We start from the raw sequence: 112,181 nt of genomic DNA on the forward strand, positions 1-112,181 counted from the left end.
GGACGGGCGATCATGCGGTCGGCGATCTCGTGCGTCCCGAGGAGGGATCCGATGGGGAACAGGCCGGCGAAGATCGCGCCGACGATGCCCTCCCATCCCTGGGGTCCGAACGACCATGCGTGCGCGGCGTTGGTCGCACTGGACACCACTGTCCAGAGGACGACCCACGTCCACGGGCGGACGGTGGATTCGCCGCGGGCCCTCGCTGCGAACGCGGAGTAGGTGTAGACGAGGATCGCGCCGTCGACGAACAGCGGGACGAGCCACGCGAGGCTGTCCGGGACGGCTGCCCAGGGTGCGATCGCGGACAGCCCGGCGAAGGACAGGGTGAAGCTGATGGACACGATGCCGAGCGTCCCGAGCATGGCGATGGTGAGTGCGTGTCGGGTGTCGGGGTTGATGCGGGCCGGGCGGTGAGAGATGGTCACCCCTGAACCCCCCGAATGCGTGCGCGGGTTGCCTTGACTCGCTGGTGGAACGCTTCGCCGCCTGTGGGGCGTTCGGTCATGACGATCACCCAGGCGCCGGGAAGCGTGAGCTGGCGGACCTTCCCAGGCCACTCGGCGACGTAGGCCCCGAGGTGAGCGTTTCGCTCATTGGGCAGGTGGAACGGGCGAAGGCGACGCAGCGTCTTCTCCCACAGCTCCCATCCGTTGGCGATCACCCAGGCCAGGCCGAGGTAGGCGAGCGCGCCGACGGGGATGACGGCGAGCCCGATCCAGAACTGGGCGCTCATGCGGCACCGCCGAGGGTGAGGAGGATCTGCTCTGCCTCGTCCGCCGTCAGGTCGCGCGTGTGGGAGATCTCGCGCCCCACCCGCTCGGACAGGGCCGCGAGGATGGACGCGGGGTCCTCCGGGACGCCGTCCGCGGCGAGGGCCACGATCACGGCGTTTCGCTGCTCGGGGCTCGCCATGACCTCGGCGTCCACGACGTCCACGGGGGCGTCCGGCGCGACGGGTGCCGCGGGTTCCTCGACGTGCACGGCAGCGCGGAGCCGAGCCATACCGGATCGGTCCGCCACCGGTGCGGACACCTGACGTCCAGGCGTGGACATCGACTGGACGACGTCCCCGGCCGCGTCCACCTCCGCGCCGAGCTCCTCGGGCGTGTAGATCACCCCGAACAGGGCGTCGGGTGCGGCCATGCGTGCGACCTCGGTGATGGCGCGCGAGCGGAGCATCGCGGACGGGTACGCCTTCCACACGCCCTTCCCCGTCAGCCCGGCCTGGCGCGCCTTCGCCATGTCCCACCGGACCGTGAACGGGTAGTCCGGGTCGTCCGCGCGCAGGATCGTCGCCTCGGCGAACGTGTCATCGCCCGAGACGCGCAGGCGGTGCCCGGCGCGGCGAACGAGCGACGCGATCAGGTCGGCCGACGCCGACGGCTTGCCCTCGATCACGTGGATCGACGTGATCGCGTTGATCGGCGCGACCCCCAGGGCGTCGGCGTACTCGAGCGCGAACAGCAGGTTCGCGGGCTGGTCCCGGTACTGCTTCGGGAGCAGGTTCGACCCCGAGAGTGCCTGGGCGTAGCGGATCTTGTCGTTGAGCGCCGCGGGGGCGCCGGGCTGGTGCACGGTCAGGTCAGTCACGGGTCAGTCCTCCGAGGGGATGGTGGGGAGCTTCGGGGCGGCCTTCACGTACGGGGCGCCGTTGGCTGCGGCCTGACGGGTGGCGACGAGGAGCGCGTCCTCACCGACCACGACCAGAGCGCGGCGGGCGTTCGTCATGGCCTTCGACATCTCCGACTTCGCGGCCGTCAGCGCCGCCTTGCCGGCCTTCTCCGCCTCGACCGCGGCGACGTAGCGGCGGGCCAGGTCGGTCCCGATGTAGACGTCGGTCGCCTTGTCGATGTCGGAGTACACGCGGCGCAGCGACTCGAGAGTGGCCGGGTGGTCGTCGAGCGGCGGGGCGTCGTCGTACAGGAGCGACTCCCAGAACTCGAACGCCTGCCGCTCGAGCTCGGCCCCGACAAGGGGGTCGTACTCGATGACGTACTCGGAGAACGTGAGGTACTCGCCGAGCACGGGGAAGTAGGTGAGTTGGTGTCCGCCGAGGTGCATCTGCCACATGGCCTGGATGGCGTAGTAGAGAGGGATCTCGTCGGTGCCGGGCTTGCCCCAGGCATCGCGGGTGTCGGCTGCGGTCTTCGCTTCGACGCCGACGATGGGCACGCCGTCACCGGTGGCGATGCCGTCCGGGGTGGCGGCAGCCCAGGGGAGCTCGCCGCGGGACAGGACGGTCTGCTCGGCGACGTGCGTGTACTCGGGGTGCTGGTCCTGCCACCACGCCATGACGGCGGGCTCGAGGTAGTGGCCGCGGGACTGCTCCCGGGTCTGCGCTGCACCCGGGTCGACGCCCTTCATCTGCTGCCATACGGACAGGGGTGACGCCCAGGGCGAGTGGCCCATGATCGCCGCGACCTTGGATGCGGTGACGAGGCTGAGGTGCTCGGGAGAACCGGGGACCAGGACGCGGTCTTCGGTGGCGGTCATCCTGCACCGCCAGCGAGGGCGAGGGCCTGCGAGGTCGCGGGCCCGTACTCGGCGACGGTCACGGTCGACGTGAGCTCCTGCGTCAGCATGTGCGCGAGGGGCTCGTAGAAGGTCAGCGTCCGGTGGGGCTCGTTGGGCGAGTCCTGCCACGACTCGTGGTCGGGCGTGGCGTGGAGTCCGTCCCTGCAGTAGCAGACGGCCCACTGGGTCTTGGTGGTGGTCATGGGTGGTGCCTCCGTGCGGTTCGTGCGAGTCGGTGGAGCAGCCATGCGGCTGCCGTGAGCAGGGCGGGGGCTGCGACGAGCTGGGCGCCGGAGAGCGGGGGAGCGGACACCCCGTAGATCACGGCTGTGACAGTGAGGGCGGTCGCGGTGGCGAGGACGATCGCCACACCCAGCGGGTTCACGTCGCCCTCGGCGCGAGAGGAGCCGGTCGGCCCTGCCCCTTGCAGTGGCCGCAGTCCGTGCTGCAGGTCGCGTCGCACTGGTCGTACCGGAAGCGACGCCTCTCGACGGCGGCTGCGAAGTCGGCTTGCATCCCGAGCAGCTGGGCTGCGGTGAACTCCCGGCCGGCGTCGATCAGGTCCTCCGAGCCGCTCATCGGGATGCCTCGAAGGCTGCGGTGAACGTCCGACGCTCTGCCTGGCGCAGCGGCTCGAAGTCGTCGACGCCGAGCAGTGCGTGGGCCGTCGCTTCAGAGACCTCGAGCGCGTCGTCGAGCGTGAACCCGTCGCGGGGGTCGAGGAGTTCGACCAGGTAGCAGCGGTCGGCGGTCTCGCAGTCGTGGCCGTTCAAGTCGCGGGAGATTGCTGCGACGTTGGCCGCGCGGTCGCCCTCCGTCGTGAAGCCAGCACCGCCGAGGGTGAAGAACTCGTTCTCGACGTGGTTCGCTTCGACGAGCTGCAGCAGGAACATGGGGGTGGCGCTCATCGGTCGCCTGCCAGTTCCCAGCGGCGCTCGGCCTCGTCAGCCATGAGGTCCGCGAGCGTCTCCAGCTCGGCCTCGGATGGGGCGTCCTCGCGGAGCGCGAGGTTCCTCTCGTACCTGTCCATCGGTAGTGTTCCTCTCGAGTGATGGGGTCCGGTCGTCTGTGGTGGATGCGCCGGGCCCCGTTGCTATGTGCGGGGTGAAGCAGGTGCGTCAGGCGTCGACGAGGCTCGCGAGGTACTCCTCGGGCGTCGTCGTGATGAGGTACCGGGCGCCTCGGGCGTTGGAGGCGCGCTTGGCCTCGATCCGGCCGGAGTAGATGAGGTCGTAGACCGAGGACGCGGGGAGGTCCAGGGCGGCGGCGAACGTGGACACCGAGCGGGACACGCGCTGGGTGACAGGGCGGGTCTTCGTGGAAGTGCGTGGCATCGGGGACTCCGTGTGTCTGGGGAACTCCTTCGTTGTTCCCTTGATGTCTCCGATAGTTCCACTTACATCCGACGATGTCAACGTCGAACATGGAAGATGAGACGGAAGTTCACCCGGACTCGCCTTGTGCAGGGTCGAATAGACCCCAGTTGACCAGCATCTTTGCCACTCACACCGTGTAGAGTTCCGTACTGTTCAGACCGACATCCTTGGTGTTCCATGAAGACGACGGAGACACAGTGACCACAGCGAGGGGTTCCCCATGCCTGACTACGACAAGGCACGAGAAGCAGTACGAGCCGCCCTCCGAGAGCGGTCCATCGAGCCGGCGCGCCTAGCCCGCGAAGCCAAGCTCGACCCCGGAACAGTCAACGACTTCCTCAACGGCCAGCGGTGGCCGCGATCCACCAGCCTCGGCAAGATCGAGACCTACTTCGACTGGGCCCCCGGGTACCTCGACCGTGTCGCGCGCGGCATCGAAGAGCCGAATGTGGGAGCGTCGCTACACGTCGGGGAAGGCATCCTCCTCGACATCGACGCCTCCGCGCTCGATGGGCTCTCGCTCGAGGAGCGCGACGAAGTCGTCACCGCAGCCAAACTGCGGGCGCTGCAGGTAGCGCGAGAGATCAGGCAGGGCAAGTAGGAGGCAGGATGGGCAGGCACTCCCCGTGGCATGACGCAGCAGCGCGGCACCCCGATGTGAAGATCGGACTCGCTAAGATCGCGCCGCTACGGGGAGCCTGGATCTCCACCGAGAACGTCATCGTCCTCGACGTCGACCTCGACCAGGCGAACTGCAACGCCACCCTCGCGCACGAGCTAGCGCACATCGACCTCAGGCACCACACCCACCAGGCGCCAGGAAAGTGGTTCGCCATCCGGTGGGAGCGTGAGGCTGACAACCTCGCCGCCGACCGCCTCCTCGACGACGTCGGCGAGATCGCCGAAGCCATGGCCCTCCACCCGCAGAACCTCGACATGGCCTCCGCGCACCTCGACGTCCCAGCTGAGGTCCTGTGGCGCCGCCTGACGCGCCTCAGCAACGCAGAGAAGACGCTCATCGTTGAGCGCCTCGACCGCGTCGAACGCGCCTGCTAGGACCCGAGCCCCAGGAGGCTGGCGACCTGCTCCATGGCGTCACGCGTCTGCCGATCCGCGGCGTGCTGGTACCCCTTCGACGTGACGATGCTCGAGTGCCCCAGGATCGACGTCACGACGACGTCCGGCACGTTGGCCTCCATCAGGAGCGTCGCGGTCGTGTGCCTGGCCTCGTGCAGCGTGTACCGCTCGCCGTCCGCCTTGGCGACGCCGGCGGCTTCCTGGGTGGCGTTCCATGCCTCGCTGTCCTCCGGCGGATCCAGGGGGTCGCCGTTCGGACGGGCCCAGACCAACCCGTACTTGCTCTCCGGGGCGATCGCCTTCCACGTCTGCAGTGACGTCGCGAACCAGGGCAGCATGGGCAGCACCCGGTAGCCGGAAGACGTCTTCGGGCGCACCAGGTGCCACGACAGTCGAAGCTGTCGCGCCTCGTAGCCATCTGGGACGCGGAAGACACCCCGGGCGCGGTCCTTGTACGGGAGCTGCTGCAGCTGCCAGGACACGTCGATCAGGCCGCGGTCGAAGTCGACGCAGTCCCAGGTGAGACCGATGCACTCGGCCTGCCGCATGCCCTGCAGGAGTGCGGCGACCCAGCGGGACCCGCCCGGCTGGTCCGCGGCGATGGCGAGGATTGCCTTGGCCTGCTCGATGGGGATCGCGCCGCGCGTGGATGCCGCCTTCGCGGGCGCCTTCGTCATCAGGACGCGCTGGGGGACGGCGTGGCCCTCGACGATCGCAGCGCGCAGCATGCGGGTCAGGACGCCCTGGGCGTACCGGGCCGTAGTGGACGAGCGGCCGGCGTCGCTGACGGCAGTGGTGACCTGGCGGACGTCCGCGGGGGTGAGCTCGGCGAGGCGTCGGCGGCCGATGGTCGGGACGATCCAGCGCCCCACGCTCGAGCGGTCGGTCGCGAACGTCTTCGGTCGGACGGCGCGCTCGTGCATCTTGAGCCACTCGGCGGCCCAGGTCTTGACCGTGGTGCTGCCGTGTACTCCGGCGGCGGGTGCGCCGTCGCGGTCGATCTCCTGACGCTTCTTCTTGAGCTTGGCCTTGCACTCGGCCTCGGTCTTCGCGGAGACGGTGATGCGTCGGCGTGTGCCGCTGATGGTGGTGCCGGCCTCGATGGTGGCGATCCAGCGGCCGTCGGACGCGCGCTGGTACACGCCTCCTGTGCCGTGTTCGCGGCGGCGTCGTGCGGTCATGGGAACTCCTGTCCGTGTGTAGCCAACACTGTAGCCGACCAGTCGGAACTATCGAAGATGTCGTGGACGTATCGAGGGGCCTAATGGCCCTCTCTTCCTAGTCTACTTCCACTTTCTTCTGACTACGGATCAGAAGGTTGGGGGTTCGAATCCCTCCGGGCGCACAGAACACGAAGGCCAGGAACCGCAAGGTTCCTGGCCTTCGTGCTTTTCTCGAGGAGTGTCGAGCCGAGGAGCTCCGGGGCGGTCAGCCGGGGCGGCCGACCGCCTCGCCGGTCACGGCAGCGCGGCCCGCGCTCCCGTGAGGTGGGCTGGGTCCGGGTCGTGCGCGACGTCGTCGGGTGTGATGCCCACCGACCTGGCGAGCGCCTCGACGTCCCCACCCTGGAGGAGCGGCAGCGCCTCGCGGACGTGCTCGTCGTCCCAGGTCCACCACCGGGCGCGCCACAGCAGCTTGCGCCGCAGCGGGTCGAACCGGTGGCGCACCACGCGCCCGTCGCCCACGATGACCGAGAAGGGCGCCACGTCCTTCGCGACGACGGCGCGCGCCCCGATGATTGCTCCGACCCCGACGTGCACCCCACCCAGGATCGTCGACTCGTACCCGCACCAGACCTCGTGCCCGACGACCGTGTCGCCGACGGGCCTCCACGCGTCGGCCGCCCCCTCGACGAAGTTGAACCCGTACGGCGTCACGGCGTCCATGTCGTGCCCCTGGTTGCCGCCCAACAGGAACGTGGTCCCGGACGCGAACTGGCAGAAGTTGCCGATCACGAGCTTGTCCGTCGGGACGCCTCGGTAGGTCGGGGACCCGGCGAAGAGGTAGCGGGCGCGGCCCGCGAAGCTCTCCTGGTGGTAGTGACCGCTGTACCAGGAGTGCCGCCCCTGGGCCAGGACGATGCCCGCGTGGTCCAGCACCTCGGGAGAGGTGTCGAGGCGCTCGACCACGGTGAAGTCGGGAAAGAGGTCTCGTGCGGTGGGGTCCATCGGGCCAGTGCACCGGAGCCTGTGCGTCGCGGGCAAGGCAATTGTGGGTCGCCCCGGTTCAGCCCGACGGCGAAGAGTGCACCGGGTGCTCTACCACCACGCCCGCTTGAAGCCCGCCGCCTCCGCGTCCTTGCGGCTCTCGAAGCACACGTCGGCCTTGACGTCCCGGAAGTTCCACTCCTCGCCCCGCACGTAGTAGACGTTGGTCGCGCCGTCGATCTGGCGCACGTAGAGGCCCTTGACCTTGCAGTCCTCGGGGATCGGGGCCTGGCTCGGCGTCGCCTCGGGCGTCGGGGGTGCCGGGGCGGGAGGGGGTGGTGCCGCGACGGGAGGTGCCTCGGGCGTGGGGGTCTGCGTGGGGCGCGGCCGGGGCTTCTCGACCGGGGGGACGACGGGGTCGCGGGGCGCAGGGAGCGTGCTGCCGCTCGGCAGCGGCTCGCCCGGGCACGTCGAGAGGACGGCGACGAGTGCCGCCTTCTCGGTGCTGGTCACGCGTAGGCCGTAGGTGTACTTGACGCCCACCTGGCGTGCGACGTACGCGCAGCGGAAGGCCTCGTTCGGAGGGAGCCAGGCCGAGGCGTCCCCGTCGCCCTTCTGCTGGTTGAGGGCGCCGTCGACGACCAGGAGGTTGAGCGGGTCGTTGGCGAAGGCCTCGCGCCGTGCCGCGTCCCACGTCCGTGCGCCCTTGTGCCACGCGTCGGTCAGGGCGACCACGTGGTCCACCTGCACCTTCTCCGAGGACAGCGGGCCGCGCTCGAAGGCGATGTCGGTGCCGCTGTACGGGTCGGCGAGCAGGCCCGTCAGGACGACGCAGTCGTTCGTGCCGGGCCGGAAGGAGACCCCGGACATCGACCGGGTGAGCGCGTCGTTGCGGGTGTCGCACCCGTTGCCGTCCGTGTCGGCGAAACGGGCTCCGAACGCCTCGACCGCGAAAGCGGCGGAGACGTCCCGGTCGCCGACCTCGAGCAGCGCGACCGTCGCGAGCGCCGACTGGGAGGGGGCTGCGGCCACGACGGCGTCGACGTCGAGGGCCGGGACCTCGAGGACGGCCGAGTTGGCCACCTCCAGGTAGTCCGGGGTCCGGTCCTCCGCGGGGTCCTCGACGGGTGGCGGAGCGGTGGTCGTCCTGGAGGTCACAGGGGTCGGCGGGGTGTCCGATCCGCCCTTCTGGGTGAGGGCGACCCCGCTCCCGGCGAGGGCCACGACGAGCACCGCGCCGCCGACCCAGAGCGCGGGCCCGGAGAGAAGTCCTTGCCGGGCGGGTCGCCCCGTCGAGGCGTCCCGGCGTGTCGAGGCTTGCTGGCGTGCCGAGGCGCGGGACGCCGTCGGGCCTGCGGGGGACACGGGCCGAGCAGCCCGTCCCGGCGGGGCAGGGACCGGCGGCAGCGCCCGGACGGTCGACGCGGGCGCGTACGACGCGGGCTGCTCCTCCACGGCCGGGCGGACCTCGGCGAACGGCATGGCGGGGGACTTCTCACCCGACGGGTTCGCCGGGCGGGGGGCGTCGACGCCGAGCGTCCCGACGCCGAGGGGGAGGCGTTGCGTGCTGGTCGGCTGGACCGCGGGGCGCGTGTGCTGGGACCAGCGGTCGCCGTCGAACCACCGTTCCGCACCGGCGGCAGAGGGGTCGGGGTACCACCCCGGAGCGGTGCGACCCATGACGCCTCCTGCTGCTCTGGTCGCCTGCGTGCAACCCGCCGGCGGCGTCCTGGACCGACAGGGCGATCGAAGGCTAGCGGAGAGCGTCGGATGGTCACGAATCGGTCCGGCGTCCACCCGGGGCAGGGTGTGGACGCGGTGTCACGTCGAGGCGACGACGGAGGGTGCGCGTCCTGCTTGACAGCGCTGTCAAGATCGGGTCTACTCGGCCCAGGAGCGCCGGACGGTCCTGGCCGCCCGAACCGCGTCGACCGCGACACGTCGAGGCGGAGCCAGTCGGGGGTGTGGAAGAATCCCCGCCAGTCGAACCGTGCGGGGGTGGGTGCACATGGCCGCAGGAGGCCGCACCGCACGCGGCGGAGGTCGCCCGACCCTCGCCGCGGTGGCAGAGGCCGCGGGGGTCAGCCTCAAGACGGCGTCCCGCGTGCTCAACAACGAGCCCAGCGTCGCCGAGGCGACCCGCCTCAAGGTGCGGGCGGCCGCCGACGTGCTCGGGTTCCGGCGCAACGCCGTCGCGGCGGACCTCGCACGCGGCGGTGGCTCCCGCCTCGTCGGGTTCGTGACCGGGGACATCGCGAACCCCTTCTACTCGGACCTCGCGGGCGGGATCGAGCGCGAGCTGCGCAAGCACGGGCTCCAGCTCATCACCACGAGCTCCGACGAGGACGCGGACCAGGAGCGCGAGCTCATCGACGCGCTGATCGAACGCCGCGTCGCCGCCCTGTTCATCGCCCCCACGGCCACCGACCACTCCTACCTGCACGCCGAGCTCGCGACCGGCGTGCCCGTCGTCTTCCTCGACCGCCCGCCGAGCGGGATCGAGGCCGACACCGTCGTGCTCGACAACCGTGCCGGCGCCGCCGCCGCGACCCGGCACCTGCTCGCGCAGGGCCACCGCCGGATCGCGCTCGCCGGCGACCTGTCCCGGCTGTGGACGTTCCGCGAACGGCACGAGGGCTTCGTCGCCGCACTGCGCGACGCCGGGATCGAGGACCCCGAGCGCTACGTGCGCGACGGGCTGCACGACGCCGCGACGGCCCGTGAGGCGGTCCAGGGTCTCCTCGCTCTCGACGAGCCTCCCACCGCGATCCTCACCGCCAACAACAAGATCACCCAGGGGGCGCTCCGAGCGCTGCGCACCGTCCAGGGCGCGCGCCGCGACGTCGCCCTCGTCGGGTTCGACGACTTCGAGCTCGCGGACGTCCTCGACGTGACCGTCGTGGGCTACGAGATCTCCGCGATGGGTCAGGAGGCCGCGCGCCTCGCGGTCGACCGCATCGAGTCGCCCGGGGGCGCTCCCCGGCTGCGCGTCGTCCCGACCGTGCTGATCCCCCGGGGTTCCGGGGAGATCGCGCCGCGCCTGGCGGCGGTGGAGGTCCCGGCCCGGCGATGACCCGACGGGGGTGAGCGTCAGGCCGGCCGCTTTGTCGTCGTCGTCCTCTTCGACCCCCGCGGATGTCTCTCGCAGGTAACGATTCGGCGTACCTCTTTGACAGGGGGAGAGGTGCGGTCTTAGGTTCGACCTGTTCCTGACAGCGCTGTCAACGACGAAAGTAGGACCCCATGCGTAACGGATTACGCGTCGCCGGGGCACTGGTGGGCACCGCAGCCCTCCTGGCCCTCGCGGCTTGCAGCGGCGACTCTGGTAGCGATTCCACCTCGGGTGGCTCGGGGGATGCCGCAGGCGGTGACGTCGAGGTCTTCACCTGGTGGGCCGCCGGTTCCGAGAAGGCCGGCCTCGACGCCCTCGTCTCGGTCTTCGACGAGCAGCACCCCGACTACACCTTCGTGAACGGCGCGGTCGCCGGCGGCGCCGGATCGGCCGCCAAGGACCTGCTCCAGACCCGGCTCCAGGCCAACGACCCGCCGGACACCTTCCAGGCCCATGCGGGCGCAGAGCTCACGGACTACATCGACGCCGCCCAGATCGAGGACATCTCCGACCTGTACGACGAGTTCGGGGTCACGGACGTCTTCCCGCAGGACCTCATCGACCTCCTCACGGTCGACGGCAAGATCTACTCGATGCCCTCCAACATCCACCGCTCGAACATGGTCTGGGCCAACCCTGCGGTCCTGACCGAGGCGGGCCTCGACCCCGCCGCGACCTACGCGACCCTCGACGACTGGTTCGCCGCCCTCGACGCGGTCCAGGCCACGGGCAAGACCGCCCTCTCGGTCGGCCAGACCTGGACCCAGGTCAACCTGCTCGAGACGGTCCTCATGGCCGACCTCGGTGCCGAGGCCTACAACGGGCTCTGGGACGGCACGACCGACTGGGAGAGCCCCGAGGTCACGGCCGCGCTCGAGGACTTCGAGAAGCTCATGAGCTACACCAACACCGACCGCGACGGCCTGGACTGGCCCGAGGCCACCCAGCTCGTCATGGACGGCGACGCCGCGTTCAACGTCATGGGCGACTGGGCCGTGGCGGCGTTCGAGGAGGCCGGCAAGACGGCCGGCACCGACTTCACCTACTTCCCGGTCCCCGGGACGGACGGCATGTTCGGATTCCTCGCCGACTCGTTCACGCTCCCCGTGGGAGCCAAGAACCCCGACGGTGCCAAGGCCTGGATCGAGACGGTCTCGAGCCTCGAGGGCCAGACGGCGTTCAACAAGGCCAAGGGCTCCATCCCGGCCCGCACCGACGCGAACCCGACGGACTTCTCCGAGTACCAGCAGACCGCCATCACCTCGTTCGCGGACGACACGATCGTGCCGTCGCTCGCGCACGGCGCAGCCGCCTCGGTCGCCGTGCTCAACGCCGTCTCGGACGCGACGAGCAAATTCACCTCCGGCGCCTCCGACCTGGCGCAGTACCAGGCCGACCTGGCCGCTGCCGCCGCCGAGTAGGGCGCGGGGCGGGCCCGTCGCGGAGCTGCTCGCGCAGCCCCGCGGCGGGCACCGCCCGGTCACGTCCCGTACCCGCGGCGTCCCGCCGCACCGCCTCGTTCCCCGCCGCACCGGTCGGCGGGCGCTCCCGCACCCCCGCGGCGAGCGCCCCGGACCGTGCCCGCACCCTTGGAGGATCACCGGTGATCCACTCCGCCCGACGCTGGGGGCCGCCACTGCTCCTCGTCGCCCCGTCCCTGATCCTGGTGGGGGTGTTCGTCTACGGCCTCATCGCGATCAACTTCTCGACCTCGACCACGGACATGCACAAGGCCGCACAGTCCACGGGTCAGGCGCCCGTGTCCAGGGTCGGCTTCCAGAACTACCTCGACCTGCTCGCGAGCCCGGAGTTCCAGCACTCGCTGCTGAACCTGCTGATCTACACCGTGGTCTTCCTGGTGGGCACCATGGTCATCGGCTTCGTCTGGGCCTGGCTCCTCGACAAGCCCGTCAAGGGTGAGGGCTTCTTCCGCGCCGTCTACCTGTTCCCCATGGCGGTCTCGTTCATCGCCTCGGGCGTCGTGTGGCGCTGGCTCCTCAACTCGAACCAGGACGCGAAGGCGAGCGGCCTCAACCGGCTGTTCCAGATGATCGGGCTCGACGCGCTCCAGAACGACTGGTGGAACAACGTCACGTTCGGCATCGCGGCCATCGCGATCCCCGCGATCTGGCAGCTCTCCGGCTACGTCATGGCGCTCTTCCTCGCAGGGTTCCGCGGCATCCCGGAGGAGCTGCGCGAGGCGGCCCGCATCGACGGCGCGAGCGAGTGGAAGCTCTACCGCTACGTGCTCTTCCCGCAGCTCACCCCGATCGCGCTGTCCGCGCTCATCATCGTGGGCCACATGTCGCTCAAGGCGTTCGACCTCATCATGTCGATCTCCAAGCCCTCGAACTACCAGACCAAGGTCCCCGCGGTCGACATGTACGTCTTCAAGTCGAGCTTCGACTACGCGAACGCGGCCGCGGTGGGCGCGATCCTGCTCATCATCGTGGCGCTCGTGATCGTGCCCTACCTGATCTCCCTGAACCGCAAGGAGAAGATCCGATGACCACGGTCACCACCCCCGTCGAGGCGACCGCACCGGGCTCGGGCTCGGGGTCCGGCGCCGCCGGCTCGCGTCGTCGCAAGAAGCCGGTCGAGCGGTTCTCCGTGGCCCGCACGCTGCGCTACGCGCTCCTGATCCTGTTCGTGCTCGTCGTGCTCGTGCCCGTCTACGTCCTGCTCGTCACGAGCTTCAAGGGACCGGGCGACGCGGCGCCGACCCGCGCGTGGAACCTGCCGCAGGTGTGGACCACGGAGAACTGGCAGGCCGCGTGGACCGCGCTGTCACCCGCGATCCTGCGCACGCTCCAGATGGTGATCCCGGCCGCGCTCATCTCGGCGTTCCTCGGGTCGCTCAACGGGTTCGTGCTCTCACGCTGGCGGTTCCGGGGAGCGAACCTCGTCTTCACGCTCATCCTCTTCGGCATGTTCATCCCGTATCAGGCGGTGATCATCCCGCTCAACCAGCTCGTCCTGAGCCTCGACCTGCCGAGCGGCATCCCGACGCTGATCGTGCTGCACGTGATCTACGGCCTGCCGATCACGACGCTGATCTTCCGCAACTACTACCAGACCGTCCCGAGCGAGCTCATCGAGGCCGCGCGCGTCGACGGGGCGGGCATGCTGCGCACGTACTGGTCGATCGTCCTGCCGCTGTCGATCCCGAGCTTCGTGGTCGTGCTGATCTGGCAGTTCACGTCCGCGTGGAACGACTTCCTCTTCGCGGTGTTCTTCTCCTCGAGCCAGAACGGCCCGGTCACGCTCGCGCTCAACAACCTCGCGAACGGTGCGCTGCTGCAGAACTACGGCGTCTCGATGGCGGGGGCGCTGTTCGCCTCGCTCCCGACCCTCCTGGTCTACATCCTGCTCGGCAAGTACTTCATGGGTGGGCTCATGTCCGGGTCGGTCAAGGGCTGAGACGGGCATTCGACGGGCATTCGACGAGCATTCGACGAGCAGAGGCCCGTCCGGGGAAGATCTCGGACAAGGACGACGAACGGGGAACGATGACGGTCATGGACGAGCCGGCACGCACGACGGGCGGGGCCGCGTGGCGTCACGACGAGCTGCGCAGGCTGCTCGCCTTCGCGCAGGCGTCGCTCGGGCCCGACGGCGGGGCGCGGTGGCTCGACGCCGACGGTGTCCCCGACGCACGCGAGCCCGTGCACACGTGGATCACCGCACGCATGGCGCACGTGTACGCGCTCGGGACCCTGCTCGGGGTGCCCGGGGCCGACACGCTCACGGACCGGGCCCTCGACGGGCTGCGCAGCCACCTCGCCGACCCCGTGGACGGCGGCTGGTTCGCCTCGCGCGGGCCGGGCGACATAGTCGACGACACCAAGAGCGCCTACGCGCACGCGTTCGTGGTCCTGGCCGCGTCGAGCGCCACGATCGCGGGACGGCCCGGGGCGCGCGAGCTGCTCGACGACGCGCTGCGCATCCTCGACCAGGAGTTCTGGGAGGCGGACCAGGGCATGCTGCGGGACGAGTGGGACCGTGCCTGGACCGTGTGCGCGCCCTACCGGGGGGCGAACGCCAACATGCACGGCGTCGAGGCGTTGCTCGCCGCGCACTCGGCGACCGGCGACGCCCTGTGGCTCGAGCGCGCGAGCGCGATCGCGCAGCGGGTCGTCGGTTGGGCCGCCGAGAGCGACTGGCGGGTCGTCGAACACTTCGACGCGGCGTGGCGGCCGCAGCCAGAGCTCAACGTCGACCGCCCCACGGACCAGTTCAAGCCGTACGGATCGACGCCGGGCCACGGTTTCGAGTGGGCGCGCCTGCTGCTGCAGCTCGACGCGGCGCAGGACTCCGGGGTCGCCTTCGCACCGGGGGCCCGCCTCGACGCCGCCCGCCACCTGTTCGACCGCGCCGCGGCCGACGGCTGGGACCCCGAGGAGGGCGGGTTCGTCTACACCGTGAACTGGTACGGGCGGCCTGTCGAGCAGCGCCGTTTCCACTGGGTCGCGGCCGAGGCGATCGCGGCCGCCGAGGTCTTCGCCCGGGTCACGGGCGAGGAGCGGTACGCGCGGCTCGCCGACGACTGGTGGGCGTACGCGCGGTCTCACCTCGTCGACGTCGAGCGGGGCTCGTGGCACCACGAGCTCGACGCCCACAACCGGCCGTCGGCCGAGGTGTGGGGCGGCAAGCCCGACGTCTACCACGCGGGGCAGGCGCTCCTCCTCGCGGACGTGCCGGTCACGGGGAGCCTCGCGGAGTCGGTCCGCGCCTGGCGCGCTCAGCGCGTGGAGTAGACCTGCACCTCGGCCGCCTTGACCACGAACCACACGCGTTCGCCAGGTGCCAGGCGCAGGTCGGCGACGGACGTCGGGGTCAGGTCGGCGGCGAGGTGCCCGACGGCGTCGCGCACCTCGCGCGGTCCCGTCGCCTCTCCCCAGGCCCGGAAGAGCTGCCCGTGCGGCTCGAGCGACGTGATCGTCACCGCGAAGGCGTTGCGCGGGCTGCCCGACGGCGCCTCGCGGTGGACGGCGACCGCCCGGGGCTCGAACATCGCTACCGCGGTGTCCCCCGCGACGAGGCCCTCGTCGTCGGCGACGACCCCGGCCACGACCTGCGTCGTGGTGAGGACGGTGCCCGCGCTGCTCGTGCCGGTCGCTGCGTCACCTCCCGCGCCGAGCCGCAGCCCGCCGTCGTCGGTCGCGGTGCCCGCGAGCAGGTTGATCCCCGCCAGGCGCGCCGCGAACCGCGACCGCGGGCGGGTCAGGACCTCGCGCGCCGGCCCGTCCTCGACGACCCGGCCGCCCTCCAGGACGACCGCGCGGTCGGCGAGGAGGAGGACGTCGAGCAGGTCGTGCGTCACGAGCAGGGTCGTGCGGGGGTGCGCGCGCTGGGCGTCGTGCAGGGCGCGACGCACCTGCTGCGCGACCCCGACGTCGAGCGACGCGAGCGGTTCGTCGAGCAGCAGGACGCGGGGGTCGGTCGCGAGCGCTCGCGCGATCGAGACCCGTTGCGCCTGGCCGCCGGAGAGCTCGCGCGGCCGGCGCCCGGCGAGGTGCTCCGCGTCGAGCGTCGCGAGGCGCTCGCGGGCCTGCGCCCGGGCCTCACGCCGGGTCGCACCGCGGGCGCGGAGCCCGAACGCGACGTCGTCGACCGCGTCGAGGTGCGCGAAGAGCAGCGGTCGCTGCGTGAGCCAGCCGACGCCGCGACGCCGAGGGGGGACTGCGGTGCCGCGCGTGGTGTCGGTGAGGACGGTGCCATCGATCGAGACGCGCAGCTCGTCGGGGCGCCCCGACCGGGGGCGGCCCCGGTGGGGGAGGAGGCCGGTGACGGCCTGGAGCAGGGTCGACTTCCCGGCGCCGTTGGGGCCGAGGACCGCGACGACCTGGCCGGGCTCGATCGTGAGGTCGAGGTCGACGCCGCGCTCCGCGAGGCGGACACGCACGCGCACCGGCGCGCCGAGGGTGACGGACCCGCCCGCCGCGGGTGACGCACCGGTCCGTCGGGGGTGACGCGACCCGTCGCCGTCGGCCGAGATCGCGTCCCCCTCGGCCGGCTTCCCGTCCCCCTCGTCGGGGGTCTCGCGGCCGAACGGCCCTCCGTGCACGGCCGCAGTGACGACCACGGCCACGACCACGAGCAGGAGCGACAGTGCGACCGCGGCGTCGGGGTCTGCGCTGCGCTGCAGGTAGATCTCGAGCGGCAGGGTCTGCGTGACGCCCTGGAGCGCCCCGGCGAACGTGATGGTCGCGCCGAACTCCCCGAGGGCGCGCGCGAACGCGAGCACCGCCCCGGACGCGAGCCCGGGCAGGACGAGCGGCAGGGTCACGCGGCGCAGGACGGTCGTGGGGGAGGCGCCGAGCGTCGCAGCGACCTCCTCGTAGCGCGCGTCGTGGGTCCGCAGCGCCCCTTCGAGGCTCAGCACGAGGAACGGCAGCGCGACGAACGTCTGCGCCATGACGACCGCGGTGGTCGTGAACGCGACCTCGATCCCCAGGACGGACAGGTGCTGGCCGATCAGCCCGCGCCGTCCGAACGTGTAGAGCAGCGCGATGCCTCCCACGACGGGCGGCAGGACGAGGGGGAGCAGCACGAGCGCACGGGCCACGCGCTGCCCCGGGAACGTGGTCCGCGCGAGGACGAGGGCCATGGGTGCGCCGAGCAGCACGCAGCACCCGGTCGCGACGAGCGAGGTCCGCACCGAGAGCCACAGGGCGTCGGTCGCGGTCGGTGAGGTGAGCAGGTCCCAGATCCCCCCGAGGCCCCCGGAGACGTCGAGGCGCGCGACCATGGCGACCACGGGCACGACGACGAACAGGGCCCCGAGGATCGCGGGGGCCAGGACCCAGCGGGGGAGCCCGCGCATCAGGTGGCCTCCCTGGTCCTCGCGGGGTCGTCGGGCCTCACGGCGCCCCGAAGCCCGCCTTCGCGAGCGCGGCCTGGCCGACGGGCCCGGTCACGAGGTCGAGCCACTCCTGTGCCAGTGCGGCGTCCGCGGCGCCGGAGGTCACGGCGATCGGGTAGGTGTTCAGGACGGTCTTCGTCTCGGGGACGTCGACCACCTCGACGTCGTCGCCCGCGAGGGTCGCGTCGGTGACGTAGACGAGCCCGGCGTCGGCCTCCCCGGCCGTGACCTTGGCGAGCACGTCCGTCACGCTCGCCTCCTCGCTCACGCGGTGGACGGTGGTCCCGGCGGCGGCCTCGACCTTGGCGGTCGCGGCCCCGCAGGGCACCTCGGCGGCGCACACGACGACCTTGAGGTCCTCGCGCGCCAGGTCCGCGAACGACGTGATGCCGCCAGGGTTCCCGGCGGGCACGACGACCGTGAGGGTGTTGGTCGCGAAGACCACGGGGTCGGCGGCGTCGCCGCCCTCGACGACGCGCTCCATGTTCGTGGTGTCTGCCGACGCGAACACGTCGCCGGGGCTCCCGGCGAGGAGCTGGTCGGCGAGGTCGGCCGACCCCGCGAACGACAGGGCGACGGTCACGCCGTCGTGGTCGGCCTCGAAGCCCGTGGCGAGGTCCGCGAACACGTCGCGCAGCGAGGCGGCGGCGAGCACGGTGAGCGTCTGCTCGGCGGCGGGCGCGGAGCCGGTGTCTCCGGGGTCCGCCGTGCTCGACGGCGCCGCGCACCCCGCGAGCGCGGCCACCAGCAGGGCGGTGGTCCCCGCGGTGAGCGTGCGCAGGGCGGGGCGTGCGGCGGGATGCGTCGTGGTGCGGGGGGTGGCGCGGGGAACGATGGTGCGGGTCACGCGAGGCCTCCTGGCGTCTCGACGATCACGGTGGTGGCCTTGACGACGGCGACGGCGAGACTCCCCGGTTCGAGACCGAGCTCGTGGACGGCCTCGGTGCTCATGAGGGACACGACGCGCTGTCCACCGCACAGCATCTCGACCTGGGACATCACGGTGTCGCTGACGACGCCGGTGACGATGCCGACGAACCGGTTCCTGGCGGAGCGGGCGACGCCCGAGGGGTCGGGCGCGGACTGCGCGGTGCGCACAGCCCACTCGGCGAGCTGCGCGCCGTCGACGACCTTGCGACCGGAGCCGTCGAGCGTCGCGTCGAGGTCTCCGGCGTCGACCCAGCGCCGCACGGTGTCGTCACTGACGCCGAGCAGGTCGGCTGCTTCCCTGATCCGATAGTGCGGCATGAGGACGACTATAGGCCCGCAGATGCGGATTGCCGGACTGGTCGCGTGACGGTTGAGCACCGGTTCCAGCACATATGCCCTATTTGGCGGCCCGGGCGTGGCATGCTCGGGCGGTGCGCACGCACCGGTGCGCGGGGAAGATCGGAGGACTCGTGGTTCGTCGGTACTGGAGCTCGCTCGCACTGATCGTGATCGGCGCCGTCTGGGCGCTGGGCGGTGGGATCGCCGCGCTGACCGGCAAGGACGGACCGCAGTCCCCGATCCTGTTCGTGGTGCTGGGCGGCGTGGCCGTGCTGGTCGGCGTCGGGAGCGCCGTCGTCCGGTCCCGTACGCGCGACGAGGTGTGACGGCGGCGCGGGGCGGAAGCGTCGGTCCGTCCGGAGGCGAACGCGAGAGGCCCCGCACCAGCAGGTGCGGGGCCTCTCGACGTGTGGAGCGGATGACGGGAATCGAACCCGCGCTATCAGCTTGGGAAGCTGAAGTTCTACCATTGAACTACATCCGCGTGACGTGGAACCCTGCAGCTCGCGGGCCGTCTCCGGCCGGTGCGAGCCGGTGAGGAACCGGCGTGCGTCCACGATCATACCCACGTCGGGCCAGGATGCCAGCATCTTGTGCCCGAGCACTGCCTGAGGAGGCGTCTTGTCCGAGAACCCGTACCAGCAGCAGCCCACCGATCCTGCGGCTGGAGCGGACCCGTACGGCACGTACGGTGGGGCGCCGCAGCAGCCCGCGTACGGCGCACCGACCGACCCGTACGCCCAGCAGCCGGCCTACGGCGAGCAGCCCGCGTACGGCGAGCAGCCGGCCTACGGCGCGGACCCTTACGCCCAGCAGCCCGGGTACGGGTACGGCGCGCCTCAGCAGGGCTATCAGCAGGGGTACCAGCAGCCGTACGGCGCGTACGGCGCCCAGCAGCCGGGCTACTACGAGGACCCGAACGCGAAGTCGCGGCTCGCGGCCGGTCTGCTCGGCATCTTCCTAGGGTCGCTCGGCATCCACCGCTTCTACCTCGGGTACACCGGGATCGGCGTGGCGATGCTGCTGATCTCGGTCCTGTCGTTCGGCTTCCTGGCGCCGCTCGTCGGGATCTGGGGTCTCGTCGAGGGCATCCTCTACCTGACGTCCAAGAGCGGTCAGTACTCGGTCGACTCCACGGGCCGCCCGCTGCGAAGCTGACGTACCCCGCGGCCCGATACTCCGCACCGGCGCCCCGCCGGTGCGGAGTACGGTTGCCCCGTGCTCCTCTCCGACCGCGACATCACTGCCGAGATCGACGCCCAGCGGGTCCGCCTGGACCCCTACGACCCTGCGATGCTCCAGCCGTCGAGCATCGACGTGCGGCTCGACAAATTCTTCCGGTTGTTCGACAACCACAAGTACCCGTTCATCGACCCGTCGACGGACCAGCCGGACCTGACGCGCCTGGTCGAGGTCGAGCCGGGCGAGCCGTTCATCCTGCACCCGGGCGAGTTCGTCCTGGGCGCGACCTTCGAGCAGGTCTCCCTGCCCGACGACGTCGCGGCCCGTCTCGAGGGCAAGTCCAGCCTGGGCCGCCTCGGTCTCCTCACGCACTCGACGGCCGGGTTCATCGACCCGGGTTTCAGCGGTCACGTGACGCTCGAGCTGAGCAACGTCGCGACGCTCCCGATCACGTTGTGGCCGGGCATGAAGATCGGCCAGCTGTGCTTCTTCCGCCTGTCGTCGGCCTCGGAGCACCCGTACGGATCGTCGATCTATGGTTCTCGGTACCAGGGCCAGCGCGGGCCGACGGCCTCGCGTTCCTGGCAGAACTTCCACCGCACCGACGTGTGATCCCCAGCCGGCTCGATCGAGCCCGCCTGATCGGACGTCGTCACCGCAGAGAGGCCGAACCCACCGTGTCGCAACCGACCAGCCCGACCCTCCAGCCGTTCCCCGCGTCGTCGGCGCAGGCCCACCAGGCGCGGCACCTGCTCGCGCTGCCGGGGGACGTCGAGGTCGACGAGGTCGAGACCCTTGCCGTGTCCAGGTTCGCGGGCGCGCGGTGGGACGTGGCGCCGTCGGGCACGGACCCCCTGACGCCGGCGCCCCGCACGGCCAGGCCGGGCGAGCCGGGAGTCCTGCGCACCTCGCGGCACACGACGCTGACCGGACCGTACTCGCCGTGGTCGGCAGACGGGGTCAACCCCGGCCTGCCGCCGGGCACGGAGCAGGTGTTCGACGTCGTGTGTCCCCGCGACCGTGGTGACGCCCCGATCCCTGGTGGTGGAGACCGCGACGGTGTCGGGCGGGCCTTCGCGTCCGGGTTGCCGACGCGTGAGGAAGAGCGTGTGATCGCGTGGCTCGTCGAGGTCGCGCGCCGCCTCGGCGGGTCGATCCGGGTCGATGCCGGCAACCCGGTGTCCCCGGCGGTGGTCCTGACCCCGGACCCGGGCGTCGCCGTGAACATGTCGGTGTTCTCGGACGTGTGGCTCGACCCGCAGGCGGCGGTGGCCGTCGTGGGGGCCGTGCACCCCCGGGTGGTGCTCGCGACCGAGGGGAGCCCGTACCAGGGGCCGCCGCAGGGTATCGGGGAGATGCCGCTGTTCCGGGGCGAGAAGTTCGACCCCGAGCTGCGGCGGGCGCTGCACGCGCAGGCGGACGACATCGACATCGCGGCCCTGACGAGCGGCAAGATCCTCGACGGGTACGGGCTCGTGATCGACATGGGCGTCGACGGCCTCGTGGCCGTCGAGGTCGGTGGCGAGGAGCAGCTGCCGCTGCTGCTGCGCAACCTGCCGTGGGCGTCGCAGGGCGCGGTCGCGTACCGGGTGCGCTGGGAGCCGCGGGACCTCGTCGAGGCGCAGATGGAGGTGCCGTCGTTCGAGCTGAAGATCGCGCGCAAGCGTGCTGCCGAGCTCGTCGCGACCGTGACCCGGGCGCTCTACGCGGCCGTGGGCGGGGAGATCGCCGACGAGGCCGACTTCCTGGTGGACCCGCAGGACGTCTGAGGGTTGGTTGCGCTCTCATCCGTGCCCCGCATACCCTCGACCGGCCGGCAGGAATCGGGTGAACAGGGCGAGGTGGGCATGTCGGAGGGTGCAGTGCGCAGCAGCGCGGCCACGGCCCGCCGCCGCGGGAACCCGTTGGCGCTCGCGGTCCTCGCCCAGCTCGGCGACAAGCCCATGCACCCCTACGAGATCGCGCGCGTGCTCAAGGACGGCCGCAAGGACGAGTCCGTCCGGCTGAACTACGGCTCGCTCTACTCGGTCATCACGGCACTGGTGCGCGACGGGTTCATCGAGCCCGCGGGCACCGAGCAGGACGGGAACCGGCCCCAGCGGACCGTCTACCGGCTCACGGGGGCCGGGCGCGAGGAGGTCGACGACTGGATGCGAAGCCTGCTCGAGACCCCGGTCAAGGAGTTCCCGCAGTTCATGGCGGCGCTCAGCTTCATGCAGGTCCTCGCGCCCGACGACGCCGCCACCCTCCTGCGCACCCGCCTCGTGGCGCTGCGGGTCGCCGTCAGCCGGCTCGAGGACGACCTGGAACGCCGCGTCGAGGAGGCCCCGGCCCCCTTCACCGCCGAGACCGAGTACGAGCTCGCGCTGCTCCTCGCCGAGCTGCGGTACACCGAGGTCCTGGTCCGTCGCCTGGGGGACGGCACGCTGCGCGGCCTCGACGCCTGGGGGACGAGCGCGGTCGACGAGGCGGTCCCTGCCCTGTAGCCGGCCTCCGGTGGCTCGTGCCGGTCGGTGGCCGAACCGTGGCTCGCCGGTGCATTCCCGCTGAACCTGTGACATCTCCCACCGGTCCACGGGGCGTCGCGTGGTCTTGAGGGCCTCGTCGAACGGTAAAATACCTACCGGACCCGGTGTGTCTCCGGGCCGTCCTCCACCTGCGCGCCGTCGAGCAGGAACGGTCGGTCCGCGCGGCGCCGGCGGTCCGTGTTCTCGCCCACCCGCCCCCGACCAGGACGGAGCGGACGTGCTCTATCTGCTCGTTGCGCATCTGGCAATGGCACTCGGCGCGCCCGCACTCGTGTCGGTGCTGGGCCGCAAGGCGTTCTTGGTGATGGCCCTCGCGCCCGCCTCCGCCGCTGTCTACGCCCTCAGCTGGACCACGCGCGTCATGGACGGCGTGCACCCCACCGAGGTCACCCAGTGGGTGCCCGGCCTGGGGCTCGAGCTCGCCTTCCGCATGGACACCCTGTCGTGGCTCATGCTGCTGCTCGTCGGTGGCGTGGGCGCGCTGGTCCTCGTGTACTGCTCGGCCTACTTCTCTCCCACCGCCTCGGGACTCGGCCGCTTCGGGGCCGTGCTCACCGCGTTCGCGGGAGCCATGGTCGGCCTCGTCACGTCCGACGACATGCTGCTCCTGTTCGTCTTCTGGGAGCTCACGACCGTCTTCTCCTACCTGCTGATCGGTCACTACGCGGACCGCAAGGCGAGCCGGCGCGCCGCGATGCAGGCCATCGTCGTGACCACGGCCGGTGGTCTGGCGATGCTCGTGGGCGTCGTGATCCTGGGGGTCCAAGGAGGGACGTTCCGCCTCTCGGAGATCATCGCGGACCCGCCGACGGGGGGCGCCGTGACCGCGGCGATCGTCTGTCTCCTGGCCGGTGCGGCGAGCAAGGCCGCGCTCATCCCGCTGCACTTCTGGCTCCCCGCGGCCATGGCCGCGCCCACCCCGGTCAGCGCCTACCTGCACGCCGCGGCCATGGTCAAGGCCGGTGTCTACCTCGTCGCGCGCTTCGCCCCCGCGTACTCCGACACCACGGTCTGGCGCACGATCGTCATCGTCCTGGGCGTCGGCACGCTGCTCCTGGGCGGCTACCGGGCGCTGCGCCAGCACGACCTCAAGCTCGTCCTGGCGTTCGGCACCGTGAGCCAGCTCGGCCTGATCGTCCTGCTCGTGGGCCTCGGGACGCGGTCCGCCGCGCTCGCGGGCCTCGCGATGATCGGCGCGCACGCCATGTTCAAGGCGTCGCTCTTCCTCGTGGTCGGCGTGGTCGACGCCGCGACGGGTACCCGCGACCTGCGCCGGTTGACGGGCGTCGGGCGCGCGCTGCCCCTGACCGCGCTCGCCGGCGGGCTCGCGACCGCGTCCATGATCGGCCTGCCCCCGCTCGCGGGGTACGTCGCGAAGGAGGCCGCGCTCGAGTCGCTCCTGCACGGCGAGGGGCCGGCCTGGGTGAACACGGTCGTGCTGATCGGCGTGGTCGTGGGCTCGATGTTCACGGTCGCGTACGGGGTGCGGTTCTTCTGGGGAGCGTTCGCGACCAAGCGGCACGTCGCCGCGGCGGTGGCTCGTGCCAACGAGCACGTCCGGGTCGAGGCCGTCACCAAGGACGCAGCCGCGCAGGGCTCGTCCACGCCGCCGGCTGCCGCCATCCAGCGCGGCCCGGGACTCGCGCCCGACGACGCCCCGATCGACCCCGCGCGCATCCACCGGCAACCGGCGCTCCTCGTGTGGCCGGCCCTGGTGCTGGCCCTCCTCGGACTCGCGACGGCCCTCGTGCCGCACTTCGGCGAGGACCTGCTCGCGCCCTACGCCGACACGTACCCGGTCGGCGAGCCGGGCCACCTGGTCCTCTGGGCGGGCTTCACCCCCGCCCTGGGGCTCACGGTCCTGATCCTCGGGGTCGGTGCCGTGCTGTTCTGGCAGCGCAACGCGGTCGAGCGGTTCCAGGCGTCCCTGTGGACGGGCCCCGAGGCCGACCGCACGTACCGCCGGATCATGCGCCGTCTCGACGAGGTCGCGGCCGACGTCACCGCGGTCACCCAGCGTGGTTCGCTGCCGTTCTACCTCGGTGCGATCCTCGTCGTCCTGGTCGCCGGACCCGGTCTGCTGATGTTCGTCGGCGGGCAGTGGCCCGAGCAGGTCAAGCCCTGGGACCGCCCGGCGCAGGTCGCCGCGGTGGCCGCCATCTGCGTCGCGTCGATCCTCGCCGCCCGGTCCCGTCGCCGCCTCAAGGCCGTGATCCTCGTCGGGATCGCCGGGTACGGCAACGCGATGCTGTTCCTGCTCCACGGTGCGCCGGACCTCGCGCTGACCCAGGTCCTGGTCGAGACCATCACGCTCGTCGTCATGGTGCTCGTGCTGCGCCGCCTGCCTCCCTACTTCTCCAACCGCCCGCTCGTCGCGTCGCGGTGGGTACGCCTGGGGCTGGGCGTCGCGGTGGGCGTCGTCATGATGGGCTTCGCCCTGACGGTGCCGCTCGCCCGCGTCGCGAGCCCCATCTCGCTCGACTTCCCTGCCGAGGCCTTCATCCACGGCTACGGCAAGAACATCGTCAACGTGACGCTCGTGGACATCCGTGCGTGGGACACCATGGGCGAGATCTCGGTGCTGCTGGTCGCGGCGACCGGCGTCGCGTCGCTCGTCTTCCTGCGCACCCGCAGCGGCGAGATCCTGCGCGAGCGCGACGCGACGTCGTCGGGCGCGACCACCCCGGGCATCTGGGCCAACGAGGAGGACCCGGGGGCCGCGCTGCGCCGTCGCGGGGTCGACCAGGCCACCGAGGCGGGCAAGCAGCCGCGCATGCTCGTGTGGCTCAGCGCCGGGCGGACGCTCGCCCCGCAGCGGCGGTCGGTCATCTTCGAGGTCGTCACGCGCGTGCTCTTCCACTCGATGATCGTGTTCGCGATCTTCCTGCTGTTCTCGGGGCACAACGCACCCGGTGGCGGGTTCGCGGCCGGGCTCGTCGTCGGGATCGCGCTCATCGTGCGATACCTCGCCGGCGGGCGGTACGAGCTCGGCGAGGCCGCGCCGGTCCACCCGGGCCTGCTGCTCGGCACCGGGCTGTTCCTGTCCGTGGGGGTCGGGCTGATCGGCCTGTTCATGGGCAAGAGCGTCCTGCTGAGCACCGCGATCGACATCAGCCTGCCGCTCATCGGGACCGTCCACCTGGTCACGTCCCTGTTCTTCGACGTCGGGGTGTTCCTCGTCGTCGTGGGCCTGGTGCTCGACATCCTGCGCACCCTCGGCGCAGAGATCGACCGGCAGGCCGAAGCCTCCGCCCGGGAGGACGCAGGACCCATGGAAGCGATGGAACCGGACCAGATCGGAGGGGGGCGACGATGAGCCTGACGAACCACCTGCTCGCGCCGCTCCTGCTGCCCGCCGCGGACGTCGACCCCGCCGACGTGGCGCGGACCACCGACAGCATCGACATGACGCCGAGCCTGATCCTCGTGCTCGCGATCGGCGTGCTGTTCGCGACCGGTGTCTACCTGCTCCTCGAGCGCAGCCTGACCCGCGTGCTGATCGGGTTCATCCTCATCGGCAACGGTGCGAACCTCATGTTCCTCGTCGCCGGTGGGCGCGCCGGTGGCGCACCCCTCATCGGGACGACGCCCCCTGACCAGATGAGCGACCCGCTCGTCCAGGCGATGGTGCTGACGGCCATCGTCATCACCCTGGGCCTCACGGCCTTCGTGCTCGCCATGGCCTACCGGTCGTGGCAGCTGCACGGTCACGACGAGGTGCAGGACGACCTCGAGGACCGCCGGGTCGCGCGCCACGCTGCGCGCAACGCCCCGGCCTTCGAGGACTCCGACACCGAGGAGAGCGGAGAGACCCTGGACGACGAGGCCTCGCAGGTGTTCGACGAGACCGACGGCGACGGGGACGGGGAGACCGACTCCCGCGGCGAGCGTCCGAGCGAGAAGGACGCCCCGGCGTCGGGCAGGCCCGGCACCGGAGGAGGTGAGGGCCGATGAACCTCACCTACGGCTTCGCGACCCTCGTCCCGCTGCCCGTGGTCCTGCCGCTGTTCGCGGCGGGCCTCGCGCTCGCGCTCTGGCGCCACCCGCGCGCCCAGCACATCATCTCCGTCGCCGCGCTGTCCCTGGTGCTGGCGGCCTCCATCGGTCTGCTCGTCGGGGCGGACAACGGCCCCATCGTGGTCGACGTCGGGGAGTGGGCCGCCCCTGTCGGCATCGACCTGGTCGCCGACCGGCTCTCGGCGCTCATGCTCACGGTGTCGAGCTTCGTGCTGCTGTGCGTCCTGCTCTACTCGCTGGGGCAGGGCGTCGCGGACGGGCACGACAAAGCACCCGTCTCGATCTACCACCCGACCTACCTGGTCCTCGCCGCGGGGGTCGCGAACGCGTTCCTCTCGGGTGACCTGTTCAACCTCTACGTGGGCTTCGAGATCCTGCTCGCGGCGTCGTACGTCCTGCTGACCCTGGGCGGGACGGGCGAACGCATCCGCGCAGGGTCGATCTACGTGGTCGTCGCACTCCTCTCGTCCGTGATCTTCCTCGTCGCGATCGCGCTCACCTACGCCGCGACGGGCACGGTCAACCTGGCCCAGCTCGCCGAGCGCCTGCCCGACGTGGACCCCGGGGTCCGCATGACGCTCCAGCTCCTGCTGCTGCTCGCGTTCGGGATCAAGGCCGCGATCTTCCCGCTCTCGGCCTGGCTCCCGGACTCGTACCCGACGGCGCCCGCGCCCGTCACGGCCGTGTTCGCGGGGTTGCTGACCAAGGTCGGCGTCTACGCGATCATCCGCACCCAGACGCTGCTGTTCCCGGACAACCGGCTCGACACGGTCCTCATGTGGCTCGCGCTGCTGACCATGGTCATCGGCATCCTGGGTGCCGTGGCGCAGAACGACATCAAACGTCTGCTGTCGTTCACGCTCGTGAGCCACATCGGGTACATGATCTTCGGCATCTCGATGGCGTCGGAGGCCGGGATGGCGGCGTCGATCTTCTACGTCGTGCACCACATCACCGTCCAGACCACGCTGTTCCTCGTGGTCGGGCTCATCGAGCGGCGAGGCGGCTCCACGTCCCTGGACAAGCTGGGCGGTCTCGCGAAGATCGCCCCGGGGCTCGCGATCCTGTTCTTCGTCCCCGCGATGAACCTCGCGGGCATCCCGCCGCTGTCGGGCTTCCTCGGCAAGGTCGGGCTGCTCCAGGAGGGCGTCGCCCAGGGCACGCCGCTCACGTGGGCGCTCGTCGTGGGCAGCGTCGTGACGTCGCTGCTGACGCTCTACGCGATCGTGAAGGCGTGGAACAAGGCGTTCTGGCAGACGGCCCCGGTCGAGCTGCCGTCGACCGGCACGCCGCGCGGCATGGTCGGGCCGACGACGGCGCTCGTCGCCTTCGGCCTGGCCCTCACGTTCGCCGCCGGGCCGCTGTACTCGTACGCCGAGAGGGCCGCCGGGAACCTCATGGAGCCCTCGACCTACGTCGACGCGGTCTTCCCCGACGACTCCGGTCGCGGGCAAGGGGTCTCGAGCGACCTCGTCGAGGAGGAGCAGGGAGGTGAGGGGTCATGAGCCTGCACCGTCGTAGAGGCCCGCTCGCGGGCGGCTGGTTCGGGCGCCTCACCGCGCAGTGGCGCACCGTCGTCTGGCTGACCGTCGTGTGGGTCATGCTGTGGGGCGAGCTGTCGTGGGGCAACGTCCTCGCGGGGATCCTCCTCGCGAGCCTGCTCATCACGTTCATGCCGCTGCCGTCCATCGCGACGAGCGGCACCGTGCGCCCCTGGCCCCTGCTCGTGCTCGTCGCCCGGTTCGTCGCCGACCTCGTGGTCGCGTCCTTCCAGGTGAGCATGCAGGCGTTCAAGCTGCGCCACACCCCGCACGGGGCCGTGGTCGGCGTGCGCCTGCGCAACCCCTCGGACATCTACATGACCATCACGTCCGAGCTCAGCTCGCTCGTGCCCGGCTCGCTCGTCATCGAGGCGCACCGCCTCACGGGGATGCTGTACCTGCACGTGCTCGACCTCGACGCGGCAGGCGGCGCGGACAAGGTCCGTCAGGACACGCTCGACCTCGAGGCCCGCGTGCTGCGCGCGTTCGCGTCCAACGACGAGCTCAAGGCTGCCGGGCTGTACCACCACCCGGGCGAGACTCCCGAGCCCGCGGGCGCGACGGCGTCGGGCGGGACCACCGGGGCACCCGGGGCCGACGGCGCCGCTCGCCGGACCGAACGTCGTACCGACCGAGGGGAGGGGCAGCGATGATCGTCGTCGTCCTCGTCTGCGCCGTGCTCCTCGCCTCGGCCGCGACGCTCGCCGTCGTCCGGGCCGAGAAGGGCCCGTCGATGCTCGACCGCACCATCGCGCTCGACGTCTTCACGACGACGCTCGTCGGCACCATCGCGCTCGAGGCCGCCTGGTCCCGGCGCACCGAGACCATCCCGATCCTCGTCGTCCTCTCGCTCGTGGGCTTCGTCGGGTCCGTGACCATCGCGCGGTTCGCGTCCGTCGAGCCCGAGGGCGAAGGGCGCATCAAGACCCGCGAGGAGATCGCCGCCGAGGAGGCCGAACGCCTCGCGGCCGAAGAGGGCGAGCAGGACAAGGCCGCCGACCCCGAGCACGGCGCCGAGCACGAGCCCGACGCGCTGCACGAGGTCGAGGAGGCCGCGGCCCCCGAGGTCGGCGGCTCGACCGGACCCGAGGAGGCACGCTCATGAGCTGGACCCTGGTGGCCGACGTCGTCGCCGCGATCTTCCTGCTGTGCGGGGCGTTCCTCGCGTTCGCCGCCGGTGTGGGCGTCGTGCGGTTCCCAGACCTGCTCGCGCGCATGCACGCCGCGACCAAGCCGCAGGTGCTGGGCCTGATCCTCGTGCTGATCGCGCTCGGGCTGCGGCTGCGGAGCTGGTCGGCCGTGGGCATGCTCGTGCTCGTCGTGATCTTCCAGCTCATGACGTCGCCCGTCGCCGCGCACATGGTGGGCCGTGCGGGCTACCGGACCGGGAAGGTCCGCCCCGACCTGCTCGTGCTCGACGACCTCACGGCGGACCAGGAGGCGGCGGACCGCGAGAAGGACGTCGCGGACCGCGAGAAGGCGGACGGCAAGGGGCCCGCCGAGGGTGACGCCGGAACCCTCCGAGGGTGACGGCCGCGCCCGCCGAGGGCGATGCGTCCCCGCGCGTGGCGACGGGTCCGGTGATAGACCCGCTACATGACCTCGTCGCCCCGTGCGCAGCCCCCCACGCGGCCTGTGGCCGACAGCCCGCGCGTCGTGAAGACCGAGGAGCACGCCGAGAGCGCGCTCACGGTGATCGTCGCGTTCGGCGCGAACCTCCTCATCGCGGTCGCGAAGTCGGCCGCCGCGGTGCTCACCGGCTCGGCCTCCATGGTCGCCGAGGCCGTGCACTCGTGGGCCGACACGGGCAACGAGGTGTTCCTGCTGCTCGCGAACAAGCGGTCGCGCAAGCCCGCTGACCACGACCACCCGCTGGGGTTCGGGCGCGAGGCGTACGTGTGGTCGATGTTCGCGGCGCTCGGGCTGTTCGCGGTGGGTGCGGGCGTCTCGATCACGCACGGCATCCAGGAGCTCGTCCACCCCGAGCCCGCGGACGACTTCGGGATCGCGTACGCGGTGCTCGGCGTCGCGTTCGTCCTCGAGGGGGTCTCGTTCCTCCAGGCGAACCGGCAGGCCCGCAAGGAGGCGAAGAAGGCCGAGCGCGACCTGCTCCAGCACGTCCTGGTCACCTCCGACCCGACGCTGCGGGCCGTGTTCGCCGAGGACGCCGCAGCGCTCATGGGCCTCGTGGTGGCCTTCGTCGGCATCTTCCTGCACCAGGTCACGGGGTCGCCCGTGCCCGACGCGATCGGCTCGATCGTCGTCGGCCTGATCCTCGGTGTCATCTCGTGGATCCTCATCGACCGCAACCGGCGCTTCCTCGTGGGCGAGCCCGCGGGGGTCGGGACACGTGACGCGGTGCTCCGCGAGCTGCTCGCCGACCCCGAGGTCGACCGGGTCACGTACCTGCGCCTCGAGTTCGTCGGGCCGCGGTCGCTGTACCTGGTCGCGAGCGTCGACCTCGTGGGGGACGACGACGAGCACGTGGTCGCCGAGCGCATCGACGCGCTCGAGCGCCGGGCGACCGCGGCGCCCGTGATCGCGGGGGCCGTGATCTCGGTGTCACCGGCGAGCGAGCCGTCCCTGGTGCCGTCGGTGTCGTCGGCCCCAGCGGTCCCGTAGGGCGGCGCGCGTCGCTCTTCGGCGCCGGGCAGGTCAGCCCGGCAGCCGCTCGTCGAGCCACGCGAAGACCTCGTCGAGGAACGCCGTCCGGGCCGGCTCGGGGGACAGCACGAGGTCGTGCGCGCCGCCCTCGACCTCGACGAGCGTCACGTCGTCGCCCAGCCCGGGCGCTCGGTCCTTGATGTGCTGGACGTCGAGCACGCTGTCGGTCGTGACGACCTCGGGGTGCCAGCCCTTGTTCGGCCCGGACCGTGTCGAGGTCAGGACGAGCACGGGGCACTGGACGTGCAGCCCGCGCGCGACCTGCGCGTGCCCGCGCCGGATCTCGCGCAGCCAGCCGGCCCGGACGGGGAAGCCCTCGTGCGGCTTCCAGCCGAGCTCGTAGGTCCACTCGCCGCCGGTCCCGGTGTGCAGGGCCTGCCCGTAGGCGTCGTCGAGCGCGCCCACCACGAGCCGCGGGGCGAAGCGCCCGACGACGTCGATCACCCGGGTGGAGATCACACGGTCGAACCAGGACGAGTTGAGGTCGAACCACGGGCTGTTGAGGACGAGCGCAGCCACCTTGCCGGGGCGGGCGTTGGCCCACAGGCTCGTGACGAGGCCACCCGTCGAGTGTCCGACGACCACGAGCTCGTCGTGCCCCTCGGCCCGGATCACGGCGGCTGCCGCGTCGAGGTCCTGGGCGTAGAGGCTCAGGTCGTCGACCATGTTGGGGTCCTTGCCGGCCTCGGTCCAGTGCGCGAGCGACCGGCCGTACCCGCGCAGGTCGACCGCGTAGAACGCGTAGCCGTGCTCCTCGAAGGCGTCGCCCAGGTGGGTCTGGAAGAAGTAGTCGACGAACCCGTGGACGTACAGCACGGCCCGACGGCGTCGCGCGCCCTCCGGGCTCGTCGCCTTGCGGACGAGCGTGGCCGTGTCGCCACCGGGGAGGTCGAGCGTGCGGGCGACCCAGTCGGGTCCGAGGACGTCCTGCTGCCAGCCGTGCGTCATGGTGCTGCCCTTCGCGCGCGGACTCGGGCGGTGCCGCGGTGCCGCCATTGTCCACTGCGGGGGCGGGCCTGTCAGAGCGAGCGTGATCCCTGGGCGTCGCTCGCCCTGACCGGACGTGCTGTGGCTCAGGCGGGCGGGGCGAGGCCTGTCGGGGGCGACGGCGGGACCGCGGGAGCCGGGGGTGCTGCGGGCGGGGCGGGGCGGACGTCCTCCCGAAGGCGGGTCGACTCGTCCATCTCCGAGTCGTCCACCTGCTCGGTCCCGGGGTCGGTGACCTGCGCGGTCCACGTCTGGGCGGCCGCGACGGGGGCGCCGGACGAGGCGGCCGGGGCGGGCGGGGCGGGCGGGGCGCTCGGCGGGCCGTACGGGTGCGCGGCGCCCTGGGGCGGGGCCGGTGGCTGCGCGGGGTACGCCTGGTACGGCGGCTGGCCGCTCGGGACCACGTGGGGCTGGGCGGGCGGGACGGCGTGGCCCGGGTACCCGTTCGGCGCGGGCTGGCCCGGGTAACCGGCCGGCGCCTGCCCCGGGTACCCGTCGACCGGTGCGCCGTACCCGTAGGGCTGCGGCGCGGGCACCTTCTTGGGGCGCAGCAGGAGCCACGCGACGACGCCGATCACGACGAGACCGACCAGGACGACGGCGAGGACGAGCAGGAGCAGGATGCTCATCGCGGGCCACCGTCCGGCGCCGTGGTGCGGTCGGTGTGGTCCGGTGCGATGGTGGCAGGAGGTTCGAGCCGTCGTGTCTTCACGCCCCACAGCATCCCGTGGATCGACGTCGGTGAGAAGGGGGTGCCACCCGTTGGTACCCGGACCTGACGCCGCACGGCTGACATGACGGACAGAGTTGAGTGGAATAGGCTCAAGTCAGGCCCTGTTGTTCCAGGTAGACCCAGACCCTGAAGTATCCGGAGACCCCATGGACACCAAGTTCACCACCATGTCCCAGCAGGCCATCGGCGAGGCCATCCAGACCGCCTCGGCCGCCGGCAACCCCCAGCTCGAACCCGTCCACCTCCTCGCCGCGCTCCTCACGCAGGAGGGGGGAGTCGCCGTCGGGCTGCTCGACGCCGTGGGCGCGAACGCCCAGGCCATCGGCCAGAAGGTGCGCGCGGCCCTCGTCGCGCTGCCCACCGCGAGCGGCTCGGCCGTCGCCCAGCCCACCGCGTCGCGCAGCACGTCCGCCGCGCTCGACCTGGCCTCGAAGGAGGCCCAGGGCATGGGGGACGAGTACGTCTCGACCGAGCACCTGCTCATCGGGATCGCCGCGGGCTCCTCGCCCGCCGCGCAGATCCTCGGCGACGCCGGGGCGAGCGCCGACGCGCTGCGCTCCGCGCTGCCCGCGGTCCGTGGCTCGGGCCGCGTGACGAGCCCCAACCCCGAGGGGACCTACAAGGCGCTCGAGCAGTACGGCCAGGACCTCACCGCGGCCGCGGCCGAGGGCAAGCTCGACCCCGTGATCGGGCGCGACTCGGAGATCCGCCGCGTCGTGCAGGTCCTCTCGCGCCGCACCAAGAACAACCCCGTCCTGATCGGTGAGCCCGGCGTCGGCAAGACGGCCGTCGTCGAGGGGCTCGCCCAGCGCATCGTCGCGGGCGACGTCCCCGACTCGCTCAAGGGCAAGAAGCTCATCTCGCTCGACCTCGCGGCCATGGTCGCGGGAGCCAAGTACCGCGGCGAGTTCGAGGAGCGCCTCAAGGCCGTCCTGGAGGAGATCAAGTCCTCCGACGGCGAGGTCGTGACGTTCATCGACGAGCTCCACACGGTCGTCGGTGCGGGTGCGGGCGGCGAGGGCGCCATGGACGCGGGCAACATGCTCAAGCCCATGCTCGCCCGCGGCGAGCTGCGCCTGGTCGGTGCGACGACCCTCGACGAGTACCGCGAGCACATCGAGAAGGACCCCGCCCTCGAGCGCCGTTTCCAGCAGGTCTTCGTGGGCGAGCCCTCGGTCGAGGACACGGTCGCGATCCTGCGCGGTCTCAAGGAGCGCTACGAGGCGCACCACAAGGTGACGATCGCCGACTCGGCGCTCGTGGCCGCCGCCGCGCTGTCCGACCGCTACATCACGGGCCGCCAGCTCCCCGACAAGGCGATCGACCTGGTCGACGAGGCTGCGTCGCGCCTGCGCATGGAGCTCGACTCCTCGCCCATCGAGATCGACGAGCTCCAGCGCGCCGTCACGCGCCTGGAGATGGAGGAGGTCGTGCTCTCCGAGTCCGACGACCCCGCCTCGCGCGAGCGCCTCGAGAAGCTGCGCGCCGACCTCGCGGACCGTCGCGAGGAGCTGTCCGCGCTGACCGCGCGCTGGGACGCCGAGAAGGCGGGCCACAACCGCGTCGGCGACCTGCGCGCCAAGCTCGACGAGCTGCGCGTCCAGGTCGAGCGGGCCATCCGTGAGGGTGACCTCGAGACCGCGGGCCGCATCCAGTACGGCGAGATCCCGCAGCTCCAGGAGCAGCTCCAGGCCGCCGAGCAGGAGGAGGCGTCGATCGACAGCGACGAGTCCGCCACCGCGCCGCAGGCCCCCATGATCGCCGACAAGGTCGGCGCGGACGAGATCGCCGAGGTCGTCTCCGCGTGGACCGGCATCCCCGCGGGCCGCATGCTCCAGGGCGAGTCCGAGAAGCTCCTCCACATGGAGGACGTGATCGGCAAGCGACTGATCGGCCAGAAGGCAGCGGTCGCGGCGGTCTCGGACGCCGTACGGCGTTCTCGTGCGGGCGTCGCCGACCCCGACCGCCCCACGGGCTCGTTCCTGTTCCTCGGCCCCACGGGCGTCGGCAAGACCGAGCTCGCGAAGGCGCTCGCTGACTTCCTGTTCGACGACGAGCGCGCCATGGTGCGCATCGACATGTCGGAGTACAGCGAGAAGCACAGCGTCGCACGCCTGGTCGGTGCCCCTCCGGGGTACGTCGGCTACGAGGAGGGCGGCCAGCTCACCGAGGCCGTGCGGCGCAGGCCGTACTCGGTCGTGCTGCTCGACGAGGTCGAGAAGGCGCACCCCGAGGTGTTCGACATCCTGCTGCAGGTGCTCGACGACGGCCGGTTGACCGACGGCCAGGGCCGCACGGTCGACTTCCGCAACGTCATCCTGGTGCTGACGTCGAACCTGGGCTCGCAGTTCCTCGTGGACCCCATGCTCGACGACGCGGCCAAGCGCGAGGCCGTCATGTCGGCGGTCCGGTCGAACTTCAAGCCGGAGTTCATCAACCGGCTCGACGACGTCGTGATCTTCGACCCGCTGAACCTCGACGAGCTGGGGCGGATCGTGGACATCGCGGTCGACCGGCTCGGCGAGCGCCTCGCGGACCGTCGCCTCACGCTCGAGGTCACGCCCGCCGCGCGCGAGTGGCTCGCGCTCGAGGGCTTCGACCCGGCATACGGGGCGCGCCCGCTGCGCCGCCTGGTGCAGCGCGAGATCGGCGACCGCCTGGCGCGAAAGCTCCTGGCGGGCGAGGTCGCGGACGGCGACACGATCGTCGTCGACCGGTCGGTCACCGAGGGCGAGGGGCTGGAGCTGACCGTCCAGCGTTGACGCCGTCCGCGGGGTGGCGCGCCGTCGGGCTGGAGCTCCTCCTGCCCGACGGCGCCGCTCACCTCGCGGTGGAGGGCCCGGTCCCGGAAGGGGCCGGGCCTTCGTGCGTCCCGGCGACGGGTGAGGTGCTCGTGCGATCGGCCCCGGGGCAGCGCCCCGCGAGATCGGGCCGGTTGTCGATTCGCTCGGCCCAAGGCGACAACGGGCCCGATCTCGGGCGGGGCCGCACAGACGCCCGGTCCTACCGGGTGCCTGGTTCTCACCCGCAGTGTCGGGGCATACTGGGCAATCAGCCCACATTCCACCGACGGAAGGTCGCTCGTGCCGCCGGAGTCCCCGTTGCCCGACCGCCTTCCTCAGACCCGCGCCGCGCGCCGCCTCGCCGAGCAGGCCGCCGCCTCGCCGTCGCGGGCGCAGCGTCGCCGGCGGCGCGCCGAGGCCGTCCGGCACGCCCGTTCGACCGGTACCACCGGCTCCACCGGCAGGGCGCGCGGACCTCGTGGTCTGCCGCAGGTGGCGGTCGTGACCCTCGGCCTCGTGGGCGGGCTGCTCGTGGTCCCGGCGACGCAGGAGCTCGGCGGCGAGGGACCTGGCCTCGAACCGATCGGTGCCCGCTGGGACGCCGCGCTCGGCCGGGGGGACGACCGCGCCAGCCGCAGCGCGGACGGGCGCGAGCCGCTGCTCACCCAGGCGGGCAGCAGCGGGACCGCCGGAACCGCCGGAACCGCCGGGAAGGCCGCGCAGCAGCCCACCGCCGCCGCCGAGCAGCCCACCGCCGCGGCCCCGGCGCCGGAGCCTTCCGCCGACGAGGCCCCGGTCCCGGTACCCGCACCCGCCCCGGAGGCCCCCGCGGCACCGCCCCAGCAGGGCGCGACCGGGCCCGAGGTCCAGCAGGTCCAGGAGCGCCTCCAGGCGCACGGGGCCACGGTGCCGGCCGACGGCGTGTTCGGGCCCGGGACCGACCGCGCGCTGCGCACGTTCCAGGACGCGAACGGCCTCGAGCCCGACGGGGTCGCCGGCCCCGCGACCCGGGCCGCGCTGCTCGCCGACCCGACCACGACGCCAGGTGCCACCGGGAGCGCGGGGGGAGCGACGTCGTCGGGCGGGGGAGACACCGCGGGCGACACGGCCGCCGCCCTCGCGCTCGTCAACACGCACCGCGCCGCCGCAGGCTGCCCCGCGCTGCGCGCCGACGACCGGCTCGGGCGCGCCGCGACCCTGCACGCCCAGGACATGGTCGCGCAGGGGTACTTCAGCCACACGAGCCTCGACGGGCGGACGTTCGGCGACCGCGTCACGGCCCAGGGCTACGCACGACCGGGCGGCGAGAACATCGCCGCCGGGCAGAAGACCGCCCAGGCCGTGGTCGACGCGTGGATGGCGTCCGAGGGGCACCGTGCGAACATCCTCGACTGCGACTTCACGACCATGGGGCTGGGGCGCGCGGGCAACACCTGGGTGCAGGTCTTCGGGTACTGAGGCGCCCGGAGTGCCCGAGTCGTCCCCGTGTCGGGCGAGCGGGCGCGGCGCACGACATACTCAGGTGTGAACCCGTCCCAGGAACAAGCGCCCGAGCCCGCCGCCCAGCACCGCCTCGACCACGCGCCGCTCCGCTCGGCCGTGATCGTCAACCCGAACCGCGTCGAAGGGCTCGACGAGCTCCGCCGCACCATCGAGACCCAGCTCGCCGACGCCGGCTGGCCCACCCCCGCCTGGCTCGAGACGACCGCGGAGGACCCCGGCACGGGTCAGGCCCGCCAGGCCGTGGAGGACGGTGCCGAGGTGGTGTTCGTGAGCGGCGGCGACGGCACGGTGCGTGCCTGCATCGAGGGCCTGGTCGGCACCGACGCCGCGCTCGCGGTCCTGCCCGGCGGCACGGGGAACCTCCTCGCGGGCAACCTCGGCATCCCGCCCCGGCCCGAGGACGGCATCCGCCTCGCGCTCGACCGCGGCCGCCGGGCCGTGGACATCGGCGAGGTCGACGGGCAGGCCTTCGCCGTCATGGCCGGCATGGGCCTCGACGCCGCGATGATGGAGGACGCCCCGACCGCGCTCAAGGCCAAGGCCGGGGCGCTCGCGTACGTCGTCTCCGCGTTCAAGCACCTCGCCGACGACGAGATGAAGGTCGAGGTGCGCGTCGACGACCGGCCGGTGCTGCGCCGTCGGGCGCGGACCGTGGTCGTCGGGAACGTCGGCAAGCTCCAGGCGGGCGTCAACCTGCTGCCCGACGCCGAGCCCGACAACGGCCAGATGGACGTCGCGATCATCGCGCCCCGCAACCTCGGCCACTGGGTCCAGCTCCTCGTCGGCGTGCTGCGCGGCAAGGGGCGCGTCCCCAACATGGAGGTGCTGCGCGGGTCGCGGATCTCCGTGATCTCCGACCGGCCGCAGCCGCGCCAGCTCGACGGCGACGTGATCGAACCGTCGAAGAAGCTCGAGGTCAGCGTCCGCGCCGGGGCGCTGTGGGTGTGCGTGGACCAGCCCGACGCGTCGGACGACATCGCGGAGGGGGCGCCGGCCGAGGGCTGATCCCCTCCCCGAGCGGTAGGGCGCGTCAGGGCGTGAAGACGGCAGGACAGGTGTGGGCTGAGTGGAGGCCGGACGGCACGGCGGGCACGGGGAGACGCGCCCCCCGGGACGTGCTGAGGCGGGTGGAACGACGGCGTACGACGAGTCATGGGCGTTCACCCCGCCGAGCCCGGCACGGTGCGGTGCCGAGCCCGACGACCTGGGCGTGTCTGCGTGGTTACCAGGTCGTACGTCCAGTTCAGATAGTGAGAAGTCCTGACGAATCCCTTGTGGGATGGTGCCGGGTCCTGCCAGCCTGGCTCCGCAGGGGCTTCTCAAGGGGGGGGAGGCCTGCAGAGGGGGAACGCAATGAAGCGAAAGATCATGGCCGTCCTGACAGCCACTGTGGTGACGTTCGGAGGCGCCGTCGTGGCTGGGGCTCCGGCGCAAGCGGCGTCGTGCTCCGCGTACCTTCACCCGGGTGAGAACACGCCCGGGTACGCGCTGGTGACGAACTACACCTGCGGGGGTGCGAAGGCTGGAATGACCTACCAGAACCCCGCCACCGGCACCAAGGTCACGACGTGGCCGGCACTGTGGGCGGGTCCGGGCCAGAACTCCAAGACCGGCACTGTGAACTCGTCCTGGGTGACCAACCGGCTCGTTGCATTTGCCTGATTCACCAGCAGTAGCTGAGTTGGCGTAGAGGCGGCCGACGCGCCCAGGGGTGCGTCGGCCGCTCCAGGTGTGGATGGAGTGGTGATCTGAGTGCAGCGAATGTGTTGGACAGGGGCAGCGATAGCGACGGTCCTGATGCTGGGGGCGTGCTCTACTGACGGCACGTCCGAGGGCCCTGAGGCTTCTCCGTGGGAGCCTGATGTTCGTGCGCTCGCGGAATCCACGTCTATCGATCTGGTGCGCCACATCGCCCAGGACGGAACGCTCGAGGAGCACGAGTACCGGGAGGTCCAGGACGCGTTCATCGCCTGCATGGGTGACCGTGGGCTTGCGGTCGAGACCTGGGTTGACGAGTTCGGTGTGGAGTCATATCAGACCGAAGGGGAATACACCGAGGAGCTCAAGTCCGTCCAGGACGAATGTGAGATCAGTGTGGGTCTCCGGGAGGTCGTGCCGCTCTACACGGTGATCACGACAAACCCGAACAGGGTGGACTTCAACGAGCTCATCGCGCAGTGTCTCCGCGAGTTCAAAGTCGTTGACGAGACGTACACCGGTGAACAGTACGCACAAGACCTCAAGGACCAGAACCTGCCGGGCACGGGTTCGCCAGAGTCGTCGCTATGCCTCACCGATCCCCTGCAGGCGATGGAAAACCGAGAGTGATCCGTGGGCGGCGACGCCCACGGGGCAGCGGGCCGGAGGCGCAGGCGGGCGTGAACCTGCAGCGGGCGCCTTGGAGAGCTTCAGAAACCAGACGGTCAGAGACTCAACGCAGATGAGGGTGTTGGGCTGGTTGGCTGAGTCGGGTCGGGGAGGGGACGAGGTCCCCCAGGATGCGGGTTCTCACACTGCCCGTCCGGAAGACCTCGACGTACCTGACGCGAATACTGGCAGGCTCGCGGGAGCCCGCAGAACGAGGACGTGCCGCAGGTAATCGCGGACTGCCCGGTCTGCGGTGGGCAAAGGGACACAACAATGAGGAGGCGAGTCCAGAGCAGTGAGGCCTCCGGCGGCGCCTCGGGGGGCGGAGCGCGATGGAACCGTCGGCCGCCATCGTGCGTGCTCAAAGCAGCGGGCAGCTTCCGCTCGCAGGGGTCGCACAACTGGGGGGAAAGCACATGATGAGGACTGTTCGACGACGGGGGGCGGGGGCGTCGCTGGGGACCGCTCTGGCGCTGGCCTTGGTGACCGGGTGTTCGGGTGAGTCCGAGGTGCGCAATCCTTACGCGGCCGAGTTCGCCAAGGCCCGCGATGAAGTCACCGCAGAGGTTTCCCGAGCGATTCTCGAGGACGACGTCATCACCGCCGCCGAGTACGACCAGGTCAAGGACGAGTCGGTCCAGTGCATGCGGGACCAGGGGCTCGCGGCCAGTCGCACCCAGGAAGGCGGGGTCAAGGTCGAGGGCGTCGGCTCGACCTGGGACACCCCGCAGGACCAGCTCGACGCGGATCGCGCGCGCAGGGAAGCGATCATGGCCGAGTGCGAGGAGAAGGTCGATCTCTCCGTGCTTGAGGCCCTCTACTGGGCGGTGGCCGACAACCCGGAGAACACGGATCTGATGCAGGCCGTCGCCGACTGCCTGGTCCGCGGCGGTCATCGCGACGAGGGCTATGACAAGGCGGACTACATCGAGGAGATGTCGAGCTACGGGACCGGCATGAACGTCGCCGACGACGGTTCGACGACAGAGACTCCGGGAGCGCTGGCCGGGCAAGCGCCACCTCTTGAGATGACGGCCTGCGAGCGGGACCCGGAGCAGTAGTCCCCGACATCACGACGTCGACATCACGACGTCACACACCCCGGCAGCAACCACGCATGCGCACCACCCGAGGAGCAGCAGTGACCAGAGATCGACGCCCCGCCCGGCCCAGGGCCGCAAGCTCAGGAGCGGCCCGCGTGGGCGCGCTGGCGCTCGCGGCGGTGGTGCTGCTCGCGGGGGGTGTCACGGCGGGCATGGCGTTGGCGCCGCAGGCGGAACCGCAGAGCGTGCGGAGTGCGACGCCACCCGCAACCGTTCCGGTCTCGCGTCAGGTGTTCGACGACGCCCGCAAGGTCAAGGTCACCCCGGTCGTCGCGGAGGAGGGCACGCTGTCCGTCGCGGACCAGGGCAAGGTCACGCGCTCGGTGTGCGCCCCGGGGGCCGTGATCGAGTCGGGATCGAGCCCGGCTACGGTCGACGACCGTCCGGTCGTGGCGCTCGCGACGTCGATCCCGTTGTGGCGGGACCTGGCTCCCACGGCCAAGGGCGACGACGTGAAGGCCCTGCAGGTCGAGCTCACTCGCCTCGGGCACAAGGTGAGCGCGGACGGCACCTACGGCGACACGACCAAGGCCGCCGTGACCAAGCTGTTCAAGGCTGCGGGCGTGGCCAAGCCGACCGGGGACCTGCCGGTGGCGTCAGTGCTGTGGCTGCCTGCGTCGTCGGTCACGGTCAAGGCGTGCGAGGTGCCCGTGGGAGCCGCGACGTCCGAGGAGGCGTTCGCGACGACCGCCGGGACGCTGGTCTCGCTCGGCCTGTCGGACACTCTCTCCAACGTCACGCCCGGGGACCGCGTGCTGCGCCTGGGCGAGCTGAGCGCACCGGTCGGGGAGGGCGGTGTGGTCACGGACCCGACGTTCCTCGAGGCCGTGCGCGGCAGCATGGAGTTCGCCGGGTGGCAGCGCACCGAGGGGTCCGAGCCGTTGACGCTCGAGTACGTGCTGGCCGCGCCTCTCGACGTGTCGGTCGTGCCACCGGGGTCGCTGTTCGCGCTGAGCGGTGCGAGCGGTTGCGTGAGCGCGGACGGCACGGCGTACCCCGTGACGGTCGTCGCGTCGAGCCTGGGGCAGACCCTCGTGACGTTCGACGGCCTCGACGCGGCGGCCGCTCCCACCGAGGTCGAGCTCACCTCGCAGGAGGAGGGCCAGACGTGCCGGTAGGGGGCAAGCGGCTGGTCGGGGCCGGGTTGGGGCACGCGTTCCCCGGCACCGGGCTGCTCTTCGCCGGACTGGACCTGGAGATCGTGGCGGGCGAGGTGGTCGCGCTCGTCGGGCCCTCGGGCAGCGGCAAGTCGACGCTCCTGAGCATCGTCGCGGGCTGGGAGCGCCCCACGCAGGGGCAGGTCGAGCGCGTCGGGGTCGCCACGACGGGGTGGGTCTTCCAGAACCCGCACGGTGTCGCGCGTCGCGCCGCCCTCGACCACGTGGTGCTGCCGCTGCTGGCGCGCGGACTGCGCCGCCCCGACGCCGAGGACCGGGCTGCCGAGATCCTGGCGCGCTTCAACCTGACGTCGGTCGCCGACCGACCCTTCCGGGCGCTGTCGGGCGGAGAGGCCCAGCGGCTCATGCTCTCGCGTGCCGTGGCCCTGGCCCCGGATCTGCTCCTGGTCGACGAGCCCACCGCGCAGCTCGACCTGCGCACGGCCGCGACAGTCAACGAGGTCCTGGCCGGCATCGCCCAGGACGACTCGATCGTCGTGGTCGCCACGCACGACCCGCACACGCGCGACGCCTGCACGCGCGTGATCGACCTCGCCGACTTCCAGTCCGCGGAGGTCGCGGCGTGACCGCCACCGAGCAGGGCCCCGTGCCCGACGGCGCGGCGGGACCCGGCCTGGCCACGTCCCCGGGCGCCTCGCACCGTCCCGTTGGCGCACAGCCCCTCGGTCAGGTCACGGGTTCAGCACCCCCCACCGTGCCCGACGGCGGAGCGCACCTCCGCGCGGAGGCGAGTGGCGGCGTCGGGCCGGGGGAGAAGCCCGCGCGACCAGTGCGGGCGCGTGCCATGCGGGCCGCGTCCGTGGTGTCCGAGGCGTGGCGGAACGTCGGGTCCGGCACGACGCGCGCGACCTTGTTCGCGGCGGTGCTCGTCGTGGTCGTGGGGGCGCTCGCCGCGGTCGACGTGCGTGCGGTCGCGGGCGTGATCGAGGGCGCCCGTGAGTACCGGGACGCGGGCGCGAGCGTGCAGATCCTCGAGGCCACCGGGCAGGTCGACGGGGCACGCTGCGAGGCCCTCGCAGGGGTCGACGGCGTGAACGCCGCCGGAGCCCTGCGGACGGGGGATCCCGTGCGGGCGCTCAACCTGCCGTCGAGCGAGCTGACCGGCTTCGAGGCGACCCCCGGGCTGCTCGGCGCGCTCGACCGCGGCCGGGTCGCCGGGGCGGGACTGTGGCTGTCCGCGGACCTGGCCGAGGCGCTCGGCGCGTCCGCCGGTGACTCGATCGCGACGATCACCGGTCCCGCGCGGGTCGGCGCCGTCTACCCGTACCCCGACGACGGGCGCGACCGCGCGCTCGGTTACGCAGCAGTCGCGCCGGTGCCCGCGGCGGGACTGTTCGACTCGTGCTGGGTCGAGATCTGGCCCGTCGAGCCCGAGACGGCGACGCTCCTGCGCACGACCATCGTCGCCGACTCAGCCTCCGAGGTTCAGCCCACCCAGAAGCAGCTCAACGGCCGGCTCGGCGCGACGTACGACGCGAGCGCCGAGTTCAGGGATCGTCTGACGAAGCCCGCGCCGATCGCCGCCGCCTTCCTGGGGTTGGCCCTGGGCTTCGCCGTGATTCGTCTGCGCCGCCTCGAGCTCGCCGCAGCCCTGCACGCCCGGGTCCCCCGCTCGGCGCTGACCTGGCAGGTGCTCCTGGAGACCGCGGTGTGGACCGGTGCCGCCGTGATCGTGACCGTTCCGGTGCTGTGGTGGCTCGCCGCCGATGCCGGCCTTCCCGCCGACCACCTCAGCACCTGGGTCATCGGCATGCGGACCGTCCTCGCGGGAGCGGGCGCGGTGCTCGTCGGAGCGGTCGTCGGGGCGCTCGCGACCCGGGAGAAGCACCTGTTCAAGTACTTCAAGGAGAGGTGACGGACCTCGACGCTGGGTGAGCCGGGCTGATCGCGGGACGCCCGCGCCGCCGTCGTGCAACCTGCGCTACGGTGGCCGCGCACCACCCAGCACCACCAGTACCACCCACAACTCCACACCCACGGGAGCTCGCAGCAGCGAGCTGAGAGGGCGGCTCAGCGCCGCCGACCGTTCGAACCTGTTCGGATCATGCCGACGTAGGGAGAGAGCAATGAGCTCTGAGACCGCTGTGCCCGCGCACACCATCACGACCGGACCCATCGCGGGGTCCGCCAAGGTGCACCACCCCGTCCCGGGCGCGGAACACCTGCGCGTCCCCGAGCGCCGCGTGCTCCTGAGCAACGGCGAGCACCTGGACCTGTACGACACCTCGGGCCCGTACACCGAGGTCGACGACCCGGCCGCGTTCGACCTCGCGGGCGGGCTGCCCGCGCTGCGGGCGTCGTGGCTGCGGCCCGACGCCGTCCCCACCGAGCACGGCACGGGCGGCGCCCGCACGCAGCTCGCTTGGGCACGGGCCGGGGTCATCACCGACGAGATGCGGTTCGTGGCGGCGCGCGAGGGCGTGGACGTCGAGCTCGTGCGGGACGAGGTGGCCCGCGGCCGGGCCGTGATCCCGGCCAACCGCCGGCACCCCGAGATCGAGCCCATGATCATCGGCAAGGCGTTCGGCGTGAAGATCAACGCGAACATCGGCAACTCGGCCGTGACGTCCTCGATCGAGGAGGAGGTCGAGAAGATGGTGTGGGCCGCGCGCTGGGGCGCCGACACCCTCATGGACCTCTCGACGGGCAAGGACATCCACGAGACCCGCGAGTGGGTGCTGCGCAACTCCCCGATCCCCGTGGGGACGGTGCCGCTCTACCAGGCGCTCGAGAAGGTCAAGGGCGACCCCGCGAGGCTCACGTGGGAGATCTACCGCGACACCGTGATCGAGCAGGCCGAGCAGGGCGTCGACTACATGACCGTGCACGCGGGCGTCCTGCTGCGCTACGTCCCGCTGACCGCGCGCCGCGTCACGGGCATCGTGTCCCGGGGCGGCTCGATCATGGCCGCCTGGTGTCTCGCGCACCACCAGGAGTCGTTCCTGTACACGCACTTCGCGGAGCTGTGCGAGATCCTGCGCGACTACGACGTGACGTTCTCCCTGGGCGACGGCCTGCGACCGGGGTCCATCGCGGACGCCAACGACGCAGCGCAGTTCGCCGAGCTGCGCACGCTGGGCGAGCTGACCAAGGTCGCGAAGTCCTACGGCGTGCAGGTCATGATCGAGGGTCCGGGGCACGTCCCGATGCACAAGATCGTCGAGAACGTTCGTCTCGAGGAGGAGCTGTGCGAGGAGGCGCCGTTCTACACGCTCGGCCCCCTCGCGACCGACATCGCGCCCGCCTACGACCACATCACGTCCGCGATCGGGGCCGCGATCATCGCCCAGGCCGGGACCGCGATGCTCTGCTACGTCACGCCCAAGGAGCACCTGGGGCTGCCCGACCGCGACGACGTCAAGACGGGCGTCATCACGTACCGGATCGCGGCGCACTCGGCCGACCTGGCCAAGGGGCACCCGCGCGCGCAGCTGCGGGACGACGCGCTGTCCCGTGCCCGGTTCGAGTTCCGCTGGCACGACCAGTTCGCGCTCTCCCTCGACCCCGACACCGCGCGTGCCTTCCACGACGAGACCCTGCCGGCCGAGCCCGCCAAGACCGCGCACTTCTGCTCGATGTGCGGGCCCAAGTTCTGCTCGATGCGGATCTCCGCGGACGTGCGCGAGTACGCCGAGAAGAACGGCCTGACCTCGGTCGAGGCGATCGAGGCGGGCATGGCGGAGAAGTCGAGCGAGTTCACGGACGCGGGCGGCCGGGTGTATCTCCCCGTGACTCCCGCCCAGCCCATGACGCCGAGGTAGAACGTTCTGCGCGAGGTAGTGCGCGCTGCGTCCTATCTCGCGCAGAACGTTCTACCTCGGCCGGATCACCGTGGCGACGGCGCCGCGATCCCGTGCTCGTACGCCCACACCACGAGCTGGACGCGATCGCGCAGGCCCGTCTTGGTCATGATCCGGCTCAGGTGCGACTTCACGGTGCTCGCCTCGAGGAACAGTGTCGAGGCGATCTCGGCGTTCGACTGCCCCCGGCACAGCAGCGCCAGGATGTCGTGCTCGCGCGAGGTGAGCAGACCTGAGGCGACGTCGTCCGGGGACGCGGGGGACCGCCGTCGGGCGAACTCGTCGATCACGCGCCGCGTGAGCGTCTGGTCGACGAGGCCCTCGCCCGACGCCACACGCCGCACCGCGTCGACCAGGACGTCGGGCTCGGCGTCCTTGAGCAGGAACCCGCTCGCCCCGGCCTCCAGGGCGCCGAACACGTAGTCGTCCAGGTCGAACGTGCTCACCACGAGCACCGGGACCGGGTCGACGACGCCGGGACCCGCGAGCGCGCGCGTCGCCGTGATGCCGTCCCCGCCGGGCATGCGGACGTCCATGCACACGACGTCGGGGCGCTCGCGGCGTGCGACGCGCACGGCGTCGGCCCCGTTCGACGCTTCGCCGACGACCTCGAGGCCCTCGCTCTCGAGGATCACGGTGAAGCCTGCGCGGACGACGGCCTGGTCGTCGACCAGCACCACTCGGGTCATGGGGCCTCCTGCCCGACGGCGGAGCCCGGCTCGTCCGCGGACGTCGCCGAGCGCTGGGGGATCGTGGGAGACACGGGGTCGACCGGCCGGGGGACCGTGAGCCGGACCCGCCAGCCGTCGCCGGGCACGGGGCCGGCGTCGAGCGTCCCGCCGACGAGGTGCGCGCGCTCGGTCATGCCGATGAGGCCGTGGCCGGGCGGGGCCGGGGCAGCAGGGGCGCCGTGCTCTGGGCTGCCCGGCCCGGGCTGCCCGGCCCGGCCACCCGAGCCGATCGCCGCGACGGGCAACCGGTTGGTCACCGTGACGACGAGCGCGGCCTGCTGGTGGTCGGTGACGACCTCGATCGCGCGCCCGGGCGCGTGCCGGCGCGCGTTGGTCAGCGCCTCCTGGAGCACGCGGTAGACCGTGAGCTGGACGGCGGGGGACAGGTCGAACGGCTCGCCGAGCCGTACGTCGCGCACCTCGGCGCCGGCGCTGCGCGCGAGGTCGAGCAGCTCGCCCGCGTCGTCGAGCGTGGGCTGCGGTGCGGCCGGTGCCTCCTCGCCCGGCTCGCCGGGGCCGGTCTGCGACGAGCTGCGCAGGATGCCGACGACCAGGCGCAGGTTGTCGAGCGTCTCGCGTCCCTGGGTGCGGATCCAGCGCATCGACTCCTTGGCGCGCTCGGGGTCGCGGTCGACCAGGCGCTCGGCCGCGGCCGCCTGCACGACGATCCCCGACAGGTGGTGCGCGGCGACGTCGTGCAGCTCGCGGGCCATGCGGCCGCGCTCCTCCAGGACGGCCTGGGCCGCGAGCATGTCGCGCTCGCGCTCGGCCTGGGCGACCCGCCCCCGGAGCTGGGCGAACAGCTCGCGGCGCGTGCCGACGTACGCGCCGACGAGCGCCGAGGCCACGTACGTCAGGAGGGCCGAGGCGAGACCTCCCCAGACCTGGACCGCGACCGGCGTGGGGCCCGCCGAGGTGATCGGCACGGGGCCGCCGAGCACGAAGCCCAGGAGGACCTGCACGCCCGCGGCCGCCGCGGCCGCCCACAGGGCCGTGCGGCGCGGCGCGTACGCCCCGACCGAGTAGGCCGCGAGGAGCGTCGCCGGGGCCTGGAACGAGACGAGGGCGGGAAGGACGGGCACGAGCGCGACCTGGCCCACGACGACCAGCGCGAGCGCGAGCAGCGGTGCACGTCGGCGCAGCGCGAGCGCCATGGCCTGCGCGACGACGATCACGATCGCCGCGACGCGGCCACCCGTGGAGAACCGCAGGGAGTCGGGCGCCCCTTCGACCAGGATGCCGAGGTCCGTCAGCGCGACGCGCTCGATCACCAGCAGGAAACCGACCGTGAGGACCGCGACGACCGCGCCCAGCAGGGCGTCGCGGCCCGTCTCGGTACGGATGCCCAGGGCGGCGAGCCGGCGGTGCAGGGCGTCGAGCACGAAGGTTCCTCTCAGGTCCGGGCGGGCGGTGTCGGCGGCGCCGTCGGGCACCACGGTACGTGGCCGGGGCGCCCGACGGGCCGCCCCTTCGGACGAGACGTCAGACGAGGTCGCGGCGGCGGAACGTCACCGCGCCCGACCCGAGCGCGACCGCGACCCAGGCGACCAGTCCCAGCACCGCGACCCCGACGCCCATCGGGGCGAGGCCGCCCAGGACCGACGTCGCGCTCTGGCCGGTCGACGCGAGCGACCCCAGGCCCAGCGGCAGCCACGCCGCGGCGCTCGACGTGCCACCCGAGAGCAGCACGACCGCGGCCTGGACCAACGGCTCGACCACCACGAGCCCGACGACGACCAGGATCGCCGCGACCTGCCCGCGGATCAGCGTCCCGATGCCCAGCCCGAGCCACGCGAACAGCACGAGGACCAGCAGTCCGCGCCCCCACACCCCCAGGACGTCGCCCGCGTCGACCATCAGCTGCGCGCCGGGCGTCGACGCGACGGCCGCGAGAAGGCCCAGGGCCGTGAGCACCGCGAGCGCGGCGCCGATCACGAGCGCGACGACCGCGGTCGCCCCCGCCTTGCCCGCGAGGACGCGCAGGCGGGACGGGACGACGAGGGCCGTGGGGACGATGCCGCCCGTGCGGAAGTCGGTCGTGACCGCGAGGACGCCCAGCAGCAGCATGCAGATGACCGAGACCCCTGCGGAGCCCGAGCCCGCGGGGCCGTTGCCCAGCAGGTCCAGCATCGCGCGCTGCACGGGCGCGGCGCCCAGGTCGGTCAGCCCCGTGAGGTCCGGGGCGAGGTCGGCCGTCATCTCGGGCGAGGCCTGGAGGCCCACGGTGGCGCCTCCTCCCAGCCCCTCGAGGCTCGACAGGACGCGCGGCAGGGCGATCGTCAGGGCCTGGACGAGGATCATTCCCGCGAGGGCGACGATCCCCAGGACCCAGGGCGTGCGGGTCGTGCGTAGCTTGAGCAGCTCGGCGCGGAACATCAGCGCACTCCTTCGGTCTCGGCGGTCAGGTTCAGGTAGAAGTCCTCCAGGGACTCGCCCCGGACGAGGTCCGTGAGCGGGCCGTCGGCGATGACCTGGCCCTGGCCGATCACGACCAGGTCGTCGGCCACCTGCGTGACCTCGGCCAGGACGTGGCTCGCGAGCAGCACCGCCCCGCCGCCGTCGGCGAACGAGCGCAGGACCTCGCGCATCCACCGCATGCCCGCGGGGTCCAGGCCGTTCGCGGGCTCGTCGAGCACCAGGACCTGCGGGTCGCCCAGGAGCGCCGCGGCCAGCCCGATGCGCTGACGCATCCCGAGCGAGTACGTCCGGACCCGCCGGTCGGCAGCACGGTCCATCCCGACGAGCGCGAGCACCTCGTCGACCCGCCGGCCCCCGATCCCGCCCGCGGTCGCGAGGACCCGCAGGTGGTCGCGGCCGCTGCGGCCCGGGTGCAGGCCGCCCGCGTCGAGCAGCGCGCCCACGGTCGAGGCCGGCTTCTCCAGGGCCGCGAACGGGCTGCCCTGGATCGTCGCCGTCCCGGCGCTCGCGGACGCGAGCCCCAGCAGGACGTCGAGCGTGGTCGTCTTGCCCGCGCCGTTGGGGCCGAGCAGCCCCACGACCCTCCCGGGCTCGACGACGAAGCTCACGTCGCGGACGGCGTCGAACGTCCCGTAGGACTTGCGCAGGCCCACGATCTCGATGGCTGGCATCGGGGATCCCTTCTCCTCCGGTCGCGCGGCGGGGTGCCGCGCGCCGTGCCTCCAGCCTGTCTTCCGGGCGGTGGCGGGCGCTTCTGGCGGAAGGGGGAAGGTGGGTTGCGACTTGCGGTGGAACGGCGGTGGCGGCGGCGGGCACCACGGGTCCGGCAGACGTGCCCCCTGAGAGCGCTCACACCGACACGGCCTCGGGGCGGTGGTCCCTGAGTCACCCGGCGTCGAGAGTGGAACGCGACGGGTCGCCGCCGTCGGCGGCGCTACGCTCGCGGGGAATCACACTTCATGGGGGAGGGCACATGCCCAGCACGACGTCAGACCTGCACGCCCGCGGCCCGGCCCGCCCGACGGCGGAGCCAGCCTCCCGGGGGGACGCCCGCCGCGACGGCCCCGGCCCGGGAACCGGCGCAGCGCCTCGCGGCTATGCGAAGGGGCGCGCCAAGCGCGACGAGATCATCGAGGCCGCGACGGGGCTCTTCGGCGAGGTCGGCTACCACTCGGCCTCGCTGCGCGAGATCTCCTCGCGCGTGGGGATCTCGCACCCGGGCCTGCTCCACCACTTCCCCACCAAGGAGATGCTGCTCCAGGCGGTGCTCGAACGTCGTGACGAGGCGGACTTCGCCCTGTTCGCCCAGGACCGCGAGGAAGGGCTCGACTACTTCGAGTCGCTCGTGCGGGTCGTCGAGCGCAACGCGGCCCGACCGGGCATCGTCGAGCTCTTCTGCATCCTCTCGGCCGAGGCGACGTCGCCCGACCACCCGGCCCACGCGTACTTCCAGCGACGCTACGACGGTGTCCTGGCGCGCATCCGGGACGAGGTCTCCCGTCGCGCCGCGGAGGGACGACTGCGGCCCGGGATCGACGTCACCGCGGTGTCCAGGGCCCTCGTCGCCGTCATGGACGGGCTGCAGGTGCAGTTCCTGATCGAGCGCGGGACGCCGCGTCCGCCCGTCGACATGGTGGCCGGCCTGCGCTCCTACCTCGCGCTGATCCACGTGGACGAGGACCCCGTGCCCGAGGACTGACCTCGCCGGGCACACGGGTGGGTCTCCTCCGCGGGGCGTCAGCCGATCAGGGAGCCCTCGGTGAGCGCCGCGGTGCTCGCCACGCACAGCCCGGTCCGGTCGCCCTGCGCCCAGGACGCCTCGGACGGCGACCACACGACCAGCTCGACGCCGTCCGTGGGCGCGTCCGCCGACAGCACCGCGGGCGAGCACACCCGGGACACCCGGGCGTCAGCCACGTCCTGCCCCGGCCACCCCGCGTCCGCGGCGAAGTCGGTCCGCGCGACGACCTGTGCCTCGTGCGGGTCCGCGCAGGGTACGACCCGCACCGTGGCGACCTCGCCGTCGTCGGGCAGCTCGGCCAGGCAGTTCCCCAGGACGAGCTGGCGCGCGTGCGCGGACCGGGGCTCGCTCACGTCGGTGGGCAGCGGTGCTGTCGCGGCCTTGCCCACGAACAGCGCGACGAGGACCGCGACCGCCGTCAGCGTCACCGCGACCCCCAGGGCGATGCCCGCCCAGGCGAGGCCCACGCCACGGGTCCCGTCCCGCCGGATGCGCGCGAGCGCGGCCGCCCCGACCCCGACACCGACCGGGCCGAGCAGCAGCCCCGTCGGCACGGCGGCGACGGCCAGCGGTTCGGTCCGCGGGGCAGGGGGCTGCCAGCCGGGTGCGTAGTAGACGTCCGGGTCGTACTCGTGCGGGGAGGGCGGGCTGCTCACCAGGACCCCATCATCGCGAAGAGCCACAGCACCACGAGGGCGGTCGCGACGGCGCCCACCGCGATGCCCGTGATCGCGAACCCGCGGCCGGTCGTCCCGTCGCGCGAGATCTGCTGCAGCGCCACGATGCCCAGGATCAGCCCGACGACCCCGGGGACCATGCAGAAGGCCAGGCCTACGAGCGACGTGATCATCGACGCGAGCGCCAGGCCGTTCTGCCGTGGCGGGGGAGCGAACGAGGCGTCCCACGACGGGGTCGGCCAGCCCGGCTGCTGGCCGTAGCCGGTCGGGTGGCCGGGGCCGTACGCGCCGGGGTAGCCCGGCGGGTACGAGAGGGCGGACGGATCGGTCCCGTACGCCCCCGGTGGGCTCCCGTAGACGGGGGTCCCGGGGGCCCCGTACGGACCGTAGGCCGGGGTGCCCGCGGGCGGAGGCGTCGTCGGGGACCCCGGGGCCGGGGGCGCGTACGGGTCCGCCGGGGCGGGGGCGTCGTCCGACCCGGTCGGGAGGCGGTACGGCACGAGCGGGGGTTGGCGTGACGCTCCGCCGGGCGAGTACGGGGGGACCGGTGGTGCGAACGGATCCTGGTCCGGGGTGTCCGAGCCCTGCGGTGGAGGTGACGTCATGGGAGAACCGTAGCCATGACCCGCGACCGCTGCCGAGACCCCCCACTGGGCACGGCCTCGTCGGTGCGCGCAGGTTCCGGACGAATATTTTGTGAGGATTCCACCCCAAAGCCCCCGGAGGCCTTCGGGAGGGCCGTTGGCGCGTCTATGATCGGTGGTGGTACCGGGCTTCCGCGGACCCTCGCACGAGGGATTTGGAAGGAGTCGTGCTTTTTTCGCTCGTCTCTCTGGTGCCCTACCGAGCGTGGTCTGCACGGGCCGCGCACGACGCATCACCGAGCAGTGAGGACGTCATGACCCTGCCACAGGCCGCACAGGCTCCCGCCACCACGAACGATCGAGCGGCGGTGGTCCTCGCCGCAGGCCACGACGACGCCTCGCGCGAGCTCATCACGCGCCCGCTCGGAGACGCGACGGTGGTCGAGCTCGCCGTCGCGAACGTCCGCAAGGTCGTCGCCGACGACCGCATCGTGGTCGTCGTGGCCCCCGGCGACACGACGGTGCGGGGACTGCTCGGCGAGGGGCTGCGGTACGTCGAGCAGCAAGACCTGCCCGGGACGGGCGGTGCCGTGCTCGCGGCCCGTGCCGCGGTCGAGGCGCTCGGGCGTCCCGCGAGCGAGGTCCTCGTGGCCTACGCCGACACCCCGCTCCTGCGGTCCGAGTCCCTCCTCGGGCTCCTGACGCGCCACACGCTCAAGGCCGCCGACCTGTCGCTGCTCGCGGCCGTCGTGACCGAGGACCTCCCGACCTACGGGCGCATCGTCCGCCACGACGGCGAGATCACGGCCATCCTCGAGGAGGAGGACCGGCCCGCCGACGCGCACCCCGACGGGGAGCCCATCGAGGTCAACGTGGGCGCCTACGTCGCAGCCCCCGACCTGCTGTTCTCCGAGCTCGAGGCCATGGTCGCCGGAGGAGAGCACCGGCTCACCGAGCTCGCCCGCCGCGTCATCGCCAAGCACAAGAGCATCTCGTCGTACCGGATCTACGACACCGACGAGGTCCGGGGCATCAACACCCCCGAGGAGCTCCAGGAGGCCGCGGACATCCTCCTCAAGCGCCTGTTCATGCCCAAGAAGAACACCGACACCAAGATCGTGTTCGGCACCGGCGGGTGGCGCGCCATCATCGGCGAGGGCTACACGCTCGCCAACGTGCGTCGCCTGTGCCAGGCCATCGCGAACGAGACGGTCCGCAAGGGGATCGACGGCCTGGGCGTCGTCATCGGCGGCGACCGCCGCTTCCTCTCGCGCGAGTCGGCCATCGCGGCGGCCGAGGTCTTCGCGGGCAACAACATCCCGGTCACGCTCCTGCCCGACGACGTCCCCACGCCCCTCGTGACGTTCGCCGCCCCTTACCTCGGCGCGGCCTACGGCATCATCGTCACCTCGAGCCACAACCCGCCCGAGTGGAACGGCATGAAGGTCTTCCGCCAGGACGGCTCGCTCCCCCTCGACGACGAGACGGACCGCTACCAGGACGAGGCCAACGCGCTCAGCGTCGACGACGTCATCACGCTCGACCTCGCGGTCGCCCGCAAGGCCGGGCTCGTCGTGGACAAGGTCCTCACCGAGCCCTACGTCGACGCGATCGAGAAGATCGTCGACGTCGACGCGGTGCGCGGCTCGGACCTGCGCGTGATCGTGGACCCCATGTACGGCACGAGCCAGCTCACGCTCGGCACGATCCTCAACGACATGCGCGTGCGCTCGGAGTTCATCCACGCGTCGCACAACCCGCTGTTCGGCGGCATCGCCCCCGCACCGGACCTGCAGCGTCTGTCGACCCTGATCTCGATGATCCAGCAGGGTGGCGGCCGCTACGACCTCGGCATGGCGACCGACGGTGACTCGGACCGCATCGGGATCGTCGACGAGACGGGCGAATACATCTCGACCAACGACCTCCTGCTCCTCCTGTACTGGTACCTGCACGAGTTCCGCGGCGAGAAGGGCGGCGTCGTGCGCAACCTCGCCACGACCCACCTGCTCGACCGGCTCGCCGCGCACTTCGGTGAGGAGTCCCGCGAGGTCAAGGTGGGCTTCAAGCACGTCACGGCCGGCATGGAGGAGATCGGCGCCGTGCTCGGCGGCGAGTCCTCGGGCGGCCTCACGGTCCGTGGCTGGATCCTCGGCAAGGACGGCATCTTCGCGTGCGCCCTGGTCGTCGAGATGCTGGCCCGCACGGGCAAGAAGATCTCGGAGCTGCGCGAGATGATCTACGAGATCACGGGGCGCCTCTACACGCTCGAGGCAGGCGTGGACTCCACGCCGGAGATGCGGGTGGCCGTGCCGCGCCGCCTCGAGGCGGACCCGCTCACGCACATCGGCCCCTACCCGGTCGTGAGCATCTCGCACCTCGACGGCACCAAGATCGTCCTCGAGAACGACAACTGGGCGCTCCTGCGGTTCTCCGGGACCGAGCCCGTGCTGCGCATGTTCGTCGAGGCGGACTCGCCCGAGAAGGCCGCCGAGCTGCTCGACTGGCTCAAGGGCTTCGTCACCGCAGGCGTCTGAGTCTCCGGGGTCCTCGGACCCCGGAGGGTCGGCCCACCCCCACCCCACCCGCACCTCTCACCGACAGGAACCGACCCGACGATGCGCTACGGCCACTTCGACACCGCTCGTGACGAGTACGTCATCGAGCGCCCAGACGTCCCCGTCTCGTGGACGAACTACCTGGGCACCAAGGACTTCTGCACCGTGCTCTCGCACAACGGCGGCGGCTACTCGTACTACAAGTCGGCGCAGACGGGCCGCATCTCGCGGTTCCGCCAGAACGGCGTCCCGCTCGACCGCCCGGGGCACTACGTGTACCTGCGCGACGAGGCCGACGGCGACTTCTGGTCGGTGTCGTGGCAGCCGGTGGGCAAGCCGCTCGCGGCCGACGGCGACCCGATCGACCCCGCGGGCGGTGCCGGTCGCTGGACCACGCGCCACGGCCTGAGCTACTCGACGTTCGAGGCCCAGTACAAGGGCATCGACGCCCAGCAGACGATCTTCATCCCCGTGGACGACGACGTCGAGATCTGGGACGTGCGCCTGACGAACACGACCGACGAGGTCCGTGAGCTGACGGTCGGGTCGTACGTGGAGTTCTCCTTCCACACGATCACGATCGACAACCAGAACCTGCAGATGTCGCTCTACTCGACGGGGTCGTCGTACGAGGACGGCATCATCGAGTACGACGCCTACTACGAGCCGTGGACGTTCCACTACTTCGCGTCGAGCGAGGCGCCGTCGTCGTACGACTCGCTGCGCGACAACTTCATCGGCCCCTACCGCTCCGAGGCCAACCCGATCGCGATCGAGCGCGGGCACGGCTCGAACGAGAGCGCGACGACGCAGAACCACTGCGGCTCGCTCCAGCACAAGATCACGCTGCAGCCGGGTGAGACCAAGCGCCTCGTCTACATGCTCGGCTACGGCTCGCGCGCCGAAGCCGGCCGCGCGATGCAGGCCAAGTACGCGGACGTCGCGACCGTCGACGCCGAGCGTTCCCGCCTGGCCGCGTACTGGAAGGCCAAGCAGGACAAGCTGCGCATCCGCACGCCCCACGAGGGCATGAACACCATGATCAACTCGTGGACGCTGCTCCAGGCGGAGACCTGCGTCGTGTGGTCGCGCTTCGCGTCGTTCGTCGAGGTCGGCGGCCGCAGCGGCCTGGGCTTCCGCGACACGGCCCAGGACGTCATGAGCGTCATCCACACCAACCCGACCAAGACGCACCAGCGCATCGTCGAGCTCCTGCGGGCCCAGACGGAGGCGGGCTACGGCCTGCACCTGTTCGAGCCCAAGGCGTTCGACCCGGACGCGCCCAAGCTCCCCGACGTCCCGTCGCCCACGATCGTCCCGACGCCCGACCCGAAGGACCTCATCCACGGGCTCGAGGACACGTGCTCGGACGATCACCTGTGGCTCGTGCCGTCGGTCGTCGAGTACGTCAAGGAGACCGGTCGCCTGGAGTTCCTCGACGAGGAGATCCCGTTCGCCGAGGGCACGCCCGCCACGGTGTACGAGCACCTGACGCGCGCGCTCGACTTCTCGAGCGAGCAGATCGGCCAGAACGGCGTGGCCCTGGGCCTGCGTGCGGACTGGAACGACTGCCTCAACCTGGGCGGCGGCGAGACCTCGCTGGTCACGTTCCTGCACGCGTGGGCCATCCAGGCGTTCCTCGAGGTCGCACGGCACCGTGCGGTCGCCGGGGACGAGAGCGCGGCCGCCGACGTCGCCAAGTACGAGGCCGAGCTCGAGCGCATCGCGAAGGTCGCCGACACCCAGCTCTGGGACGGCGCCTGGTGGATCCGTGGGTACACGCGCGACGGCGTGAAGATCGGCTCGAACGACAACGACGAGGGCAAGATCTTCCTCGAGCACCAGGCGTGGCCCGTCATCGCGGGCATCACGACCCAGGAGCGCGGCGAGGCGTCGATGGACTCGGTGCGCGAGCTCCTGGGCTCGGAGTACGGCAACCACCTGAACTGGCCGGCGTTCACCAAGGTCGACGACACGGTCGGGTTCGTGACGCGCGTGTACCCGGGCATCAAGGAGAACGCGGCGATCTTCTCGCACCCGAACGCGTGGCCGATCATCGCCGAGGCCATGCTGGGCCGCGGCGACGAGGCGGTGCAGTTCTACGACGCGATCCTGCCGTACAACCAGAACGACAACATCGAGGTCCGCGGGGCCGAGCCGTACGCGTACGTGCAGTTCCTGTACGGCCGCGACCACGAGTGGTTCGGCAAGGCGCAGAACCCGTGGCTCACGGGCACGGCGGGCTGGATGTACACGGCCGCGACGAAGTACATCCTCGGTGTGCGCCTGGCCCTCGACGGCCTGGTCGTCGACCCGTCGATCCCCAAGGACTGGGACGGCTTCGAGGTGCGCCGTGAGTGGCGTGGCGCGGTCTACGAGATCGAGGTCCGCAACCCGGACCACGTCTCGAAGGGCGTGAAGTCGGTGACGCTCGACGGCGAGGACCTCGACCCGACCAAGCCGGTCCCGGTCCAGCCCGCGGGCTCCGAGGTCAAGGTCGTCGTGACGCTGGGCTAGCTCTTCGTCGCTGAGTGCGGAGCAGTTGTCGTCGAACGGCTCGTTCGACGACAACTGCTCCGCACTCAGCGTTTCCGGGGGTGGGACGGTCAGTCCGAGAAGTCCACGATCACCGGGACGTGGTCCGAGGCGCCCTTGCCCTTGCGTTCGTCGCGGTCGATCTCGACGCCCGTCGCACGGGCCCGCAGCGCGGGGGACAGGTAGGCGTAGTCGATCCGCATGCCCTGGTTCTTGGGGAAGCGCAGCTGCTGGTAGTCCCAGTACGTGTACTTGTGCTCCTCGGGGAAGAAGTCGCGCGTGACCTCGGTGTACCCGGCCGCTGCGACCGCTGAGAACGCCGCCCTCTCGGCCGGGGAGGTGTGCGTGTGCCCCGCGAACACGGCCGGGTCCCACACGTCGGTGTCGAGCGGCGCGACGTTCCAGTCCCCGACGAGCGCGACCTGCGCCGCGGGGTCCGCCTCGAGCCAGCCTGCGGCCTGGGTGCGCAGGTTGTGCAGCCACTCGAGCTTGTAGGGGTAGTGGGGGTCGTCGAGCGCGCGCCCGTGCGGCACGTACAGGCTCCACACGCGCACGCCACCGCACGTCGCCCCGATGGCGCGGGCCTCCAGGTGCGGCTCGGCCCCGAAGTGGGGCTGGGTCGCGAACCCGGTCTCGACGTCCTCGATCCCCACGCGCGAGACGATCGCGACGCCGTTCCACTGGCTCAGCCCGAAGTGTGCGACCTCGTATCCGGCGGCCTCGAAGACCGCGTGCGGGAACTGGGCGTCCTTGCACTTGGTCTCCTGCAGCGCGAGCACGTCGGTGCCCGAGCGTTCGAGGAAGGCGACGGCGCGCTCGGCGCGGGCTCGGATCGAGTTGATGTTCCAGGTGGCGAGACGCATGGCGACAGGCTATCCGGGGTGACCCACGCGTCCCGCTACCCAGGTGCGGGACGGTGCGCGACGTCGTCGGGCGTGCGGGTCTCGCGAGCGCCCCGCGCCCCCTAGGCTGGGGCCCATGGCGACTGCACTGATCACCGGCGCCAGCGCCGGCCTGGGGCTCGAGTTCGCGTGGCAGCTGGCCACGGCCCGTCACGACCTGGTCCTCGTCGCGCGCGACGAGGAACGCCTCGAGCGTGTCGCGCAGCAGATCCGTGCTGCGGCCGGCGTGCGGGTCCAGGTGCTCCCGGCGGACCTCTCGGTGCCCGACGACGTCGCGCGCGTCGCAGCGCGCCTCGCCGTGGCGCACGAGGACGAGGCAGGGCAGCGCCCCGTGGGCCTGCTCGTCAACAACGCGGGCTACGCGGTGCACCAGCGGTTCGTGGGCGGCGACGTCGACGCCGAGGTCAAGGCGCTCGACGTCATGGTGCGCGCGGTCCTCGTGCTCTCGCACGCCGCCGCGGGCCAGATGACCGAGCGTGGGCGTGGCGCGATCCTCAACGTCGCGTCGGTCGCGGCGCTCACCGCGAGCGGGACCTACTCGGCGGCCAAGGCGTGGGTGCGGACCTTCACCGAGGGGCTCGCGGTCGAGCTGCGCGGGACGGGTGTCACGGCCACCGCGCTGTGCCCCGGGCTCACGCACACCGAGTTCCACGAGCGCGCCGGGATCGACTACAGCCAGCTCCCCGAGGTCGCGTGGTTGAACGCCGACCGCGTCGTGGCCGCGGCTCTCGCGGACGTGCGCCGCGGCGTCGTGATCTCGACGCCGTCGCTGCGGTACCGGCTCGCGTCGGGGCTGCTGAAGGTCGCGCCGCGCGTGGCCGTGCGGGCGTTCGAGGGGCGCTAGGGGAGTGCGAGGCAGGAGGCGCGCATGAGCCGCGAGTCCGTCGTCGGGCTGGTCGTGCTGAGCGTCCTGCTGATGCTCGTGGTCGCGGTGGCCGCGCTGGCCGTGGTCGCCCGGCGTGCGCGCCGGGACGCGCAGGACGCGCTCGTGCGGGAGCTGGGCTGGGAGCCTGCGCCGCCCGACGACTCCCTGCTCGACCGCTGGAAGGGGGCCCCGTTCGACGTCCAGGACCGCGGCAGGGCCGAGGACCTTCGCCGCGGGGCCGTGGACGGCCGGCCGCTCGTCACGTTCCGGTACGCGTGGCGCTCCGCCGCGACCATGGCAGGACGCGGGCGCCCCACGATGGTCGAGTGCCAGGTCGTGGCCCTCGACGTCCCGTGGGACGTCCCGACGGTCGAGGTCGTGCCCGTGGGGTACCGGCAGCCGTCGGTCCAGCGCGTGGTGGGCCGTGAGGTCGTGTTCGACGACCCGGCGTTCGCCTCGACCTGGACGGTGCGCGCCCCCGACGAGCTCGCTGCGCACGACCTCCTGACGGAGGCCGTGCGGCAACGGCTCCTGGACCCCGCGTACGTGGGGTCCCGTCTGCGCTTCGAGGGCCGCGCGATCCTGTCCTGGACGGACGGTACGGCGCCCGTCGAGGACGTGCGTGACCTCGCTCTCCTGCTCGCCGGTGTCCTCGCTCACGTTCGGGCCCCGGAGCGCCCGGAGGGCGAGAGCCCGCGGCCCGCGGACGCGTCGGACCGCTAGCCTTGACCCCATGACCGAGACCTCCACGCACCTGTCCCCGACGCCTCGCGAGCAGCTTCGCGACCTGATCGCCGAGCTCGCGATCGTGCACGGGAAGGTGACGTTGTCCTCCGGCAAGGAGGCCGACTACTACGTGGACCTGCGCCGCGTCACGCTGCACCACCGTGCGGCCCCGCTCGTCGGGCACGTCCTGCTGGACCAGCTCGAGGAGGTCGGGCTGGGCACGGCCGAGGTCGACGCCGTGGGTGGCCTGACGCTGGGGGCGGACCCGATCGCGACCGCCCTCCTGCACGCCGCGGCCTCGCGCGGACAGGACCTCGACGCGTTCGTGGTGCGCAAGGCGGCCAAGGCGCACGGCATGCAGCGCCAGATCGAGGGCCCGGAGATCGCAGGGCGCCGCGTCGTCGTCGTCGAGGACACGACCACGACGGGCGGCTCGCCCATCACGGCGATCGAGGCCGCGCGGGCCGCGGGCGCCGAGGTCGTGGGCGTCGCGACGATCATGGACCGCGACACGGGCGCGCGCGAGAAGATCGAGGCGCTGGGCGTGCCCTACCACTCGATCTTCGGCCTGACCGACTTCGACCTGGCCTGACCGGTCCGTCTGACGGCGGACGCGGCCCGGGGGGAACGATGGACGGCTCGTGGTTCGTGGTCGGGATGGCGCTGCTCGCGGTCGCGGGGGTGCTCGTCGGCTGGTGGGGGCACCGGGCGCGCGTCGCGCTGCTCGAACGGTGGGCTGCGGAGAACGGGTGGGAGCACCATGGTGCCGACCCTGCGCTGGCTCGCCGGTGGCGGGGCACCCCGTTCGACGAGGGGCGGTCGCGACGGGCGACCGAGGTCCTGACGGGCCCGTACGAGGGACGCTCGGCGCTGTCGTTCACGTTCAGCTGGACCACGGGTTCGGGCAAGGAGTCGACGACGCACTCGGCGCACGTGGTCGCGCTGCTGCTGCATGCCTCGTTCCCCACGCTCCAGCTCACCCCGGAGGGGCTCGGCGCGAGGCTTGCCAAGGTGTTCGGCGGGCAGGACGTCCAGCTCGAGTCGGACGCCTTCAACCGTGCGTGGCGGGTCCAGGCGAGCGACCTGCGGTTCGCGCACGACGTGCTGCACCCGCGCACCATGCACCGGTTGCTGGAGGCGGACTTCGAGCGGCGGTTCCTGCGGATCGAGGGGGACGCGATCCTCGCGTGGACGGGCGGGCGGACGGTCCCCGACAACGTCCTCCCGACGCTCTCGCGTCTGGCCGTGGTGGTCGACGCCGTCCCGGACTTCGTGTGGCTGGACCGGGGCGCGGTCCCGCCGCGCCGGGGACAGCAGGCGCCGCGCGGCCCGCGCGAGGTGCGTCCGGAGCCGGAGGCCGGGGCGCCGCCGTGGGGCACGCCGTCGCCGTGAGCCGTGCGGTCCGGCGAGCGGCTGCGCAGCTACGATGCACCTACCTTCCGCGCCGCCCGACGGCGTCTCGCGCCCGGTCCGTCAGGTCCGGTCGTGCGGTGCTCGGGCGAGCGGTCCGACCAGCTCAGCCCAAGGGGGCAGCATGACAGGCGGCACCATCGCCTTGATCGTCATCGGCATCGTCGTCCTGATCGTCCTGTTCTGGGCGGTCGCGCAGTACAACGGCTTCGTCCGGCTGCGGAACCTGGTGCAGGAGTCCTGGCGCCAGATCGACGTCGAGCTGCACCGACGCCACGACCTCATCCCGAACCTCATGGAGACCGTGAAGGGCTATGCCGCGCACGAGCGTGGCGTGTTCGAGGAGGTGGCTGCCGCTCGATCGGCCGCGGCGGGCACCGCGACGGGCCCGGCGGACCAGGCGGCCAAGGAGAACCAGCTCACCCAGGCCCTGGGGCGGCTCTTCGCGGTGGCCGAGGCCTACCCGCAGCTGCGCGCGAGCGAGAACTTCGGTCGGCTCCAGGACGAGCTGACGAACACCGAGGACCGCATCGCGGCCGGCCGCCGGTTCTACAACGCCAACGTGCGCACGCTGAACACCAAGGTCGAGACGTTCCCGGCGAACGTCGTCGCGAAGATGTTCGGCTTCCAGCGCGCCGAGTACTTCGAGGTCGAGAACCCGGCGGTGCGGAACGCGCCGCGGGTCGACTTCCACGGGAACGGGCCGATCGTCGACCGTTGAGCAGCGAGCCCGCGGGCCCCGGAACGACGCCGGGAACCGAGGGCGGAACGCGAGGAGGGGCGGGGTGCCGGAGGGCGCCCCGCCCCTCCTCGCGTCCTGGGAAGTGCGGGGGTGTGACTCCGCGCACAGCAGATAAGGTTTGCCTTGCTTTGGTGAGGCAGCCCTTATATGGTCCACGGGGCGATGGTCGAGAGACCTGTCGCCATGCGTCGCCATCGCGGGCGACCCTGGACCTTCACAGGAGATCGAGTGCTCATCACGCAACGGGGAGGGCGCCGACGCGCCCTCGCGTCACTCCTGACCGGAGCGCTCGTCGCCGGTCTCACGTTCGTCGGAGTCGCTCCGGCAGGCGCCGCCGCCGACACGGTGTCGGGTGGCAGCGCCACCTGGAACTTCACGGACGGCTGGACGGGCTACGTCACGGGCCCGATCGCCAAGGGGACCGTCACGCCTGCCATGGTCGACGGGAAGTCGGTCTACGAGCCGGCGTCCGGGTCGCTCGACGCGGCGGGCACGGGGACGGTGAGGTTCGCCGGGTCGACCACGTACTCGGGCCACGACGGCGCCCTGGGCCTCACCATCTCGGACCTGACGCTCCGGCTGACCTCCCCGACGGCGGGCGTGCTCACGGCCGACTTCGGGGGCACGATCAACGCGGGCACCGGGAACGACGCGAAGGTCGCCGACGTCACGGTCGCCCCGACGCGGACCGGTGACACCCTGACCCTCGTCGCGAGCGGTACCGTCTCGAACGACCTCGCTGCGGTCTCGGACTACTTCAGCGCGTACGTCGGCAAGCCCATGTCCACCCTGACGGCGACGCTCGATGCGCCGCTCCCGGTGGTCCCCGCGGCGACGACCTCGACCACGCTCGCGGTCTCCCCGGGCGGCACCTCGGTCGAGGGCACGGCCCTCGCGCTGAGCGCGACGGTCGCACCCGCTGCCGCGGGCGCGGTCGAGTTCTTCGACGGCGCCACGTCGCTCGGCACCGCCACGGTGTCCGACGGCGTCGCCCGCCGCGACGTCACGCCCACGACGGTGGGGGAGCGCTCCTTCACCGCGCACTTCACCCCGGCCGACGCCGCGGCCTTCACGGCGTCGACGTCCGCCGGAGTCGCGCACACCGTGACGGCCAAGCAGGTCGATCCGCCGGCCCCGGTCGCCGACCCCCAGGTCACGGTCACGCCGAACGAGGACGTCGACCCGGCCGTCGCGAACACGTTCACGATCTCGGGCACCGGTTTCGTCGGAGCGGGCGCGAAGTACGGCGCGTACGTGCTGCTCGGCGAGACCTCGCTCTGGAGCGGCGGCTCGGCGCTTCCCGGCACGGGCTGGCTCCAGCAGGCCTTCGTGCCCGCCGCGCTCGTCAAGGACGGCGCGTTCACGACCACGATCACGGTCCCGGCAGGCACGCTCGACGCGTCGAAGTCCTACCAGGTGGCCACCTCGGCCGCGCACGGGCTGTCGGTCACCGACCGCTCGCTCGACACCCTCACCCCGATCACCCTCCAGGGCGAGGAGCCGCCGGCCCCGGTGTTCGAGCCGAAGATCGAGGTCTTCGCCGCTGACGGGAAGACGCCGCTGGGGAACACGGTGGTTCGTCCTGGTGACGAGATCGTCGTGAAGGGCACCGGGTTCGACCCGGCGTCGAACGTCGGTGGGTACGGGAACCCGATCCCGAAGACGCTGCCGCAGGGCAACTACGTGGTGTTCGGTGCGTTCGCGGAGAGCTGGAAGCCGTCTGTCGGGGCGACGGGCGCTGCTCGCAAGGTCGGGTCGCAGGTCTGGGCCTTGTCCGAGACGGTGCTCGAGCAGCTGACCCCGACGAACCAGGCGATCATCCGGGCTCAGTGGGCCGACATCACGGCCGAGGGCTCGTTCACGGCCAGGCTCACGCTCAAGGCTCCCGCCGCGCTCGAAGGTGGCCGCTTCGGTGTCTACACCTACGGTGCCGGCGGCGTGACGAACGCTGCTCAGGAGCTCTCCGTCCCCGTGAACTTCACGGAGAAGCCGGCCCCGGTGTTCGAGCCAAAGGTCGAGGTCTTCGCCGCTGACGGGAAGACGCCGCTGGGGAACACCTTGGTGCGTGCTGGGGACAAGGTCGTCGTGAAGGGCTCCGGCTTCGACCCGGCCGGAAACGTCGCTCCTGAGGGCAACCGCCCGCCGATCTCGGCGGGCAACCCTGCGGGAACGTACGTGGTCTTCGGGAAGTTCGCCGACGCGTGGAAGCCGTCCACGGGTGCGCCGTCGTCGGCTCGCGTGGTCGGTGACCAGCGGTGGGCGCTCAGCCAGGCGGGGCTCGACGCGATCTCGCCCGCGTTCCAGGGCACGGTGCGTGCTCAGTGGGCCACGGTCTCGCCCGAGGGTGAGTTCACGGCCGAGCTGACGGTCAAGCCCGGGCAGAAGTCGGGCGTGGACGTCGCGTGGCCGGAGACCGGCTCGTTCGGCGTCTACACCTACGGTGCCGGCGGCGTGACGAACGCTGCTCAGGAGCTCGCTGTCCCGGTCAGGTACACCGACGCACCGGCCCCGGCGCCGCTCACGGTCACTCCCGGCTCGGCCGCGGTGAAGGCCGGCGAGAAGGTCACGCTGACGGTCGAGGGGCTCGGGGCGGGCGACTCCGTGTCCTCCGTCCAGGTCGGCGGGGCGTCCGCGACGTTCACCGCGCAGGGCGGGAAGGTCACCGCGACCGTCCCGACGGGCCTGACCCCGGGCGCACACCCGGTCAAGGTCACGAGCGCGCTGGGCGCGACGGGCGAGACGAGCATCACGGTGGTCGGCTCGACGCCGGTCGGAAGCCTCCAGTGGGGCGTCAAGGAGAGCTTCCGTACCTACATCACGGGTGGCATCGCCAAGGGCGGCGCCGTGGCGTCCGCCGGTGCCACCGTCAAGGACGGGACGTTCGACTTCCGTCAGACCGGCGGTTCGTGGATGCCCGGAACCCTCCTCGGGACCGCCGAGTACGGCGGGACGGTCACGTTCTCGGGTCACGACGGGTTGCTCAACCTCACCCTCTCGAACCCGACGGTCGACGTGACGTCGCCCGGCAAGGGCACCCTCGTCGTCGACGTGCGGTCCGCGAACCTCGACGGGACCACGTTCGACGCCAAGCGCGTCCGGTTCGCCTCGCTCGCGCTGAACGGTGCGATCGAGCACGAGAGCGGCTCGGTCACCTACGTCAACGTCGCCACGACCCTGACCGACGCGGGTTCGAAGGCGTTCTCGGGCTTCTACCCCGCGGGTACGGAGCTCGACCCGCTGTTCTTCGTGATGGGTGCCACCAGCACCTCGGGCGGTGGTACAGGCGGCAGCATCGGCACCCCGAACGACGGTTCCGGCACCACGACGGTCGACCCCGCCAAGGCCACCCTCTCGACCTACCAGGTCGCGCCCGGCGGCAAGGTCACGATCAGCGGTGTGGGCTTCGGCGCGAACGAGGCCGGCCTCAAGTCGGTCATCCGGTCGACCCCGCGGACGCTCGCGACGGGCATCACGGCCAACGCCGGCGGCGCCGCGTCGGCCACGGTGACGATCCCGAAGAACCTCGAGCCGGGGGAGCACACGCTGTCCCTCGAGGGTGCGAACCACAAGGTCTCCGCGATCATCACCGTCACGGGCGCGACCAGCACCTCGGGCGGTTCCGCCGCCCAGCAGTGCTACGCACAGGGCGTCAACGGTGCGACGCTGAGCTGGGGCGTGAGCGACGCGTTCCGCGCGTACATCGCCGGCCCGATCGCCAAGGGCTCGGTCTCGACGAGCGGAGTCAAGGACAACGGCTCCTCGTACACGTGGAGCGGTGGCAAGGGATCCTTCAACACCGATCTCGGCAAGGGACGCACGAGCTTTGCCGGCTCGGTGAAGTTCACGGGCCACGACGGCATCCTGGACCTGCAGATCTCGAACCCGCGCGTTCAGGTCGACGGTGGCTCGGGCACCCTGATCGTCGACGTGGTGAGCAGCGACATGCAGGGCAACAAGTCCACGAGCAAGGGTATCGCGTTCGCGAGCCTGAACCTCTCGGGCAAGAAGTCGACCTCGGGCAGCACGATCACGTGGACGGGCGTCTCCGCCACGCTGACCGCCGCGGGCGCCAAGGCGTTCGCGGGCTTCTACGAGCCGGGGACGGCGCTCGCCCCCGTCACGTTCAGCTTCCCGGTCGGCGGGGACGTCGAGTGCGACGTGCACTCGGGCCTCGCTGACACCGGCGCCGACTCGGCGACGGTCGCGGCCTTCGGGGTGATGCTGCTCCTGGGCGGCGCCGGCCTGCTCGCCGCGGGCAAGCGCCGTCGGGCACGCGTCGACGCCTGACGACCCACCTGCACGACCAGGGCGGGCCGGGACCTTTCGAGGTCCCGGCCCGCCCGTCGTCGTTCTGCTCCGTGGCCGGCTAGGACGGCGACTCCGCGCTGACCGCGAGGAGCGGCTTGTAGCGGTTCTCGGGTCGACCGGCCGAGCCGTACCGCGGGTTGACCTCGGCCTGGCCGACCGTGACGAGGTGCTCGAGGTAGCGCCGGGCGCTGACCCGGGACATGCCGGTCGCCTCGGCCACGTCGACCGCCGAGGCGTCCACCGACCCGGTCCTGCACACGTCGACGAGAGCCCCGACGACGAGCTCCAGGCTGCGGTCGGACAGGCCCTTGGGCAGCTGGGGGCCCTCGTTGCGGGCCTGCCGGACGAGCCGGTCGACCGTGGCCTGGTCGAGAGCGCCGTCGGTCGCCCGCACCTGCGCGCGGAACCGGACGACCTCGTCGAGGCGGCCGCGCAGCACGGCCGCGGTGAACGGCTTGACGAGGTAGTGCTGCACCCCGCCCGCCATGGCGCGCCGCACGCTGTCGAGCTCGCGTGCCGCCGTCGTCGCGATCACGTCGACCGGGGGACCGGGCCGTCGACGGAGCTGGTTCAGCACCGCGAACCCGCTCGTGTCGGGCAGGTAGATGTCGAGCAGGACGAGGTCCGGCTCGAGCACCGAGATCGCTCGCACCGCCTCCGCGCCCGTGCGAGCCTCGCCGACGACGACGAAGCGGGGGTGGCTCTCCACGAACCCGCGGTGCAGGCGGGAGATGAGCGGATCGTCCTCGACGATCAGGGTGCGCAGTCGGTCGTCTGTGGAAGTCATCGGTGCACCGTCCCGGTGAGTCGGTCGAGTGCGGCCCCTACGGGGGCCGCGGAGGAGCGCACGGGCAGCGTCAGCGTGAGGCGCGCGCCGCCGAGCGGTGAGGTCGTGAACCCGACGGTGCCGCCGCGTCGGGCGACGATCCGTCGCACGAGGGCGAGCCCGATGCCGCGCGCGGTTCCCGCGTCGGAGGCTGGCGTCGGTGGATTCCGAGAGGAGGGGGCGTCGTCGTGCCGGAGGGCGTCCCACCGGGGTGAGGAGGACGTGTCGGTGCCGGCGCGTGGCAGCCGGCGGACGGACCGGGGAGGCTGGGCTCCCGCGTGCTTGGTGCTGAAGCCGGGCCGGAAGACCGCGGCGCGCAACGCCGTCGGGACGCCCGGGCCGTCGTCGTCGACGAGGACGGCTACCTCCTCGGCGTCCTCCTGGACCAGGACCTGGACGGTCCCGCCGGGGCCCGCCGCGTCGATCGCGTTGTCGATCGCGTTGCCGAGGATCGTCAGGACGTCCTGCTGGAGCGCGGCCGAGTCGGGGGAGCCCGGGGCGTCGAGCACCGAGCACGGGTCGACCTCGAGGTCGATCCCGCGCTCGCGCGCCGTGGTCGCCTTGGCCAGGAGCAGGGCCGCGACCTGCGGGCTGTGGACCCCCGGTGCGATCGCGCTCGCCGTGAGCAGGCCGCCGTGCCCGGCTCGCTCGATGAAGGCGACGGCCTCGACGTGCTGACCCAGCTCGAGGAGCCCGGACACGACGTGCAGCTTGTTGGCGAACTCGTGCGACTGGGCGCGCAGGGCGTCGGTCAGGTCGCGGGCGCCGTCGAGGTCCTGCAGGAGGGCGTGCAGCTCGGTGTGGTCCCGCAGGACGAGCACCGCGCCCACGGCCCGCCCGTCGACCGTGGCCGGGTTGGCGCGAGCCAGGAGCACGCGTTCGCCCGCGAGGAGCAGCTCGCCGCTCGAATGGTCGCCGGGCCGGTCGGCGAGCTCCAGGAGCTGGCCGTCGAGGACGTCGGTCGCGAGCGACCCGACCGGGGCCTCACCGGGCCCCAGGCCCAGGAGGCGGCGCGCCTCGTCGTTGACGAGCGCGACCCGCCCGGTGCGGTCCAGCGCGACGACGCCCTCGCTGATGCCGTGGAGCATCGCGTCACGCGTCTCGAGCAGGGACGCGATCTCCTCCGGCTCGAGCCGGTAGATCCTGCGGCGGACGAGCTGCGTGACCCACCAGGCGCACACGACCCCGCCTGCCGCGGCGGTGCCCAGCGCGAGGAGCAGGCCGTCCAGGTCCTCGCGGAAGTCCGCGTGGAGCTGCGACTCGAGGATGCCGACCGACGCGGCCCCGATGACGGCCCGACCCGTCTCGTCGTAGATGGGGACCTTGACGCGCCACGACTCACCCAGGGTGCCGGTCTGGGTGCCGATGTAGGTACCCCCGGACAGGGGCACGGAGGGGTCGGTGGACACGCGTTCCCCTATGCGTTCCGCCGTGGGGTGGGACATGCGGATGCCCTCGTCGTCGGTCACGACGACGTAGGTCACGTCGGAGGCCTCGCGGATGACCTCGGCGATGGGCTGGATGGTGGCCGAGGGGTCGGTCGAGCCCAGCGCGTCCCTGATGGCAGGCAGCCCCGCGACGGACTGCGCGACCCCCGTCATCCGGTCGAGGTACGCGTCACGAAGCTGCCGCTCCTGCAGGGTCCCCGCGACCACGCCTGCGGCCGAGACCACGGCGAGGACGATGACGACCTGCAGCAGGAGCAGCTGAACCCTGAGCGGCATTGCCCATCCCACCGGACCAGTGTGCCCCAGGCCACAGGAGCGGCCAGCCACTCGGACGCAGAACCGAGACGTACCCGTGACCTGACGCCGGAAACTCGCCTGACCACAACGACCACAACGTCCATTACGACCTCAGGGACCACACGGTGCCTCCGCGCTCCTAGGCTCCGCTGCACACCAACGGCCCCGGACTACGACGTCGCGAGGCCTGCTCAAGGAGGAGAAATGGCATCCGTCGTCAGCCCGCGCAGCGGGCACAGCACCAGCCGGCCGGGGCGTCGCCGCCTGGTCGGCGCAGCAGCACTCACGAGCCTCGCCCTCGCCCTCAGCGCCTGCGCAGGTCTCGCCTCGGGAGACGAGGCCCCGGCCGACGAGGGCAGCGACAAGCCTGCTGCGGTCGGCCTGGCCTCGCTCGACATCATCGTCCCCGCAGACCCCGGCGGTGGCTGGGACCAGACGGGCCGCGCGCTCCAGAAGGAGCTGCAGGCGACGGGGCTGGCGAAGACCATCAACGTGACCAACGTGGGCGGTGCGGGCGGGACCGTCGGCCTGGCCTCCCTCGCGAACGTCACCGAGCCCAACACCCTCATGGTCACCGGGCTCGTCATGGTCGGTGCGGTCGAGACCAACAAGTCCCAGGCCCGCATCGAGGACACGACGCCGATCGCGCGCCTCACCGAGGAACCGCTCGTCATCGTCGTGCCGGCCGAGTCCAAGTACACGACGCTCAAGGAGCTCGTGGACGACATCGTCGCCAACGGCAAGAGCGTCACCGTCACCGGGGGATCGGCCGGCGGCGCGGACCACATCCTCGCGGGGATGCTCCTCAAGCAGGCCGGCGTCCCGTCCGAGAAGCTCGTCGACACGCTCAACTACGTCGCGTACTCGGGTGGTGGCGAGTCCCTCTCCGCCCTGCTCGGCAACAAGGTCAGCGCAGGCATCTCGGGCGTCGGCGAGTACTCCGAGCAGGTCAAGGCGGGCACCTTGCGTGCGCTCGCGGTCACGAGCCCCGAGAAGGTCGAGGTCCTCCCCGACGTCCCCACGCTCCACGACGCGGGCTACGGCTTCGACCTCACCAACTGGCGTGGCGTCCTCGCCCCCGCCGGCATCACGGACGACGAGCGCGCCGCGCTCGAGGACGTCCTCACCGAGCTCCACGCGTCCGAGGAGTGGCAGGCCACGCTCGACGAGAAGGGCTGGGCGGACGCGTTCGTCACCGGCGCGGACTTCGACGACTACCTCCAGCAGAACATCGCCGACATCCAGGCGGTCCTGCAGGACATCGGTCTGGTCGCCTGACATGTCCTCGTCCTCTGTCGTCCCGCCCGGTGAGTCCCCCGCACCGGGCGGGGCCTCCCCCCAGGTCGCCACGGGCCGTCGCGCCGACTCGCGCGGACAGGACCCGGTGACCGAAGAGGTCCCGCTCACCGGCGGGACCGGGCCGTCGCAGGCCGCGGCGCCGCACACCGCCGCGGCCCCCAGGCGGCGGATCGGCGAGTACGTGGTCGCCGGGGTCACGATCGCCCTGGGCGTGTTCGTGGTCGCCGACGCCGGGACCATCCAGGTCCCGGGCTCGACGACCACCATGGGCCCTCGCGCCTTCCCGTACCTCGTCGGCGGCCTGCTGCTGATCTCGGGCGTCCTCGTGCTGATCGGGCTCCTGCGCGGGAAGTTCGGCGAGGAGGACGACGGCGAGGACGTCGACCCGGACGTCAGGACCGACTGGAAGACGGTCGCGCTCCTCGGCGTCATCTTCGTGGCGCACGTCTACACGATCAACCTCGCCGGCTGGCCGGTGGCGGCGACGCTGCTCTTCGGCGGGTCGGCGATCGTGCTCGGGGCCCGCCCGTGGTGGCGCGCGATCGCGCTCGCCGTCGTCCTCGCGCTCGTCATCCAGCTCGTCTTCGGCGGACTGCTCGGCCTGTCGCTGCCCCCCGGCCCGTTCCTCGAAGGGGTGAGCTCGTTCCGTGGATAACCTCTCCGCACTGATGGAGGGCTTCGCGACCGTCGCGCAGCCCGTGTACCTGCTCTACGCGCTCTTCGGCGTGTTCATCGGGACGGCGGTCGGCGTCCTGCCGGGCATCGGTCCTGCCATGACCATCGCCCTGCTCCTGCCCCTGACGTACTCGCTCGACGCGACGGCCGCGATCATCGTGTTCGCGGGCATCTACTACGGCGGCATGTACGGCGGGTCGACGACCTCGATCCTGCTCAACACGCCGGGCGAGTCCGCCTCGATCGTGACCGCGCTCGAGGGCCACAAGATGGCGCGGCTCGGGCGCGGTGCCGCGGCGCTCGCCACGGCCGCGATCGGCTCGTTCGTCGCGGGCACCATCGCGACCGTCCTGCTGACGCTCGTGGCTCCCGTCATGGCGAGGTGGGCGGTCCAGCTCGGCGAACCCGACTACTTCGCGCTCATGATCGTCGCGTTCATCACGGTGGGAGCGCTCCTCGGCAAGTCCGTCTCGCGCGGCATGGTCGCCCTGGCCCTCGGCCTGTTCCTGGGCCTCATGGGCACGGACACCCTGACCGGGCAGCAGCGCTTCACGTTCGGCGTCCCGAACCTCGCCGACGGCCTCAGCGTCGTCATCGTCGCCGTGGGCCTGTTCGCGGTGGGCGAGGCGCTCTACGTGGCCTCTCGCCTGCGGCACGGACCGGTGCACGTCATCCCGGTCGAGAAGGGGTGGCGCTCCTGGATGAAGCCCGAGGACTGGCGCCGCTCGTGGAAGCCCTGGCTCCGCGGCACCGCGATCGGCTTCCCCGTCGGGACCATCCCGGCCGGTGGCGCCGACGTGGCGACGTTCCTGTCGTACGCGACCGAGCGCAAGCTCGCCGGCAAGCACAAGGACCAGTTCGGCAAGGGCGCCATCGAGGGCGTCGCAGGCCCGGAGTCGGCGAACAACGCGGCGGCCTCGGGCGTCCTCGTCCCGCTCCTGACCCTGGGGCTCCCCACGACCGCGACCGCGGCCATCATCATCGTCGCGTTCCAGTCGTACGGGATCCAGCCGGGTCCGATGCTCTTCCAGACGCAGTCGTCGCTCGTGTGGGCGCTCATCGCGAGCCTCTACATCGGCAACCTCATGCTGATCGTCCTGAACCTGCCGCTCGTGGGCATGTGGGTCAAGGTCCTGCAGATCCCCCGGCACTACCTGTACGCGGGCATCCTGCTGTTCGGGGCGCTCGGGTCCTATGCGCTCAACTTCTCCCCGATCGACGTGCTCATCCTGCTCGTCATCGGTGTGGTCGGCTTCTTCATGCGGCGCTACGGCTACCCCGTGGCACCCATGGTGGTCGGCATGATCCTCGGCCCCATGGCCGAGGACCGCCTGAGGCGCTCCCTGACCATCAGCCAGGGAGACCTCTCGTACCTCGTGACGAGCCCGTTCGCGGCCACCGCGTACGTCTCGATCCTGGTGATCGTGGGCCTCGGCCTGTGGCTCAAGAGCCGCGAGAAGCGTGCCAACGCCGAGCTGTCCCGGCTCGGCGAGGAGATTCGCGAAGAATCCCAGTCGCAGGAGGTGAACTGATGACCGTCGTCCTCGCCTACGCGCCCGGCGACCTCGGAACCGCCACCGCCCGCTCGGCGGGCCGGTCGGCCGCGCTGCTCGGGTCGAAGGTCGTGATCGTCAACGCGACCCGGGCGGACCGGCTCGTCGATCCCCGGTGGGCCGACGAGGCCGAGCTGGCCCACGTCATCGAGATCCTCGACGAGGCGCAGGTCGGCCACGAGGTGCGCCACCTGAAGTCCGGCGCCCTGCCGGCCGACGTGGTCCTCGAGGTCGCGGAGGAGGTCGACGCCGAGCTCATCGTCGTCGGCCTGCGCCGCCGGACCCCGGTGGGCAAGCTCGTGCTCGGCTCGACGCCTCAGCAGATCCTCCTCCGGGCGAGCTGCCCGGTCCTGGCGGTCAAGGCCTGAGGCGTCCACGGACCGCCGCCCCGGTACCCCGAGCTGGTCGGGGGCCCGGGGCGGTGCGCTGTCCGGGGGAGGGCGGCGGGGCCCGTCTGGAGGGCAGGGCCGCGCCGAGAGGGCCGCGGGGCCGGGGGCCGCCCGCCGAGAGGACTCAGACGCGGTCGACGAGGTCCGCGATCGAGTCGACGACCTTGCTGGGCCGGAACGGGAACGTGTCGACCTCGTGGAGCTTCGTCGAGCCGGTCATGACGAGGTACGTGTAGAGCCCGGCCTCGATGCCCGCGACGACGTCGGTGTCCATGCGGTCGCCGATCATCGCGGTCGTCTCGGAGTGCGCGTCGATGCGGTTGAGCGCGGACCGGAACATCATGGGGTTCGGCTTGCCCACGAAGTAGGGCTCCCGCCCGGTCGCGGCGGTGATCATGGCCGCGACGGCACCCGTGGCGGGCAGCGGCCCCTGCTGCGAGGGGCCGGTCGTGTCCGGGTTGGTGCAGATGAAGCGAGAGCCGCCCAGGATGAGGCGCACGGCCTTGGTGATGGCCTCGAACGAGTAGGTGCGCGTCTCGCCGAGCACCACGTAGTCGGGGTCGGACTCGGTGAGCGTGTAGCCGGCCTCGTAGAGAGCGGTCGTCAGCCCGGCCTCGCCGATCGCGTAGGCGCTGCCGCCCGGGACCTGGTCGCTCAGGAACTGGGCGGTGGCCAGCGCGGACGTCCAGATCGACTCCTCGGGCACCTCGATGCCCGAGGTCGCGAGGCGCGCGCGCAGGTCGCGGGCCGTGAAGATCGAGTTGTTCGTCAGGATGAGGAACGGGCGCTCCTTGTCCCGCAGCGCCCGGATGAACTCGGGGGCGCCGGGGATGGCGTGGCCCTCGTGGACGAGCACGCCGTCCATGTCGGTGAGCCAGCTCTCGATCACGCGAGGCATCAGTCGTCCTTTCCGGGGGAGTGCTCGACGGCGTCCGTCGACTTCTCGGGTCGTGTCACCGGTGCGGTCGTCGCCTCGGTGGGGGGCGCGGCGGGGGCCGCAGCGGCCTCGCCGGTGGTCGACGCGGCAGGCGTCGCGGAGGCGGCGGCGAGCTCGGAGACGGTCGCGGCGTCCGCGAGGGCACCCGTGCCCTGGGCCTTGACCCGCTGGGACTCCCGGCGGGCGCGCAGGACCTCGATCACGACGGGGATCACGGAGACCGCGACGATCAGCACGAGGATGGTCTCGATGTGGTCGTTGACGAACTGCACGTTGCCGAGCCAGTACCCGAGCAGCGTCACGCCGACGCCCCAGACGAACGCGCCGATGAGGTTGTAGACCACGAACGTGCGGTAGCGCATGCCGCTCATGCCGGCGGCGACGGGCGCGAAGGTCCGCAGGAAGGGGACGAAGCGCGCGAGGATGACGGTGCGACCGCCGAAGCGCTCGAAGTAGTCGTGCGCCTGGTCGATGTACTTGGTCTTCAGGACGCGAGCGTCGGGCTTGAAGAGCCGCGGACCGATCTTGTTGCCGATCAGGTACGCGAGCTGGTCCCCGAGGAACGCGGCGGCGAAGATCATGCCGCACACGAGCCAGATCGACAGGTTCAGCTCGTCCTGCGCGACCAGGAGGCCCGCGGTGAAGAGCAGCGAGTCGCCGGGCAGGAACGGGAACAGCAGGCCGGTCTCGATGAAGACCACGGCGACGATGCCGAACACCGCGTAGACGCCGAAGCGCTCGATGAACCCGCTGATCATGTTCCGCGCGTCGAGCCAGTCGGGCCCGAGCGCGACCACGTGGCTGCCGTCGACGGCGGAGAGTGCGGCCGTGGCATCGGGCAGCGCGGACGTGAGCAGGTCGGTGAGCACGCACCCAGCGTAGTGGGCGCGCCGTCGGGCCTTCCCAGGGCGGCGTAGCGCGAAGGTGAACGTCGTGGGTGGATCGCACGTCTTCGGTGCCCTGGACGCCCGCCCGGCGGGTCACGAGCGGGACCGTGACCCGAGCGGGAGCAGCGACAATGGGACGGTGACCGCCCGCCCCGAACAGCCGCAGCCCGACGATCCGACCCCCCGCGGCGAGGACGAGGTCGAGGTGGGTGTCGGCCCCTGGCCCGGGGGCAGGGCGGCGTGGCCGACCGACCCGCGCTACGACGTCGAGCTCCTGGAGCACGGCGACCGCCGCAACGTCGTGGACGCGTACCGCTACTGGACGGTCGAGGCCGTCGTCGCGGACATGGACGCGCGCAGGCCGCGCGACCGGCGCCTGCACGTCGCGATCGAGAACTGGGGCCACGACCTCAACATCGGCTCGGTCGTGCGCACCGCGAACGCGTTCAACGCGGCCGGGGTGCACATCGTGGGGCGGCGCCGCTGGAACCGTCGCGGTGCGATGGTCACCGACCGCTACCAGCACGTGAGCCACCACCCGCAGGTCGAGGACCTGCTGGCCTGGGCCGCGGAGCAGCACGACGGGGCGGGCGTCCCCGTCATCGGGATCGACAACGTGCCGGGCTCGATCCCCCTCGAGGGGTACGTGTTCCCGCCCGAGTGCGTGCTGCTGTTCGGCCAGGAGAGCACGGGGCTGACGGCCCAGGCGCGGGCGGCGAGCCGCGACGTCCTGCACATCACGCAGCACGGCTCGACGCGGTCGATCAACGCGGGCGCCGCGGCGGCGATCGCGATGCACGCATGGGTCACGCAGCACCTCACGACCCCCTGACGGCCAGGCCCCGCAGCCCGCTCCGTGAGACGTCCCAACCCGTGGTGACGAGCGTCCACCTGAGGGACGGGCGACACCCCCGGTAGGGATCCATGACAAAATCATGGGGATAACAGGGCGCGCGGCAGTGTCGTCGGCACCCACCTCCTTCCGTCATTGGAGTTCTGCAGATGGCTATCGCAACCCCCGAGGTCTACGCCGAGATGATCGACCGTGCGAAGGCAGGCAAGTTCGCCTACCCCGCCGTCAACATCACGTCCTCGCAGACCGTGACCGCTGCCATTCAGGGCTTCGCCGAGGCCGAGTCCGACGGCATCATCCAGGTCTCCGTCGGTGGCGCCGAGTACGCGTCCGGCTCGACGATCAAGGACCGCGTGACCGGTTCGCTCGCCCTCGCGGCCTACGCGACCGAGGTCGCGAAGAAGTACGACGTCACCATCGCCCTGCACACGGACCACTGCGCCAAGCAGAACCTGGACTCCTGGGTCCGCCCGCTGCTCGCGATCGAGGCCGAGCAGGTCAAGAACGGTGGCCTGCCCACCTTCCAGTCGCACATGTGGGACGGCTCGTCCGTGCCGCTCGACGAGAACCTGGTCATCGCCGAGGAGCTCCTCGAGCTCTCGGTCGCCGCGCGCACCATCCTCGAGATCGAGGTCGGCGTCGTCGGTGGCGAGGAGGACGGCCACACGGCCGAGATCAACGACAAGCTCTACACGACGGTCGAGGACGGTCTCGCGACCGTCAAGGCTCTCGGTGCGGGCGAGAAGGGCCGCTACCTGACGGCCCTCACGTTCGGCAACGTGCACGGCGTCTACAAGCCGGGTGCGGTCAAGCTGCGTCCGTCGATCCTCGCGGACATCCAGAAGGCCGTCGGCGAAGCGATCGGCAAGGAGAACCCGTTCGACCTCGTCTTCCACGGTGGCTCGGGCTCGACGCTCGAGGAGATCACGGAGGCCGTGGACAACGGCGTCATCAAGATGAACATCGACACCGACACGCAGTACGCGTTCACGCGTCCGGTCGTCGACCACATGTTCCGCAACTACGACGGCGTCCTGAAGATCGACGGCGAGGTGGGCAACAAGAAGGCCTACGACCCGCGCGCCTGGGGCAAGCTGGCCGAGGCCGGCATGGCTCAGCGCATCGTCGAGGCGTCGCAGCAGCTGCGTTCGGCGGGCCAGAAGATCCGCTGAACCCGGTGAGCCGCCCAGCAGGGCGGTGACCCCGGCGGGGACGTCCCGCCACCTGGAGTGCCAGCAGGCCCCGGTCCGTCACGGACCGGGGCCTGCTGCGTGCTCTCGGGAGCCTGGGGTGGTGGACGCCCGACGGCGGGGCGGCCCACGTCAGCCGACGCCCGACGGTGGAGCGCACCGACGGCGGTGCGCCCGGCCCGGCGTCAGCGGTCGGTGCGCGGCAGGCGACGACTGCCGTTGAGGTGCGTGACGCCGTCGGGCAGGTCGAAGCCCGGGTCCTCGTCGACGATGTCGAGCATGTCGCCGATGCGCGTGACCTCCAGCAGGAACCGCACCGTCGGCGGGGCGCGCAGCACCCGGACCCGGTGCGGCCCGCGGGTCGCGAGCCGGGCGAGGAAGGCCACGCCCGAGGAGTCCATGAAGGTCACGTGATGGGCGTCGATCTCGACGGGCAGGCCCGTGGCCTCCGCGTCGGCCGTGGCGTCCAGGAGGTCGGCGCCGAGATCGGCGTCGATCTCTCCCGACAGCACGATGCGTGCTCGGGTCGCCCCGACGATGACGTGGACGCTCGCAGGATCGGCCTGGTCCGTGACGACGCCGCTCGCCCCGAGTTCGGGGTCCTCGGGCTCGCTACCAGCCGTGGTGTTACCGTCGCGCACGTTGCTCCTCCCAGCGTGGACCGGACCCGCACAGGTCTCGGAGATCACCAATCTACGGTTGAATGTCCACTCGGGACAGTAACGCGCTCACGGCAGTGTCGTTCGGAGGTGGAAATGGTCGGCTCGTCGAGCCTGGGTCTGGGCTCATGGGGCCACGTTCCGCGTGCCGGAGGAGCGTCGCTGCCGCAGGGCGCGGAGGAGCTTCTCGCGCGCGCCGTGCAGCGTGCGGGGATCGCCGCCTTCCTGCTGGGCCCGGCCTCGAGGGGCATGCCCGTGCTGTGGGTCAACGACGCGTTCAGCCGGCTCACGGGCTACGCGACCGACGAGGTCGTCGGGCGTCGCCCGCAGTTCCTGTCGGACCTGCTCGCGGACCAGTCGGAGGCCGAGCCTTTCCGGGCAGGGGTGCTCGAGGGCCGCGAGGTCAGGCGGACGGTGCAGCACGAGCGGCACGACGGGTCGATGATCTGGGTGCAGCTCACGCTCGCGCCGGTCGACGAGTCCGGGGGCGAGGTCGACCACTGGGCAGGCTCGATGGTCGACGTCACCGAGTACGTCGACCGGTCGGCGGCCCAGCTCGCGTCGCTCGAGCTCGAGCGCCGCAAGCGTGCCGGTCTGGCGATTATCACCGAGACCTCGGACCTGCTCAACGACCTGGACTATCCCCTCGCTCTGCGGGAGATCTGCGACGTCCTCGAGGGCGCGCTCGTGGAGTGGGCCGGCTTCTACATGAACGACGACGGCCTGCGGTTCGCCGAGGGCATCGACACCACGACGCCGCCGAGCGGGCGCGGGCAGCGCCACGGTCGGTACATCGCGGACGGCGCCGGCATCGTCGAGGGCGCCATGGGGCAGACCGACGCGCTCGGCGACGCCACGGGCCCGGCGCTCCTGGTCCCGGGGACCGTGATCGACCTGCAGGACACCGTGCAGGACCTGCTCGACGGGCGGATCGACGGCCCGGTGCGGCTCGACCTGTCGGCCGAGTACCCGCAGTGGTCGGCGTCGGGCTGGTTGAGCCGCGACGTCCGCCAGCGCACCTCCACGCTCGCGGGCGCGCCACGCGAGGTCCTGCTCCACGCGATCGCGGGCCGACGACGCGTCCTGGGGCTGTTGGCGACGAGCGGTCTACCGGCCTCCCCTGCGACGGCGACGGACCCGGAGAGCGCCGACGCGGTCCTGCGCACGCTCGCACGGCGCGCGGGCCTGGCGATCGACAACGTGCGTCTCTACGCCCGTGAGCACCGGCTCGCGGAGACCCTGCAGCGCGCGATGCTGCCCGAGCAGGCCGACGTCGCGGGGCTCGACGTCTGGACGTACTACGCGCCCAACTCCGAGCACGCCCAGGTGGGCGGCGACTGGTACGACGTCCTGCAGATCACGCCCGACGTCGTCGGGCTAGTGATCGGGGACGTGGTGGGGCACGACGTCGAGGCCGCTGCCGCCATGGGGCAGCTCCGGTCGGTCGTGCGGTCCTACGCGTACGAGCTCACGACCCCCGGGCCCGTCCTGGAGCGCGTGGACCAGCTCGTGGTCGGCATGCGCATCCCGCGGTCTGCGAGCCTCGTGTACGCGTCGCTCGTACGGCACGGCGAGCAGCCGTCGGACGAGGACAGGCCCGACGAGCCCGGCGAGGACGCCTCCGGGACCGATGACGGGGGCGCGGGGGACCTGCAGCGCTGGACGATCGAGTACTCGCGGGCGGGGCACCTGCCGCCCCTGCTGCTCCGGGACGGCGAGGTCACGCAGCTCAACGAGGCCGGGGGCTCGCTCGTCGGTTTCGGGGTGGGGACGCGCGCGACGGGACGGGCCGAGCTGGTCCCGGGCGACGTCCTGCTCTTCTACACCGACGGTCTGATCGAGCGCCGGGACCGCGCGCTGCGCGTGGGCCTCGACGCCCTGGTCGAGGCGACCCGTGCGATCACCGCGATCGACTCCGCGGGGATCGGCGAGGAGCTCCTGTCGCGCCTCGCGGACGCCCCCGAGGACGACGTCGCCCTCGTGGTCGTCCGAGTCCCGGACCCCGTGACCGACCCCGTGACCTCGGCCCTGAGCCCGCGGAGCCGGCGCTGGCTCCTGCCGAGCGAGCCCGCGTCGATCGGACGGGCGCGGCACGCGGTCCTGCGCACCTGTCAGGCGTGGGACCTCGGCGACAGCGCCAACGCCGAGCTGGTGGTGTCCGAGCTCGTCGCGAACGGTGTCCTGCACGGGTGGGGGCACCTCGCGCTGCGGCTCTTCGACACCGGGGACGGTCTGCGCGTGGAGGTCGAGGACTCGAACCCTGCGCCGCCCGTGTCGACCGACGGGCACGTGCACCGCATGGGCGGGTTCGGGATGCAGATCGTCGAGCGCCTCGCGGACTGGGGCTGGCGGCCGGCCGGCTCGGGCAAGCTCGTGTGGGCCCGGATCCGACCCGCCAGCGAGCGTGCCGAGCGTGCCGAGCGGGCAGCGAGGTCCGAGGAGGGCTGAGCGGCCCAGGGAGGGCCAGGCGGCCCGAGGGGTCGTGCCGGCGCGTCAGGCGCTGGCGCTCACGGGCGGGTCGCACCGGTGGTCCGCGTCGATGCGGAACAGGTCGAGCGCACCGCACACCTCGAGGACGAACAGGTCCCGGTCGTCGCAGCCACGAAGCACGGTCGCCCCGCCACGCTTGCGGCCGGAGTCGGCGAGCGAGATGAGGAAGGCTGCGCCCGTCGAGTCCATGAAGGTCACACGGCACATGTCGATCACGAGGAGCTGGCGGCGCAACCCGACGACGCGGGCCGCGATCTCCGGGAACTGGTCGCGTTCCGCGAGATCGAGGTCCCCGGCGATGACGAGCGTGGTCGTCGCGGGGGACGTGGAGATCTCGATCATGCTCATGACTCTAGGGTGCGGGGCGTCTCGTTGCACATGCGCTCGTCAGGAGCCTGCGAGAATCGCTGGATGTCTCACGCACCCACGCACCGCAACCTCCTCGACGGGCCTGCGCCCGTCCGCCTCCCGGCCGAGCCGGACGTCGACGCGGCGATCGCCCGGGGGGACGACGCGTTCGCCCTCGCGAGCGCGTTCCCGGCCTCGTCGCTCCCGTGGGCCCTCCTCGCGGAGGCCACGCTGCGCGACGGCGACGGCGACGGCGACGGCGACGGCGACGAGCACGCGGCCGTCACGGCCTACGCGTTCGCCCGCACGGGCTACCACCGGGGGCTCGACGCGCTGCGTCGCGCCGGGTGGCGCGGTCAGGGGCCGATCCCTGCCGACCACGTGCCGAACCAGGGCTTCCTCCGGGCGCTCCTGGCGCTCTCGCGCGCGGCGTCGCTCATCGGTGAGGACGGCGAGGCCGAGCGCTGCGCCCAGTTCCTCGTCGACTCGGGCACGTCGGCCGACGAGGTCGCGGCGCTCGCGGGCTGACGTCCGCGCAGGGTCACCGCGCGTCGGCGCCGGTGTGCCCTCCCGCCGCCCGACGACGCCGCGCGCGCTGCGTCGTCGGGCGGCGGTGAGCCCCCACGGTGGGCCGAGGGGCTTTCCGAGGTCAATGGCGGGTAAACTCGTCCAGGCTTCCGGGTGACTGCCGCCCGGACGCGCCTCGGGCCCGCGCAGGACCCGTCGGCGGCACGCGCCGTACGTCGATCTCCGGTCGATGGTGCGCGACGCGGTCGTTCGCCGACCGGACAGTCCTGACGTACGTGCCGGTCGGTGCCGGTCCGTGACCTGGTCCGAGGAACAGGCAGTCTGAAAGTGGGGAATCCATGCCAGGCGTGGTGCTCATCGGTGCCCAGTGGGGCGACGAAGGCAAGGGCAAGGCGACCGACCTCCTCGGGTCGCGGGTCGACTACGTGGTCAAGTTCAACGGCGGCAACAACGCCGGGCACACGGTCGTCATCGGCGACGAGAAGTACGCCCTGCACCTGCTGCCCTCCGGCATCCTGTCGCCCGGGGTCACCCCGGTCATCGCGAACGGTGTCGTCGTCGACATCGAGGTCCTCTTCCAGGAGCTCGACGACCTGATCTCGCGCGGGGTGGACGTCTCGCGCCTCCTGGTCTCCGGGAGCGCGCACGTCATCACCGGATACCACCGCACCATGGACAAGGTCAGCGAGCGCTTCCTGGGCAAGCGCCGCATCGGGACGACCGGGCGCGGGATCGGGCCGGCGTACGCCGACAAGATCAACCGCGTGGGCATCCGCATGTGGGACCTGTTCGACGAGAAGATCCTCGCGGAGAAGATCGAGGGCTCGCTCGACCAGAAGAACCACCTGCTGGTCAAGGTCTACAACCGGCGCGCGATCACGGTCGACGAGACCGTCGAGGAGCTGCTGGCGTACGCGGACCGCGTCAAGCCGATGGTCGCGGACACGTCGCTGATCCTCAACCAGGCGCTCGACGCGGGCAAGAACGTCCTGTTCGAAGGCGGCCAGGCCACGATGCTCGACGTCGACCACGGCACCTACCCGTTCGTGACGTCGTCCAACGCGACGGCCGGCGGCGCGCTGACCGGCTCGGGCGTGGGCCCCACGAAGATCTCGTCGGTCATCGGCGTCATCAAGGCGTACACGACCCGTGTCGGCGAGGGCCCCTTCCCCACGGAGCTCTTCGACGAGATGGGCGAGTACCTGCTCAAGGCAGGTGGCGAGTACGGCGTCACCACGGGTCGCGCGCGCCGCTGCGGCTGGTACGACTCGGTGATCGCCCGGTACTCGAGCCGCATCAACGGCATCACGGACCTGGTGGTGACCAAGCTCGACATCCTCACGGGCATCCCCAAGATCCCGGTCTGCGTCGCCTACGACGTGGACGGCGTCCGCTACGACGAGATGCCCACGGACCAGACGGCGTTCCACCACGCCACGCCGATCTACGCCGAGTTCGACGGCTGGACCGAGGACATCTCGGGCTGCCGGTCGTTCGAGGACCTGCCGGCCAACGCCCAGGCGTACGTGCGGTCGCTCGAGGAGCTCTCGGGAGCCCGGGTCTCGGCGATCGGCGTGGGGCCGTCGCGCGACGCGATCATCCCGCTCCACGACCTGCTGCACTGAGAACTGCCTCGCTGGGACGCTGGTACCGGTCGCCGTCCTCCTCGCCCAGGGGAGGTCCGGCATGACGGACACGTCGACCACGAAGGGCCCCGCGCTCGACCGTCCGATCGGACACGTCGACGCGGGGCCCTTCGGCGTCCCGCGCCGCAGCGGGTGATCTTCGTCATAACAGCGTGTCAGAAACCGGACAGGACTGCATAAGTCGCCCGGGTAAAGACTGTGCGTGTCTTCACGTCACGTCTCGTTCTCAGTATGGTATAGGCGTACCAAGAAGCTTCATGCAACGGCGCTTTCTTGGGGTGACCGCAAGGGAACTTCAGGGTGGCGTCGGCTACGTACCGCTCGCAGCCCTGACCGAGAGAGATGGGTGTTTCATGCAGGAATCACGTAGCCGCAAGATCAAGGCAGGACTCGCGGGCCTGGTCGTCCTCGGGGTCGGCGTGGCCGCGACCAGCGCGCTCTGGAGCGACAACGTCTGGTTCAAGGGGGACGTCAGCACGTCCGCCTTCAACCTGCAGGGCTCGGTGACCAGTGCCGACACCGGGTTCGAGGAGGCGTCGAGCGAAGCGCTCGCCCTCACGATCCCCGTCGTCGAGGACCTGGCCCCCGGCCAGTCCGTGACGCGGACGGTCTGGGTCAAGAACGCCGACTCGACCAACGCGGCGGACCTCGTCGACACCCCGGTCGTCTCGGTTACGGGTGACGCAGCCTCGTTCCTCACGGTCACCGCCGCCTACGACACGTCGGGCGGCAAGGACCCGGACAACCTCGCGACCAACGACGTCATCCCGGTCGACGTGACCTACGCGTTCACGAACCCCGACACGAGCGCGACGGGCCCCAACGCCGGGGCCCAGGGGAAGTCCGCGCAGATCACCGTCCAGGTCACCGGCACGGAGATCGCTTCCTGACATGGCCCGGATCCCGCGAACGGCTCTCGCCGTCGCGGGGATAGCGACTGCCTGCACGCTCGGCAGCGCCGGAGCCCTGCTGGGAGCCGGCGCTGCCGTCGCCGTGGACGTACCCGCCAGGGTGTCGGCCGGGGAGGTGATCCCCCAGCCGCAGTCGTTCTCCTTCGACGGCATGTCACCGGGGCAGACCCGGTCCACCCTCGTCGACCTTGCCTCGACCCACGAGAGCGACGGACTCGTCGTGGGCGTCGCGATGACGACCAGCGGTGAGCTGGGCTCGTCGCTCAGCACGTCGATCGAGGCGTGCAGCACCACCTGGGAGGACGGCTCCTGCCCGACGGGGGCCGCTGTCCTCGTCGAGGGGTGGAGAGGGGAGCGGGCCGGGACCTCCAGCGAGGAGGTCGTCCTGCCCGCCGGCGGGACGACGTCGCTCAAGGTCTCCGTCACGCTCGACGACGACGTCGCCGTCGGTGCGACGGGCAGCGTCCGCTACGACCTCTCCGTCCAGGAGAGGCAGGGCGACTCCTCGCAGGGCGGTGGGACCACCTGGCCGGACGATCCCCCGGGAACTACCGGGACCGACGCCGCGGACCGCCCAGGGGGCGCGGGCCGGCCAGGGAGCGGACCGCTCGCCACCACCGGTACGGACGTCATGACCCTGGCCGCCCTCGCCGGAGGGCTCCTCGGCATCGGGGCTGCGCTCGTACGGCGTCGGCGGGATGCTGAGAGCGACCGACGGCACGGCCGCGCGCCCGGCTGAACGACCGCGTCGACCAGGACGCCTGACCGAGGACACGAGACGACCAGGACGAGAGGAGAGAGCATGGCCAGCCGATCCGTGACCCGAGCGCACCTCCACGCTCCGGGCTCCGACCGGTTCCGCACGCGTGCGGCCGCGCTGCTCGTGCTCCTGCTCGCCGTCGCGGCGGTCCTGTGGGCGGGCCGCCCGGAGCCGACCACGGCTGCCTGGACCGACGCGGTCTACTCCCAGGGGCAGATCGACGTCGCGGTCGCCGCGACCGCGACCGACGTCGTCGCCGGGGGCAACTTCTCGTGCGCGCTCGTCAGCGGCCAGGTCTGGTGCTCGGGCGACAACTCGGTGGGTCAGCTCGGGACCGGGAACACCACGTCCTCGGACGTCTTCGTCGGCCCGGTGCGCGGAGAGCTGCAGGGCAAGACCGTGACCCGGCTGGACGTCGGCACGTCGCACGCCTGTGCTGCGACCGACGACGGCGTGTACTGCTGGGGAGGCAACGACCAGGGACAGCTCGGCGTGTCCGGCGTCGCCAGCTCCGCCGTGCCGGTCCGGGTAGCGTCGCAGACCGGGGCCGTGACCGAGCTCGAGCTCCGGGCGAGCTCGTCCTGCGTCGTCAGCGGAGGAAAGGGGTACTGCTGGGGGGAGACGCACACCTCGGCCGGGAGCAGCGCCACTCCCGTCCTGATCTCGGGAGGTGCCCTCCCGGCGTCCGCGACCGTGACGGACATCGGGGTGGGCGAGGCGTCCGGCTGCCTCACGGCCGACGGCGTCCCCTACTGCTGGGGTGAGAACGGCCGTGGACAGCTGGGCGACGGGACCACGACGACGAGCCTCGTCCCGGTCCAGGTCGTGACGACGGGCCCCATGTCCGGCTTCGCGGTCGGAGACGTGTCGGTCGGTCAGAACTTCGCGTGCGCCGTCGGCTCGGGGCCGAACAACGCCTTGCGGACCTTCTGCTGGGGCGACAACTCGAAGAAGCAGCTCGGGCAGTCGAGCGACGGGGCCCAGGTCGAGCTCTCGAACGTGCCGCTCCAGGTCCGTGGTGCTCTCACCGAGATCGGCGTCCGCTCGGTCGACCTCGGCGGCATGACCGCCTGCGCCATCACCACCGGAGCGGACGGCTACTGCTGGGGCGACAACGCGTCCGGGCAGGCGGGTGTCGGGTACGACGAGTCGTGGGTCCAGACCGTCGTCGACCGCCCGTCCGAGATCACGACCGGCCAGATGGACATCGGTGAGTTCGCCACGATCGACGTCGACAGCAACCATGCGTGCGGGATGTCCACCGCAGGCAGCGTCTACTGCTGGGGGAGCAACGCCCAGGGGCAGCTCGGCATCGAGGGCGGTCCTACAGCGGCACCCAAGAAGTACCGGCCGTGGCCGGTGCTGCAGACCTGGTCCGCCTGGGGGTGACGCCGTGACTCCCTCGACCTCTCTCGACCCGACGGCCTCTCCCGGAGGTGCTGCATGAAGTGGCTCAAGCGCATCGGCGACGCGTTCCTCACGGTCGCCGCGATCGCCGGAGTGCTCGGACTGGTGCTGTTCGTCGGTATCCAGACGGGCAACCTGCAGTCCCTCGTGGTCGTCTCAGGCTCGATGATCCCCACCTACGAGGTGGGCGACGGCATCGTTTCGCGCCGTGTCCCGGCCGGGGCGCTCGAGGTGGGCGACGTCGTGAGCGTGTTCACGCGCGAAGGTGTCCTCGTCACGCACCGCGTCGTCCAGGTCGAGGACGGACCGGGGGCGGCCCGCACCCTGACGTTGCGCGGCGACAACAACCCGGTCGACGACCCCGAGCCCTACGTGGTCGAGGACGCCCTGGTGCCCATGGTCCGGATCCCGGGAGCCCGGGACGCGATCGAGGTGCTGCGGCGCCCGACCGTCGGGATTCCCGTCGTCGTCGCGGCCTGCGCGCTCGTCGGGTTCGCGCTCATGCCCTCCTCGAAGAAGCGCACCGTGCGGGACGAGGACGCCGAGGACCCCGCGACGAGCGGGGACCCCGACGACGGGCCGTCGGGGGCCGGTGGCAGCGCAGTCACGGGCGCAGGTCACGTGGACGCCCCGGTCGCCCCGGGTGGCGATCGGTAGACTGCCGTCCCGTGAAGATCCTCGTCATCGGTTCGGGTGCCCGCGAGCACGCCATCGTCCACTCGTTCGCCCAGGAGGCAGCGGCCACGGGTGCGGAGGCGCACGAGCTGCACGCCGCCCCCGGCAACCCGGGCATCGGCGAGCTCGCGACCCTGCACGCGGTCAGCGCGGTCGACGGGGAGGCCGTCGCGGCGCTCGCGACCCGCCTCGGCGCGGACCTGGTGGTGATCGGCCCCGAGGCGCCGCTCGTCGCGGGGGTCGCCGACGCGGTGCGCGCGGCCGGCATCGACTGCTTCGGACCGAGCGCACAGGCTGCCGCGCTCGAGGGCTCCAAGGCCTTCGCCAAGGACGTCATGGCCGCCGCGTCGGTCCCGACCGCGCTCGCGCACGTCTGCACCGACGTCGACCAGGTCGCCGAGGCGCTCGACGCGTTCGGTGCCCCCTACGTCGTCAAGGACGACGGGCTGGCCGCGGGCAAGGGCGTCGTCGTGACCGACGACCGCCAGGAGGCTCTCGAGCACGCGCAGGCCTGCTTCGCGACGCCCCGCCCCGGTGCGGGAGACCCCGTCGTGGTCATCGAGGAGTACCTCGACGGCCCCGAGGTCTCGCTCTTCTGCCTGTCGGACGGCACGAGCGTCGTCCCCCTGGCCCCCGCGCAGGACTTCAAGCGCGCGTTCGACGGCGACGCCGGCCCCAACACGGGAGGCATGGGTGCCTACAGCCCGCTGCCCTGGGCGCCGGAGGGCCTGACCCAGGAGGTCGTGACCCGGGTCGCGCAGCCCACGATCGACGAGATGGCACGCCGCGGCACGCCGTTCGCCGGCGTGCTCTACGTGGGTCTCGCGCTCACGAGCCGCGGCACCCGCGTGGTCGAGTTCAACGCGCGCTTCGGCGACCCGGAGACGCAGGTCGTCCTGGCCCGCCTCACGACCCCGCTCTCCGCGGTGCTGCGCGCAGCGGCGCGTGGTGAGCTCGCGGACTTCCCGCGCCTGCGCTGGTCCGACGACGCCGCGGTCACCGTGGTCGTCGCCGCCAACGGGTACCCGTCGAGCGTCCGCACGGGCGACCCGATCACGGGCATCGAGGGAGCCGAGGCGGTCGAGGGCGTGCACGTCCTGCACGCCGGCACCACGCTCGACGAGGGCACGCTGCGCAGCGCCGGCGGCCGCGTGCTGTCGGTCGTCGCGCGCGGCACGGACCTCGCCGAGGCACGGCGCCGGGTGTACGCGGGCGTCGACCAGGTCGTCCTGCCCGGCTCGCACCACCGCACCGACATCGCGGAGAAGGCGGCGCGGGACTGACCGCGTCCTTCCGACGGTACGGCCCGGTCGTCCCGCTCGGTCGGCGCCCCTGAGCGGGAGACGGCCAGGAGCGGGCGGACCTGGCGACGGACGAAGGCCCGCGAGCCGATGCTCGCGGGCCTTCGCCGTCCGGGTCCGTCCGACACAGGGGACCCGTCGGTGCGCAGACGGCCGAGGGCCGCACGCGCGCCTGTCAGGAGGTCGTGCAGGCCTGACCGTTGAGGGTGAAGACGGCCGGCACGCCGTTCGTGCCGCTGTGGCTCGCGTTGAAGCCGACCTCGGCGGACCCGCCCGGGGCGAGGTTCGCGTTCCAGGACAGCCCGGTCACCGTGACGTTCGCGCCGGTCTGCGTGAACTGGCCCGACCACGAGTTGGTGATCGTCTGGCCCGACGGGAACGTGAAGGCCAGGCTCCAGCCGTTGACCGTGCTGGTCGAGGTGTTCGTGATCTTCACGGTGCCGGTGAAGCCCGAGCCCCAGCCGTTCGCCGAGTAGGCGACGGTGCACGAGCCGGGGGGCGGGACGACGACCGTCGTGGTCGTCGCGCTCACCGCGGCCGAGGCCGCCGAGAGGTTGCCCGCGGTGTCCTTGGCCCGGACCGTGTACGAGTACGTGGTGCCCGCCGTCAGGCCCGTGTCGGTGAAGGACGTCCCGGTCGGGGTGCCGACCTGGGCTCCGTTGCGCAGGACCACGTAGCCGGCCACGCCGACGTCGTCGGTCGACGCGTTCCAGGAGAGCGGGACGGTGCTCGCCGTGGTCGTCCCCGCGGTCAGACCCGTGGGCGTCGAGGGCGGCAGGTCCGTCTGGCCCGCCGCGGTCGTGACCGACCGGGCGGCAGACGGCGTCGAGACGTTGCCGGCCGCGTCGCGTGCCGTGACCGTGAACGAGTACGTGGTCGAGGGGCTCAGGCCCGTCGCCGTGAAGCTCGTCGAGGTCGAGGTGCCGACCTGCACGCCGTTGCGGTAGATCGTGTAGCCCGTCACGCCGACCGCGTCGGTCGAGGCCGTCCACGAGAGCGGGACCGAGGTGGCCGTGGCCGTGCCCGCGGTGAGGCCCGTCGGGGCCGTGGGAGCCGTGACGTCGCCGGGCGTCGTGCCGCCGCCCTCGATGACCGGGTAGGCGTTCTCGACGAGCATCTCGAACTGCGCGTCGAACCACTGGCCCGCGAGCGGGGCCCCGCCCAGCGCGCCCGTCAGCTGGTTGGAGAGCTTGGGCGAGACGAAGGTCGGGTCGCACATGCGGTCGAACCGCTTGCCCTGGTCGTTCGGGATGTCGGTCGAGGCGCCGTCGGACTCGCCCGGAGGCTTGACCCACACGAACGCGTGCAGGTGCGACTCGGGGTAGCCCGACGGCGTGGCCTGCGGGCGCTCACCGATGCCCGCGCCTGCCGGGTTGCACCACGCGCCGCGGTGGATGCGCTTGTCCACGCGGGACTCGTCGACGTAGGTGTTGTGATTCGTCGACGTGCTGACCGCGGTCGGTCGGGCGTCCCCGCCCCACCCGTTGCGGGACGTGTCGATGAGCATGCCGATCGAGGCCGGGAAGCCCTCGGCGACCAGCAGGTCGTAGAGGTGCGCGGTCCAGTCGGTCTCGTCGAAGTCGGCGTTCCACTCGTAGAAGCTCGACGACCGGACGGGCGTGCCGCCGATCTGGACGTCCTCGAGGAACGGCTCGACCAGCGGCGTCGAGTTCGCGGTGTTGGTCACGAAGCCCGTGACCGACGCGAAGCCCGCGTTCGTCGACCTCACGACGTCGGCGAAGAGCTTGGCGGCGGGGCCCGAGTTGCTCGGCCAGCCCAGCCAGCCCGCGTGCGCGGCGTCGATGTAGGAGTAGACGTTGCCGACCGTGTAGAGCTCGTCGAGCGCGTACCTCACGCCCGCGCGGTAGTACGGGGCGGACTGCTGGCAGTCGGGCGTGCTGATGTTGGTGATGAGGTTGGGCAGCGAGTCGGGCTCGATCGTCGCCGCGATCCGCAGCGAGTCGTACTTGGGGTCGTCGAGGATGTCGACGATCGGGTCGATGTACTCGTTCTTGTAGCGCACGAGCCCGGCGTCCGTGGCGGGCAGCTCGCCGTTCGACGCGAGCGCGTAGCAGTCACGGCCGGGCAGGTCGTAGATGACCAGGTTGAACACGATCGGCACGCCCGCGTCCTTCTGGGCGAGCGCCTCGTCGAGGTGGAAGCGCAGGCCCGGGCCGTCGGCATTGCCCTCGATCGCGCTGATGCGGTCCATCCAGACGGCCGTGGGCTCGCCCGAGATCGCCTGCATCTTCGCAGCCAGGTCGTCGTCGGCGCGTGCGGCGGCCGCTTCCACGGCACCCGACCAGTACGGGTTCACGTACTGGGTGGCCCCGGCGTACGGGTTCGCGACGCGGGCCTCGGCCGCGGCGGCCGGAACCTGTGCGAGCGCGAGCGGAGCGGCGACGAGCGCCGCAGCGGCCATGGCTGTCGCGCCCTTGCGCAGCCGATGGGGGGTTGGTGACACGAGGTCCTCCTGAGGTTCGTCCTCGGACCGGACGACACCGGCCGGTCCGTGCCGCGGGAGTGCGGCGTCGAGCGCAACGTGCCACGGACCGGGTGTGGAGGGAACGACATGAAACGTTTAGGACGACACAGTCGTTCACCCGGCGGCGGCGGACGGAGGCGACGGTGGACGCCGCGACGCGCGAGGTCAGCGCGGTGGAGCAGTGGTGCCACGGAGCACGAGCCTTCCACCGGGGACCTCCCGGGAGGTCTCGTCGTCCGGACGGTCGCCCTCGTGGCGTCCGACGGCGCGCAGGACCTGGCGCCCCGCCTCCTGCCCGAGAGCGCGGAGGGGGCGCGCGACGGCGGTGACGGGCGGGGTCGACAGGCGCAGCACGGGGGCGTCGCGACCGGCGACGACCGACACGTCCCACGGCACGGCCAGCCCGGCACGGCGTGCGACGTCGAGGACGACCAGGGCGCCCAGGTCGTCCGAGGTGACGATCGCCGTCGGGCGGTCCGGGGCAGCGAGCAGCCGACGGGCGGTCGTCGCGACCTCCTCGAGCGTCGTGCAGGGCTCGACGAGCGTGGTGCCACCTCGACGGGCGACCTCGTCACGCACGGCAACCGCAGCGCCATGCCCTGACCGGAGCGACGTCGCGGACGCGAGCACCGCGACGTGCCGGTGTCCCAGGTCGCTGAGGTGCCGTCCGACCTTGACGTCTGCCGCCGGGTCGAGGGCCACCGTCCGCGGGGCAGGGTGTGCCGGGGCCGTCGGGGCCGTCGGGGCTGCCGAGGACCAGGAGACCTGGTCGACCAGCACGGTCAGGACGCCGAGCCGTTCGACGACGGCGAGGCGAGGGTCGTCGGTGCGGATCCCGGTCATGACGACGGCGTCGTAGCGGTGCTCGGCCCACCAGGTGGCGACCCCGGCTGCCGCCTCGGAGAGGGAGTCGACGAGGTGCACGGTCAACGGGAGGTCGGTGTCGAGGACGTCGCGGAGCCCGTCGGCGAGCTCGAGATCGGCGTCGGTCGACGCAGTCCCGATCTCGTCCCGGACGAGGAGCAGAGCGACCGTCCCGGACATTCCGCGCAAGGCCCTGGCCGCCACGCTCGGTCGCCAGCCGAGGTCCTCGGCGACCTGGAGCACGCGGCGTCTGGTGCGTTCGGAGACGCCCGGTCGCCCGTTGAGTGCGTAGGAGACGACCGCGATCGACACCCCGGCCGTGCGGGCGACATCCGTGATGGTGGGACGCCTACCGGTAGCAATCGGGCTTTCCGGACGTGAGAATGTGGCCACGGTCACACAGCATGCCGCAGGCAGCGCACACAGCACGACCCGACCGGCCCGACGGCGGACCGGTCGCACGGAGAACGCGGTACACGACGGAGTGGACACCATGGTCGATGTCATGACCCACCGACGACACCTCACGATCGGTGTGCTCTCGCCCGTCGTGGGCGGCTTCTACTTCGGGAAGATCCTCGCGGGGATCTCACGAGGACTACGGACGGGCGGCCACCGGGTGGTCGCGTTCCAGACCTATCCGGCCGACCTGGACCGGGAGGAGTTCCCCGACCGGCCGCCCCACCGGCAGATCGTGGGGCTCGACGTGATGGACGGCGTCATCGTGGTGACGTCCGCGGTCGAGCACGACGTCCTGCGTGGGCTCGACCGATCGGGCAAGCCTCTCGTGGTGATCAGCGAGACCGTCGACGACCTCGGGGCGCCCGTGGTCACGCCCGACAACGCGGGTGGTGTGCGCGCCGCCGTCGAGCACCTCCTCCAGCACGGCCACGAGCGCATCGGGTTTCTCGGGAACCCGCGCCAGCACGACCTCGTCGAGCGGCACGCCGCGTACGAGGCCGCGCTGCGCGCCCGCGGGATCGAACCGCGACCCGAGTGGATCTACCAGACCCGCGACAACCAGGAGGCGGCGGGGGCGGCAGCGGCACGGGCCGCTCTCCAGGAAGGGCTCGACACCACCGCGACGGTCGCGGGCACCGACCGCAACGCGGTGGGCTTCCTGCGGTCGCTCGCCGATGCCGGCCTCGTGCTCCCCCGCGACCAGGCGCTGATCGGCTTCGACCACTCCGACGGCGGTGCCCGGTCCCGACCGCGGCTCTCGTCGGTCGACCCCCACCACGACCGGGTCGGTGAGCTGGCCGCCGAGCTGTTGCTCGCGCGCATCCACGGTGAGCAGGTGGGGCCCGGGCAGCACCTCGCCGAGGCGACGCTGGTCTGCCGCGAGTCCTGCGGCTGCGTCGACAGCACACGGACGGACCTGCTCGTCGACGGCATTCCGACGTCGGCCGAGGCGGCCGAGGCCGGCACCGCCACGGCCCGCCTCGACGCCGTCGCGCGCGCCGTGCTCGACGACTCCGTCGTGCTGCGAGCCCGCCGAGGCCCGGGGAGCACCGGCCCGACCGGTTCCGGCGAGAGCGCCGTCGGTGGATGGGTGCGGGCGGTCGTCGGCACGATGACCGACGCGGCCGGCGACGGCACGGTGCCCACGCCGCACTTCTACCGGGCGCTCGCCGACCGCACCGCCGTGCTGCGCCCCGTGCCCGAGGCGCTCGAGCTGCTCGTGCCGGCCGTGCGTGCGCTCGAGGCCGAGCTCGGGGCCGGGACCAAGCGCCGTGGCCCGGCGGGGGCGCGGGGACGCCCGCAGGGACGCTCTCTGGCGCTGAGCGACGTGACGACCGAGGTCCTCGTCGCGCTCGCCAAAGGATGCACCCACGCGCTGCTCGTCCGCTCGGGGAACCTCGAGCGGGCGATGGTCGACCAGTACGAGCTCGACCTCGAGCTCATGCACGCCGACAGCGCCTCGCTGCGTCACCTCGAGTGGCTGCCGAGGGGCCAGGTGGGGCCGGCTGCGATCGCCCTCTGGAACCCGCCCGGTGCAGGACCGGGAGGGGGCGCGCTGGAGGTCGCCGGCGTCCGTGGCAGCCTGGCCGGTCGACGGCTCGTCGGGCACAGGTTTCCCGCGGCGCAGTTCCCTCCGCGCGCGCTCCTGAGTGCCGACGCTCTCTCGTTCGTCATCCCCGTGGCGTCCGACGCGAGCGACTGGGGGTACCTCGTGATCGGCGGCCCGGTCGACACCCGTGCGACCAGCGCACGCGAGAGGTACAACCACTGGGCAGCGATGCTCGCGGTCGCGCTCGACCAGGAGGACCACCTCGCCGCGCTGCGTGCCCAGCGGACGGAGCTCGAGGAGGCGGCGCTGCGCGAGCGACGGCTGGCGGAGGAGATCAGCGTGAGCGAGGAACGCTACGCCCTGGCCTCGGTCGCCGCGTACGACGCGACCTGGGACTGGGACGTCGCGACCGGCACGGTCTACTTCTCGCCGTCCTGGAGGGCGATGCTCGGACTCCCCGCCGACGACCTGAAGACCGCCGACCCCGAGGAGTGGCTCGACCGGGTCCATCCCGAGGACCTTCCCGCAGTCCAGGTCGCGCTCGCGGTCCAGCTCGGCGGCGTCGGCGGGATGCTCGACCTGGAGCACCGGCTGCTGGCGGCCGACGGCCGCTACCTGCGGGTGCACTGCCGCGCCGTGACGGTGAGCGACGGCGCAGGATGTCCGACGCGGATGGTCGGAGTCCTGACGGACTGCTCGGACGAACGACAGGAGATCACCTCCCGAGGCGGGGGCGGGTGGATGAGAGACTAGGCGCCGTGACTGACTCGCGCGACGCCCTCGACACGGCCCACCTCGATCTCCCGGGGTGGCGGCACGTCTACTCGGGCAAGGTGCGCGACCTCTACGAGCCGGATCTCGCGCAGCTCGGTGGCGCGCACCCGCTCGGTGACGTGGTCCTCGTGGTCGCGAGCGACCGTGTCAGCGCGTTCGACCACGTGCTGTCCCCGGGCATCCCGGACAAGGGCGTCGTCCTGACCCAGCTCAGCCTGTGGTGGTTCGACAAGCTCGCAGACCTGGTCCCGAACCACGTCGTCAGCACCGAGGCCAGCGCCATGCCGGGCGACGGGCTGGTGCCCGACGCCGTCGCGGGGCGTGCCATGATCTGCCGCCGTCTCGAGATGTTCCCGGTCGAGTGCGTCGCCCGCGGGTACCTCACGGGTTCCGGCCTCGTCGAGTACCGCGTGGACCGTACGGTGTGCGGAGTTCCGCTGCCCGAGGGGTTGGTCGACGGGTCGCGCCTGCCTGAGGCGATCTTCACGCCCGCGGCCAAGGCCGAGGTGGGGGAGCACGACGAGAACGTGTCGTTCGAGGTCGTCGCGGAGACGATCGGGATCGACGCCGCGACCCGCCTGCGCGATCTGACGCTCGCCGTCTACTCGCGCGCCGAGGAGATCGCGCGCGAGCGCGGCGTGATCCTCGCCGACACCAAGTTCGAGTTCGGGATCGACCCCGTCTCGGGTGCGACCGTCCTCGGGGACGAGGTGCTGACTCCCGACTCCTCGCGCTTCTGGCCCGCGGACCAGTGGCAGCCGGGGCGCTCGCAGCCCAGCTTCGACAAGCAGTACGTCCGTGACTGGCTCGCCTCCGAGGCCTCGGGCTGGGACCGTGCGTCCGACGCGCCGCCGCCCTCGCTGCCCGCCGACGTCGTCGAGCGCACGCGCGACCGCTACCTCGAGGCCTACGAGCGGATCACGGGCGAGTCCCTGTTCTGAGCCCTGAGCCCGTCGGGGAGCCGAGGCGCTCGCGGACGTAGCGGTGGCCGGTCGGTGACGTCCAGCGCACCGTGCCGTCGGCCGTGAGCTCGGGGCGCCAGCCGGACCGTGCCCGGACCACGTGGTGGTGCCGGCACAGCGAGATGAGGTCCTCGGGCCGGACGTCGGGCTCGGGGGCGTCCGGCTCTCGCGGCGCAGGGCGGGCCACGTGGTCGAGGTCGCACCGGAAGGCGGGCACCGAGCACCCCGGGAACGTGCACGTGCGGTCCCGTGAGAGCACGGCGGCGATCACCTGAACCCCTGGCCCGGGGCGGGCTGCGAGCGACGGATCGAACATGTGTTCGATCCTAGGTCGAGCCTCTGACACCACAGGTCCGGGCTGCCTCTTGCCCCTATGGGTCGTCGCACGATATATATCGACCATGCCCACAGCGACGAGCGGCCCGGCCGGCGGGAAGTCCTTCCGCATGACCGAGCAGGCCTACCTGATCCTGCTCTCCCTCACCCCCGAGCCGCTGCACGGCTACGCCGTCATCCAGGCCGTCGCCGAGGTGTCCGACGGCGCCACCGCCCTCGGCGCCGGAACCCTGTACGGCAACCTCGACCGGCTCTCGGGCGCCGGCCTCGTCGAGCCCGCAGGTGAGGAGGTCGTCGACGGTCGCCTCCGGCGCTACTACCGGATCACCGACGACGGCCGCCGCGCGGCCGAGCAGGAGACGGCCAGGCTCCGCGAGCTCGCCGCCAGGGCGCAGAAGGCCCTCGACACGCGCGGCACGGCAGTGCGCCCGACGTCGGGCAGGCTCGCCGGAGGGCTGGCCTGATGCGCCGCCGCGACCTGACGCCCGACGAGCGCTTCGAACGGTCGGCGCGCTGGTGGGCCCGCGCCTACCCGCGCCGCTGGCGCGAGGTCCACGGCGACGAGCTGCTCGCGGTCCAGCAGGACGTCGCGCACGGGGCGGCCGAGGCCGCGGGGGCGCCCGCGCCCGACCGGTTGAGCACCGACGAGGTCCGCAGCCTGCTGCGCGCCGGCTGGGGGCTGCGGTGGCGCGAGCACCCGCCGCTGTGGCGGTGGGTCCTGTACCGGATGTTCGACAGGCGGCTGCCCGAGAAGTACTGGTGGTGGGTCGCGGACGACATCCACGGAGCCGCCTACGCGTTCCGGGCACAGGCCGGGGTGGTCGCCATGCTCGTCCTGGCCACGACGTGGCCTACGCCCGTCGCGTTCCTGACCGGGCAGGGGGTCTACGTCCCGATCTACCTGTCGTCCTGGTACTGGTGGGCGTTCATGGCGCTGACGATCGTCGTCGGGGGCACGGCCTTCCGCAAGGACCGAGTCCGTCGGGCCTGGCGTCGGCACGTCATGGAGGGCAACATGCCGGTGCCGCCGCGTGCACCGGCCCCGCTGCCGCCCGGCGTCGAACGTCCGGCACCCACGCCCGCCTCATCGACCCTCCGGGACGCCGGGCCGACCTCCTGACGGGAGACCTCCGCGGTCGAGAACGAGGTCGAGGTCGCCGTGGCACGCAGAACGGCCGCGACCTCGTTCTCGGCGCCCAGGAAGCACCACACCGACCGACGCCTGAGACGCGGCCAGGCCCCGTGCGCGGCCCGGGTAAACTGGCCCCGGAATCCCCACCCACCGAGATCCGTGCGACCTCGTCGCCGCCCTCGCGGCGCGCCCCGAGCCTCGTGCGGACCTGTCCGAGCCGAGCCGGCCGGACCAACTTCCCGAGGAGCTCCTGTGGGACGCGTAGTCGTCGAGGTCATGCCCAAGCCCGAGATCCTGGACCCGCAGGGCAAGGCCGTCGTCGGGGCGCTCCCGCGCCTGGGCTTCACCCAGTTCACCGGAGTGCGCCAGGGCAAGCGGTTCGAGCTCGAGGTCGAGGGTGACGTCACCCCCGAGGTGCTCGCCGCGGCCCGCGAGGCCGGCGAGAAGGTCCTGTCGAACCCGGTCATCGAGGACGTCGTCCTCGTCGCCGAGCTCACGGCCGAGCTGGGCGGGGAGAGCGCCTGATGAGCGCCCCCGCAGCGACCGGCCTGGCCACGGCCCGGATCGGTGTCATCACGTTCCCCGGCACGCTCGACGACCGCGACGCCGCGCGTGCGGTGCGCCTGGCCGGCGGCGAGCCCGTGTCCCTGTGGCACGCGGACGCGGACCTGCACGGGGTCGACGCGGTCGTGCTGCCGGGCGGCTTCTCGTACGGCGACTACCTGCGCGCCGGGGCGATCAGCCGCTTCGCGCCCGTCATGGACTCGCTCGTCGACGCAGCCAGAGGCGGGCTGCCCGTCCTGGGCATCTGCAACGGCTTCCAGATCCTCACCGAGGCGCACCTGCTGCCCGGCTCGATGATCAAGAACGACCACCTCGCGTTCATCTGCCGCGAGCAGACCATGGTCGTGGAGAACGCCGACACCGCCTGGACGCGTGACTACACCGCGGGCCAGCGCATCACGGTGCCGCTCAAGAACCAGGACGGCCAGTTCGTCGCCGACGAGCGCACGCTCGACGAGCTCGAGGCCGAGGGCCGCGTCGTCTTCCGCTACGACGGCTGGAACCCCAACGGGTCGCGCCGCAACATCGCGGGCATCTCGAACGCGGCGGGCAACGTCGTGGGCCTCATGCCGCACCCCGAGCACGCGGTCGAGGCCGGGTTCGGCCCCGCGAACGAGTCCGGCCCGCGCGCGGGCACGGACGGGCTGGGCTTCTTCACCTCGGTGCTGAGCACGCTCGTCCAGGCCTGAGAGCCCGTCGCCCCGCGCGACACGCGCACTGCCCGACGGCGGCGCTCACCTCCCGAGGTGAGCGGCGCCGTCGGGCAGTGGCGTCCTCGGGGACGGATATCACCCGCCTGCCCGCCGCCCGACCCGTTACCCTGGTCCGGTGCTCACCCTCTTGTCCGGTTCCTCCGTGTTCGGCGCCCTCGTGATCGACTGCGTCGTGTGGGTGACCGGGATGCTCGGCGCGGCGCCGGGTCGGGTAGGGGCGATCGGCTCGCGCATCGAGGCCGTGGTCGCGGACTGGGGCTGGTTCGGCCCGGCGGGCGAGATGACCGAGCGCATCGCGTACACGCCGCTGCGGGTAGCTCTCGCGCTCTTCCTGGTCATGTCCGTGGCGGCGGTCGCCGCGCTCGTGTCGAGCGTCGTGACGCGCCGAAGCCGGTAGACGGCGGGGTCAGAGCCCTGCGACCAGGTTCACGACGGCGCCGATGATCACGGTCCCGAACAGGTAGGACAGCAGGGCGTGGCCCAGCGTCGTGCGCCGGATCTCGCCCGACGTCACGTTGGTGTCGGAGATCGCGAAGCTCATCCCGACCGTGAACGCGACGTACATGAAGTCGAGGTACCGGGGCGGCTCAGCCTGGTTGAAATCGATGCCGCCGTCGGTGCCCGTGTAGTACTGGCGTGCGTAGGCCAGGCCGAACAGGGTGTGGACGGCGGCCCACGAGATCGCGATGCTCCCCACGGCGAACACCGCGGTGAGCGCCTGGGCCCGCTTGTCGTCGGGCGACGCGAGCAGCAGGAGCGCGACCCCCACGAGGCTCACGACCGACGCCGCCAGGATGAACAGGTGCGTCACGCGGCGCGAGGGCTCCTCGCGCGTGGCATGGCTCGCCGTGACCCGGGCGTCCATGGGGGCGATGACGAGCCAGGTCCACGCGATGAACAGCAGGGCCGCGACGCTCCACCCCGCGAGGAAGGCGAAGCGCGGGTATCCCTGCGAGCCGAACCAGAACCCGACGCCCGCCCCGACGAGCAGCCCGACCGCGAGACGCACCGCAGGGCCGGCCCCGAGGCGGTCGCGCGGGACGGGGGTCGAGGGCAGGTCCGGGCGGGAGGGGGTCACGCGGTCAGTCAACCACCGGCGCCGCGGCCCGGCGCGTCGGCCGGGCGCGTCCCGCGGCGTCCGCTGCTATACGCCCTCGGCGAGGTACCGGAGCTGCGCCCGGACGCTCTGCCGCGCCGCGGGGAGCACGCCGAGGGCGACGTCGCCGTACACCGAGGCGGTCACGTCGTCGACGAGCGCCTCCGTGACCGCCTCGCCCGCCCGGTCCCCGAGCGCGGTGCGCACCTGCGCGAGCCGGTCGGCCCGGTGCTCGCGGTACGACCGCACGACGACGGACAGGTCGTCCAGGTGCGGGCCGTGCGCGGGCAGCATGGTCGCCGCGCCGAGCGACTCGAGCAGGTCGAGGCTCGCGAGGTAGTCGCGCAACGAGCCGTCGGGCACGGCGATGACGGTCGTACCGCGGCCCAGGACGGTGTCGCCTGTCAGCACGCTGCCGTGCGGGCCGTCGTCGGGGAGGCGGAAGCTCGTCGAGTCGCCCGTGTGCCCGGGTGTCGCGAGCACCTCGATCCGCAGGCCGGCCGCGTGGATCGTCTCGCCGCCGAGCAACGGCGCTGCGTCGCGGGAGCGAGCCGGGTGACAGTGCGCGGGGTCGGCCGCGCGGACCGGTGCGCCCGTGAGCTCGGCGAAGCGTGCCGCCCCTGCGGTGTGGTCCGCGTGGCGGTGCGTGATGAGGACGAGCTCGACGGGCGGCCCGGCGGCCAAGGTCGTGAGGTGAGCGACGTCGTCGGGCCCGGGGTCGACGACCACGCGGGTGCCCGCCCCCGGTGCGGCCAGGACGTAGGACCTGGTCCCGTCGAGCGTCATGGGTCCAGGGTTGGGGGCGAGCAGCACCGAGGCCTGGCTCGTGACGAGGACGGGCACGCCCGACGGCGCCGCGTGGGCGGGCCGTCGGGTGCGGTCGTCGCTCGGTGGGGTCACGGCTCGGCGTCAGTCTCCGAGCGCGGCCGCGAGCAGCTCGATCGTCTGCGTGCGGCCGGGCGTCGCGTCGAGCGACTCGTCGGCGCGCGAGCCTGCGACGGGCACGACCATGACCTCGTCGACGCCGTGCCGGGAGGCGAGCTCGCGCACGCGGCGGGCCGCGGCCTGGGGCTCGTCGACGATCCAGCGGTCGAGCATCTCCTCGGCCATCTGGGACGTGAGCCCGTCGAGCGGCGTGGACGCGGCGTCCTCGACCGTCTCCTGGGCGCCCAGCGGCTTCCCCGAGCGCAGGCGGGCCATCATGCGCGCCTGCGGCAGCGCGCGGGCGCGTGCCTCGTCGAGCGTCGGGGCGACCGACACGTTGACCGTCAGGAACGTCTCCGGCGCAGGGTGCTCGGCCGACGGGCGGTAGCCGTCGCGGTAGAGGGCGAGGATCTCGTCGATGCCGGCGCCCGAGAAGTGGTTGGCGAACACGTACGGCAGGCCGAGCTCGGCGGCCAGGCGCGCGGAGTAGTCGCTCGACCCGAGCAACCACACGGTCGGCACCGACTCGGCGGCCGGAGTCGCGTGGACGTCGTAGACCTGACCGGTCGTGAGGCGGACCGAGGCGCCCTCGGAGCTCATGAGCGAGCGGATGTCCTGGACGTGCTGGGGGAAGCGGTCGACGTCGGACGTCGGGCCGCTGCTGCGCAGCAGGGCGGTGACGACCGGGTCGCTGCCGGGCGCGCGCCCGATGCCCAGGTCGACGCGCCCCGGAGCCATGGCCTCCAGGACCGCGAACTGCTCCGCGACGACGAGCGGCGCGTGGTTGGGGAGCATGACGCCGCCCGACCCGACGCGGATCCGCTCGGTCACCGCGGCGGCCGCCGAGATCATGACGGGCGGTGCCGACGCCGCGACCGCGGGCATGTTGTGGTGCTCGGCGAACCAGTAGCGCGTGAAGCCGAGGCGGTCGGCGAGGCGCACGAGGTCCAGGGAGGCGGCGATGGCCTGGGCGGAGGACTGTCCCGAGCGGACGGGGACGAGGTCGAGGACGGAGAGGCGCGGCGAGGTAGTCATCGCCTGGTGCAACCCCGGGATACGGCCGGGGTATTCCTGCGCGGCCGCTGGGTGCGGAGTACGTGTCGTCGTCGGGCAGGTTTCACGACACGTACTCCGCACCCGGCGGCACGGTCAGCGGCGCAGCGCCTGCTCGACGTCCTCGATCAGGTCGAGCGGGTCCTCGAGGCCGATCGACAGGCGCACGGTCGTCTCCGCGATCCCGACGGCGGCACGCCCCTCCGGCCCCAGCTTGCGGTGCGTCGTGGTCGCGGGGTGCGTGATGAGCGACTTGGCGTCACCCAGGTTGTTGGAGATGTCCACGACCCGCAGGGAGTCGAGGAACTGGAACGTGCGCTTCTTGAGGAGCTCGGGGTCGGTGCCCGGGTCGTCGGCGCCCGGCACGTCGAGGTTGAACGTCACGACCGTCCCGCCCCCGCTCTGCTGGGCCTTGGCGAGCTCGACCTGCGGGTGCGAGGCGAGGAACGGGTAGCGCACGGCCGTGACGCCGGGCAGATCCTCGAGCGCGGTCGCGACCTGGAGGGCCGAGGCGTTCTGCGCCTTGACGCGCACCGACAGCGTCTCGAGCCCCTTGACCAGGACCCAGGCGTTGAACGCGCTGAGAGAGGGGCCCGTGTTGCGGATGAAGGTCTGGACGGGTCCCTTGACGTACTCCTCGGAGCCCAGGATCGCGCCGCCCAGCACACGGCCCTGACCGTCGATGTGCTTGGTCGCCGAGTACACGACGACGTCGGCGCCGAGCTCGAGCGGCTTCTGCAGGACGGGGGTGGCGAACACGTTGTCGAGCACGACGACGGCACCCGCGGCGTGCGCGAGCTCGCTCACGCGGCGCACGTCGATCACGTCCTGCATGGGGTTGGACGGGGTCTCGAAGAAGACGACGTCCGCGGGGGTCGACAGCGCCTCCTCCCACTGCGAGAGCACGTGACCGTCGACGTAGTCGGTGCGCACGCCCCACTTGGCGAAGATCTCGTCGAAGATCACGAGCGACGAGCCGAACAGCGCGCGGGCCGCGACGATGCGCGACCCGGCACCGACCAGCGCCGCGAGCGAGGTGAAGACCGCGGACATGCCCGACGCGGTCGCGTAGCAGGCCTCGGCGCCCTCGATGAGGCGCAGCCGCTCCTCGAACGTGTGCACCGTCGGGTTGCCGTAGCGCGAGTAGATGAAGCGGTCGACCTCGCCCGTGAACGCGGCCTCGGCCTCCGCGGCGCTCCCGTACACGTAGCCCTGCGTGAGGAAGAGCGCCTCGCTCGTCTCCTCGAAGTTGGTGCGGGCGTGGCCGCCGCGCACCGCGAGCGTGTCGGGACGGACCGAACGGGGGAGGGGGCCACGACCCGAGCCGCCCGGGACGCCGGCGGGGATGCGGAGCACGCCGTCCCCGGTCGCGGCGCTCACGACTGCGTCCAGGGCAGGCCCGCGGCGCGCCAGCCGTCGGAACCACGGTGACCGGCGCCGTCGAGCGCTCCCTCGAAACCCTCGAGGACGTTGTACGCGGGACCCAGCCCCGCGGCGGTCGCGGCCTTGGCCGCGCCGATCGAGCGGGCTCCCGAGCGGCACAGGAAGACGACCGGACGCTGGGGGCTCAGCCCGGCCGCGGTGAGCTCCGCGACGAACGCCGGGTTCGGGCGGCCCGCGACGTCGACCCACTGGGTCAGGACGGGCTCGCGGCCCGTCGAGGACAGGTCGGGGACCCCGACGAAACGCCACTCGGCGTCGGTGCGGACGTCCACGAGGACGGCGCTCGGGTCGCTCTGGAGAAGGGTCCACGCCTGCTGGGGCGTGATGTCGCCGGCGTACCCGTCGGCGGGACGGGCGTCGGGGACCGGGGCAGCGGTCGCGCGGTCGGGGGCACTCATGGTGATCCTCCATCGGTCGTGGCGGTAGCACCCTCGCCCGTCACCGGGGGGTTGCTGCGGCGTCATCGTGCCAAGTCACTCAGCCGCTCTGGATGGTTGCGTCGGATCGTACGCCACCGTGACCACGGAAAAGAACAGGTGTCTCGCAGGGTGGTCGGGCTAGGTTCCTGCGCATGAGCCACCTCCCCGAACCCGACCGCGCGCCCGACCAGGCCGAGGAGCCCCTGGCCGGTGGGAACTCGACGACCGTGGTGCGGCGAGGCGACACCGTCCGCCGCACCGCAGGGCCCTGGACGCCCACGGTCCAGGCGCTCCTGCGGCACCTGCGCGCACAGGGCGTCACCGAGGTGCCCGAGCCGCTCGGGACGGACGAGCAGGGGCGCGAGGTGCTGTCCTTCCTCCCCGGTGACGTCGGGAACTACCCGCTGCCCCCGTGGGTCTGGGACGAGTCGGTGCTCCGGGGCGCGGGCGCGCTGCTGCGGCGCGTGCACGACGCGAGCGTCGGGTTCCTCGACGCACGCACCGCTGCCCCCGTCCTCGACGCTCCGCCGGCGGCCCCCACCTGGCAGACCGCGCCGCACGAGCCAGCCGAGGTCGTGTGCCACAACGACGTCGCCCCGTACAACCTGGTCTTCCGTGACGGGGCCGTGGTCGGGCTCATCGACTTCGACACCGCGAGCCCCGGCCCCCGGATCTGGGACCTGGCCTACCTCGGCTACCGGCTCGCGCCCCTCGTGGCGGACGCCGGGGACTCCGCGGGGGGCGACGCCGTCGGGCGGCTGGACCCGTTGGCGCGGCTCGACGTGCTGGTCGCCGCCTACGGGATGGCGTACTCGCGCCGGGAGGTCCTGACCGTCGTGGTCGCGCGGCTCGACGAGCTCGCGGCGTTCACGGACGAGCGTGCGGCCGCGACCGGACGCGACGACCTCCGGGAGCACGCGGCCATGTACCGGGCCGACGCGCGGCGCGCTCGGAACCTCGCGGACTCCTCGCCCGTCTGAGCCCTCTTGCCCGCCTGACAGACCACCCTGACCACCATCCGAGACGCGGTGCCCACCGGTTGACACGCTCCGCGCGCCTCGACCATCCTGGACACCAGGTCATGAGTGCCAGCGCAAAACCCCGGTTTGCTGGCCGGCAACCCTCCTCCGCGGTGGGGTGCCCCGGGTGACGACCAGGTCCCTCTCTATCAGGAGGGGGGCAAGCGCGGAGGGGCCGGCACGGCGAACTCCGACGACCACCGGAGGACGTGCCATGAGCGCACATGCAGTCATCGAAGCCCCTACCTCGTGTGCCGTGCTGCCCGTCGTGGGCGGCGACACCCTGGTCCCCCTCGTCGACGGGCGCAGCGTCCCGTACGCGAACCTCGACGTCGCGGCCTCGGCCCCGGCGCTTCAGGTCGTGGCCGACCGGGTCACCGAGGTCCTGCCGCTGTACGCGAGCGTGCACCGCGGTGCGGGCTACCTCTCCCAGGTGTCGACGGCCCTCTACGAGGCTGCGCGCCAGACCATCGGCGCGTTCGTGGGGGCGCGCGAGGACGACGTCACGATCGTCACGCGCAACACCACGGACTCCCTCAACCTCCTCGCGGGCTGCGTCCCGGCCCAGGCCGACGGCTCGCCGGGGCGGGTGCTCGTCCTCGACGTCGAGCACCACGCGAACCTCCTGCCCTGGCAGCGCACGGGGGGCGCCACGGTCCTGGTCGGCGGTGCGACCGTCGCCGAGACCCTGTCGGGCCTGCGCGCCGAGCTCTCGCGCTTCCCGTACGCGCTCGTCGCGATCACGGGGGCCTCGAACGTCACGGGCGAGTCGTTGCCCCTCGCCGAGGTCGTGGCCGCGGCGCACGACGCCGGCGCGCGCGTCCTGCTCGACGGCGCACAGCTCGTCCCGCACCGCGGCGTCTCGCTCGCCGCGAGCGACGTGGACTACGTCGCGTTCTCGGGGCACAAGACGTACGCGCCGTTCGGTGCGGGCGCGCTCGTGGGCCGCCGCGACTGGCTCGACACCGGCACGCCCTACCTCGCCGGCGGTGGCGCGGTGCGCAACGTGACGCTCGACGGCACCACGTGGCAGAGCGCCCCGGCGCGGCACGAGGCCGGGTCGCCCAACGTGATCGGCGCGGTCGCGCTCGCCTCCGCGTGCGACGCGCTCGCGGCCCTCGAGCCCGGCGTGCTCGTCGCGCACGAGACCGAGCTGCGGGCCCGCCTCGTCGAGGGCCTGGAGGCGATCGACGGCGTGCGCGTCGTGCGCGCCTGGGCCGACGCGGTCGACCCCGTGGGGGTCGTGACGTTCTCGGTCGACGGTTCCGACGCGGGGCTGGTCGCGGCCTACCTGTCGGCCGAGCACGGCATCGGCGTGCGCGACGGCCGCTTCTGCGCGCACCCGCTCCTGGCGCGGCTGGGCTTCCCGGCGGGGGCGATCCGGGCGTCGATCGGGGTCGGCACCACGGGTGAGGAGATCGACCGGCTCGTCTCCGCGCTGCGCACCTGGGTGAGCGAGGGGGCGAAGGCCCGGTACGAGGTCGTGGACGGCTGCTGGGTCGTGAGCGACGACCCGCGACCGCTCCTGCAGGTCGCGGGGCTCTCGGGCCTGTTCGCGACGGCCGCCGCGGGCAACATCACGGCCGCCGTGGGCTGCGGACCCGCCCCCGCCTGAGCACCCTCTGACCTGCGCAGACGCTGCCTGGAGCGCAACGTTCACCGGGGCGTCACCTCGCCGTTCACGAACGACCGTTCCGTGGTCTTGGCGGCGACGCCTGCGTGTGTTCTGATATGCGCTGTGCAGCACGATGTCCACCTTGAAGGCCACGGGTTCCGCCTCGAACCCCTGGCTGTCGCGCACGCCGGTGCGCTGGCCCAGATCGTCGATCCGTCGATGTGGGCAGGCATGAGTACGACCCTCCCCGAGGGGGAGGTCGGGATGGTGAACTTCATCGAGGACACCCGCGCCACGCGCGCGCTGACGGCGTTCGCCGTCGTCGACGCGGGCTCGGGTCTCGTGGTGGGGAGCACCGCTTTCCGTGACCTGTCGCTCGACGACAGGCGCGTGGAGATCGGGCGGACCTTCTACGCCCGTTCCACGTGGGGGAGCCTCGTCAACCCGGTCTCGAAATGGTTGCTGCTCCGACATGCGTTCGAGTCGTGGGACGTGCACCGTGTCGGCTTCCGGGTCGACGCGCGCAACACGCGCTCCCTCGCCGCGATGCGTCGCCTCGGCGCGTACGAGGAGGGCGTCATGCGTGGTCACCGCACGGCTCCCGACGGGACCCGGGCCGACTCGGTGTGCTTCTCGATCCTGGCGCACGAGTGGCCCGGCGTCGAGCTCGGCCTGCTCGCCCGGATCACGAGCCCGCGCATCGTGCCCGTGCTCGGCCCGGTCGGGCTGACCGCCTCTGGGGAACCCGATGCCGTGGGTCCTGGGGCCGGGGTGCCCGTGGGACCGCCGGTCCTCACGGTGGTACCGGCCGTCGGCGAGCTGTCGCTCGCGGGAGCCGGCGGCTTCGACGCCGTCGCAGGGTCGTCGTCCGACCGCGCCACGGCCGCCGACCTGCCCCCGGTCATCGCGCTCTGACCGGTTCGTCCCCTGTCCACAGCACCGCCCCGGGACCCAGATGGGTCCCGGGGCGGTCTTCGTCGGGGCGTCAGTCCTTCTTGAAGGCGTCCTTGACGTCGTCGCCGGCCTGCTTGACGTTGGCCTTCGCCTGGTCGGCGTGGCCCTCGGCCTCGAGGCGCTCGTTGCCGGTCGCCTTGCCGGTGCCTTCCTTGACCTTGCCCTTGGCCTCTTCGGCACCGTGCTTGATCTTGTCTCCCAGTCCCATGGGGTCCTCCCTCGGTGTTGGTGGGTGCTTCCTGACGACCGTAGGCAGGGCTGCCGGGGACTCGCATCTCGGAGGACGGGCGGTCCACGAGACCTTCACAAGTGGTCGGGCAGGATGCCCGCATGGAGAACGACGTCGTCCTGGAAGGGTTCGGGCTGCGCCTCGAACCGCTCGCCGAGCAGCACGCGCCCGCCCTCGGCGCGTTCGTCGACGACGAGCTGTGGGCCGGGATGTCCACACCGACGCCCCGCGGGACGCCCGCCATGGCCGCCTACGTGCGCGACGCGGTGGCGACGCCTGGGCGCCTGGCGTGGGCCGTCGTCGGGCCGGTGGCTCCGGGTTCCGGGCCCGACGGCGTCATGTCCGTCCGCGGCAGCACCTCGCTCTACGAGTGGTCGCCCTCGCAGGGCCGCGTCGAGCTCGGCTCGACCTTCTACGACCGGCCCTGGTGGGGCGGGGTGACCAACCCGGCGTGCAAGTACCTGCTGCTGCGGCACGCGTTCGAGGTGCTCGACGTCGAGCGCGTCGCGCTGCGGGCCGACGCTCGCAACGCGCGGTCGATCGCGGCGATCCAGCGGCTCGGCGCGATCCCCGAGGGGGTGCTGCGCAGCCACCGGGTGGCGCCCGACGGGTCGCGCGGCGACACGGCCTACTTCTCGATCCTCGCGGACGAGTGGCCGGCCGTGCGGGACGGGTTGCTGGACCGCGTGCATCGCCTGCCGCCGGGGCAGCCGTCGAGGTGACGGGCTGACGCGAGCCGCCCCTGTGGCCTCTTTCCCCGATCCTCCTTAGGTTGGAAGGATGCCTCCGCGAGCCTGCGGTGGGCGCACCGACCGCTGGAGGGCTGTTGACGACCGAGGGCGCACGACCGGCAGGACCTGTGGTCGACCCGGACGACCGGGCCTTCTTCGGGCACCCGCGGGGCCTGTCGACCCTGTTCGGTCTCGAGGTCTGGGAGCGGTTCTCCTTCCTCGGGATGCAGGCGATCCTCGTCCTGTTCTTCACGGCGACCGTCGCGGACGACGGGCTCGGGATGGCGGCGGGGCCGGCCGCATCGATCGCGGCGGGCTACGGGACGATGGTCTACCTGGTCTCGGTCGGGGGCGGGTGGATCGCGGACCGGGTCCTGGGCTCGTACCGCGCGGTCCTGTGGGGCGGCATCCTCATCGCGTGCGGGCACTACACCATGGCGATCCCCGCCGAGCTCTCGACGTGGCTCGGGCTGGTCCTCATCAGCCTGGGCACGGGCCTGCTCAAGCCCAACGTGTCGACCCTCGTGGGCAAGCTCTACTCGACCACCGACGAACGCCGGGACGCCGGGTTCGCGCTCTACTACATGGGCATCAACGTCGGGGCGTTCTTCGGGCCCCTGGTGACGGGGTGGCTCGGTGCCGACGTCGGCTGGCACTGGGGGTTCTCGGCCGCCGCGATCGGTATGACCGCAGGAGTGGTCCAGTACGTCGTCGGTCGCAGGCACGTCCCCGGGCACGGGCGCGGCCCCGAGGCGCCACTGCCACCGGCCGTGATGCGCCGGACCCTGTGGATCCTGGGAGGCGCCGCGGCCGGGGTGGTGATCCTCGCCGTCGGGCTCGCGCTCGTGGGGCGGCTCAGCATCGCGGGCGTCGTCGACGCGCTGACCGTGGTCGCCATGGCCGCCCCGATCGTCTACTTCACTGTCATGTTCCGCAGCCCCCGTGTGACGGGCGAGGAGCGGGGCCGCCTGCGGCCGTTCCTCGTGCTGTGGTTCGCGTCGGTCGCGTTCAACTTCGTGCTCTTCCAGGCGTACAGCGTCCTGATCCTGCTGGCCGACCAGCACGTCGAGCGCACGATCTTCGGGTGGGAGGCTCCCGCGGCCTGGTTCAGCTCGTTCCTGGGCGGCGTCGAGGTGCTCGTCGCGCCCGTGGTCGCGGCGCTGTGGACCTGGCTCGGGCCCCGGCAGCCGCACGCGTCCAAGAAGATCGCGATCGGCGCACTCCTCGGCGGGCTGTCCTACCTGGTCCTCGTGCCCGCCGTGACGGGGCAGAGCGGCGACTGGAAGATCGCCGTGTGGTGGCTCCTGGTCTCGCTCCTGCTGCTCGGCCTCGGTGACGTGCTGCTCCAGACGACGGGCCTGTCCGCGACGACCAAGCTCGCCCCCGCGGCGTTCTCGAGCCAGTCGATGGCCGTGTGGTTCCTGTCGATCGCGCTCGCGAACGGTATCCAGGCGCAGACCGTGAGGTTCTACGGCGAGATCCCCGACGGCCTCTACTTCACGCTCAACGGCGCGGTCGCAGTGCTCGTCGCGGTCGTCGTCCTGGTCCTCTCGCCCTGGATGAAGCGGACCATGCATCCCGTCCACTGACCGGTGCGCACCGCCAGCACCACCCGAACGACTGCACCACCCGAACGACTGCACCACCCGAACGACTGCACCACCCGAACGACCCAGCACCGGAGGAATGACCATGCGGTACGTGACCGAGCTCCCGTTCGAGACCACGGTCGAGGACCACTGGATACCCCTCGCCGACGGGACACGCCTCGCTGCGCGCGTCTGGCGACCGGTCGACCCCACGCCCGTCCCCGCGATCCTGGAGTACCTGCCCTATCGGCTGTCCGACTGGACCGCCCCGCGCGACGCGCAGCGCCACCCGTACTACGCGGGCCACGGGTACGCGTCGGTGCGCGTCGACATCCGCGGCAGCGGGAACTCGGACGGCCACCAGGACGACGAGTACTCCCCGACCGAGCTCGCCGACGGCGTCGCGGTCGTCGAGTGGCTCGCCGCGCAGGAGTGGTGCAGCGGCAAGGTCGGGATGTTCGGCATCTCGTGGGGAGGGTTCAACGCCCTGCAGGTCGCGGCCCTCGCGCCCGAGGCGCTCGCGGCGATCGTCACGGTGTGCTCGACCGACGACCGGTACGACAACGACGTGCACTACACGGGCGGGTCCGTCCTCGCGGTCGACATGCACGCGTGGGCCGCGACCATGCTCGCGTTCTGCTCCCGGCCCCCGGACCCGGCCGTCGTGGGCGAACGGTGGAAGGAGCAGTGGCTCGACCGCCTCGAGCACACCGAGCCGTTCGTCCACACCTGGCTCGACCACCAGACGCGCGACGACTACTGGCGCCACGGTAGCGTGATCGAGGACTACTCGGCGATCACAGCCGCGGTGCTCGCGGTCGGCGGGTGGAACGACCCCTACCGTGACACGGTCCTGCGGCTCGTCGCCGCGGGGGACCAGGCGGCCGAGGGCGACCGCGCCCTGGGCGGCCCGGTCCGGGGGATCGTCGGCCCCTGGTCGCACCAGTACCCCGACCGTGGCCTGCCGCCCGGCCCCTCGATCGGGTTCCTCCAGGAGACCCTGCGCTGGTGGGACCAGTTCCTCAAGGACGAGGACACGGGCGCGCTCGACGAACCGGCGCTGCGCGCGTGGGTCACCGAGTCCGTGCCGCCCGCCACGGTCTACGACGAGCTGCCCGGCCGCTGGGTCGGGGAGGCGCAGTGGCCGTCCCCGCACGTCCGGCCCACGGTGCTCCCGCTCGCGGGAGCGCCGGGTGGAACGGACGACACCGACACCGACGACGACGCGGGTGCCCCCGTGCTCCGCACGACCGCCCCGCTCGTCACGCAGCTTCCCGCCCACCGGGGACCTGCGAGCGGCGGGCCGACGGCCCCGGCGGACGTGCCGCCGTCGTGCCTCGTGGCCTCTCCGCAGCACACCGGGATCGACGCGGGGCGCTTCTTCCCGTTCGGCAACGACGCGGACCTGCCGCCCGACCAGCGCGAGGAGGACGGGCGGTCCGTGTGCTTCGACTCGGCCCCGCTCGCCCAGCGGCTCGAGATCTTGGGCCGGGCACGGGTCCGGCTGCGCCTGTCGTGCGCGGGCGACAAGGGGCAGGTCGTGGCGCGGCTGTGCGACGTGGGCCCCGACGGCTCGTCGACGCTCGTGACCCGTGGCGTGCTCAACCTGTCGGCCCGCGAGGGGCGCGACCGCGTGGTCCCCTGGGAGCCCGGCACGACGCGCGACGTGACGTTCGAGCTCAGCGGCGTGGGGTACGCCCTCGCCCCCGGGCACCGGCTCCGGCTCGCGGTCTCGTCGGCGTACTGGCCGTGGGTGTGGCCGCAGCCGGGAGGGGCGGCGCTCGCGGTCGCGCCCGCGGACAGCTCTCTCGAGCTCCCGGTGCACGACGGCGCCGCCCCCGGCGGGCACCCCGTCGTCACCTTCGAGGAGCCCGAGCAGGCGCCCCCGCTCGGTGTCGTCTACCCGCAGGACGCGGACCAGCGGCCCGAGCGGCGCGTCGTGCGGGACGTCGCGGCGGACGAATGGCTCCTGGAGGTCGACCCGCGGTACGGCGGGACGCGCGTCTACCCCGACGGCCTCGAGTTCACCGAGGACGCGCTCGAGCGCTACTGGATCGGGCGCGACCCGCTGAGCGCACGCACGCGTTCCGACTGGAGCGTGCGGCTGCGCAGGCCAGGGGCCACACCGTCCGACCTCGCGTGGGACGCGAGCGTCGTGACGCGCTCGGAGATCTCGTGCGACGCCGAGTTCTTCCACACCGACGACGAGGTCGTGGCGCGCGACGGCGAGACCGTGGTGTTCGAGCGCAGATGGCGGCGCAGCATCCGCCGCACTGCGGGGTGAGCTCCGCCGAGAAGTGAGCAGACGCCCCTGATCTGACCCGATCAGGGGCGTCTGCTCACTTCTCGGCGAGCGGCAGGAACAGCGTTCAGCGGGGCGTGACCGTCCCGCTGAAGTGGCGCTTGCCGCTCCGGCCGTTCCAGCCTGCGTACGTGAAGATGCCCGGGTGAGCGGCGTCGTCGGGTGTTCGGGTGATGGCGACCTGGACCGTGCCCGGAAGCAGGACCGGCTTCTCGAACTCGACCGTCCAGTCGTAGGCCTCGCCGCGAGCGGCGCCGACCTCGGCCAGCGCGCGGGCCGCCGTGTACATGCCGTGCGCGATGGTCCGCGGGAAGCCGAACGCCTTGGCGCCCAGGGCCGAGGTGTGGATGGGGTTGCGGTCGCCGGAGATCGCGCCGTACGCGCGCCCGGTCCCGCTGCCGAGCTCCCAGCGTGCGGTCGGGAGCGGTGGCACGAAGTCCTCGCGGGGCGCCTCGTCGGTCCGCTGAGAGGGCGCCTCCTCCTCCGACGGCAGACCGAACCCCTTGGCCAGGTACGTCGAGACGCCGCGGTACGCGAGCTCGCCGCCCGTGCTCACCTCGGTCACGAGGTCCACCTGGACCCCGCGCCGGTGCGCGCGCAGGTTCTCGGCGGTCGCGCGCACCTCGAGCACGTCGCCGACCCGCACGGGCTGATGCAGCGACACCGCGTTCGACACGTGCACCAGGCCCAGCAGCGGCAGCGGGAAGTCGCCGCGGACCATGAGGGCGGTCGCGAGCGGGAACGCGAGCACGTGCAGGTAGCCCGCGGGCAGGGTGTCGTCGACACGCTCGCCGACCAGCCGCTGGTACGCGGTCAGGTGCTCGGTCACGTCCGCGGTCGGGACGTCGGCGACGCGGTAGACGACGTCCGGCAGGACGACGTCGCGGGGCCCGGGCAGGACGCGCCCCACGGGGGAGCGGGTCACGGCGATCCGGCCCGACGACGCCACGCCCCTCGCATACAGGCCGCCGAGCCCCGGCAGCGTGGGCAGCGTGACGAGACGCGGGTTGCGGCGCTCGGGGGCATCCTGCGCGGCGGCCGTCACGCGCCCACCAGGCTCTGGCCGCACACGCGCAGCACCTGGCCGTTGACGCCCGCCGCGGCCGGGGACGCGAGGAACGCGACGGCCTCGGCGACGTCGATCGGCAGGCCGCCCTGCTGGAGCGAGGACACGCGGCGGGCCATCTCACGCTGGACGAGCGGGATCGAGGCGGTCATGTCGGTTTCGATGAACCCGGGCGCGACCGCGTTGGCCGAGCCGCCGAGCGGGGCCAGGAGGCGCGCGGTCGCGCGCGTGTGCCCGATGACCCCGGCCTTGGAGGCGCCGTAGTTCGTCTGGCCCCGGTTGCCCGCGATGCCGCTCGTCGAGGCGAGCGAGACGATGTGCGGCGCCTCCGAGAAGCCGTTCGCGCCCAGCAGGTACTCGTTGATCCGCAGCTGCGAGAGCAGGTTGACCGCGATGACGGCGTCCCACTTGTCGGGGGACATGTTGGCGAGCAGCTTGTCGCGCAGGATCCCGGCGTTGTGGACCAGGATGTGCAGTCCGCCGTGGCGGGTCCGGGCGTGCTCGAGGATGCGGGCTCCCGCGTCCTCGGCCGTCACGTCGAGCTGCAGGGCAGTGCCCTTGATCTCGTTGGCGACCTTCGCGAGGGACTCGCCAGCGGCGGGGACGTCGACCACGACGACCGTCGCGCCGTCGCGTGCGAGCGTGCGGGCGATGGCTGCGCCGATCCCGCGGGCGGCGCCCGTCACGACCGCGACGCGGCCCGCGAGGGGACGGTCCCAGTCGGGGGTGCTCTCGGTCGCGGCCGGGCCCACGTGCAGGAGCTGCCCGTCGACGAACGCCGAGCTGCCCGACAGGAAGAACCGCAGCGTGGCCAGGGCCGACCCCGAGTCCGGTGCGGCGCCGTCCGTGAGCTGGATGCCGTTGGCCGTGGCGCCCGCGCGCAGCTCCTTGGCGAGCGAGCGCAGGAACCCGTCGACGCCCTGGCGGGTCGCCGCGAGCAGGGGAGTGTCGTCGTCGGCCGGTGCGCGCGAGACGGTCACGACGCGCCCGCCCGGCGCGAGGCGGCGCAGGTTCGCGCCGAGCTCGAGCACGGGAGCCGAGAAGTCAGCGGGGCTGGTGGCGCCCGTCAGGACGACGACGACCGCCCCCCAGCGGGTCTCCCCGTCGCCGGCGTTCTGCCGGACGTCGAGGTCCCACCCGAGCAGGGCCTGCGCGACGGCGTTCGTGTCCTTGGCCGAGCCGGGCTCGCCGATCACGAGCACCGGGCCGGGCGCGAGCGGGTCGCCCGGGCGGTAGCGGCGCAGGACCGCGGGCCGGGGCAGGCCGAGCTTCTTGGCGAGGGTCTTGGTGAAGCCCGAGTTGACGGCGGACAGGTACTTGTCGGTCATGGTGGGCTCCCTCAGCTCTCGGTGCTCTGTGCGGGCGTGGCGGCCGGGCTCGCGGCGCTCTCGAGGATCGCGGCGAGGCCCAGGCCACCGGCCGCGCAGATCGAGATGAGCGCGCGGGCCGGGCGGCCCGTCTCGCGCGCCTTGTCGGCCACGAGCTTCGCGGCCGTCGCGACGATGCGCCCGCCGGTCGCGGCGAACGGGTGACCTGCGGCGAGCGACGACCCGTGGACGTTGAGACGAGACCTGTCGATCGAGCCGAACGCACCGTCGAGCCCGAGCTCGGTGCGGCAGTAGTCGTCGTCCTCCCATGCGGCCAGCGTGGTCAGGACGGTCGAGGCGAAGGCCTCGTGGATCTCGTAGAAGTCGAAGTCCTGAAGCGCCAGGCCGTTGCGGGCGAGCAGGCGGGGGACCGCGTGCGCAGGGGCCATGAGCAGCCCCTCGTGGCCGTGCACGAAGTCGACCGCGGCGGACTCGGCGTCGACCACGCGGGCGAGGACGGGCAGGTCGTGCTCGGCCGCCCACTCGCGCGACCCGAGCAGGACGACCG

Annotated in this window: 107 protein-coding genes, 1 tRNA gene and 3 riboswitches (2 of these 111 cut by a window edge); of the genes, 65 read left to right on the top strand and 43 right to left on the bottom strand. The window is 72.2% G+C overall.

From position 1 onward, the window contains the following. From ACZDYF_RS10220 to ACZDYF_RS10260, 9 genes are all read right to left on the bottom strand, one after another. A protein-coding gene (locus ACZDYF_RS10220) for a DUF2637 domain-containing protein (RefSeq protein WP_475056165.1) crosses the window boundary here: on the bottom strand, positions 1 to 428 show its 5' portion. The gene continues 235 nt to the left of window position 1, outside the view; 428 of the gene's 663 nt are visible here — the first part of the coding sequence; it begins with the start codon at positions 426 to 428; the stop codon falls past the left edge of the window. Next, positions 425 to 736 carry a hypothetical protein gene (locus ACZDYF_RS10225; protein WP_475056168.1) on the bottom strand — a complete coding sequence of 104 codons (312 nt, stop codon included), beginning with the start codon at positions 734 to 736 and terminating at the stop codon, positions 425 to 427. Before ACZDYF_RS10225 ends, ACZDYF_RS10220 begins: the two co-directional genes overlap by 4 nt. Further along, positions 733 to 1,593, bottom strand: a complete 861-nt coding sequence (locus tag ACZDYF_RS10230; protein ID WP_475056171.1) for a recombinase family protein — start codon at positions 1,591 to 1,593, stop codon at positions 733 to 735. Before ACZDYF_RS10230 ends, ACZDYF_RS10225 begins: the two co-directional genes overlap by 4 nt. A gap of 3 nt (positions 1,594 to 1,596) precedes the next feature. Continuing rightward, positions 1,597 to 2,496 carry a lambda-exonuclease family protein gene (locus tag ACZDYF_RS10235; RefSeq protein WP_475056173.1) on the bottom strand — a complete coding sequence of 300 codons (900 nt, stop codon included), beginning with the start codon at positions 2,494 to 2,496 and terminating at the stop codon, positions 1,597 to 1,599. Then, positions 2,493 to 2,720 (bottom strand): hypothetical protein, encoded by a 228-nt coding sequence (locus ACZDYF_RS10240; RefSeq protein WP_475056175.1) that lies wholly within the window; start codon positions 2,718 to 2,720, stop codon positions 2,493 to 2,495. Before ACZDYF_RS10240 ends, ACZDYF_RS10235 begins: the two co-directional genes overlap by 4 nt. Positions 2,721 to 2,898: 178 nt before the next feature. After that, the gene (locus tag ACZDYF_RS10245; protein WP_475056177.1) at positions 2,899 to 3,096 is read right to left on the bottom strand and encodes a hypothetical protein; all 198 of its coding nucleotides are present in this window, start codon (positions 3,094 to 3,096) and stop codon (positions 2,899 to 2,901) included. After that, entirely contained in the window at positions 3,093 to 3,410 is a 318-nt protein-coding gene (locus ACZDYF_RS10250) for a hypothetical protein (protein ID WP_475056179.1), read from the bottom strand. The genes ACZDYF_RS10245 and ACZDYF_RS10250 overlap by 4 nt, the downstream gene beginning before the upstream one ends. An 11-nt stretch (positions 3,411 to 3,421) precedes the next feature. Next, positions 3,422 to 3,547 (bottom strand): hypothetical protein, encoded by a 126-nt coding sequence (locus ACZDYF_RS10255; RefSeq protein ID WP_475056182.1) that lies wholly within the window; start codon positions 3,545 to 3,547, stop codon positions 3,422 to 3,424. 88 nt (positions 3,548 to 3,635) lie between these two features. After that, complete coding sequence (locus tag ACZDYF_RS10260; RefSeq protein ID WP_475056184.1) at positions 3,636 to 3,851, bottom strand: hypothetical protein; 216 nt, start codon at positions 3,849 to 3,851, stop codon at positions 3,636 to 3,638. A gap of 262 nt (positions 3,852 to 4,113) precedes the next feature. On the opposite strand from ACZDYF_RS10260, the gene ACZDYF_RS10265 reads away from it, so the two are divergent. Beyond that, on the top strand, positions 4,114 to 4,494 hold the full coding sequence (locus tag ACZDYF_RS10265) for a hypothetical protein (RefSeq protein ID WP_364075414.1): 381 nt from the start codon (positions 4,114 to 4,116) through the stop codon (positions 4,492 to 4,494). An 8-nt stretch (positions 4,495 to 4,502) separates the two neighbouring features. Beyond that, positions 4,503 to 4,949, top strand: coding sequence for an ImmA/IrrE family metallo-endopeptidase (locus ACZDYF_RS10270; RefSeq protein ID WP_475056187.1), 447 nt, complete (start codon positions 4,503 to 4,505; stop codon positions 4,947 to 4,949). On the opposite strand, the gene ACZDYF_RS10275 is transcribed toward ACZDYF_RS10270, so the two are convergent. The 3 genes from ACZDYF_RS10275 to ACZDYF_RS10285 all read right to left on the bottom strand — a co-directional run bounded on the left by ACZDYF_RS10275 (position 4,946) and on the right by ACZDYF_RS10285 (position 8,797). Next, a complete protein-coding gene (locus ACZDYF_RS10275; protein WP_475056189.1) occupies positions 4,946 to 6,151 on the bottom strand; it encodes a tyrosine-type recombinase/integrase in 1,206 nt (401 codons plus the stop codon). The two genes, ACZDYF_RS10270 and ACZDYF_RS10275, sit on opposite strands and share 4 nt — an antisense overlap. A 276-nt stretch (positions 6,152 to 6,427) precedes the next feature. Further along, positions 6,428 to 7,138, bottom strand: coding sequence for a CatB-related O-acetyltransferase (locus tag ACZDYF_RS10280; protein ID WP_475056191.1), 711 nt, complete (start codon positions 7,136 to 7,138; stop codon positions 6,428 to 6,430). 90 nt (positions 7,139 to 7,228) lie between these two features. Continuing rightward, positions 7,229 to 8,797 carry a GmrSD restriction endonuclease domain-containing protein gene (locus ACZDYF_RS10285; protein WP_475056194.1) on the bottom strand — a complete coding sequence of 523 codons (1,569 nt, stop codon included), beginning with the start codon at positions 8,795 to 8,797 and terminating at the stop codon, positions 7,229 to 7,231. A gap of 382 nt (positions 8,798 to 9,179) precedes the next feature. On the opposite strand from ACZDYF_RS10285, the gene ACZDYF_RS10290 reads away from it, so the two are divergent. From ACZDYF_RS10290 to ACZDYF_RS10310, 5 genes are all read left to right on the top strand, one after another. Then, entirely contained in the window at positions 9,180 to 10,190 is a 1,011-nt protein-coding gene (locus ACZDYF_RS10290; RefSeq protein ID WP_475056196.1) for a LacI family DNA-binding transcriptional regulator, read from the top strand. 170 nt (positions 10,191 to 10,360) lie between these two features. Beyond that, positions 10,361 to 11,650: an ABC transporter substrate-binding protein gene (locus ACZDYF_RS10295; protein WP_191789818.1), complete on the top strand. Its 1,290-nt coding sequence runs from the start codon at positions 10,361 to 10,363 to the stop codon at positions 11,648 to 11,650. Between the two features lie 182 nt (positions 11,651 to 11,832). Beyond that, positions 11,833 to 12,738 carry a carbohydrate ABC transporter permease gene (locus ACZDYF_RS10300; RefSeq protein WP_475056199.1) on the top strand — a complete coding sequence of 302 codons (906 nt, stop codon included), beginning with the start codon at positions 11,833 to 11,835 and terminating at the stop codon, positions 12,736 to 12,738. Next, positions 12,735 to 13,649 (top strand): carbohydrate ABC transporter permease, encoded by a 915-nt coding sequence (locus ACZDYF_RS10305; RefSeq protein ID WP_191789816.1) that lies wholly within the window; start codon positions 12,735 to 12,737, stop codon positions 13,647 to 13,649. Before ACZDYF_RS10300 ends, ACZDYF_RS10305 begins: the two co-directional genes overlap by 4 nt. A gap of 98 nt (positions 13,650 to 13,747) precedes the next feature. Then, a complete protein-coding gene (locus ACZDYF_RS10310; RefSeq protein WP_475056201.1) occupies positions 13,748 to 14,986 on the top strand; it encodes an AGE family epimerase/isomerase in 1,239 nt (412 codons plus the stop codon). Here ACZDYF_RS10310 and ACZDYF_RS10315 read toward each other — a convergent pair. Genes ACZDYF_RS10315 through ACZDYF_RS10325 form a run of 3 tightly spaced genes read right to left on the bottom strand, consistent with a single transcriptional unit; the run spans position 14,971 to position 18,342 of the window. Then, the gene (locus ACZDYF_RS10315; RefSeq protein WP_475056203.1) at positions 14,971 to 17,055 is read right to left on the bottom strand and encodes an ABC transporter permease; all 2,085 of its coding nucleotides are present in this window, start codon (positions 17,053 to 17,055) and stop codon (positions 14,971 to 14,973) included. The genes ACZDYF_RS10310 and ACZDYF_RS10315 overlap by 16 nt on opposite strands. A gap of 37 nt (positions 17,056 to 17,092) precedes the next feature. Further along, entirely contained in the window at positions 17,093 to 17,941 is an 849-nt protein-coding gene (gene modA / locus ACZDYF_RS10320) for a molybdate ABC transporter substrate-binding protein (protein ID WP_475056205.1), read from the bottom strand. Beyond that, positions 17,938 to 18,342, bottom strand: a complete 405-nt coding sequence (locus ACZDYF_RS10325) for a TOBE domain-containing protein (RefSeq protein WP_191789813.1) — start codon at positions 18,340 to 18,342, stop codon at positions 17,938 to 17,940. The genes modA and ACZDYF_RS10325 overlap by 4 nt, the downstream gene beginning before the upstream one ends. Before the next feature lie 152 nt (positions 18,343 to 18,494). On the opposite strand from ACZDYF_RS10325, the gene ACZDYF_RS10330 reads away from it, so the two are divergent. After that, the gene (locus ACZDYF_RS10330; protein WP_191789812.1) at positions 18,495 to 18,689 is read left to right on the top strand and encodes a hypothetical protein; all 195 of its coding nucleotides are present in this window, start codon (positions 18,495 to 18,497) and stop codon (positions 18,687 to 18,689) included. 84 nt (positions 18,690 to 18,773) lie between these two features. On the opposite strand, the gene ACZDYF_RS10335 is transcribed toward ACZDYF_RS10330, so the two are convergent. Then, positions 18,774 to 18,847 (bottom strand) — tRNA-Gly (locus tag ACZDYF_RS10335). 137 nt (positions 18,848 to 18,984) lie between these two features. Between ACZDYF_RS10335 and ACZDYF_RS10340 the strand changes: the two genes are divergently transcribed. The 11 genes from ACZDYF_RS10340 (at position 18,985) to ACZDYF_RS10390 (ending at position 30,253) form a co-directional block, all read left to right on the top strand. Continuing rightward, on the top strand, positions 18,985 to 19,521 hold the full coding sequence (locus tag ACZDYF_RS10340; RefSeq protein WP_475056208.1) for a TM2 domain-containing protein: 537 nt from the start codon (positions 18,985 to 18,987) through the stop codon (positions 19,519 to 19,521). 60 nt (positions 19,522 to 19,581) lie between these two features. Next, entirely contained in the window at positions 19,582 to 20,157 is a 576-nt protein-coding gene (dcd, locus tag ACZDYF_RS10345; RefSeq protein ID WP_030151112.1) for a dCTP deaminase, read from the top strand. Positions 20,158 to 20,222: 65 nt separating this feature from the next. Next, on the top strand, positions 20,223 to 21,314 hold the full coding sequence (locus tag ACZDYF_RS10350; protein ID WP_191789810.1) for a hypothetical protein: 1,092 nt from the start codon (positions 20,223 to 20,225) through the stop codon (positions 21,312 to 21,314). 78 nt (positions 21,315 to 21,392) lie between these two features. Continuing rightward, entirely contained in the window at positions 21,393 to 22,031 is a 639-nt protein-coding gene (locus ACZDYF_RS10355) for a PadR family transcriptional regulator (RefSeq protein WP_475056216.1), read from the top strand. A gap of 259 nt (positions 22,032 to 22,290) precedes the next feature. Then, positions 22,291 to 25,389 carry a Na+/H+ antiporter subunit A gene (locus tag ACZDYF_RS10360; RefSeq protein WP_475056220.1) on the top strand — a complete coding sequence of 1,033 codons (3,099 nt, stop codon included), beginning with the start codon at positions 22,291 to 22,293 and terminating at the stop codon, positions 25,387 to 25,389. 89 nt (positions 25,390 to 25,478) lie between these two features. Next, entirely contained in the window at positions 25,479 to 26,027 is a 549-nt protein-coding gene (locus ACZDYF_RS10365; protein WP_191790031.1) for a Na(+)/H(+) antiporter subunit C, read from the top strand. After that, on the top strand, positions 26,024 to 27,595 hold the full coding sequence (locus ACZDYF_RS10370) for a Na+/H+ antiporter subunit D (RefSeq protein ID WP_475056222.1): 1,572 nt from the start codon (positions 26,024 to 26,026) through the stop codon (positions 27,593 to 27,595). The genes ACZDYF_RS10365 and ACZDYF_RS10370 overlap by 4 nt, the downstream gene beginning before the upstream one ends. Further along, complete coding sequence (locus ACZDYF_RS10375; protein ID WP_475056225.1) at positions 27,592 to 28,284, top strand: Na+/H+ antiporter subunit E; 693 nt, start codon at positions 27,592 to 27,594, stop codon at positions 28,282 to 28,284. Before ACZDYF_RS10370 ends, ACZDYF_RS10375 begins: the two co-directional genes overlap by 4 nt. After that, entirely contained in the window at positions 28,281 to 28,736 is a 456-nt protein-coding gene (locus ACZDYF_RS10380; RefSeq protein WP_191789806.1) for an MrpF/PhaF family protein, read from the top strand. The genes ACZDYF_RS10375 and ACZDYF_RS10380 overlap by 4 nt, the downstream gene beginning before the upstream one ends. Beyond that, positions 28,733 to 29,161: a monovalent cation/H(+) antiporter subunit G gene (mnhG, locus tag ACZDYF_RS10385; protein WP_475056230.1), complete on the top strand. Its 429-nt coding sequence runs from the start codon at positions 28,733 to 28,735 to the stop codon at positions 29,159 to 29,161. Before ACZDYF_RS10380 ends, mnhG begins: the two co-directional genes overlap by 4 nt. Positions 29,162 to 29,227: 66 nt before the next feature. Next, the gene (locus ACZDYF_RS10390; protein ID WP_191789804.1) at positions 29,228 to 30,253 is read left to right on the top strand and encodes a cation diffusion facilitator family transporter; all 1,026 of its coding nucleotides are present in this window, start codon (positions 29,228 to 29,230) and stop codon (positions 30,251 to 30,253) included. 33 nt (positions 30,254 to 30,286) lie between these two features. On the opposite strand, the gene ACZDYF_RS10395 is transcribed toward ACZDYF_RS10390, so the two are convergent. Further along, positions 30,287 to 31,243 carry an alpha/beta hydrolase gene (locus tag ACZDYF_RS10395; protein ID WP_475056235.1) on the bottom strand — a complete coding sequence of 319 codons (957 nt, stop codon included), beginning with the start codon at positions 31,241 to 31,243 and terminating at the stop codon, positions 30,287 to 30,289. Positions 31,244 to 31,368: 125 nt separating this feature from the next. After that, positions 31,369 to 31,911: a hypothetical protein gene (locus ACZDYF_RS10400; protein WP_475056237.1), complete on the bottom strand. Its 543-nt coding sequence runs from the start codon at positions 31,909 to 31,911 to the stop codon at positions 31,369 to 31,371. 250 nt (positions 31,912 to 32,161) lie between these two features. On the opposite strand from ACZDYF_RS10400, the gene clpB reads away from it, so the two are divergent. The 10 genes from clpB to thiC all read left to right on the top strand — a co-directional run bounded on the left by clpB (position 32,162) and on the right by thiC (position 44,710). Beyond that, entirely contained in the window at positions 32,162 to 34,777 is a 2,616-nt protein-coding gene (clpB, locus tag ACZDYF_RS10405) for an ATP-dependent chaperone ClpB (protein ID WP_364075365.1), read from the top strand. A gap of 522 nt (positions 34,778 to 35,299) precedes the next feature. Continuing rightward, positions 35,300 to 36,256, top strand: coding sequence for a CAP domain-containing protein (locus tag ACZDYF_RS10410; protein ID WP_475056242.1), 957 nt, complete (start codon positions 35,300 to 35,302; stop codon positions 36,254 to 36,256). A 66-nt stretch (positions 36,257 to 36,322) separates the two neighbouring features. Beyond that, the gene (locus ACZDYF_RS10415; protein ID WP_475056245.1) at positions 36,323 to 37,306 is read left to right on the top strand and encodes a diacylglycerol/lipid kinase family protein; all 984 of its coding nucleotides are present in this window, start codon (positions 36,323 to 36,325) and stop codon (positions 37,304 to 37,306) included. 348 nt (positions 37,307 to 37,654) lie between these two features. Then, the gene (locus ACZDYF_RS10420; protein WP_204807220.1) at positions 37,655 to 37,963 is read left to right on the top strand and encodes a hypothetical protein; all 309 of its coding nucleotides are present in this window, start codon (positions 37,655 to 37,657) and stop codon (positions 37,961 to 37,963) included. A gap of 237 nt (positions 37,964 to 38,200) precedes the next feature. After that, positions 38,201 to 38,629, top strand: a complete 429-nt coding sequence (locus tag ACZDYF_RS10425) for a hypothetical protein (protein WP_191789799.1) — start codon at positions 38,201 to 38,203, stop codon at positions 38,627 to 38,629. Between the two features lie 548 nt (positions 38,630 to 39,177). After that, positions 39,178 to 39,729 carry a hypothetical protein gene (locus ACZDYF_RS10430; RefSeq protein ID WP_475056248.1) on the top strand — a complete coding sequence of 184 codons (552 nt, stop codon included), beginning with the start codon at positions 39,178 to 39,180 and terminating at the stop codon, positions 39,727 to 39,729. 137 nt (positions 39,730 to 39,866) lie between these two features. Beyond that, positions 39,867 to 40,889: a peptidoglycan-binding domain-containing protein gene (locus tag ACZDYF_RS10435; RefSeq protein ID WP_475056250.1), complete on the top strand. Its 1,023-nt coding sequence runs from the start codon at positions 39,867 to 39,869 to the stop codon at positions 40,887 to 40,889. Further along, positions 40,880 to 41,515, top strand: a complete 636-nt coding sequence (locus ACZDYF_RS10440; protein ID WP_191789796.1) for an ABC transporter ATP-binding protein — start codon at positions 40,880 to 40,882, stop codon at positions 41,513 to 41,515. Before ACZDYF_RS10435 ends, ACZDYF_RS10440 begins: the two co-directional genes overlap by 10 nt. Before the next feature lie 218 nt (positions 41,516 to 41,733). After that, entirely contained in the window at positions 41,734 to 42,804 is a 1,071-nt protein-coding gene (locus tag ACZDYF_RS10445) for a hypothetical protein (protein WP_475056253.1), read from the top strand. A gap of 111 nt (positions 42,805 to 42,915) precedes the next feature. Then, positions 42,916 to 43,025, top strand: a riboswitch (TPP riboswitch). Further along, complete coding sequence (thiC, locus tag ACZDYF_RS10450; protein WP_475056256.1) at positions 43,016 to 44,710, top strand: phosphomethylpyrimidine synthase ThiC; 1,695 nt, start codon at positions 43,016 to 43,018, stop codon at positions 44,708 to 44,710. It overlaps the preceding riboswitch by 10 nt. Before the next feature lie 65 nt (positions 44,711 to 44,775). Here thiC and ACZDYF_RS10455 read toward each other — a convergent pair whose 3' ends face one another. The 4 genes from ACZDYF_RS10455 to ACZDYF_RS10470 form a co-directional block, all read right to left on the bottom strand. Continuing rightward, entirely contained in the window at positions 44,776 to 45,438 is a 663-nt protein-coding gene (locus ACZDYF_RS10455; protein ID WP_475056258.1) for a response regulator, read from the bottom strand. After that, positions 45,435 to 46,862 (bottom strand): sensor histidine kinase, encoded by a 1,428-nt coding sequence (locus tag ACZDYF_RS10460; RefSeq protein WP_475056262.1) that lies wholly within the window; start codon positions 46,860 to 46,862, stop codon positions 45,435 to 45,437. Before ACZDYF_RS10460 ends, ACZDYF_RS10455 begins: the two co-directional genes overlap by 4 nt. Positions 46,863 to 46,962: 100 nt before the next feature. Then, a complete protein-coding gene (locus ACZDYF_RS10465) occupies positions 46,963 to 47,856 on the bottom strand; it encodes a hypothetical protein (RefSeq protein ID WP_191789791.1) in 894 nt (297 codons plus the stop codon). Beyond that, the gene (locus ACZDYF_RS10470) at positions 47,856 to 48,569 is read right to left on the bottom strand and encodes an ABC transporter ATP-binding protein (protein WP_475056268.1); all 714 of its coding nucleotides are present in this window, start codon (positions 48,567 to 48,569) and stop codon (positions 47,856 to 47,858) included. Before ACZDYF_RS10470 ends, ACZDYF_RS10465 begins: the two co-directional genes overlap by 1 nt. A gap of 302 nt (positions 48,570 to 48,871) precedes the next feature. Here ACZDYF_RS10470 and ACZDYF_RS10475 point away from each other — a divergent pair, with 302 nt between their 5' ends. Next, positions 48,872 to 49,597 (top strand): TetR/AcrR family transcriptional regulator, encoded by a 726-nt coding sequence (locus ACZDYF_RS10475; protein WP_475056271.1) that lies wholly within the window; start codon positions 48,872 to 48,874, stop codon positions 49,595 to 49,597. Between the two features lie 38 nt (positions 49,598 to 49,635). Here the strand turns inward: ACZDYF_RS10475 and ACZDYF_RS10480 are convergent, their stop codons facing one another. Beyond that, entirely contained in the window at positions 49,636 to 50,295 is a 660-nt protein-coding gene (locus ACZDYF_RS10480) for a DUF4190 domain-containing protein (RefSeq protein ID WP_475056273.1), read from the bottom strand. Then, positions 50,292 to 50,921 carry a DUF4190 domain-containing protein gene (locus ACZDYF_RS10485; protein WP_475056275.1) on the bottom strand — a complete coding sequence of 210 codons (630 nt, stop codon included), beginning with the start codon at positions 50,919 to 50,921 and terminating at the stop codon, positions 50,292 to 50,294. Before ACZDYF_RS10485 ends, ACZDYF_RS10480 begins: the two co-directional genes overlap by 4 nt. 293 nt (positions 50,922 to 51,214) lie before the next feature. Here ACZDYF_RS10485 and ACZDYF_RS10490 point away from each other — a divergent pair, with 293 nt between their 5' ends. Beyond that, positions 51,215 to 53,437 carry an NTP transferase domain-containing protein gene (locus tag ACZDYF_RS10490; protein WP_204807234.1) on the top strand — a complete coding sequence of 741 codons (2,223 nt, stop codon included), beginning with the start codon at positions 51,215 to 51,217 and terminating at the stop codon, positions 53,435 to 53,437. An 81-nt stretch (positions 53,438 to 53,518) separates the two neighbouring features. Further along, on the top strand, positions 53,519 to 55,975 hold the full coding sequence (locus ACZDYF_RS10495; RefSeq protein ID WP_475056279.1) for a glycoside hydrolase family 94 protein: 2,457 nt from the start codon (positions 53,519 to 53,521) through the stop codon (positions 55,973 to 55,975). 89 nt (positions 55,976 to 56,064) lie between these two features. Here the strand turns inward: ACZDYF_RS10495 and ACZDYF_RS10500 are convergent, their stop codons facing one another. Further along, a complete protein-coding gene (locus tag ACZDYF_RS10500; RefSeq protein WP_475056283.1) occupies positions 56,065 to 56,856 on the bottom strand; it encodes an exodeoxyribonuclease III in 792 nt (263 codons plus the stop codon). Positions 56,857 to 56,971: 115 nt separating this feature from the next. Between ACZDYF_RS10500 and ACZDYF_RS10505 the strand changes: the two genes are divergently transcribed. The 6 genes from ACZDYF_RS10505 (at position 56,972) to ACZDYF_RS10530 (ending at position 64,925) form a co-directional block, all read left to right on the top strand. Beyond that, positions 56,972 to 57,739: an SDR family NAD(P)-dependent oxidoreductase gene (locus ACZDYF_RS10505; protein WP_475056286.1), complete on the top strand. Its 768-nt coding sequence runs from the start codon at positions 56,972 to 56,974 to the stop codon at positions 57,737 to 57,739. A 24-nt stretch (positions 57,740 to 57,763) separates the two neighbouring features. Beyond that, complete coding sequence (locus tag ACZDYF_RS10510) at positions 57,764 to 58,483, top strand: hypothetical protein (RefSeq protein WP_475056289.1); 720 nt, start codon at positions 57,764 to 57,766, stop codon at positions 58,481 to 58,483. 10 nt (positions 58,484 to 58,493) lie between these two features. Continuing rightward, complete coding sequence (gene pyrE / locus ACZDYF_RS10515; RefSeq protein ID WP_191789782.1) at positions 58,494 to 59,078, top strand: orotate phosphoribosyltransferase; 585 nt, start codon at positions 58,494 to 58,496, stop codon at positions 59,076 to 59,078. A gap of 38 nt (positions 59,079 to 59,116) precedes the next feature. After that, entirely contained in the window at positions 59,117 to 59,878 is a 762-nt protein-coding gene (locus ACZDYF_RS10520) for a hypothetical protein (RefSeq protein ID WP_475056292.1), read from the top strand. 142 nt (positions 59,879 to 60,020) lie between these two features. Continuing rightward, positions 60,021 to 60,617 (top strand): LemA family protein, encoded by a 597-nt coding sequence (locus tag ACZDYF_RS10525; protein WP_191789780.1) that lies wholly within the window; start codon positions 60,021 to 60,023, stop codon positions 60,615 to 60,617. A 249-nt stretch (positions 60,618 to 60,866) separates the two neighbouring features. Continuing rightward, the gene (locus tag ACZDYF_RS10530) at positions 60,867 to 64,925 is read left to right on the top strand and encodes an HtaA domain-containing protein (RefSeq protein ID WP_475056297.1); all 4,059 of its coding nucleotides are present in this window, start codon (positions 60,867 to 60,869) and stop codon (positions 64,923 to 64,925) included. Between the two features lie 79 nt (positions 64,926 to 65,004). Here ACZDYF_RS10530 and ACZDYF_RS10535 read toward each other — a convergent pair whose 3' ends face one another. Together ACZDYF_RS10535 and ACZDYF_RS10540 are read right to left on the bottom strand one after the other, a co-directional pair. Next, positions 65,005 to 65,733, bottom strand: coding sequence for a response regulator (locus ACZDYF_RS10535; RefSeq protein ID WP_364078304.1), 729 nt, complete (start codon positions 65,731 to 65,733; stop codon positions 65,005 to 65,007). Then, complete coding sequence (locus ACZDYF_RS10540) at positions 65,730 to 67,496, bottom strand: ATP-binding protein (protein ID WP_475056300.1); 1,767 nt, start codon at positions 67,494 to 67,496, stop codon at positions 65,730 to 65,732. Before ACZDYF_RS10540 ends, ACZDYF_RS10535 begins: the two co-directional genes overlap by 4 nt. A gap of 225 nt (positions 67,497 to 67,721) precedes the next feature. Between ACZDYF_RS10540 and ACZDYF_RS10545 the strand changes: the two genes are divergently transcribed. From ACZDYF_RS10545 to ACZDYF_RS10560, 4 genes are read left to right on the top strand one after another with little or no spacing between them, the layout of a single operon-like run. Then, positions 67,722 to 68,795: a Bug family tripartite tricarboxylate transporter substrate binding protein gene (locus ACZDYF_RS10545; RefSeq protein ID WP_475056304.1), complete on the top strand. Its 1,074-nt coding sequence runs from the start codon at positions 67,722 to 67,724 to the stop codon at positions 68,793 to 68,795. Position 68,796: 1 nt separating this feature from the next. Beyond that, on the top strand, positions 68,797 to 69,471 hold the full coding sequence (locus ACZDYF_RS10550; protein WP_475056309.1) for a tripartite tricarboxylate transporter TctB family protein: 675 nt from the start codon (positions 68,797 to 68,799) through the stop codon (positions 69,469 to 69,471). Beyond that, on the top strand, positions 69,464 to 71,023 hold the full coding sequence (locus ACZDYF_RS10555; protein WP_191791993.1) for a tripartite tricarboxylate transporter permease: 1,560 nt from the start codon (positions 69,464 to 69,466) through the stop codon (positions 71,021 to 71,023). The genes ACZDYF_RS10550 and ACZDYF_RS10555 overlap by 8 nt, the downstream gene beginning before the upstream one ends. Next, positions 71,023 to 71,412 carry a universal stress protein gene (locus ACZDYF_RS10560; protein WP_191791992.1) on the top strand — a complete coding sequence of 130 codons (390 nt, stop codon included), beginning with the start codon at positions 71,023 to 71,025 and terminating at the stop codon, positions 71,410 to 71,412. The genes ACZDYF_RS10555 and ACZDYF_RS10560 overlap by 1 nt, the downstream gene beginning before the upstream one ends. Positions 71,413 to 71,557: 145 nt before the next feature. Here the strand turns inward: ACZDYF_RS10560 and ACZDYF_RS10565 are convergent, their stop codons facing one another. Both ACZDYF_RS10565 and ACZDYF_RS10570 read right to left on the bottom strand, forming a co-directional pair. Continuing rightward, a complete protein-coding gene (locus ACZDYF_RS10565) occupies positions 71,558 to 72,331 on the bottom strand; it encodes an HAD-IIA family hydrolase (protein ID WP_191791991.1) in 774 nt (257 codons plus the stop codon). Continuing rightward, positions 72,331 to 73,239, bottom strand: a complete 909-nt coding sequence (locus tag ACZDYF_RS10570; protein WP_318243821.1) for a DedA family protein — start codon at positions 73,237 to 73,239, stop codon at positions 72,331 to 72,333. Before ACZDYF_RS10570 ends, ACZDYF_RS10565 begins: the two co-directional genes overlap by 1 nt. A gap of 157 nt (positions 73,240 to 73,396) precedes the next feature. On the opposite strand from ACZDYF_RS10570, the gene ACZDYF_RS10575 reads away from it, so the two are divergent. Both ACZDYF_RS10575 and fbaA read left to right on the top strand, forming a co-directional pair. Continuing rightward, positions 73,397 to 74,089 (top strand): TrmH family RNA methyltransferase, encoded by a 693-nt coding sequence (locus tag ACZDYF_RS10575; RefSeq protein ID WP_475056316.1) that lies wholly within the window; start codon positions 73,397 to 73,399, stop codon positions 74,087 to 74,089. A gap of 170 nt (positions 74,090 to 74,259) precedes the next feature. After that, positions 74,260 to 75,282: a class II fructose-bisphosphate aldolase gene (gene fbaA / locus ACZDYF_RS10580; RefSeq protein ID WP_191791989.1), complete on the top strand. Its 1,023-nt coding sequence runs from the start codon at positions 74,260 to 74,262 to the stop codon at positions 75,280 to 75,282. Positions 75,283 to 75,485: 203 nt separating this feature from the next. On the opposite strand, the gene ACZDYF_RS10585 is transcribed toward fbaA, so the two are convergent. After that, the gene (locus ACZDYF_RS10585) at positions 75,486 to 75,941 is read right to left on the bottom strand and encodes an STAS domain-containing protein (RefSeq protein ID WP_138826418.1); all 456 of its coding nucleotides are present in this window, start codon (positions 75,939 to 75,941) and stop codon (positions 75,486 to 75,488) included. 114 nt (positions 75,942 to 76,055) lie between these two features. Here ACZDYF_RS10585 and ACZDYF_RS10590 point away from each other — a divergent pair, with 114 nt between their 5' ends. Further along, the gene (locus ACZDYF_RS10590; protein ID WP_475056323.1) at positions 76,056 to 78,407 is read left to right on the top strand and encodes a SpoIIE family protein phosphatase; all 2,352 of its coding nucleotides are present in this window, start codon (positions 76,056 to 76,058) and stop codon (positions 78,405 to 78,407) included. A gap of 45 nt (positions 78,408 to 78,452) precedes the next feature. Here ACZDYF_RS10590 and ACZDYF_RS10595 read toward each other — a convergent pair whose 3' ends face one another. Further along, positions 78,453 to 78,791 carry an STAS domain-containing protein gene (locus ACZDYF_RS10595; RefSeq protein WP_191792012.1) on the bottom strand — a complete coding sequence of 113 codons (339 nt, stop codon included), beginning with the start codon at positions 78,789 to 78,791 and terminating at the stop codon, positions 78,453 to 78,455. A gap of 69 nt (positions 78,792 to 78,860) precedes the next feature. Here ACZDYF_RS10595 and ACZDYF_RS10600 point away from each other — a divergent pair, with 69 nt between their 5' ends. The 7 genes from ACZDYF_RS10600 to purD all read left to right on the top strand — a co-directional run bounded on the left by ACZDYF_RS10600 (position 78,861) and on the right by purD (position 86,007). After that, a complete protein-coding gene (locus ACZDYF_RS10600; RefSeq protein WP_475056326.1) occupies positions 78,861 to 79,325 on the top strand; it encodes a DUF3151 domain-containing protein in 465 nt (154 codons plus the stop codon). Between the two features lie 338 nt (positions 79,326 to 79,663). Further along, positions 79,664 to 80,950: an adenylosuccinate synthase gene (locus ACZDYF_RS10605; protein ID WP_191791986.1), complete on the top strand. Its 1,287-nt coding sequence runs from the start codon at positions 79,664 to 79,666 to the stop codon at positions 80,948 to 80,950. Positions 80,951 to 81,324: 374 nt separating this feature from the next. Next, positions 81,325 to 81,861 (top strand): hypothetical protein, encoded by a 537-nt coding sequence (locus tag ACZDYF_RS10610; protein ID WP_475056328.1) that lies wholly within the window; start codon positions 81,325 to 81,327, stop codon positions 81,859 to 81,861. 1 nt (position 81,862) lies between these two features. Next, positions 81,863 to 82,621, top strand: a complete 759-nt coding sequence (locus ACZDYF_RS10615) for an LPXTG cell wall anchor domain-containing protein (RefSeq protein WP_475056331.1) — start codon at positions 81,863 to 81,865, stop codon at positions 82,619 to 82,621. A 63-nt stretch (positions 82,622 to 82,684) separates the two neighbouring features. Continuing rightward, positions 82,685 to 84,031, top strand: a complete 1,347-nt coding sequence (locus ACZDYF_RS10620; protein WP_475056333.1) for an RCC1 domain-containing protein — start codon at positions 82,685 to 82,687, stop codon at positions 84,029 to 84,031. Positions 84,032 to 84,085: 54 nt separating this feature from the next. After that, complete coding sequence (locus ACZDYF_RS10625) at positions 84,086 to 84,706, top strand: signal peptidase I (protein ID WP_475056336.1); 621 nt, start codon at positions 84,086 to 84,088, stop codon at positions 84,704 to 84,706. An 11-nt stretch (positions 84,707 to 84,717) separates the two neighbouring features. Further along, a complete protein-coding gene (gene purD / locus ACZDYF_RS10630) occupies positions 84,718 to 86,007 on the top strand; it encodes a phosphoribosylamine--glycine ligase (protein ID WP_204807259.1) in 1,290 nt (429 codons plus the stop codon). Positions 86,008 to 86,200: 193 nt separating this feature from the next. Here purD and ACZDYF_RS10635 read toward each other — a convergent pair whose 3' ends face one another. Next, complete coding sequence (locus tag ACZDYF_RS10635; RefSeq protein ID WP_475056576.1) at positions 86,201 to 88,447, bottom strand: glycoside hydrolase family 6 protein; 2,247 nt, start codon at positions 88,445 to 88,447, stop codon at positions 86,201 to 86,203. 228 nt (positions 88,448 to 88,675) lie between these two features. Further along, complete coding sequence (locus ACZDYF_RS10640; protein ID WP_475056340.1) at positions 88,676 to 89,773, bottom strand: LacI family DNA-binding transcriptional regulator; 1,098 nt, start codon at positions 89,771 to 89,773, stop codon at positions 88,676 to 88,678. Positions 89,774 to 89,879: 106 nt separating this feature from the next. On the opposite strand from ACZDYF_RS10640, the gene ACZDYF_RS10645 reads away from it, so the two are divergent. Next, positions 89,880 to 92,138: a substrate-binding domain-containing protein gene (locus ACZDYF_RS10645; RefSeq protein WP_475056344.1), complete on the top strand. Its 2,259-nt coding sequence runs from the start codon at positions 89,880 to 89,882 to the stop codon at positions 92,136 to 92,138. Between the two features lie 5 nt (positions 92,139 to 92,143). After that, positions 92,144 to 93,100, top strand: a complete 957-nt coding sequence (locus tag ACZDYF_RS10650; protein WP_400274253.1) for a phosphoribosylaminoimidazolesuccinocarboxamide synthase — start codon at positions 92,144 to 92,146, stop codon at positions 93,098 to 93,100. Here ACZDYF_RS10650 and ACZDYF_RS10655 read toward each other — a convergent pair. After that, entirely contained in the window at positions 93,078 to 93,437 is a 360-nt protein-coding gene (locus ACZDYF_RS10655; RefSeq protein WP_204807268.1) for an HNH endonuclease signature motif containing protein, read from the bottom strand. The two genes, ACZDYF_RS10650 and ACZDYF_RS10655, sit on opposite strands and share 23 nt — an antisense overlap. An 85-nt stretch (positions 93,438 to 93,522) precedes the next feature. Between ACZDYF_RS10655 and ACZDYF_RS10660 the strand changes: the two genes are divergently transcribed. The 5 genes from ACZDYF_RS10660 (at position 93,523) to ACZDYF_RS10680 (ending at position 96,263) form a co-directional block, all read left to right on the top strand. Then, positions 93,523 to 93,921 carry a PadR family transcriptional regulator gene (locus tag ACZDYF_RS10660; protein ID WP_475056349.1) on the top strand — a complete coding sequence of 133 codons (399 nt, stop codon included), beginning with the start codon at positions 93,523 to 93,525 and terminating at the stop codon, positions 93,919 to 93,921. Next, positions 93,921 to 94,577 (top strand): hypothetical protein, encoded by a 657-nt coding sequence (locus ACZDYF_RS10665; protein WP_475056353.1) that lies wholly within the window; start codon positions 93,921 to 93,923, stop codon positions 94,575 to 94,577. Before ACZDYF_RS10660 ends, ACZDYF_RS10665 begins: the two co-directional genes overlap by 1 nt. A 264-nt stretch (positions 94,578 to 94,841) precedes the next feature. Further along, the gene (gene purS / locus ACZDYF_RS10670; protein ID WP_030151045.1) at positions 94,842 to 95,114 is read left to right on the top strand and encodes a phosphoribosylformylglycinamidine synthase subunit PurS; all 273 of its coding nucleotides are present in this window, start codon (positions 94,842 to 94,844) and stop codon (positions 95,112 to 95,114) included. Beyond that, positions 95,114 to 95,842 (top strand): phosphoribosylformylglycinamidine synthase subunit PurQ, encoded by a 729-nt coding sequence (gene purQ / locus ACZDYF_RS10675; RefSeq protein WP_204807272.1) that lies wholly within the window; start codon positions 95,114 to 95,116, stop codon positions 95,840 to 95,842. Before purS ends, purQ begins: the two co-directional genes overlap by 1 nt. Before the next feature lie 139 nt (positions 95,843 to 95,981). Next, positions 95,982 to 96,263 (top strand): hypothetical protein, encoded by a 282-nt coding sequence (locus ACZDYF_RS10680; RefSeq protein ID WP_475056356.1) that lies wholly within the window; start codon positions 95,982 to 95,984, stop codon positions 96,261 to 96,263. Positions 96,264 to 96,272: 9 nt separating this feature from the next. On the opposite strand, the gene ACZDYF_RS10685 is transcribed toward ACZDYF_RS10680, so the two are convergent. The 5 genes from ACZDYF_RS10685 to ACZDYF_RS10705 all read right to left on the bottom strand — a co-directional run bounded on the left by ACZDYF_RS10685 (position 96,273) and on the right by ACZDYF_RS10705 (position 100,780). After that, positions 96,273 to 96,944 (bottom strand): DUF1345 domain-containing protein, encoded by a 672-nt coding sequence (locus tag ACZDYF_RS10685; protein ID WP_191791973.1) that lies wholly within the window; start codon positions 96,942 to 96,944, stop codon positions 96,273 to 96,275. A gap of 66 nt (positions 96,945 to 97,010) precedes the next feature. Next, on the bottom strand, positions 97,011 to 97,805 hold the full coding sequence (locus ACZDYF_RS10690) for an MBL fold metallo-hydrolase (RefSeq protein WP_475056578.1): 795 nt from the start codon (positions 97,803 to 97,805) through the stop codon (positions 97,011 to 97,013). A gap of 66 nt (positions 97,806 to 97,871) precedes the next feature. Then, entirely contained in the window at positions 97,872 to 98,921 is a 1,050-nt protein-coding gene (locus tag ACZDYF_RS10695) for an LLM class flavin-dependent oxidoreductase (protein ID WP_475056359.1), read from the bottom strand. A gap of 114 nt (positions 98,922 to 99,035) precedes the next feature. Next, positions 99,036 to 100,295 (bottom strand): O-succinylhomoserine sulfhydrylase, encoded by a 1,260-nt coding sequence (locus ACZDYF_RS10700; protein WP_475056580.1) that lies wholly within the window; start codon positions 100,293 to 100,295, stop codon positions 99,036 to 99,038. 20 nt (positions 100,296 to 100,315) lie between these two features. Further along, positions 100,316 to 100,780 carry a rhodanese-like domain-containing protein gene (locus ACZDYF_RS10705; RefSeq protein ID WP_475056361.1) on the bottom strand — a complete coding sequence of 155 codons (465 nt, stop codon included), beginning with the start codon at positions 100,778 to 100,780 and terminating at the stop codon, positions 100,316 to 100,318. Positions 100,781 to 100,786: 6 nt separating this feature from the next. Next, positions 100,787 to 100,879: riboswitch (SAM riboswitch) on the bottom strand. Positions 100,880 to 100,953: 74 nt separating this feature from the next. On the opposite strand from ACZDYF_RS10705, the gene ACZDYF_RS10710 reads away from it, so the two are divergent. The 3 genes from ACZDYF_RS10710 to ACZDYF_RS10720 all read left to right on the top strand — a co-directional run bounded on the left by ACZDYF_RS10710 (position 100,954) and on the right by ACZDYF_RS10720 (position 104,350). Then, positions 100,954 to 101,781 carry a phosphotransferase enzyme family protein gene (locus ACZDYF_RS10710; protein ID WP_475056362.1) on the top strand — a complete coding sequence of 276 codons (828 nt, stop codon included), beginning with the start codon at positions 100,954 to 100,956 and terminating at the stop codon, positions 101,779 to 101,781. 97 nt (positions 101,782 to 101,878) lie between these two features. Beyond that, a riboswitch (SAM riboswitch) is annotated at positions 101,879 to 101,993 on the top strand. Between the two features lie 41 nt (positions 101,994 to 102,034). Beyond that, on the top strand, positions 102,035 to 103,435 hold the full coding sequence (locus ACZDYF_RS10715; RefSeq protein ID WP_475056366.1) for an aminotransferase class V-fold PLP-dependent enzyme: 1,401 nt from the start codon (positions 102,035 to 102,037) through the stop codon (positions 103,433 to 103,435). A gap of 123 nt (positions 103,436 to 103,558) precedes the next feature. Further along, positions 103,559 to 104,350 carry a GNAT family N-acetyltransferase gene (locus ACZDYF_RS10720; protein ID WP_475056371.1) on the top strand — a complete coding sequence of 264 codons (792 nt, stop codon included), beginning with the start codon at positions 103,559 to 103,561 and terminating at the stop codon, positions 104,348 to 104,350. Between the two features lie 70 nt (positions 104,351 to 104,420). Here the strand turns inward: ACZDYF_RS10720 and ACZDYF_RS10725 are convergent, their stop codons facing one another. After that, positions 104,421 to 104,597, bottom strand: coding sequence for a CsbD family protein (locus ACZDYF_RS10725; RefSeq protein ID WP_191791968.1), 177 nt, complete (start codon positions 104,595 to 104,597; stop codon positions 104,421 to 104,423). A gap of 122 nt (positions 104,598 to 104,719) precedes the next feature. Here ACZDYF_RS10725 and ACZDYF_RS10730 point away from each other — a divergent pair, with 122 nt between their 5' ends. The 3 genes from ACZDYF_RS10730 to ACZDYF_RS10740 all read left to right on the top strand — a co-directional run bounded on the left by ACZDYF_RS10730 (position 104,720) and on the right by ACZDYF_RS10740 (position 109,222). Then, a complete protein-coding gene (locus tag ACZDYF_RS10730) occupies positions 104,720 to 105,340 on the top strand; it encodes a GNAT family N-acetyltransferase (protein WP_475056377.1) in 621 nt (206 codons plus the stop codon). Positions 105,341 to 105,444: 104 nt separating this feature from the next. After that, on the top strand, positions 105,445 to 106,938 hold the full coding sequence (locus ACZDYF_RS10735) for a peptide MFS transporter (RefSeq protein WP_475056379.1): 1,494 nt from the start codon (positions 105,445 to 105,447) through the stop codon (positions 106,936 to 106,938). 103 nt (positions 106,939 to 107,041) lie between these two features. Next, positions 107,042 to 109,222: a CocE/NonD family hydrolase gene (locus ACZDYF_RS10740; RefSeq protein ID WP_475056382.1), complete on the top strand. Its 2,181-nt coding sequence runs from the start codon at positions 107,042 to 107,044 to the stop codon at positions 109,220 to 109,222. 85 nt (positions 109,223 to 109,307) lie between these two features. Here the strand turns inward: ACZDYF_RS10740 and ACZDYF_RS10745 are convergent, their stop codons facing one another. The 3 genes in view from ACZDYF_RS10745 to ACZDYF_RS10755 are tightly spaced (at most 11 nt apart) and all read right to left on the bottom strand, a layout consistent with a single transcriptional unit that may run on beyond the window. Then, the gene (locus ACZDYF_RS10745) at positions 109,308 to 110,285 is read right to left on the bottom strand and encodes a MaoC/PaaZ C-terminal domain-containing protein (RefSeq protein WP_475056385.1); all 978 of its coding nucleotides are present in this window, start codon (positions 110,283 to 110,285) and stop codon (positions 109,308 to 109,310) included. After that, positions 110,282 to 111,634: a 3-oxoacyl-ACP reductase gene (locus ACZDYF_RS10750; protein WP_475056388.1), complete on the bottom strand. Its 1,353-nt coding sequence runs from the start codon at positions 111,632 to 111,634 to the stop codon at positions 110,282 to 110,284. Before ACZDYF_RS10750 ends, ACZDYF_RS10745 begins: the two co-directional genes overlap by 4 nt. An 11-nt stretch (positions 111,635 to 111,645) precedes the next feature. Then, a protein-coding gene (locus ACZDYF_RS10755; RefSeq protein ID WP_475056392.1) for an acetyl-CoA C-acetyltransferase crosses the window boundary here: on the bottom strand, positions 111,646 to 112,181 show its end. Its footprint extends 949 nt past the window's final position; the window shows 536 of its 1,485 coding nt (coding positions 950–1,485); its start codon lies off the right edge, out of view — the gene reads right to left on this strand; its stop codon occupies positions 111,646 to 111,648.

The sequence above is a fragment of the Oerskovia sp. PE-21s genome (assembly GCF_056158145.1).

Bases quoted from the DNA above. Each gene is read 5' to 3' on its own strand.
- ACZDYF_RS10225 (WP_475056168.1), bottom strand. From the start codon at position 736: ATGAGCGCCCAGTTCTGGATCGGGCTCGCCGTCATCCCCGTCGGCGCG.
- ACZDYF_RS10235 (WP_475056173.1), bottom strand. From the start codon at position 2,496: ATGACCGCCACCGAAGACCGCGTCCTGGTCCCCGGTTCTCCCGAGCAC.
- ACZDYF_RS10240 (WP_475056175.1), bottom strand. From the start codon at position 2,720: ATGACCACCACCAAGACCCAGTGGGCCGTCTGCTACTGCAGGGACGGA.
- ACZDYF_RS10245 (WP_475056177.1), bottom strand. From the start codon at position 3,096: ATGAGCGGCTCGGAGGACCTGATCGACGCCGGCCGGGAGTTCACCGCA.
- ACZDYF_RS10250 (WP_475056179.1), bottom strand. From the start codon at position 3,410: ATGTTCCTGCTGCAGCTCGTCGAAGCGAACCACGTCGAGAACGAGTTC.
- ACZDYF_RS10255 (WP_475056182.1), bottom strand. From the start codon at position 3,547: ATGGACAGGTACGAGAGGAACCTCGCGCTCCGCGAGGACGCCCCATCC.
- ACZDYF_RS10260 (WP_475056184.1), bottom strand. From the start codon at position 3,851: ATGCCACGCACTTCCACGAAGACCCGCCCTGTCACCCAGCGCGTGTCC.
- ACZDYF_RS10265 (WP_364075414.1), top strand. From the start codon at position 4,114: ATGCCTGACTACGACAAGGCACGAGAAGCAGTACGAGCCGCCCTCCGA.
- ACZDYF_RS10270 (WP_475056187.1), top strand. From the start codon at position 4,503: ATGGGCAGGCACTCCCCGTGGCATGACGCAGCAGCGCGGCACCCCGAT.
- ACZDYF_RS10275 (WP_475056189.1), bottom strand. From the start codon at position 6,151: ATGACCGCACGACGCCGCCGCGAACACGGCACAGGAGGCGTGTACCAG.
- ACZDYF_RS10280 (WP_475056191.1), bottom strand. From the start codon at position 7,138: ATGGACCCCACCGCACGAGACCTCTTTCCCGACTTCACCGTGGTCGAG.
- ACZDYF_RS10285 (WP_475056194.1), bottom strand. From the start codon at position 8,797: ATGGGTCGCACCGCTCCGGGGTGGTACCCCGACCCCTCTGCCGCCGGT.
- ACZDYF_RS10295 (WP_191789818.1), top strand. From the start codon at position 10,361: ATGCGTAACGGATTACGCGTCGCCGGGGCACTGGTGGGCACCGCAGCC.
- ACZDYF_RS10305 (WP_191789816.1), top strand. From the start codon at position 12,735: ATGACCACGGTCACCACCCCCGTCGAGGCGACCGCACCGGGCTCGGGC.
- ACZDYF_RS10310 (WP_475056201.1), top strand. From the start codon at position 13,748: ATGGACGAGCCGGCACGCACGACGGGCGGGGCCGCGTGGCGTCACGAC.
- ACZDYF_RS10315 (WP_475056203.1), bottom strand. From the start codon at position 17,055: ATGCGCGGGCTCCCCCGCTGGGTCCTGGCCCCCGCGATCCTCGGGGCC.
- ACZDYF_RS10325 (WP_191789813.1), bottom strand. From the start codon at position 18,342: ATGCCGCACTATCGGATCAGGGAAGCAGCCGACCTGCTCGGCGTCAGT.
- ACZDYF_RS10355 (WP_475056216.1), top strand. From the start codon at position 21,393: ATGTCGGAGGGTGCAGTGCGCAGCAGCGCGGCCACGGCCCGCCGCCGC.
- ACZDYF_RS10365 (WP_191790031.1), top strand. From the start codon at position 25,479: ATGACGCCGAGCCTGATCCTCGTGCTCGCGATCGGCGTGCTGTTCGCG.
- ACZDYF_RS10370 (WP_475056222.1), top strand. From the start codon at position 26,024: ATGAACCTCACCTACGGCTTCGCGACCCTCGTCCCGCTGCCCGTGGTC.
- ACZDYF_RS10375 (WP_475056225.1), top strand. From the start codon at position 27,592: ATGAGCCTGCACCGTCGTAGAGGCCCGCTCGCGGGCGGCTGGTTCGGG.
- ACZDYF_RS10380 (WP_191789806.1), top strand. From the start codon at position 28,281: ATGATCGTCGTCGTCCTCGTCTGCGCCGTGCTCCTCGCCTCGGCCGCG.
- mnhG (WP_475056230.1), top strand. From the start codon at position 28,733: ATGAGCTGGACCCTGGTGGCCGACGTCGTCGCCGCGATCTTCCTGCTG.
- ACZDYF_RS10390 (WP_191789804.1), top strand. From the start codon at position 29,228: ATGACCTCGTCGCCCCGTGCGCAGCCCCCCACGCGGCCTGTGGCCGAC.
- ACZDYF_RS10395 (WP_475056235.1), bottom strand. From the start codon at position 31,243: ATGACGCACGGCTGGCAGCAGGACGTCCTCGGACCCGACTGGGTCGCC.
- ACZDYF_RS10400 (WP_475056237.1), bottom strand. From the start codon at position 31,911: ATGAGCATCCTGCTCCTGCTCGTCCTCGCCGTCGTCCTGGTCGGTCTC.
- clpB (WP_364075365.1), top strand. From the start codon at position 32,162: ATGGACACCAAGTTCACCACCATGTCCCAGCAGGCCATCGGCGAGGCC.
- ACZDYF_RS10420 (WP_204807220.1), top strand. From the start codon at position 37,655: ATGAAGCGAAAGATCATGGCCGTCCTGACAGCCACTGTGGTGACGTTC.
- ACZDYF_RS10445 (WP_475056253.1), top strand. From the start codon at position 41,734: ATGCGGGCCGCGTCCGTGGTGTCCGAGGCGTGGCGGAACGTCGGGTCC.
- thiC (WP_475056256.1), top strand. From the start codon at position 43,016: ATGAGCTCTGAGACCGCTGTGCCCGCGCACACCATCACGACCGGACCC.
- ACZDYF_RS10455 (WP_475056258.1), bottom strand. From the start codon at position 45,438: ATGACCCGAGTGGTGCTGGTCGACGACCAGGCCGTCGTCCGCGCAGGC.
- ACZDYF_RS10465 (WP_191789791.1), bottom strand. From the start codon at position 47,856: ATGTTCCGCGCCGAGCTGCTCAAGCTACGCACGACCCGCACGCCCTGG.
- ACZDYF_RS10470 (WP_475056268.1), bottom strand. From the start codon at position 48,569: ATGCCAGCCATCGAGATCGTGGGCCTGCGCAAGTCCTACGGGACGTTC.
- ACZDYF_RS10475 (WP_475056271.1), top strand. From the start codon at position 48,872: ATGCCCAGCACGACGTCAGACCTGCACGCCCGCGGCCCGGCCCGCCCG.
- ACZDYF_RS10485 (WP_475056275.1), bottom strand. From the start codon at position 50,921: ATGACGTCACCTCCACCGCAGGGCTCGGACACCCCGGACCAGGATCCG.
- ACZDYF_RS10490 (WP_204807234.1), top strand. From the start codon at position 51,215: ATGACCCTGCCACAGGCCGCACAGGCTCCCGCCACCACGAACGATCGA.
- ACZDYF_RS10495 (WP_475056279.1), top strand. From the start codon at position 53,519: ATGCGCTACGGCCACTTCGACACCGCTCGTGACGAGTACGTCATCGAG.
- ACZDYF_RS10500 (WP_475056283.1), bottom strand. From the start codon at position 56,856: ATGCGTCTCGCCACCTGGAACATCAACTCGATCCGAGCCCGCGCCGAG.
- ACZDYF_RS10505 (WP_475056286.1), top strand. From the start codon at position 56,972: ATGGCGACTGCACTGATCACCGGCGCCAGCGCCGGCCTGGGGCTCGAG.
- ACZDYF_RS10510 (WP_475056289.1), top strand. From the start codon at position 57,764: ATGAGCCGCGAGTCCGTCGTCGGGCTGGTCGTGCTGAGCGTCCTGCTG.
- pyrE (WP_191789782.1), top strand. From the start codon at position 58,494: ATGACCGAGACCTCCACGCACCTGTCCCCGACGCCTCGCGAGCAGCTT.
- ACZDYF_RS10520 (WP_475056292.1), top strand. From the start codon at position 59,117: ATGGACGGCTCGTGGTTCGTGGTCGGGATGGCGCTGCTCGCGGTCGCG.
- ACZDYF_RS10525 (WP_191789780.1), top strand. From the start codon at position 60,021: ATGACAGGCGGCACCATCGCCTTGATCGTCATCGGCATCGTCGTCCTG.
- ACZDYF_RS10535 (WP_364078304.1), bottom strand. From the start codon at position 65,733: ATGACTTCCACAGACGACCGACTGCGCACCCTGATCGTCGAGGACGAT.
- ACZDYF_RS10540 (WP_475056300.1), bottom strand. From the start codon at position 67,496: ATGCCGCTCAGGGTTCAGCTGCTCCTGCTGCAGGTCGTCATCGTCCTC.
- ACZDYF_RS10545 (WP_475056304.1), top strand. From the start codon at position 67,722: ATGGCATCCGTCGTCAGCCCGCGCAGCGGGCACAGCACCAGCCGGCCG.
- ACZDYF_RS10550 (WP_475056309.1), top strand. From the start codon at position 68,797: ATGTCCTCGTCCTCTGTCGTCCCGCCCGGTGAGTCCCCCGCACCGGGC.
- ACZDYF_RS10560 (WP_191791992.1), top strand. From the start codon at position 71,023: ATGACCGTCGTCCTCGCCTACGCGCCCGGCGACCTCGGAACCGCCACC.
- ACZDYF_RS10565 (WP_191791991.1), bottom strand. From the start codon at position 72,331: ATGCCTCGCGTGATCGAGAGCTGGCTCACCGACATGGACGGCGTGCTC.
- fbaA (WP_191791989.1), top strand. From the start codon at position 74,260: ATGGCTATCGCAACCCCCGAGGTCTACGCCGAGATGATCGACCGTGCG.
- ACZDYF_RS10590 (WP_475056323.1), top strand. From the start codon at position 76,056: ATGGTCGGCTCGTCGAGCCTGGGTCTGGGCTCATGGGGCCACGTTCCG.
- ACZDYF_RS10595 (WP_191792012.1), bottom strand. From the start codon at position 78,791: ATGATCGAGATCTCCACGTCCCCCGCGACGACCACGCTCGTCATCGCC.
- ACZDYF_RS10600 (WP_475056326.1), top strand. From the start codon at position 78,861: ATGTCTCACGCACCCACGCACCGCAACCTCCTCGACGGGCCTGCGCCC.
- ACZDYF_RS10605 (WP_191791986.1), top strand. From the start codon at position 79,664: ATGCCAGGCGTGGTGCTCATCGGTGCCCAGTGGGGCGACGAAGGCAAG.
- ACZDYF_RS10610 (WP_475056328.1), top strand. From the start codon at position 81,325: ATGCAGGAATCACGTAGCCGCAAGATCAAGGCAGGACTCGCGGGCCTG.
- ACZDYF_RS10615 (WP_475056331.1), top strand. From the start codon at position 81,863: ATGGCCCGGATCCCGCGAACGGCTCTCGCCGTCGCGGGGATAGCGACT.
- ACZDYF_RS10620 (WP_475056333.1), top strand. From the start codon at position 82,685: ATGGCCAGCCGATCCGTGACCCGAGCGCACCTCCACGCTCCGGGCTCC.
- ACZDYF_RS10625 (WP_475056336.1), top strand. From the start codon at position 84,086: ATGAAGTGGCTCAAGCGCATCGGCGACGCGTTCCTCACGGTCGCCGCG.
- ACZDYF_RS10635 (WP_475056576.1), bottom strand. From the start codon at position 88,447: ATGGCCGCTGCGGCGCTCGTCGCCGCTCCGCTCGCGCTCGCACAGGTT.
- ACZDYF_RS10645 (WP_475056344.1), top strand. From the start codon at position 89,880: ATGACCCACCGACGACACCTCACGATCGGTGTGCTCTCGCCCGTCGTG.
- ACZDYF_RS10655 (WP_204807268.1), bottom strand. From the start codon at position 93,437: ATGTTCGATCCGTCGCTCGCAGCCCGCCCCGGGCCAGGGGTTCAGGTG.
- ACZDYF_RS10660 (WP_475056349.1), top strand. From the start codon at position 93,523: ATGCCCACAGCGACGAGCGGCCCGGCCGGCGGGAAGTCCTTCCGCATG.
- ACZDYF_RS10665 (WP_475056353.1), top strand. From the start codon at position 93,921: ATGCGCCGCCGCGACCTGACGCCCGACGAGCGCTTCGAACGGTCGGCG.
- purQ (WP_204807272.1), top strand. From the start codon at position 95,114: ATGAGCGCCCCCGCAGCGACCGGCCTGGCCACGGCCCGGATCGGTGTC.
- ACZDYF_RS10695 (WP_475056359.1), bottom strand. From the start codon at position 98,921: ATGACTACCTCGCCGCGCCTCTCCGTCCTCGACCTCGTCCCCGTCCGC.
- ACZDYF_RS10705 (WP_475056361.1), bottom strand. From the start codon at position 100,780: ATGAGTGCCCCCGACCGCGCGACCGCTGCCCCGGTCCCCGACGCCCGT.
- ACZDYF_RS10710 (WP_475056362.1), top strand. From the start codon at position 100,954: ATGAGCCACCTCCCCGAACCCGACCGCGCGCCCGACCAGGCCGAGGAG.
- ACZDYF_RS10715 (WP_475056366.1), top strand. From the start codon at position 102,035: ATGAGCGCACATGCAGTCATCGAAGCCCCTACCTCGTGTGCCGTGCTG.
- ACZDYF_RS10725 (WP_191791968.1), bottom strand. From the start codon at position 104,597: ATGGGACTGGGAGACAAGATCAAGCACGGTGCCGAAGAGGCCAAGGGC.
- ACZDYF_RS10730 (WP_475056377.1), top strand. From the start codon at position 104,720: ATGGAGAACGACGTCGTCCTGGAAGGGTTCGGGCTGCGCCTCGAACCG.
- ACZDYF_RS10740 (WP_475056382.1), top strand. From the start codon at position 107,042: ATGCGGTACGTGACCGAGCTCCCGTTCGAGACCACGGTCGAGGACCAC.
- ACZDYF_RS10750 (WP_475056388.1), bottom strand. From the start codon at position 111,634: ATGACCGACAAGTACCTGTCCGCCGTCAACTCGGGCTTCACCAAGACC.